The following is a 112351-nucleotide window of genomic DNA, read 5'->3' as shown; positions in this document are numbered from 1 at the left end:
GCCGGCGGGCATCATGGTTCAAATGCCTCGCGGCGGCCTACAGTTCCGTTGCCGTTACATTTTCGACCATCGGCATTTTTTGCGTCTGCGCAACCCCCTGCATTGCCAATAAGGGAGGCGCTGGCTAAGCGGAGCGCGCATCAAGGGCCGCAATGCCCACCGCCACGACGCTAAGTGCAGGAGCGATCATGACCGCCATTCTCGATATTCACGCCCGCCAGATTCTCGACAGCCGTGGCAACCCCACCGTCGAAGTCGACGTCATGCTGGAAGATGGCAGCTTCGGCCGCGCCGCCGTGCCCTCGGGCGCGTCCACCGGCGCCTATGAAGCGGTCGAAAAGCGCGACGGCGATGCCTCCAAATATCTGGGCAAGGGCGTTCTTCAGGCCGTCGCCGCCGTCAACGACGAGATCGCCGGCGAACTGATCGGCCTGGACGCCGAGGATCAGGGCGAAGTCGACGCCGCGATGATCGCGCTCGACGGCACCGAAAACAAGTCGCGCCTGGGCGCCAACGCGATCTTGGGCGTATCGCTCGCCGCCGCCAAGGCCGCTGCCGACGCGCGCGGCCTGCCGCTCTATCGCTATGTCGGTGGCGTGCAGTCGCATGTCCTGCCGGTGCCGATGATGAACATCATCAACGGCGGCGAACATGCCGACAACCCGATCGATTTCCAGGAATTCATGATCATGCCGGTCGGTGCCGAAAGCATCGCCGACGCGGTCCGCATCGGGTCGGAAATCTTCCATACCCTCAAAAAGGGCCTGCACGACAAGGGCCTGGCGACCTCGGTCGGCGATGAAGGCGGCTTTGCCCCCAACATCGCTTCGACCCGCGACGCGCTCGACTTCATCATGCTGTCGATCGAAAAGGCGGGCTACAAGCCGGGCGACGACGTCGTGCTGGCGCTGGACTGCGCCGCGACGGAGTTTTTCAAGAACGGCCGTTACGAGATTTCGGGCGAAGGCCTGTCGCTGGCGCCGGTCGAAATGGCCGACTATCTGGCCGCGCTGACCGCCGACTATCCGATCAAGTCGATCGAAGACGGCATGAGCGAGGATGATTTCGAAGGCTGGAAGGCGCTGACCGACAAGATCGGGCATCAGGTGCAGCTGGTCGGCGACGATCTGTTCGTCACCAATCCCGCGCGCCTGGCCATGGGCATCGGCAAGGGGCTGGCCAATTCGCTGCTGGTGAAGGTCAACCAGATCGGCACGCTGACCGAAACGCTGGCCGCCGTCGATCTGGCGCATCGGTCGCGCTACACCGCCGTCATGTCGCACCGTTCGGGCGAGACGGAGGATTCGACCATCGCCGACCTCGCCGTCGCGACCAATTGCGGGCAGATCAAGACCGGTTCGCTCGCCCGTTCGGACCGGTTGGCCAAGTATAACCAGCTGATCCGTATCGAGGAAGAATTGGGCGACATCGCCGTCTATGCCGGTCGCTCCATCTTCCGCTAAAAGTTAAGAAAGACTCGGCCGGCCGCAAGCGATGCATTTTTCGCTTGCGGCCGGCCTTTTCCTGTGATTCTTCTGATTTATGGCGCACATCGCGAAACTTCGTCTCCTCCTGTGGTCGGCTATCGGCCCTGCGATTGCGCTGCTCCTCCTGCTGTTCTTCGCCGGCTATGTCGTGCTGGGCGCCAACGGGGTGCTGGCATGGGGTGACTATTCGCGCCAGTTGCACGTCGCGCAGGCGGAATTGAAGCAGACCCGCCATGCGCAGGCCGAATTGCGCAATCGTGTCGACCTGCTCAATCCACGCCGCGTGGACCCGGATCTGAGCGACGAATTGATCCGTCGTCAGCTGGGGGTGATTCACCATGACGAAGTGGTCGTGCCGCTCAACTGACATGGGCATTGACGTTACGGATGCGTGACGGCCGCGCAAGGATTTTGCGTACATATCCTTCCGTTGGTAATTTTGCTGCGAGCGCGTTTTGCCAGTCTGTGACTAGGCCGTTCAAAGCCATCAATTTTCGGTAACAGCTATTGGTTCTGGCCGGATTCCGGGGGTCTGCAGTTGCAATATATGCAACTCTATCGCTATATCGGACTTCCTTCCATCCTACCCCCACGCAAAAGGATAATAGCCTTGGCGAAACCAACCACGCCGCGCGCTGCAAGCGCAAAGGCAAAGGCGGCTGCACCCGCCGCTGCCGGTGCGGACCATAACCGGCCGCGCCCGGAAACGCCGACCGATTACAAGGCCAGCAAGGAAGAGCTGCTGGAATTCTACCGGCAGATGGTTCTCATCCGCCGTTTCGAGGAAAAGGCCGGCCAATTGTACGGCCTGGGCTTCATCGGCGGCTTCTGCCACCTCTATATCGGTCAGGAAGCGGTTGCCGTCGGCATCCAGTCGGCGCTCGTGCCCGGCAAGGACAGCGTCATCACCGGCTATCGCGACCATGGCCACATGCTGGCCTATGGCATCGACCCCAAGGTCATCATGGCCGAACTGACCGGCCGTGAAGCGGGTATCTCGCGCGGCAAGGGCGGTTCGATGCATATGTTCAGCGTCGAACATAAATTCTTCGGCGGCCATGGCATCGTCGGTGCGCAGGTGTCGCTGGGCGCGGGCCTGGGCTTCGCGCACAAATATAATGGAGATGGCGGCGTCTGCGTCGCTTACTTCGGTGACGGCGCGGCCAACCAGGGCCAGGTCTATGAATCGTTCAACATGGCCGAGCTGTGGAAGTTGCCGATCATCTTCGTGATCGAAAACAACCAGTACGCCATGGGCACCAGCGTCAACCGCGCGTCGTCGGAAGACCAGCTGTATCGCCGTGGCGAAAGCTTCCGCATCCCCGGCATCCAGGTCGACGGCATGGACGTGCTGGCCGTACGCGGCGCGACCGAAGAAGCGCTGAAATGGGTGCAGGAGGGCAATGGCCCGATCCTGCTGGAAATGAAGACCTACCGCTATCGCGGTCACTCCATGTCCGACCCGGCCAAATATCGCTCGCGTGAAGAAGTGCAGGCGATGCGCGACAAGTCCGACCCGATCGAGGGCGTCAAGAAGTACCTGCTCGAAGCTGGCGTCAGCGAAGACGATATCAAGCTGATCGATCAGGACATTCGCAAGGTCGTGGCGGAAGCCGCCGACTTCGCCGAAACCTCGCCCGAACCGGAACTGGCTGAACTCTATACCGACGTGTTGGTGGAGCAATATTAATGGGTATCGAAATCAAGATGCCGGCGCTCTCGCCGACGATGGAAGAGGGCACGCTGGCCAAATGGCTGGTGAAGGAAGGCGACGAAGTGAAGTCGGGCGATATCCTGGCGGAAATCGAAACCGACAAGGCGACGATGGAATTCGAAGCCGTCGATGAAGGCCAGATCGGCAAGATCCTGATCGCCGAAGGCAGCGAAGGCGTGAAGGTCGGCACCGTGATCGCCACGATGGCGGGCGAAGGCGGCGAAGAAGCGCCTGCACCAGCGCCCAAGGCTGCCGAAGCCCCCAAGGCCGACGCCGAAGCCCCCAAGAAGGCCGAAAGCGGCACGTCCAAGCTGGCGTCCGAAGCCCGCGCGACCGTGCAGGATCCGGACCTTCCCGAAGGCACCGAGTTCGTCAAGACGACGGTCCGCGAAGCGCTGCGCGACGCGATGGCCGAAGAAATGCGCAAGGACGAGCGCGTTTTCGTGATGGGCGAGGAAGTCGCCGAATATCAGGGCGCGTACAAGGTGACGCAGGGCCTGCTCGACGAATTTGGCGACAAGCGCGTCATCGACACGCCGATCACCGAATATGGCTTTGCCGGCATCGGTGCGGGCGCGGCCATGGGCGGCTTGCGCCCGGTCATCGAGTTCATGACGTTCAATTTCGCCATGCAGGCGATCGACCACATCATCAACTCGGCGGCCAAGACCAACTACATGTCCGGCGGCCAGATGCGTTGCCCGATCGTGTTCCGTGGTCCCAACGGCGCGGCCAGCCGCGTCGGCGCGCAGCACAGCCAGAATTACGGTCCCTGGTATGCCGCCGTTCCCGGCCTGATCGTCATCGCGCCTTATGACGCGGCTGATGCGAAAGGCCTGCTGAAGGCCGCGATCCGCTCGACCGATCCGGTCGTGTTCCTGGAGAATGAACTTCTCTACGGTCGCAGCTTCGACGTGCCCAAGGTGGACGATTATGTCCTGCCGATCGGCAAGGCCCGCATCATGCGTCCGGGCAAGGACGTCACGCTGGTCAGCTACTCGATCGGCGTGGGCCTTGCGCTCGACGCGGCGGCGACACTGGCCGAGGAAGGTATCGACGCCGAAGTGATCGATCTGCGCACGCTGCGCCCGCTCGACACCGCGACGGTGCTGGAAAGCCTGAAGAAGACCAACCGCCTGGTTGTGGTGGAAGAAGGCTGGCCGACCTGCTCGATCGCGTCGGAAATCGCCGCTGTCGTCATGGAGCAGGGCTTCGACGATCTCGACGCGCCGGTTCTGCGCGTCACCAACGAAGACGTGCCGCTGCCCTATGCCGCGAACCTTGAAAAGCTGGCGCTGATCGACGCGGCCCGCGTGGTCGCGGCGGCCAAGAAGGTCTGTTACAAGTAAGACCGGCCGAAGGCTGGAAAAGGAAAGGGCGGCTATTTCAGCCGCCCTTTTTCATGTCTGTCAATGCTCAGTCGCTGAGGCGAAACCCTCAGGTGCAGAGTGCTCTCGCGCTAGTTGCCAGATTGCCGGCATTCTTGATGTCCTGATCGGTCCGTTCGCGCACGTTGAAAGCGCTGGTGTAACGGATGATCTTGGGACCGAAGATCGTGCTGCTGACCAGAGGCTGGTAATTATAGGCCACTTCCACGAACATGACCGCCGTACCGCTGGCCGGCGTGACCTTCGTGGCCGCAGTCGTGCCAGGCCCCATACCATCCTTCATTGACGCGTCATTCGTGCCGTTACCGGCAACGCCATAGCTGGACGTGAAGTTGCCGCTGCCCCAGCACCGTTGCCAGCGGATATAGTTGCCAGCGTTGCTGCCGGTTTTCCCATTGGGTTCCAGATCCGACAGGAAGATCCGGCCATTGGCCTTGAGCTTCAGCGCATCCGTGGACAAGTCCGCGCCGGTCATGATTTCATTCACGTCCGCATCGTCGATGGAGGTGCGTACGCGCGCGGCATTGTCGGCCACGAGCATGGCGACTTGGCTGATACGCATATGGGCCAGCGCCAGATTGGCACATTCAAGGCCGGTCAGACCCAGGATGAGCAATACGGGCAGGGAAAAAGCGAACTCGATCAGCGCGAGGCCGCGATTGTCGCGGCGCAGGCGGTGCAGAAGGGCCAAGAGCGGGCTGATACGCATCGTCAGTTGCACTTTATCGCGGGAGTGGTCTGGTTCGCCCATGGCTGGTTGCGCACCATAGTGGATGCGGTGGCGGACTGCGTTGCGCTCCAGCCTAGCATCTTGGCCAACGGGAACAGGCGCGGCATGGATACCGTCACCTCATAATAGACGATGTCGTCCGCGCCACCCAGGCCGGTGGCGCCGCTATTGGTATCGTAGCTGCCGTTGCCATTGGCGTCTTCGTAACAGTCACCAACATTATAGGTGCCTAGTGGCACGGTATCGGTGGTGATCTTCTCCGGTTTTCCGACGCGGGAGAAATTATAATAGCTTTTCTTGGTGGTCGACGCCGTGCCGTTCTTCGAATTGATGGCAGCCATCTGCGCTTCGATATAGGCGTCGATCTGACTGTTGTTCAGCGTTCCGACCGAAGCGGCGCGCGCCGCTTTTTCCAGCACGCCACGCGTTACGGCGCGCAAATAGGATTGATAGCCGAGGTCGCCGATCGCCATGATGGTCAGGATCAGCGGCCCGGCGACCAGCCCGAATTCCAGCAGCGTCGCACCACGCGCATGATCGCGTAGCCGGGTGAAAAAGCGAGCGAGATGGCCGATCATTGCGACAACCTCAAACCACCGATATTCTTGGCGATGTCCCTGAACTTCTGGCTGAGGGCCGAGGCCGTATAAGCCATGGTCCAGTGGTTCGAAGAGGTGGCGCACCCTTGCAGCGGTGCCTGAATATTCCCTTCCGACTGGTTGCGGAAACCGATCACCCACACGGTGATGCCCATGCCCTTGATCGAATTGCACAGCATGGTCAGGCGGTTGTTGTGGATGGCGGTCAACGATGTGTCGGCCGTACTGGTCGAGGCGACGCGGCCATCCAGCAACTGATAGCCATAAGCACCATAGACGCTTTGATAGGCGCTCATGTCACCATCCGTCATGAAGACGATATGGCGCGAGATGTTGAAGCCATTGGGGGCGGTGGCATTGTTGCTGGCGAAGATGCCGTTGGGCGACAGGAAGCGCGCGCCCCACAACATCCCGATGTCATGATAGGTGCCACCGACCGCTACCAGCCCGTCGATATAGCTGTTGAAACTGCTGTTCTGGCCGGTCGGCGTGGTCGTGCGATTAGCGTAGCTGGTCAGGACGCGCGACTGGCTGGGGCATGCGTTCCAGCCGCCGCTGATACGATCGGCATCGTTAAGATAGGCCCCGCTCCGCGTGAACTCCACTTCCGGCCAATGGGGGCGCCACCGCGTGTCGGTATCGGTTGGCGCTTCATTGACATTCAAGTCATGAGCATTTGCCGGAACGGAGGCTGTCGACGATGTGGCCGTGATCGTATTGTCGGTCGATCGTTCCTCGATACAGCCGGCCCAGGTCGTGTTGGCGGGGACGGGTTGACCGTCCACATCATTGGGCGTGCTGGCATAATAGGTTGGGTTGGGCACCGAATTGCCGGCGATATAGTCCGATACGGCAAAATCGTAATCGCCATATTCGATCTTCAGTTCGGCCCAGCCGGGCAGCGCGGCATAGCCGCTATTATGCGTGGTGGTGGTTTCACGCCGCACGCAGGATTTGGAAGTCGATCCCGATGAAGGGACGGGCGACGCGCCATTATATGTCTCGGGGGTATATGTGACTTTGGTAATTGTATTCGGCGCCGACCCGCTAAGCGTGGCGGCCGTATTGCCCCAATTATAACATTGGGTTTGCGTCCTGTTGCTCCCGCTGTCTTTCTCTGCATCCGCGAGCGCCGCTCGGCAACTATTGCTGTTATATTTGCGGTAGCAGGTGATCGACGACGAAGACGAGCCGCCGGATGATGACTGCGGCGTCTCGTTATAATAGGTCATGCGACGGCTATTATAGGTCCAGGTTTCGCCACTCCGGCCACCGACAAGGGCTGTGGACGGAAGTTGATAGCCGACATTGACGGTCGAACTATAGGGCATGAACCCATAGCGGATGCGGCCGGTCTGGTCGGATCCGGCGCCCAGCGTATCGTAGAAATCCTTCACCGCCTGCTTCAGCGCGGCAAGGCGCGTGGTGCTGCCGCCATTGCCGTCCGATATGGAAGAGGCCATCGACCCGGTGGTATCCAAAACCATCATGACGTCGGTATTGCCGATGTCGAACCGGCTTTCGCACGTCACGCTGAGTGGTAGGGTGGTGTAACCGAAAATCTTCATCAGCGTGGTCGGCATGGTCGATTCCGCCGATACCTGAACGGTCGTTGTTTCACCCGGCTTGCTCTGGATCACAGGTACGAAGTCTGCGGTCTGGAATGTGTTCTGGGGAAAGTTGAAGTCGAAGAATTTCCGGGCCTCGGCAATGTTGGCGGCGGTCATGGACGATCCGGTCATGGCGCGACGGCCCGCCAGAGCGGCGGAGTCGCAGGCCTGCTGCATGCGGGCGCGGGCCATATATGCGCGGCTCATGTCCAGGCCGCCGCCGATCAGCGCGGCCAGCGGAATGATCGCCGCGGCGACCATTGCCATGACGTTCCCCGACTGGTTGCCTGCCAACCGCCGCAGAAAACCCATAGGATGTTCGTTTGTCTTGCCCATTTGCCTGCAATCACCCATGTCGCGCCCGATACCCCCCGATAATGGGCAGGGCAGCCTGTCCGCTTATGCAGGCGCACTCGTTAGAATGTGTATGAGGAAGATGGTTAAAGGACCGATAACGCGCGAATTCGGCTGTATCGCGGGAGTCGCGGCATGAGCCTGGGCGATGATGCGGTGCCGCCGCTGGCGATGCTGCTGAGCGCGCATGCGGCCGCCGGGCAGGTGGACCGGCACCGGGCGCTGTGGGCGTTCGATGCGCGGCTCGCCAAGGTGGCGCGGACCACCAGCGAAGCGATGATCGGGCAGATGCGCCTCGCCTGGTGGAATGACGTCATCGACGATGGCACGGGCATGAAGGGGACGGGCGAGCCTGTGGTCGATGCGATGCGGGGGAGTGGGGCGATGGACGCGCCGGCCCTGTCGGCGGTGATCGACGGGTGGGAAGTTCTGGTGGTCGAGCCGGAAATCGACCTGATTGGCCTGCGCGACTATGCCGCCGGTCGTGGCGGTGGATTGTTCCGGGCGCTGGCCGATGTGGCGGAGGCGCCGGATTGGCTGGAGGCGGCGGGACGGGTCTGGGCGCTCTGGGATCTGGCCGGGCATGTCGGCGACGCGGCGTTGTGCAAGGCGGCGCTGGAATTGGCGCAGGAATTGCTGCCGCAGGTGGATGGCGCGCGCTGGACGCGGGGCTGGAAGCCGCTGCGTATCGCGTTCACGCTGGCGCGGCAGGATGTGCTGGAAGGGCGCGGGGCGCCGACCGGGATATCGCGGGCGCTAGCGTGGCGGTTGCTGCGAATTGCGCTTGTGGGGCGCTAGGCCGTCGGGATAGGCTGCCCCAACGCATCGAAGGGGGCAGGCATGGGGCGATTGCTGGCGGGCGGCATGGCGGCGCTGTTGCTGGTCGCGGGCGGATTATTCTGGTGGCAGGGGCGGGCTGACAATGTGCCGGTGCCCCAACTGGCCGTCGCACCGCCGCCGCCGCCCGCCGTCGAGAGCCTGCCCGAGGGCGATCCCGATGCCGTGGGGGATGCGCCACCCATGCCGGGCGAGGCCAGTCCGCAGAGTCGGGAGCAGAAGCGCTTCGCCCGTTACGATCGCAACCGCGACGGCGTCATCACCCGGATCGAGATGTTGGGCAGCCGGACCAAGGCTTTCAAGGCGCTCGACAAGGATGGCGACAATCTGCTGTCGTTCGAGGAATGGGCAGTGGGGACATCGGACCGGTTCGGCGCGGCGGATGCCGACAAGGACGGCAAGCTGACCCCCGCCGAGTTCGCCGCGACCGCGCCCAAGCGGGCGGTGAAGGCGAAGTGCAAATGCTGAAATTCTGGACCCCGGCCTTCGCCGGGGAACAGGGGATCAGGCGATCTCCATATCCCCCATCCACACGCCGAAGGAGGCGCGGGCGCGGGACGTATAGGCTTCCTTGCGGCTCTTCTTCTTCACGTCCGCCAGCGTCGGAAACAGGCCGAAATTAACGTTCATCGGCTGATAGTCCGCGGTTTCCACATTGCCCGTCACATGGCCGAGCAGCGCGCCGAGCGCCGTGTCGGCCGGGGGTGGGGTCAGTTCGCGGCCCAGCAGTTCAGCGGCGGCGAAACGCCCGGCGATCAGGCCAATCGCGGCGCTCTCCACATAGCCTTCGCACCCCGTCATCTGGCCGGCGAAGCGGATATGCGGCGCACTTTTCAGGCGCAATGTCGGGTCGAGCAGCTTAGGCGACTGGATGAAAGTATTGCGATGCAGCCCGCCCAGCCGCGCAAATTCGGCATTCTGCAAACCCGGGATAGTGCGGAACAATTCGACCTGCGCGCCATGCTTCAGCTTGGTCTGAAAACCGACCATGTTCCACAATGTGCCGCTGGCATTATCCTGCCGCAACTGCACCACCGCATAGGGCCAACGGCCGGTGCGCGGATTGTCCAGCCCCATCGGCTTCATCGGCCCATGGCGCAGCGTTTCCGGCCCGCGTGACGCCATGACCTCGATCGGCATGCAGCCTTCGAAATAAGGAGTGTTGCTCTCCCATTCCTTGAACTCGGTCTTTTCGCCGTCCAGCAGCCCCTGGACGAAGGCCTGATATTGGTCCTTGTCCATCGGGCAGTTGATATAATCCTTGCCCTCGCCACCGCCGGGACCGATCTTGTCCCAGCGATTGGCCATCCAGCACTGGTCCACATCGATGCTGTCATGATGAATGACGGGTGCGATCGCGTCGAAGAAAGCCAGATGCTCCATGCCTGCCGCCTGGCCGATGCTCTGCGCCAGGCCGGGCGCGGTGAGCGGGCCGGTAGCGATGATGGTCATGCCCTCGGTCGGCACCATGTCGATCCGCTCGCGCACGATTTCCACATTGGGATGATCGGCCAGCGCGCGGGTGACGGCGTCGGAAAAGACATGGCGATCGACGGCGAGCGCCGAGCCGGCGGGCACCTTGGCCGGCTCGGCACTCGCCATGATCAGCGATCCCAGCCGGCGCATTTCCTGATGCAGCAGGCCCACGGCATTCTTGTCCGCATCGTCGGACCGGAAGCTGTTGGAACAGACCAGTTCGGCAAGGCCATCCGTCTGATGCGCGGGCGTCGTATCTCCGCTACCGCGCATTTCGGACAGGCGAACCTTGATGCCTGCCTGCGCCAATTGCCATGCCGCTTCGGTACCGGCCATGCCGCCGCCGATGATGTGAACCTGATGCTGTGTCATGGGGCCGTCCATGGTCCCACGCGGGCGTCAGGTCAACGCTTGTTCGCCGGTCGGATCGGCGGCGCCATAATAGGCCGCCTCGTCCAATATCCCTTCGCGCTTGGCGACGATGACGCCGACCAGCACCTGGCCCGCGACGTTGACCGCCGTGCGGCCCATGTCGAGGATTGGGTCGATGGCGAGCAGCAGGCCAACGCCCTCCAGCGGCAGGCCCAGCGTCGAAAGGGTCAGCGTCAGCATCACGATCGCGCCGGTCAGGCCCGCCGTCGCGGCCGAACCGATGACGGACACGAACACGATCAGCGCATAGTCGATGAAGTGGAGCGGGATGCCGTAGAAGCCCGCGACGAAGATCGCCGCCAGCGCGGGATAGATGGACGCGCAGCCATCCATCTTGGTGGTCGATGCCAGCGGGATGGCGAAGGCGGCATAGCCCTTGTCGACGCCCAGCCGCTCGGTCACGGCTTCGGTGACGGGCAGGGTGCCGACCGAGGAGCGCGACACGAAGGCCAGTTGGATCGCCGGCCATGCCTTGGCGAAGAAGGGGCCGGGTTTCAGGCCATTGGCGATCAGCAGCAGCGGATAGACGACCAGCAATACCAGCGCGAGGCCGAGATAGATGGCGGCGGTGAAGGTGCCCAGCTGCGCCAGTGCGCTCCAGCCATAGGTGGCGATGGCGGTGCCGATGAGGGCGGCCGAGCCTATCGGCGTCAGGCGGATGACCCAGCCCAATATCGCGCGCACCACGGCCAGCAGCGAGCGGACGAAGCCGAGAAAGGCGTCGGCCTTTTCCCCGACCTTCAAGGTGGCTAGGCCGACCGCGATCGAGATGACCAGCAATTGCAGGATGTTGAAGCTGATGCTGGTGGATGCGCCGCCGTCGCTGATCTTGGTGCCGGCCGACAGCGCCAGGCTGTTGCCGGGGACCAGGCCCTTCAGGAAATCGAGCCAGCCGCCCATGCTGTCACTCTTGCCCATGGCCAAAGCCGTGCCTTGCAGGCCAGTGCCCGGCTGGACGATGACGCCGATGGTGATGCCGATGGCGACCGCGATCAGGGCGGTGATGGCGAACCAGAGCAAGGTCTGCCCGGCAAGGCGCGCCGCATTGTCCAGCGCCCGCAGATTGGCGATCGACGCGACGATGGCGGCGAAGACCAGAGGCGGCACGATCGCTTTCAGCAGGGATACGAAGATCGATCCCACCGTCTTGAGCGCGGTCGCCAGCCAGTTGAGGTCGCCATCCGGCCCCGCGCCGATCTGACGCGCGACCAGGCCCAGCAACAGGCCCACGACCATGCCGGCCAGCACCTGAAATCCGAAACTGCGATAGTTGATGGCCATGGGTATCGTTCCTGTAGGCGTTTCGACGCGCAATATGGGAATCGGCGGCCCGATTGCGCGCAAGCAATTCTTTCAGGGGGATGCAACGCAGATAAGGTGGTCCTCTTTCCGCATGCACGTCAGGTCAAACGCATTGGCCCGGCCGATCCGCTATGCCAGATATGAAGGATCAATCCATCCGGGAGTTTCAATATATGATGATGCGGGGCGCAATAATGGGGGTGGCGTTGCTGGCGGTGCCGCAAGCGGTGCAGGCGGCGGCCGATGCCGGCGCGGCCAAGGATATCCTGATGCGCTCCGTGGCGATCAAGACGGTGCAGGGTGAGGGGCAGGTGCCCAAGCTGGCGGCCTATTATGCAGGCGTGCTGAAAAAGGCGGGCTTTGCCGACGCGGATATCGTCATCACGCCGATCGGGGAAACGGCGACCCTGGCTGCGACGATCAGGGGCAGCGATCCCAAGCTGAAAGCGCTGGGCCTGATCGGCCATATGGATGTGGTTGCGGCGGAGCGGGCGGACTGGACCCGCGATCCCTTCGTGCCGGTGGAGGAGAATGGCTATATTTTCGGGCGCGGGTCGGAAGATAATAAATATGATGTCGCGATGATGGTCGCGACCCTGGCGCAGTTGAAGAAGGAAGGCTGGAAGCCGCGCCGGTCCGTGATCCTGCTCCTGTCGGGGGACGAGGAAACCGACATGGTGACGACCAAGGCATTGTCGCAGCAATACAAGGATCTGGAGCTGCTGCTGAACGGCGATGGCGGCGGCGGGCTGCTGAATGACGAAGGCAAGCCTGTGCTGTATCAGTTGCAGGCGGGCGAGAAGAGCTATGCCGATTATGAGTTCGCATTCACCGATGCGGGCGGTCATTCCAGCGCGCCGACGCCGGGCAATCCCATTTACCGCATGGCCAAGGCGATCGACGCGATCGCGGCGTATAAATTCCCGCCGATGCGCAACGAACTGACCAAGGCGTCGCTGGCGCTGTCCGCCGACCGGATCGGTGGCGAGGTGGGGCAGGCGATGAAGCGCTATGCGCAGAGCGGCGACGCGGCGGCGGCGGACCTGCTATCGACCCGGCCGGAATTTATCGGGCAGGTGCGCACCACCTGCGTCGCGACCATGGCGCAGGCGGGCCATGCGCTCAATGCCCTGCCGCAAAGCGCGAAGGTCAGCGTCAATTGCCGCATCTTCCCCGGCGTCAGCATCGAAGATGTGAAGGCGCAACTGGTGAAGGTGGTGAATGACGCCAGCGCCACGGTGAAGACGCTGGGCGATCCGCTGGCGAGCGATGCCTCGCCCCTGCGCGGGGACGTGATGCGGGCGGTGCGCGGCGCCGTGCTTGCCCGGTCGCCGGGCATCGCGGTGATGCCGGGCATGTCGGCGGGCGCCACCGACAGCCTCTATTTCCGCGCTTTGGGCGTGCCCAGCTATGGTGTGTCCAGCCTGTTCATGAAGGCGGAGGACGGCTTTGCCCATGGCTTGAACGAGCGGGTGCCCGTGGCCGGCATCCCAGAATCGCTGGAGCAATGGGACCGGGTGGTGCGCGCTTTGGCGCGGTAAGCCCAGTCCAAACACGCCGTCATCCCCGCGGAGGCGGGGATCCATCTCCCATGCTTGCCTCATATCGCAAGGTCGGGAGATGGATTCCCGCCGACGCGGGAATGACGGTAATTTGGGAGGCGGGGGTGAACTTAACCCCGCACCGCAATCCCGTTGGCGGCCGACAGCACGGCCTTGACCGAAGCGGTCGCGACGTCGCTATCGGTGCCCACGCCGAACACCGTCCGGCCATCGGGGGTGCGGCATTCGACATAGGCGGCGGCGTTCACGTCGCTGCCTGCGCCGATCGCATGTTCGCTATAGTCGGCGATTTCCAGCTGTACGCCAAATTCGTCGCGCAGCGCGGCCAGCACCGAGGACAGCAGGCCGTTGCCGCGCCCGGAAATGGAGCGCTCTACGCCTTCATGCGCGATCTTGCCGGTGAAGATGCGGTCGCCCGCCGTGCCGCTCTCATGATAATCGATCAGGCTGTAGGCCTGATCGCCGGTCAGGCAATAATGCGTCTCGAACGCGTCGCCGATATCGGCGGCGTTGAGTTCGCGGCTGGACTGGTCGGCAAGGCCCTGCACCACCTTGGAGAAATCGGCCTGCATCTTCTTGGGCAGCTTGTAGCCCTTATCCTGTTGCAGCACCCAGGCGACGCCACCCTTGCCCGACTGCGAATTGACGCGGATCACCGCTTCATAGTCGCGGCCCAGATCCTTGGGATCGATCGGCAGATAGGGGACGTTCCAGAACAGATCGTTGCGCGCGTCCTGCGCGGCGAAACCCTTCTTGATCGCGTCCTGATGGCTGCCGGAAAAGGCGGTGAACACCAGTTCGCCGGCATAGGGATGGCGCGGGTGGACGGGCAGCTGGTTGCAATATTCGACGGTCTGGATGACTTCGTCGATGTCGCTGAAGTCCAGTTCCGGGTTGATCCCCTGCGTGTACATGTTCAGCGCGACCGTCACCAGATCGCAATTGCCGGTGCGTTCGCCATTGCCGAACAGGCAGCCTTCGACGCGGTCGGCGCCGGCCATGATGCCCAGTTCAGCGGCAGCGACCCCGGTGCCCCGGTCATTATGGGTGTGCAGCGAAATCACGACGCTGTCGCGGCGCGAGATATTGCGGCAGATCCATTCGATCTGGTCGGCATAGATATTGGGCGTCGCGCACTCGACGGTGGCGGGCAGGTTCAGGATCAGCGGACGCTCGGGCGTCGGCTGGAGAATCTCCATCACCGCTTCGCAGCATTCCAGGCTGAAATCCAGCTCGGCGGTGGAGAAGGTTTCGGGCGAATATTCGAAATGCCAGTCGGTGTCGGGCTGCTTGGCGGCATTGTCGCGCAGCAGCTTGGCGGCGTGGATCGCGATGTCGCGGATTTGCGGCCGTTCCATCTGGAACACGATGTTCCGCCAAGCGGGCGAGATCGCGTTATAGACATGGACGATCGCCTGCTTCGCGCCGCGCAGGCTTTCGAAGGTGGTGGCGATCAGGTCTTCGCGCGCCTGCGTCAGCACCTGAGGCATCACGTCGTCGGGGATCGCGCCGGTCTTCACCAGCCCGGAAATGAAATCGAACTCGGTCGCGCCGGCGGCCGGAAAGCCGACCTCGATCTCCTTGACGCCGACCTTGAGCAGCAGGTCGAAGAAGCGGCGCTTCTTTTCCGCGTTCATCGGGTCGATCAGCGACTGGTTGCCGTCGCGCATGTCGGTGGACAGCCAGCGGGGCGCCTTGGTGATGACGTTCGACGGCCATTGGCGGTTGGGCAGGTCCACCTGCGGGAAGGCGCGGTATTTTTGTGCGGGATCGGTCAGCATCATGGGATCAAACTACTTCCTGGCACGGAGCGCGCATGAGGGCGCTTCCGGGGTACGACTTGACTGTGATGAATGCCCTTAGGCGGATCGACGCTGCCCTTAGCCGGAAGGCAGCACAAAAGCCACGCCTAAGGGCGTGTAAGTCGTAGCAGGGTAAGAAGCGAAACGCGCTGCATGATGCCGCCCCTTAACCCTTTTCGGGGGCGGGGGTAAAGATGTTTCTGTCGTACAGGCGTTCAGCCACGACGGAATATTGCGTCGATGGTCAGGTCCACATGGTCGGATACGAAGGGGCGACCGAAACCCATGCCATAATGGCTGCGCTCCACCGTCATGGTGCCGGTGAAATGCAGGACGGACAGGCCCGGTGCTTCGTCCGGGGTCGTGCCGACCAGCCGTACGTAAAGGGTAACGGTCCGGGCCTGCCCGTGCATGGTGAGTTCGCCAGCCACTGGCGTGGGCGTGTCGCCGTTCACCAGCGGCGCATCCTGCGCTGTGAAGCGGATGGTGGGATATCGGGCCATGTCGAAAAAGCTGTCGCCCTTCAGCATGGCGTCGGTCGAGGAGTCCCCTGTGGTCAGTTTCTCGACGGGAAAGCGGATGTCCACGGTGGCGCGATCGGGCCGGGCGGGGTCGATGACGACGCTGCCTTCGGGCGCAAGGAAGTCGCCCTCATAACCGCCAACCAGCGCCTTTACATGGAAATGGACTTTGGTCGCTTCGCTATCGACCGCATAGCGACCGGGCGCATAGAGCGCCGCCCGCACCATGGGCGCGGGCGGCGGTATGACAGGTGGCGCGGCGGTCGCCGGCACGAGCGCGATCATGCTGGAAAGCAGAGCGAGCCGTGCCGGCAGGCGCATCGCGCTTACTTCTGGAAGGCTGCGATGATCTTGAGTTCCACCGCGTCGCCGACGACCGGCACCGCCATGCCCATGCCGAAATCGCTGCGCTTGATCGTGCCGGTGGCGACGAAGCCGATATTTTCCTTCTTGTTCATCGGGTTCGCACCGGCGCCGTAAAATTCGGCGTCCAGCGTCACCGGCTTGGTGATGCCCTTGATGGTGAGATTGCCGGTGATGGTCGCGCCGGTCGGGCCGTCGGTCTTCACGCCGGTCGACACGAAGGTCGCGGTCGGGAATTTGGCGGCATCGAAGAATTCCGGCTTGGCCAGATGCTCGTTCAGCGCCGGGATGCCGGTGGTGAGGTTCGCGATCGGTACTTCGATCGACACCTTCGACGCGGCGGGATTGGCCTTGTCCAGGGTCAGCGTGCCGGTGGGCTGTGCGATCACGCCCAGATTGTTGGTGAAGCCCATATGGTCATAGGCAAAGACGATCTGGGTGTGGCTGGGTTCGACGGCATAGGTGCCGCCGGTGACCTTGGCGACGTCCTTGGTGCCGGGGGTAGCCGCACCCTGGGCAATGACGACGCTGCCACCGGCAATAGCGATCAGGGCGGCGGCGGGGATCAGAAATTTACGCATGAAAAAAGACTCCGAAAACGGTCAAGGGGCGCAGCAAGAATATGCTGCGCCCCTTAATTGTTCCAGAGCCGTAACCGGAAACGGTTCGTTCCGTTTCCGGCCTGATTGAAGGTCCGGCATCAGCCGCTCTGGACCCCGGCCTTCGCCGGGGTGACGGCCGATCCGTGGCCGTCAGTTCTTGTCCTTGTTCACCAGCTTGTTGGCGCCGATCCAGGGCATCATGGCGCGCAGCTTTTCACCGGTCTGTTCTATCGGGTGACGCTTGGCGGCGATGCGGCTGGCCTTCAGCTCCGGCTGGCCGGCGCGGTTGTCGAGGATGAAGTCCTTGACGAAGCGGCCCGACTGGATGTCGGCCAGAACGCGCTTCATTTCCTTCTTGGTTTCTTCGGTGATGATGCGCGGGCCGGTCTTGATGTCGCCATATTCGGCGGTGTTCGAGATCGAATAGCGCATGTCGGCGATGCCGCCTTCATACATCAGGTCGACGATCAGCTTGAGTTCGTGCAGGCACTCGAAATAGGCCATTTCCGGGGCGTAGCCGGCCTCGACCAGCGTTTCGAAACCGGCCTGGACCAGCGCGGTGGCGCCGCCGCACAGCACGGCCTGCTCACCGAACAGGTCGGTTTCGCATTCTTCGCGGAAGTTGGTTTCGATGATGCCGCTGCGACCGCCGCCGACGCCGCTGGCGTAGGACAGGGCGATGTCATGGGCGTTGCCGGTCGCGTCCTGATGAACGGCGATCAGGCAGGGCACGCCGCCGCCGCGCTGATATTCGCCGCGCACGGTGTGGCCGGGGCCCTTGGGCGCGATCATGATGACGTCGATGTCGGTGGGCACTTCGATCAGGCCGAAATGGATGTTCAGGCCATGGGCGAAGGCGAGCGCGGCGCCGGGGCGCAGATTGCCCTTGATGTCGGCTTCATAGATGGCGGCCTGATGCTCGTCGGGTGCCAGGATCATCAGCACGTCGGCCCACTGGGCGGCTTCCTTGTTCGGCAGCACCTTGAAACCGGCGCCTTCGGCCTTCTTGGCACTGGGCGAACCGGGGCGCAGGGCGATCGCGACTTCGGCAACGCCCGAGTCGCGCAGATTCTGCGCATGGGCGTGACCCTGCGAACCGTAACCCAGAATGGCGACCTTCTTGCCCTTGATCAGGCCGATGTCCGCGTCGTGATCGTAATAAACCTTCATGAGTGTCTCTTCCCTCGAACAGATTTCCTCGCCCCGCCGGGGGAGAGGATATGAAATCTTGGTTCGGCGAAGCCGGACCTAGATGGAGTTGGAGAGGGGGGCGGACGAGCGTCGCTGCCCCCTCTCTCAGCTTCGCCTAGGCAGCAAGCTGCCAAGGCTGCGCAACCCTCTCCCCCAATGGGGAGAGGGAAATTAATTCGCGTCCTTGCCGCGGATCAGGCCGACGACGCCGGTGCGGCCGACTTCGACCAGGCCGATCTGGCGCATCAGGCCGACGAAATTGTCGATCTTGTCGGTCGTGCCGGTGATTTCGAAGATGAAGCTTTCGATCGTCGTATCGACCACCTTGGCGCGAAACACGTCGGCCAGGCGCAGCGCCTCGATCCGGTCCTCGCCCGTGCCGGCAACCTTCACCAGCGCCAGTTCGCGCTCCACGAAGGGGCCGTTTTCGGTCAGGTCGGTCACCTTGTGAACGGGCACCAGCCGGTCGAGCTGGGCTATGATCTGATCGATCACCTTGGGCGGGCCGTTGGTGACGATGGTGATGCGGCTGACGCCATGGTCCTGCGTGATGTCCGCCACGGTCAGGCTGTCGATATTATAGCCGCGCGCGGTGAACAGGCCCGCGATGCGCGCCAATATGCCCGCCTCGTTCGAAACGGTCAGCGACAGGACGTGCCGCTGGCTGAGTTCTTCCTGAATATGCATCAGATGGTCGTCCCGTTATCCGTATCTTCGTGCCCGTCATGGCCGTCTTCATCGGTCTTGTCGTGGCGCTGCGAAATCATGGCGGCGAAGGCGAAGTGCCAGCCGCCGTCCTGGCGATGGGCGAGGCGGACGGGGAAGCCCGCCACAGCGTCGAACATGCGGCTGAGCTGTTCTCCGACATAACGAGGGCTGACCAGCAGGGTGCCGATATGCCGATCGTTAAAGTCGAACCCGGCATCCAGATGCACTTCCCATTCCTCATTTTCCGGGTCGACATGGTCGATGGTCCAGCCATTGAGGTCGGCGGTGCCGGCGATTCTCTCGAAATCCCACGGCTCCGTCACATGAATGCGCAATTTCAGATGCTGGGTCACAGCGTCACCTTCAGACCAGAGCCTTTGCCTCGTCGGACATCACGCCCTCCACCTGGCTGGGGTCGAGCAGCATGTCGGTATGCGCCGCGCCCGATGGGATCATCGGGAAGCAGTTCGACATCTTGGCCACGCGGCAATCGACGATCACGGGGCCGTCGGTTTCCAGCATCTGGCGGATGCCGGCTTCCAGATCGGCCGGCCCCTCGATACGGATGCCGGTCCAGCCATAGGCTTCGCCCAGCTTCACGAAGTCGGGCAGGCTGTCCGAATAGCTGTTGGAATAGCGGCTTTCATAGGTGAGTTCCTGCCACTGGCGGACCATGCCCATATATTCATTGTTCAGGATGAACAGTTTCACCGGCAGGCGATACTGGCTGGCGGTGCCCAGTTCCTGAATGTTCATCTGGACCGAGGCGTCGCCTGCGATGCAGATGCACAGGCTGTCGGGATTGCCCATCTGCGCGCCGATGGCGGCGGGGAAGCCATAGCCCATGGTGCCAAGGCCGCCGGACGTCAGCCACTTGTTGGGCGCGTCGAAGCCGAAATGCTGGGCCGCCCACATCTGGTGCTGACCCACTTCGGTCGTGATGATGACATCCTTGCCGGTCGCCTTGGTCGCCGAATAAAGGTCGGCGATCGCACGCTGGGGCATGATCTCGACGCCGTTTTCGGCATAGTCCAGGCTCTTGCGCGCGCGCCAGCCGGCAATCCGCGACCACCATTCGGTCAGGTCGACCTTCTGGTGATTGCGCTGCTTCCACAGGGCGATGATGTCGTCCAGCGCGCTGCCGACATCGGCCACGATGGCGACGTCGACATCGACGATCTTGTTGATCGAGCTGCGGTCGATATCGATATGGATCTTGCGGCTGTTGGGCGCGAAGGCGTCGAGCCGACCGGTCACGCGATCGTCGAAACGGGCGCCGACGCACAGCACCAGATCCGCCTGGTTCATGGCCCAGTTTGCTTCATAGGTGCCGTGCATGCCCAGCATGCCCAGCCACTGGTCGGACGACGCCGGGAAAGCGCCCAGCCCCATCAGGGTCGAGGTGACGGGCGCGCCGGTCAGCGCCGCCAGTTCGCGCAGCAGCGCAGCCGCCTGCGGACCAGAGTTGATGACGCCGCCGCCGGTATAGAGGATCGGGCGCTCGGCCGCGGCCAGCATTTCCACGGCTGCGTCGATGCCTGCCGCATCCGCCTTGGTCTGCGGGTGATAGCTGGCATGGACCTTCAGTTCCGGCCTGGCATAGGGCGCGGTCGCGATCTGGACGTTCTTCGGAATATCGACGACGACCGGACCGGGACGGCCGGTAGTGGCGATATGGAAGGCTTCGTGCACGACCTCGGCCAGCTTGGCCGGCGACTTCACCAGATAATTATGCTTGGTGCAGTGGCGCGTGATGCCGATCGTGTCGGCTTCCTGGAACGCGTCCGTGCCGATCAGCTGCGTGGGCACCTGCCCCGTGATGACGACCATCGGGATCGAATCCATCAGCGCGTCGGTGATGCCGGTGACGGCATTGGTCGCGCCCGGACCGGACGTGACCAGAACGACGCCGGGCTTGCCGGTGGAGCGGGCATAGCCCTCCGCCATGTGGGTCGCGCCCTGTTCGTGGCGGACTAGCACATGCTTGATCGTGGGGTGATTATAGAGCGCATCATAAATGGGTAGCACCGCGCCACCCGGATAGCCGAACACGACTTCGACGCCCAGATCGACCAGGCATTGAACCAATATGTCCGCGCCGCTCTTTTCGGCCACGATGATACTCCTCCGTTTGATGAAATTCTCTCGATACGGGCGTGCTTTGCGCCCGCATGCCTTTAATGGCAAGGCGCCTGCCTCTAGTGGACAGAAAATGACGGGTCAAGCGCTAATGTTGTAATTTAGTTGCTAATTTGCCGATGATCTTATCATTAATTGCGCGTTCTTCGCGCGGCCAGCCGGGCGGAGGCTGGTTGGTGAACCATGTATATTGGCGCTTGGCATATTGGCGGGTGGCCAGGCTTCCTGCCGCAATAGCGCTGTCCAACTCGCTGTCTCCGCGCAGATAGGCGGCGATATCCGGCACCCCGATGGCGCGCATGACCGGCAGGTCGGGGTTTAAGTTGCGGGTCAGAAGCGCCTCGACTTCCTCGATCGCGCCGGCCTCGACCATCTGGGCGAAGCGGCGGTCGCACCGCTCAATCAGCCAGTCGCGCGGCGGGCGCAGGATCATCGGGGCGAGGGTGATCCGATCGGCGATGCCGCCTTCCTTATACTGCTGCCATATCTTGAGCGGTTTGCCGGTCGATCGCACGACCTCCAGCGCGCGGGCGACGCGGGTGGTGTCGGCCGGGGCGAGGCGGGCGGCGGCTTCGGGGTCTTCGCGGGACAGGGCCTCGTGCGCCTGCGCCACGGGCAGGGCACGGACGGTGGCGCGAATGTCCGGGTCGATTTCCGGCACCGGCGCGATGCCATCCAGCAGGGTGCGGATATAAAGGCCGGTGCCGCCGACCAGCACGGGCAGTGTCCCCGCGCCATGGGCGGCGGCGATTTCCGCCTTCGCCTCGGCTGCCCAGCGTGGCGCGGTGCAGGCCTCCGCGCCATCGATATGGCCAAACAGGCGATGGGGGACGCCGCCCATTTCCTCCGGAGAGGGACGGGCGGACAGGATCGTCAGGTCGGCATAGACCTGGCTGGCGTCGGCATTGATGACGATGCCGCCGGTCGCTTTGGCGAGAGCGATGGCCAGCGCGCTCTTGCCGCTGGCGGTCGGCCCGGCAATAAGCGCGACCCGTGGGCGAGATTCGCCGGTTTCTGGTTCGGAGTGTAGCATGTTCGTCGCGACCTTAGTGGCAAGTGGCTCGATCGGGCAGGGGGATATTGCGCTGGCGGTCGATCGGCTGCGCGATGCAGGCTGCCAGCCGGGCGATGTCGCATGGCTGGATCAGGACAAGGCAGCCGATATCTTCTTCGCGCTCGATCCGGTCGCGGCCCGCGCGGCGCTGACCGGCGTGGGCGACAAGGTGGATGTCATCGTCCAGCCGGTCGAAGGGCGCGAAAAGGCACTGCTGATCGCGGACATGGACTCCACCATGATCACCGTCGAGTGCATCGACGAACTGGCCGACTATGCCGGGATCAAGCCGCAGATTGCCGAGATTACCGAACGGGCGATGCGCGGCGAGCTGGATTTCGAGGGCGCGTTGCATGGCCGGGTCGCGCTGCTCAAAGGGCTGCCCGACAGCGCGATCGACCAGTGCCGCACCGAGCGTGTCGTCATCATGGGCGGGGCCAAGGCGCTGGTCCGCACGATGAAGGCGCGCGGCGCACGGACGTTGCTGGTATCGGGCGGCTTTACGCGCTTCACCGGACCGGTGGCCGAGGAAATCGGTTTCGACGTGCATGTCGCCAACGTGCTGGAGATCGCCGATGGCGCCTTGCTGGGCACCGTGACCACGCCGATCGTGGACGCCGCGCGCAAGCGGACCGAATTGGAGGCGGCAATCGCCGATGGCATCGACCGGGCGTTGACGCTGGCGGTGGGCGACGGCGCCAATGATATTCCGATGATACAGGGTGCAGGGCTGGGCGTCGCCTATCATGCCAAGCCCAAGACCCGTGAGGCGGCGGCGGCGGAGATCGTCCATGGCGACCTGTCGGTGCTGCTCTATGCGCAGGGCATCCCGTCGGCCCAATGGGTGGTCGCATAACGGACTGGCGCTGTTGCGCCACCGTTCGCCGTCATTTCGATACGGTAATGGATTGAATCTCTCCCTGGAACGTTAGCGTCGAGCCGCATGGGTCGCGGCGAGATGTCTAACGGCGCAGGACGGCTTTGCCGCCCCCGGCGTACAGGGAGTTTATATGCAGTATAAATATCTGGCTTTGGCCGCTGGCGGGCTTCTCGCCCTGAGCGCCTGCTCCAAAAATGAAGCGCCGGTGACGTCCGCACCGCCCGTCGGCCCCGGTGCCATCGCCGGTACGGTCGCGGCCGACCGCGACGGTGACGGCTATGTCGATGGCTATTACACCGCCGATGGCATCTATCACGCGGTTCAGGGTCCGCCATGCCCGCCGCCACCCCCGCCGCCGGCGCCGTCGCGTCGGGGAGAACGCGGCTGATCCACGCAGCTTTGCGGGCGCGGCGACTCTGTCGCGCCCACTCGCTCCCCGCCGCGCTGATCGCTGGCTTGCTGGTCATAGCCGTCGCGCCTGCACCCGTTGCATTGGCGCAGGGCAAAGCTGCTGCCGACGCCGCCAGATCAAGCGTAGCCGCCGAAATTCGCGCGGCGGTTAGCGGCAAATATAAGGATTTCTACGCCCCGCGTGGCTATTGGCCGCTCTGGGTGGAAAAGGATCGTATCGGCCCGCAGGCGGACGCACTGCTGGCGCTGATCGCGCAGAGCGATGCCGACGGCCTCAACCCGCGCAGCTATGGCGGGCGCGATCTGGAGAAATTGATCGAGGCGGCGGATAGCGAGGGAACGCCCAAGGCGCTGGCCCGCGCCGATCTGGCGCTATCGCGCGCCTTTGCCGATCTGGTCGCCGACATGCGCCGCCCGGCCCGTGGCGTGAAGATCCGCTATCTGGACGCGGAACTGGACACCAAGCCACCCGGCCCGGCCGATATCGTGCGCGCCGCGTCCTTCGCGCCGTCGTTGACCGACTATATCCAGTCCGCCGGCTGGATGAGCCCACTCTACATGCGGCTGCGCGCGGCGCGGGCGGGCTATATGGATAAATGGGGCGGGCTTCCTGCCGTGCAGATTCCGCCGGACGTGAAGCTGCGCCCCGGCGGGAAGGTGCCGGAAATCGCGCTGCTGCGCCATCGGATGGGGCTGAGCGACGGGGTCGCCTATGACAAGGCGCTGGTGGCGAAGGTGAAGGCGTTCCAGACCGACCATGGGCTGAAGCCCGATGGTGTGGCCGGGGCGATGACGATCGGCGCGCTCAACGACGGGCCGGCGCGTTACGAGCATCTGCTGGCGCTCAATATGGAGCGGGCGCGGTTGCTGCCCGGATCATGGACGCGCCATGTGGTGGTGGATGCAGCGTCCGCCCGGCTTTATTATTACAGCAAGGGCGCGATGGACGGGACGATGAAGGTGGTCGCCGGCGCCAAGGAATCGCCGACGCCGTTGATGGCGGGGATGATCCGCTATGCGACGCTGAACCCCTATTGGAACATCCCGACCGATCTGGTGGAGCGCAAGGTCGCGCCCAAGATATTGGCGGGCGGGTCGCTCAAGGGAATGCGGTACGAGGCGCTGACCGATTGGACCAACGATGCCGCGCCGCTGGCGCAGAGCGCGATCGACTGGCGGGCGGTGGCCAGTGGACAGAGCGAAGTGCGGGTGCGGCAATTGCCCGGTGGCAGCAACGCGATGGGGCGGATCAAGTTCATGTTCCCCAATGACCTGGGCATCTATCTGCACGACACGCCGCAGCGCGACCTGTTCGCCAAGGAGGACCGCCATTACAGCAATGGCTGTGTCCGGCTGGAGGATGCGCAACGGCTGGGCCGCTGGTTCTTCGGCAGGACGCCCACGACCGACAGCGATGCGCCGGAACAGCATGAGCCGCTGCCCCAGCCGGTGCCGGTGTTCCTGACCTATCTGACCGCCGTGCCGACCGCGACCGGAGTGCAGTTCCTTCCCGATGTCTATGGGCGGGATGGGGATTAACCAACCTCCGTTCGTTTCGAGCCTATCGAGAAACAGGAAGCGCTGTGCTGGCCGCTTCTCGACTTCGCTCGAAGCGAACGGATGTGGTCTGGTTTAGTGAACGCCGACGAGCATCCACAGGGCCATCGCGACCATCATCACATTTTCGGTCAGCGACACGAAGCCCAGTGGCACATTGCTGTTGCCGCCGACGCAGGCGCATTTGATTTCGCGCTTTTCGATATAGACCGCCTTGAACACCGATACGGCGCCGATGCCGCCGATGAACAGGGCGACCGGGATGGAGAGCCAGTCGAGCGCCCGCGTCAGCATCAACAGGCCCGCGCCGAGTTCCAGGAAAGGATAGGCCAGGCCATAGGGTGGCAGGCGGCGGGCGAGCAGATCGTAGTTCAGGAACATGGTCGCGAACCGATCCACATCCTGCAATTTCAGCATGGCGAGCAGCATCATCGCGATCGCCACGAACCGCTCCAGCGTGATGAAGGAAACAAGCGGCAGGAAGGTCAGCCAGTTGACGCCCAGCGCCAGCAGCGCAGCGACGAGGAAGACGGCCAGCACCGGCACATAGCTGGTGGCCTTGGGATCCTTGACCTTCAGGCCGAGGTGGCGGCGCAGATCGTCATGCCCGCCGATCCAATGCCCGTCGATGAAGATTTGCGGCGTGGTCTTCACGTCATGCTGCGCCTTGAACGCGTCGGTTTCCGCGCGCGTCGTCAGCCAATGATCGTCGACTTCATAACCATGGCGCTTGAGCAACCAGCGCGCCTTGACGCCGAAGGGGCAGGTGTGGCCGGGCATCACCATGCGGTAGAGGCTGGCGCTTTTTGGAGCGGGGCTGGTCATCGGGGCATCCTTGCCGGTTGATTGGATGCAGCCCATATAGGGTCCGTACCATGGTCCGGAGTCAAGAGATGAGCATGACGATTTCCGCGCTGGCGCAGGCCGGCGGCGTCGGGGTGGAAACGGTGCGCTATTATCAGCGGCGCGGGCTGCTCGACACGCCGGCGCGGGGGACGGGCATCCGCCGCTATAGCGCGGGCGACGCACGGCGGTTGGCCTTCATCCGCTCTGCGCAGGCGGCGGGCTTCACGCTGGAGCAGATCGGCGAATTACTACGGCTGGATGCGGGGCAGGACAGGGCGCGGGCGCGCGTGCTGGCGGCGGAACGGATCGCGGCGCTGGACCAGAAGATCGCGGAATTGCAGGCGGCGCGTAGTGCGCTCACCCGGCTGGCGCGGCAATGTCATGCGAGCGAGGAAGGGCCGTGCCCGATCATCGCGGCGTTCGAGGGGGAAGGCGCTTAACTTCGCACATGTCCCGCAGATACTGACATTATGTTGCGTGCGCTTGATCCTATCGGGAAGCGAGGTGCTGACAATGGAAAGAGCCGGGTGGATTTTAGCAGGCGGGCGGCGTGTAGGACAGGTTGGTGGTTGCGCGCATAGGCGGAAGCTTCACTTGCCCTCTCCCGTTTTCACGGGAGAGGCTACGGAGACTTGGCAGCTTGCTGCCTAGTCGATGTCGGTGAGGGTCTTTCTTCTTTCTGGACAAGCATTTCCTGCCAGCAAGAAGAAAGACCCTCACCCAACCCTCTCCCGTGAAAACGGGAGAGGGCTAAGATAAGCCGACATTCTCAAATCGATCCCAACAGGCCACCACCTCACCGCTTCTTGCGCGCCGCCTTCTTCTTCGCTGGCGCTTTTTTCGGCGTCGCGCAGGGCCAAGCCTTGCGGGTAGCGGCGAAGACTTGGGAGGAGGCGGATTTCTTGCGGTCGATCGGGTTCTTGCTCAGATAATTGACCGTCGTGCTACGCAGTTCGTTGATCGTCACGCCGCCGGGAAGGCAGCTTTTGAGATTATTGGCTTCCCGCGTCGTGTTGAACGCGTCCACCGCCCCGCTGATATAGCCCAGGCACTCATAGCTTCGCTCGAAATAATCCTTGCCGTTCTTGTCCGCCGTGCAGGCCGCATAAAGTTCGTCGCCGCTGTAGAAGCCGGCGTTGGCAGCAGCGGGGAACAGGGCGGCTGCGGCGAGGATCGCGCAGCGGAAAAGACGGGGGTGCATGCTCATATGTCTCTATCTCTAGCCTTGGCGCTTTTGGGCCTAAGACCCCGGCCTGCGCAGGGGTGACGGATAAACAGGAGAGGGTGTTTACTCCAGCCCCGCGACCAGCCCGTCGATCGCGCCCTGCAATATGTAGCTGGCGGCGAGTTTGTCGACCAGTTCGTCGCGGCGGGCGCGGCTGGCGTCGGCTTCCAGCAGGGTGCGGGTGACGGCTTGGGTCGACCAGCGTTCGTCCCACAGCAGGACCGGGCAGCCCAGATCCGCGACATTATGGGCGAAGGCGCGGCTGGACTGGCTGCGCGGGCTGTTGGTGCCGTCCAGGTTGAGCGGCAGGCCGATGACGATGCCCTTCACCATCTGCTGCTCGATGAAGGCGGCCAGGCCGATCTTGTCCTTGCTGAACTTGCCGCGGGTGACGGTATAGGCGGGGCTGGCGATCGACCATTGCGCATCGCATAGGGCGAGGCCGATCGTCTTCGTGCCGACATCCATGCCGATCAGGCGCCCGCCCTGCGGCAGAGCCTCGCAAAAGGCGACGCGATCGGTGGTAACCAGTTTTATGGGTGCAGAAGTCATGATGGCGCCCTGTCACGTCCTGCGCCTCAAGTCACTTCTTTAGGAAGGCTGCCAGTCGTTTCTGCGCATCCTGCCGCACATTGCCCCAGAACAGGCTGTAATCGTAGACATGGTAATTATTGCCCGGCAGCGTGAACGGCCCCATATCGACCGGCTCCCCGATCATCAGCACGCCGCTGGTGTCGCAGCGCGCCGGTACGACGCCGGTGACCAGCTTGGGCGGCTTGCCCTGTTCGCGGGCATCGAGCGTGCCGAGATTGGCGCTGGCCGGGGCTGCGCCGTTGAACGCGCCGGTGATGGGGTTGGTGCAGAGCATGTGCGTGCCCTTGCGCGGGCGGCCGGTATAGCCGGTCTTGCGCTCGAAGCTTTCGACCACGGCGGACGGATCGGCCGGTTCGGCATAGCTTTGCCAGCTGACGATGCAATGCGCCTGATCCTGCCGAGCGCAGGCGGGCAGGCCGAGCGCGGGCAGATCCGCCTCCACCGACACCGGCCAGCCCACGACATAGGCGGCGACGACGCGCTCGGCGACGGGTTTGCCGGCGACCTGTTCGCGTAGCAGTTGCAGCAAATGGCGCGACCCCTGGCTGTGGCCGGCCAGGATCAGCGGACCGGTGGGATTGGCTTTGAGGAAAGCGGCGAAGGCCTGGGCGACGTCGCGATAGGCGTCGGCCAGCGCCTTGTCCCCGGCTGGCTTGTCGGTCAGGAAGGCGCCATAATTGGCCTGGCGGTAGCGCGGCGCCCAGACGGTGCCGGCGGCGTTGAAGGCGCTGGCCTGGCCCATGACGAAGCGGCGGGCGGTGGCATCGGCATCCTTGTCACCCAGGCGCGCGTTCCAGTGAGCATCGCCGAAAGTGGTGATATAGCTGGTCGGGTGGATGAAGAAGATGGCGGCCGGCTGCGCCGCGCGGGACGTTGCCACGCCGGCGGGCGTCCAGAGCGCGACATTATCCTTCACGATGTCGGGCCGGGCAATCCACATATCCGCAGCGTCATAGGCATTGGCCGGCAACGGTTGCATCTGCGCATAGGCTTCGCGCGGGACCATCACCAGGCGGATCAGTTGCATCCCCCAGATCCGGTAGACGAGCAGCGCCGCGATCACCAGCACGACCAGTGTCGCGATGACATAGAGGAATTTGCGGGCCACCCATGCTCTCCGAAATATTTGTGCCATGTCTGGCGCATGGGGCGGGCGGGCGCAAGGGGTGCGCTAAAGCGGCTTGAAGCGGGCAGGTGCGGGTGCTAGCGGCTTGCCCATGTCGATAGATCTTCAGACCGTGAAAAAGATCGCCAGCCTCTCGCGCATTTCGGTGACAGACGCCGAAGCCGAAGCCATGGTGCCCGAATTCAACAACATCCTTGGCTGGGTGGAGCAATTGGGCGAGGTGGATGTCACCGGCGTAGAGCCGATGACCGCCGTCATCCCCAACCATCAAAGGCTGCGCGTGGATGCCGTGACCGACGGCAATGTGCGCGACAAGGTGTTGGCCAATGCGCCGCAGGCCGAACATGGCTTCTTCGCGGTGCCCAAGGTGATCGAATAATGACGAATCTGACTGATCTGACCGTTGCCGAAATCCGCGACGGTTTTCGCGCGGGCGATTTTTCGGCGCGTGAAGTGGCGACAAGTTTCAATGCCAATGTCGCGGCCGCCAAGGCGCTGAACGCCTTCATCGTCGAAACCCCGGAAAAGGCGCTGGAAGCGGCCGATGCCGCCGACAAGGCGAAAGCCGCCGGCGAAACGCTGGGCGCGCTTTCCGGCGTGCCGATCGGCATGAAGGATCTGTTCTGCACGGAAGGCACGCAGACGACCGCGGCTTCGCACATGCTGGAAGGCTTCGTGCCGACCTATGAATCGACCGTATCGGGCAAGCTGTGGGCGGCCGGTGCGGGGATGCTGGGCAAGCTGAACCTGGACCAGTTCGCCATGGGATCGTCCAACGAGACGAGCTATTATGGCAATGTCATTTCGCCCTGGCGGCGGGCTGGTGGCGACAATGCCGCGCTGGCGCCCGGTGGCTCTTCGGGTGGGTCTTCGTCGGCGATTTCGGCGCGGCTGTGCCCGGCGGCGACCGGCACCGATACGGGCGGATCGATCCGCCAGCCGGCCGCCTTCACCGGCATCAGCGGCATCAAGCCGACCTACGGTCGCTGCTCGCGCTGGGGCATCGTGGCGTTCGCCTCGTCGCTCGATCAGGCCGGGCCGATGGCGCGCACGGTGCGCGACAACGCGATCCTGCTGGAAGTCATGGCGGGCTTCGACCCCAAGGATTCGACAAGCCTCGATCTGGCCGTGCCCCAGTGGGAAGCCAATCTGTCCAGCGACCTGCGCGGCAAGACGGTCGGTATTCCCAAGGAATATCGCCCCGATGGCCTGAACGCCGAAATCTCCGCCATGTGGGATCGTGGGATCGCCTGGTTGAAGGACGCGGGCGCCGAAGTGGTCGAAGTGTCGCTGCCGCATACGAAGTACGCGCTGCCGACCTATTATATCATCGCCCCGGCCGAGGCTTCCTCGAACCTCGCTCGCTATGACGGCGTGCGCTATGGTCAGCGCGACCTGCCCGATGGCGCAGGCTTGCAGGATATGTATGCCGCCACCCGCGCCGCCGGCTTCGGGCCGGAGGTCAAGCGCCGCATCATGATCGGCACCTATGTGCTGTCGGCCGGCTTCTACGACGCTTATTATACGCAGGCACAGAAGGTCCGGGCGCTGATCGCGCGCGATTTCGAACTGGCGTTCGAGACGTGCGACATATTGCTGACGCCGACCGCACCGAGCGCGGCTTTCGCTTTGGGCGAGAAGCAGGCCGATCCGCTGGCCATGTATCTGAACGACGTCTTCACCGTGCCGGCCTCGTTGGCGGGGCTGCCCGCCATGGCGGTGCCGGGCGGGCTGGATTCGGCCGGGCTGCCGATCGGTTTGCAGATCATCGGCAAGGCGCTGGATGAGCAGACGGTGCTGAACGCCTCCTTGGCGATTGAAGAACGATCGGGCTTTGCGGCTCGCCCGGACAAGTGGTGGTAATATGACTGAATCAACCTATCGCATCCAGGGTGCAACCGGCGAGTGGGAGGTCGTGATCGGCCTGGAAGTCCATGCGCAGGTGACGTCGAACGCCAAGCTGTTTTCGGGCGCGGCCACCGCGTTCGGCGCGGAGCCCAATACCCAGGTCAGCCTGGTCGACGCGGCCATGCCCGGCATGCTGCCCGTGCCGAACATGGAGTGCATCCGTCAGGCGGTGCGCACCGGCATGGCGATCGACGCGCAGATCAACAAATGGTCGCGGTTCGACCGGAAGAATTATTTCTACGCCGATCTGCCGCAGGGCTACCAGATCAGCCAGCTTTACCACCCGATCGTGGGTGAGGGGCAGATCGAGATCGTGCTGGACGAGAAGAACCCGGACGCCAGCAAGAAGGTGATCGGCGTCGAGCGTATCCATGTCGAGCAGGATGCCGGCAAGCTGATGCACGACCAGCACCCCACGAGCAGCTATGTCGACCTCAACCGGTCGGGCGTGGCGCTGATGGAAATCGTGTCGAAGCCGGACATGCGTTCGCCTGCCGAAGCAGGGGCTTATCTCTCGAAGCTGCGGACGATCCTGCGCTATGTCGGGTCGTGCGACGGCAATATGGATCAGGGATCGATGCGCGCCGACGTGAACGTCTCCGTACGTCGTCCTGGCGAGGAATTCGGTACGCGGACCGAGACGAAGAACGTCAATTCGGTGCGCTTCGTCATGGCCGTGGTCGAGCATGAAGCGAGCCGTCAGGTCGACGTGCTGGAGGCCGGTGGCAAGATCGTGCAGGAAACCCGCCTCTACGATCCGGACCGGAACGAGACGCGCTCGATGCGGTCGAAGGAAGATGCGCACGACTATCGCTATTTCCCCGATCCCGACCTGTTGCCGCTGGAACTGGACGACGCCTTCCTGGAGGCATGCCGCCAGTCGCTGCCGGAACTGCCCGACGCCAAGCTGCGTCGCTATGCGCAGGATCTGGGCCTGAGCGCCTATAATGCCGCGACTTTGACCGCCGACGCCGACACGGCCCGCTGGTTCGAGGCGCTGCTGGCCGAAGCCGCGCGTATCCAGAAGAAGAGCGAGGGCGACGTCGCCAAGGCTTCGGCCAACTGGCTGCTGTCGGAACTTTATGGTGCGCTCAACCGCATTGGCAAGTCGTTGGAAGACAGCCCGGTAAGCCCCGAGGAAGGGGCCGAATTGCTGGCGCTGGTGGCCGATGGCACGATCAGCGGGACGATCGCCAAGCAGGTGTTCGAGATCATGCTGGAAACCGGCGAGAAGCCGGGCAAGATCGTCGAGGACAAGGGCCTGAAGCAGACGTCCGATACCGGCGCGATCGAGGCGGCGGTGGCCGACGTGCTGGCGAAGAATGGCGACAAGGTCGAGCAGTATCGCGGCGGCAAGGAAGCGCTGTTCGGCTTCTTCGTCGGCCAGACGATGAAGGCGATGCAGGGCAAGGCCAATCCGCAGGTCGTCAACGAAATGGTGAAGAAGGCGCTGTCGGCTTAAAAAGCCTCGCCTCTGGACGCAGAAAAAGGGAGCGGTTCGATGGAGCCGCTCCCTTTTTCGTTGCGATAAAAGCCGTTCCCCGGCCTTCGCAGGGGAACGGCATAGGCCTAATGCAATAAGGGGCGCCGCCGGGGGGACCAGCGACGCCCCTCTTTTATGCCCGGCGCCCTTGGGGAGGGAATGTTGCCGGAGCGGAAGGGACGGACCGGGAGGGTCTGTGGGGTTTGGCCCGTCCTTTCATCTTCAAGACGTCACAGGACGAAGTTCACCGTCGCCCTAAATGAGATGGCGACGTGATTTTGTTGCTCCTCCGCGCCAAATTCACCACCGACGCGGAAGGTGTCGGTGCCGCCATAGAGACGGGCGCGGCCGGTCCAGCCATTGGTGCGGTCTTCCGATACCAGGGTGAAGCGATCGCCGCCCTTGAAGTAGGCGGTGGTGTCGCCCAGCGACCCGCCCATGATCTGGCGACGGCCGCCTTCCAGTTCGACGCGGACCCAGCCATCTTCCTTGTTCAGGCTGCCAAAGTCGTAGCCGGCCGTGACGGTGCCATTGGCGGTCAGTTCGTCGCTGGTGCGGCCCAGCACGGTCAGGTTGAACGCATCGCCGCCGCCGGTTTCGCTATAGCCGTCTTCCTTGAGCCGGTAATAGTCGATGCCGACCGCCGGACGCAGGCTGAAGCGGCCCATGTCGATCTGGTAGGCGGCGCCGGCCGTCGCGGACATGAGCGTGCCGTTCCACTTGCCATCGGCGGTGCGGGTGACGTCGCCACTTTCGAAATGGCGGGTCCCATCGAACTTGATGCGCGCGGCCGACAGGCGGGCGAAGCTGAGCAGCGGACCCCATTGGCCGCGCCAGTGCGCCGCCAGTTCGAACTGGTCGGAATCGACGGCGTTGTTCGCCCCGCCGCTGTCGCTGCCATGGATATAGGCGAAGGAGCCACCGAATGCGCCGATATCGCTCAGATATTCCAGGCCACCACCGGCACCCCAGCCGGTAATGTCGTAGGATGCGGTGCTGCCTACGCTCTTGGCGCTGCCGAACGCGACCTGTTGCAGCCAGAAGCCGAGGCGCCCGTCCTTCGTGCGGTAGATGCCGTTGGGGTCGGACAATATGCGGGCGGTGGCGCGCGATCCCGACGTGACGGCTTCGAAGGTGCCGCCGGCATGATCGGGCAACATCTGGCGCAGATTGCCCGTCAGGGTCGATCCGTCGGTGACCGCCAGATAGGCGGCGGCGACGGCGGCATCCTTGTCCAGTGCGTTGAAGATCGCCGAATAGGCGCTGGCGGTCGATCCGCTCAGGCCCAGTTCCGACACGCTCTTGGCCGCGATGGAAAGGGTGACGGTGCCGGCGCTGTTGTCGCCGGTGACGCTGCTCTTGAACATATAGGGCAGGAGGGCGGCGCTGGTGAGAGTCGGCGATCCGCTGAGCGATCCCGCCCGCACGATGACATAGTTGCCCACCGATCCGCCGACCTGGGTCAGGTTGACCTTGACCTGCGATCCGCTGGCGAAGCTGGCCGCGCCGGCCACGTCATAGACGGTGCTGGCGCCGGTCGCGCCGTTGATGGTGATGCCCAGCGTGGAGGTGCCGCTGGCCGACAGGGACGCGAGCGCGACCGAGCCGGTGTTGCTGGCGGTGAGCGTGCCACCGTTCAACGCCACGGCGACATTGCCGCTGTTGCTGATCGCGCCGGTCAGCGACGATGTGCCACCCAGCGTCAGCGTACCTGCGCCGCCGCCGAAATCGACATTGCCCGCCACCTTCGACGTGCCCGCCAGGGACAGGCTGTTGGTGCCGGTACCAAAGGCGATGTTGCCGGTCAGGCTGGATGCTCCCGACAGGACGATGCTGTCATTGCCGGCGCCCAGGCTGAGGTTGCCGGCGATGGCGCCGGCCGACACGGTCAGCACGTCATTGCCCGACCCCAGGCGAATGTCGCCGACGATGCTGGGCATGGTGGTGGCGGTGGCGGACGCCGCCGCCTGCGTCAGGGTGACACCGCTGCTGTTGGCGCTGAGGTCAATCGCGACGTTGGAGCCGCTCTTGCCGCCGGTCGCGCTGATCTTGCCCGTGTTGGACAGGCTGGACACGCTACCGGATGAATCGAGGATCGCGATGGCGCTGCCCTTTTCGGTGCTGCCGGCCGCTGCCGCCACGCTGCCGCTGACGACGATCGACCCCACGGTCGCACCGGAGTCGATCACCAGGCCGCGCGCGACGGTGCCATCCTTCGTCGATCCGCTGGCGGCTACCGAACCGCCGACCTCGATCGTGCCGGCGCTCGCGCCGGATCCGACGCGCAGCGCCGTGGCGTTGCTGTCGTAGGAAACTGCCGCGATCGTGCCCGTGACCTGTACCCCCTTGGCGATCGACACGGCGCCGCCCAGACCCCCGATGACCAGGCCGTTGGCATCGACGCCATCATAGACGCCATAGCCGGCGATGCCGCCGTTGACGATCAGGCCATAGCCGGTGTTGCCAGCCGCGACCGCGCCGATCGTGGTGGCGCGGTCGGCCGCGCCGATCTGTACCGCTGCGGCCTTGCCATAGGTGATGACGGCGGCGCTGCCTTCCGTTGCATCGGTCAGGCCGTCGCCATCGACGTCGGGCTTGGTGCTGTCCAGCGTGGGCGGTATGTCGAAGATGATGCCGCCGGTCACATTGCCGGCGATGACCAGCGCTGAGCCGCCCTGGAGCAGGTCGTCCGCATCCAGCTTGGTCACGTCGCTGGGGCGGCTGGTGCTGCGATAGCCGGTGCTGGTGATCGTGCCCTGAATCTTGACCGCGCCGGTGACGTCGCCCAGCAATGCCGCGCCGATGCTGTTGGCGCCCACGGCCGAGGTCGAGCCGCGCAGCGTGACGTTGCCGGTGACGCCGTTGGCGACCACGCCATAGCTGTTGTCGCCGATGACGCTGGTGGTGCCGCTGGTCGACAGGTTGCCGGTCAGCGCGCCGTCCAATCGGATGCCGGCGGACTGGTTGCCCTCGATCGTGATGGTGCCGCTATGGTCGATATTGCCGACATGGGCGGCGCCGGACTGAACCCAGATGCCGTTCTTGCCCGACCCCTTGGCGAACGGGCCGTCGATATCGCCGTCGCTGTCCGTGTCGGTCGCGGTATAATCTTCGGTCAGCGTGATGGTGCCGGTGTTGGCGATGGCGCCGCTGGTGCCGGGGGCGACCAGGATGCCGGTGACGTTGTTTGCGTCGTTGATGGTGATGGTGCCGGCGTTCGACACCTTGTTGTTGCTGTCGACCGTGACGGCGGCGCCGCTGGTCAGCTTGATCGAGCCGGCTGAACTGATGGTGATGTCGTCAGCCGCACCGTTGGCCACGGTGGAGGTCTTGACGGCAGCGGTGGTGGCGGTGGCGATCGTCGTTTCAGCCGCCGCATCGGCCACGGTAAGGGCCGCCAGCACGGGCGCGATCGCCGTGCAGGCCAGTAGATGTCGCATGATGTCTCCTCTGCGTGTCGCGCTGTATCAAGTGCGCGCGTCCGCATGGGACGTCGCCGGGCCGTGGCTTCCGTCAGTCGATGCGATGAATAGTTGTTCAGAAAGCGAAATCGAGGCCGATGCGCACGGTGCGGGGTCGCAGCGGGGTATAATAATCAGTGCGCAGGTCGAATGGCGTGCCGAGCGAGAAGCGGTTGCCGTTGCTATCCAGCAGGTTGGTGAGCGAGAGCGAATATTGCACGGCCCCACGGGTCAGGCCGGCGGACAGGCTGGTATCGACATAGTCGCCCTGCGTCTGGCCCAATATCGGCCCGACGCCCAGGCGCGACTTGCCGACATAGCGGGCCGAGCCGGACAGGTTGAAGCGCATGTCGTCGCCGATGGTCGTGCGATAATCGAACGCCAGCCGCCCGCTCACATTGGCGACATTGGGCAGGCTGAGCGAGCGCCCTTCATAGGATAGCATGCGCACGAAATCGGTCGGCTGGGTCAGGCGACTGTCATTATAGATGACGCTGCCGTCGAGCGTGAGTTGCCGCAGCGGTCGCACGACGACGCGCCCTTCGACCGTGTAGATGCGCCCGTCGCCGATATTGGCGGTGGTGGGCAGGCCGATCCGGTCGGTGACGTCGGCCTGGATATTGCGCCAGTCGGTATAGGCGATGTTGGCGCTGGCGGCGAAGACGTCGCGGCCCGGCACACCCTTGCGCGCGCCGACCTCCACGGTGGACGCGCGATCATTCTGGTAACGGCGCACCCGTTGGTCATCCACTGCCAGCCCGCCGGGGCGGAAGCCCTGCTGGAAACGGGCATAGAGGGTGAGGCCGGGGATGGCGTCGGTCAGCAGCGAAGCGGACGGCAGGAAGATCGTTTCGCTGCGGTCGGCCTGCGCCTCCGCCCGTGCCAGTTCGCTGAAGGACAAAGCGGCCACAGGATCGAGCGCCTCGCCCGACAGGCGGCTGTTGGTCAGGCGGCCGCCGACGGTCGCGATCAGCCCCTTGACCGGTTCGAAGGAGGCTTCGCCGAACATGGTCGCTTCCTTGACCATATTTTGCACGCCCGTCGCCGCCGCCGCCATGCCCCGGCCGTACATGGGGACGCCGGGAATGATGGCGGGCTGGACTTCGGCCGTGCCGAAGGAGGTGAGCGAGCGATGGAGGTCGGACGTGCTTTGCAGATAGGAGGCGCCCAATATCCAACCCAGCCCATTGTCGAGGTCGCGCACCAGCCGGTTTTCGGTCGAGAAGATATCGACCCGGTTGCGCTGGCGGAACAAGGCGGGCGGGCCATTGGGCTGGGTCGCGTCGTAGCTTTCGGCCAATATGTGGCGGACATAGCCGGTGGAGGAGACGAAGCGCAGGCTGTCCCACTGTTTTTCGATCCGCAGATTGGTCAGCAGATAGTCGGAATAATAGGGCTGGGCGACGGCGGAGGCGCGTTGCAGTCGGCCGACCGACCGGCTGGCATATTGGGCGTCGTCGCCGTCGATATGCTGGTAGACGCCGTTCAGGTCGATGATCCAGCCGTCACCGGGGGCGAAGCGCAGCGCGGCGCGGCCGCCATAGGTACGCATCCGATTGACGTCGTCCTTGCCGCGATTGACGTCGTCGATATAGCCGCCGTCCTGCACGCCATAGCCCACGACGCGCAGCGCCAGCTTCTCCAAGACGATGGGGATGTTGAGCGTGGCGGACAGGTCGCCGCCCGGATCGCCATGCTGGGTCGCGGACAGGCCGGCCGACATCTGCCCGCCATATTCGGCAAGGTTGGGGGCGTTGGGCATCAGGCGGATGATACCGCCCAGCGACCCGGCGCCGTACAACGTGCCCTGCGGCCCTTCCAGCACCTCGACCCGGCCGACGTCGTAGAGTTTGAGGTCGGGGTCGGGCGCGGCATAGTTCAGCCGCATGTCGCCCAGATATTGGCCGGTGGTCGCCTGGGTCGGACCGGCAACGCCCGAATCCGCGATGGCGCGGATGAATAGCTTGTTGCGGCCGGCGCCGGCATGGGTGGAACTGAGGCTCGCCACCCGAGCCAGCAAGGTGGCGGTCCCGCCCGATGCTTCGCCCGACGTGAACAGGCTGCTGTCCAGCGCTTCGACCATGCCGGCGTAGCGGGGAAGCGGCGTGTCGCGCTTGGAAGCGGTGACGATGATTTCGGCGGGCGGCTGATCGGCCAGCGGGGCGGCCTGGACCGGCGCGGGGGCGGCCGATGGCGGGGGCGGGGATTTGGCGCGGACGATGCGCCAGCCATTGGCGCCGATGCGTTGTGCTTTCGCGCCGCTGCCCTTGAGCAGTTGGCGTAACGCGGATTCCGCGTTCATCCGGCCCTGAATAGCGGGGGTGCGCAGGCTGGCGAGCGACTGGTCCGACATGCCGATGCCGGCGCCGGTCTGACGGCCGAGCGCTATCGCCGCGTCCCCGAGCCTTCCGGGGGCGATGCTGATATCCTGTCTGTCCGCCCCTAGAGCGGGCGTTGCTGTCGCTGCGGCGATCGCGAAGAGGGGCGTGGTGACGATCAGAAGGTCAGTTCTGCGGCCCATTTCCCTCCTTCAACAGCCATGCGTCCCCCTGACGCACGGCAGACAAGCCCATCAACGGCGCGGCCTGCGCAAAGAAGCGCTCAGGGTCGCGGTCCAGCGGCAGCGTGCCGGTAAAGCGCATCGCCTGCACCTGCGGCGTGAACTGCACGGTCAGGCCCAGCGAGCGGGCGGCGTCTTCGGCCACCTGCGTGACGGGCGCGTTGCTGTAGACCAGTTGCCCCTGACGCCAGCTGGCGACGGCGGCGGGCGCGATGTCCATGACGCGCAGGCCCTGCGCATCGTCGGCCAGCGCGCGGCCGGCGGGCAGGGCGATCGCTTCGGCCTGCGGATTGTAGATCACCTTGCCTTCCGACACGCCGATGCGGGTCGCGGCGTTGGTGTGCACGATGTTGAAGACGGTGCCGGCATCTTCGAACACCGCGTCGCCCACGGTCACGCGGAAGGGATTGGCGGCATCATGGCGCACGGTGAAGGCGGCCTCGCCCGCGTCCAGCGCGGCGAAGCGGGCATCCTTGCGATCGAAGCGCATGGTGGTGCCGCCGTTCAGCTCTACCTTCGTGCCGTCGTCCAGCGCGATGAGGCGGGTTTCGCCGGGCCGGGTGGTGACGCTGTAGATATCGCTGCGGTTTGCGACACCGAAAGAGACAGCTGCAACAAGGGCTGCCGCGACCGCGCCGCCGCCGATCCAGCGCAGCGGACGACGCGCGCGGACACCCGGATCGTTGGCGGCGATGGGTGGCATGGCGACGGGTTCGGGCGGCACGAGGCTGTCCAACTCGCTGTCCGCCAGCATCAGCGCGTCATAGGCGGACGCATGCGCAGGGTCCGCCTCCAGCCATGCGGTGAAGCCGTCCCAGTCGCTAAATGCCGGATCGCGGGTTTGGATGACCCAACCCAGCGCCTCCTCGTTGATCATGGCTTCAGCCCCGTTCATTTTTTGCCCCTTGCGAGACAGGACGCCGCCGACCCGCTCATTCCGTATCCATTTTCTGCTTGAGCGTCAGCATGGCCCGATAGGCCTTTTGCAGATCCTTCTCCACCGTGGTCAGGCTGACGCCCAGCTCATCGGCAATGACCCGCTGGCCCACCCCCTCGATCCGAAAGCGGCGGAACACCAGTTCGACGCGCGGGCCAAGATCGCGCAGCACGGCGCGCGCCTCGTTCAACTGCTCGTTCAGGACCATGCGATCGTCGACGGCGATATCTTCGTTCGGGTCGGCCATCACGCCGCCCGCACCCTCGGCCCAATCCTGTTCGCGCCGTTCGCGCCGCGTGGCGGACCGATAGCGGTCCAGCATCAGATTGTTCGCCATGCGATACAGATAGGGCAGCGGATCGGAAACCGGGCCAAGATCCTTGGCCTCCAGCTTCATCCACATATCCTGCAACAGATCTTCGGCATCGTCCCCCGCGCCGCGCGCGCGCAGGAAACGCAGCAGGGCGGGGCGGTTGGCCATGAAGATAGCGGAGAGGCCGGTGGCCATGCCTGTGGTGGTCCAGTTATGCTGTTCTGGCGCGTTGCCATAGAGGGGCGGGTGGGGTCTTGGCAACGGCCAAGCTGTTTACGCGCCCGGCCCGCTGCGTTAGCGGGGAGGGGGCGACACGGGAATGGCAGGCGGCATGGTGGACGGAATCGACGGCAAGGCGGCTTCGGCGGCGGGGATGGACCCGGATCGACTGGGCGCGCTGGTCGACCATCTGGATCGCACCTATCTGGCCAGCGGCAAGCTGCCCCATATGCAGTTGCTGTTGTCGCGCGATGAGCAGGTGCTGCTGTCGGTGGTGCGGGGGCAGGCGCGGGCGAGCGGAGAGCCGTTGCAGGCGGACGCGCTCTATCGCATCGCGTCGATGACCAAGCCGATCACCTCCGTCGCCTTCATGATGCTGTTGGAGGCGGGCAAGGTCGCGCTGGATACGCCGGTGGCCAATATCATCCCCGAATTTGCCGATCTGCGCGTGGGGCAGGCCAACCGGGCCAAGCCTAAACGACCGATGTTGATGATCGACCTGCTGCGCCATACGTCCGGCCTGACCTATGGCTTGCAACGCCAGACGGCGATCGACGCGCGCTATCGCAAGCTGGGCCTGGACGAATTTCAGCAGCCGCGGACGTCCGACCGGTTCATCGCCGATCTGGCCACGCTGCCGCTGGAATTTTCGCCGGGCGACAAGTGGAATTATTCGGTGTCCACCGATGTGCTGGGCGTGGTGGTGGAGCGGCTGAGCGGGCTGAATCTGGAGACGTTCTTCCGTACGAACATCCTCGATCCGCTGGGCATGGTCGACACGACCTTCATGCTGCCGGACGAGAAGGCGCACCGCATGACCGACGCCTGGCGACTGGACGAGGGCGGCAGCATCAGCGTGGCCGATCTCGGCGCGCGCAGCGGCTGGCGTCGAACCGGGCGTTTCCTGTCGGGCGGCGGCGGGCTGGTGTCTTCGGTGGCGGACTATCATCGCTTCGCGCGCATGCTGCTGCGCGGCGGGGAACTGGATGGCGTGCGGCTGCTGACGACGGAGACGGTCGATCAGATGCGCAGCAACCAGTTGCCGGGCGGCGGCGACCTGTCCAGTATGTCCAGCGCGATGTTCAGCGAGGCGGATTATCAGGGCGTCGGCTTCGGGCTGGGTTTCGCCATGGGCCTCCAAACCCACGAATATTATTGGGGCGGCGTCTTTTCGACCTATTTCTGGATCGACCCGGTCGAGCGGTTGATCGGCCTGTTCATGACCCAGCATCTGCCGTCCGGCACCTATCCGGTGCGGGCGCAGTTGCGCGCCGGGGTGGCGGACGCGATCATGACGCGACACACGGCCTGAACGGATCGAAATCCGGTGCGGTAAGTTATTGCTGCACCGCAAAAATGGCATGGCGTGGCGCGGAACGCTGTGCCATCATCCGCGGTGACTCATCAGGGGGATTGCGCGATGACTCTCAAGGGCCAGACGAAACTTCCCAAGCCTGCACCCCGTCAGGTCGATCCGGAAGTCCTGGCGCATGAGATTGTCGAGCGGCTGACCTATCGCATCGGCAAGAATGCCGCCGCCGCCAAGCCGCACGATTGGCTGCATGCGGTGATCCTGGCCATTCGCGACCGCGTGATCGACGCCTGGATCACCTCCACCCAGAAAACCTATGAGGAAGAAGGGCGGCGGGTCTATTATCTGAGCCTGGAATTCCTGATCGGCCGGTTGATGCGCGATGCCGCGTCCAACATGGAAATGCTGGACGATATGCAGGCGGCGCTGGCGTCACTGGGCGTGGATATCGACATCATCGCCGCGCTGGAGCCGGATGCGGCGCTGGGCAATGGCGGTCTGGGTCGGCTGGCCGCCTGCTTCATGGAGAGCATGGCGACGGTGGACGTGCCGGCCTATGGCTATGGCATCCGATACGTCAACGGCATGTTTCGGCAGGAAATCAGCGACGGCTGGCAGGTCGAATTGCCCGAAAACTGGCTGGCGCACGGCAATCCGTGGGAATTCGAACGGCGCGAGGCGAGTTACGAAATCGGCTTCAGCGGCCGTGTCGATCCGGCCGAGGGTGAGGATGCCGGGCCGCACCAGATGCGCTGGCGGCCGGCCGAACGCGTGATCGCAACCCCCTATGACACGCCGATCGCGGGCTGGCGCGGCAAGCGGATCAATACGTTGCGCCTGTGGGAAGCGCAGCCGATCGACCCGATCCTGCTCGACAAGTTTAATGCGGGCGATCACATCGGTGCGCTGTCCGAAAGCAACCGGGCCGAGGCGCTGACGCGGGTGCTCTATCCCGCCGACTCGTCGCCCGCCGGGCAGGAGTTGCGGTTGCGGCAGGAATATTTCTTCTCCTCCGCATCGTTGCAGGACATCGTTCGGCGGCACATCCAATACTTCGGCAGCATCGAAACGCTGGCGGACAAGGCGGCGATCCAGCTGAACGACACCCATCCGGCAGTCGCGGTGGCGGAATTGATGCGCATATTGCTGGACGATCATGGGATCGATTTCGGCGCGGCGTGGGACATCACCCGGCGGACCTTCAGCTACACCAATCACACGCTGCTGCCCGAGGCGCTGGAAAGCTGGCCGGTGCCTCTGTTCGAGCGGTTGCTGCCCCGGCACATGCAGATCGTCTATGCGATCAACAGCAAATTGCTGGGTGAAGCGCGCCGCCTTAAAAAAGAGGATGGGTCCGGCCATTTTGACGATGGCGCGATCGGCGCGATTTCGCTGATCGACGAAGGTGGCGAGCGGCGCGTGCGGATGGGCAATCTGGCCTTTGCCGGTTCGCATAGCGTCAATGGCGTGTCGGCGCTGCACACCGACCTGATGAAGGTGACGGTCTTTGCCGACCTGCACACACTCTATCCCACGCGGATCAACAACAAGACCAATGGCGTCACCTTCCGCCGCTGGTTGATGCAGTGCAATCCGGGGCTGACCGGCCTGATCCGCGAGGTGATCGGCGACAAGTTTCTGGACGATGCGGAGGCGCTCCGCGATCTGAACGCTTTTGCCGACGACAGCGGCTTTCAGGAGAAATTCCTGGCCGTCAAAACCGCAAACAAGGTGGAGCTGGCGAACCTGCTGCGCAAGCGGATCAATGCGCGGATCGACCCGGCGGCTTTGTTCGACATCCAGATCAAGCGCATCCACGAATATAAGCGGCAGTTGCTCAATATCGTGGAGGCGGTGTCGCTCTACGACCAGATCCGGTCGCACCCGGAAAAGGATTGGGTGCCGCGCGTGAAGCTGTTCGGGGGCAAGGCGGCGCCCAGCTATCATAATGCCAAGCTGATCATCAAACTGGCGGGTGACGTCGCTCGCGCGGTCAATCATGATCCGGCGGTACAGGGCCTGCTGAAGCTCCAATTCGTGCCCAATTACAATGTGTCCATGGCGGAAGTGATGATCCCGGCCGCCGACCTGTCCGAACAGATTTCGACGGCGGGCATGGAAGCGTCCGGCACCGGGAACATGAAGTTCGCGGTCAACGGCGCGCTGACCATCGGCACGCTGGATGGCGCCAATGTCGAAATGCGCGACCATGTGGGGGATGATAATATCATCATCTTCGGCCTGACCGCGCAGGAAGTGAACGAGCGGCGCGCGCAGGGCTATGTGCCACGCGACGTCATCGGCCAGAGCCGGGAATTGGGACAGGCGCTGGATGCCATTGCCAGCGGCGTCTTTTCCCCCGACGATCCGGATCGGTACAAGGGGCTGGTGCAGGGCATTTACGACCATGACTGGTTCATGCTCGCGGCCGATTTCGACAGCTATTCCGCCGCGCAGCGCCGCGTCGATACTTTATGGTCGGATCAGGCGTTGTGGGCGAAGAAGGCGATCCATAATGTCGCACGGATGGGATGGTTCTCATCCGACCGCACGATCCGCGAATATGCGGCCGACATCTGGAAGATCGCACCATGATGAGGATGAAGGGATAGGATGGCGTTGAAGCCCGAACAGATCGACCGATTGATCAACGGGCTGGACGACGATCCCTTCGCCACGCTTGGCGTCCATCCGGTGGAAAAGGGCTTCACCGCCTGCGTTCTGTTACCCGAGGCAGTAGGCGTGGAGGCGCAGACGCTGGACGGCAAGAGCGTGGGTATGCTGGAGCAGGTCCATGGCGACGGGCTGTTTTTCGGCAAGGTCGCAGTCAAAAAGCGTCAGCCGCTCCGCTATGTCGCGACCTATGGCGATGGCGGCAGCTATGCGCTGGTCGACCCTTATGGGTTCGGGCCGGTGCTGGGGCCGATGGACGATCATTATCTGGCCGAAGGATCGCATGGCCGGCTGTTCGACAAGCTGGGCGCGCATGTCATCACCCATGAAGGCGTGACCGGCGCGCATTTCGCGGTCTGGGCACCCAATGCTTTGCGGGTGTCGGTGGTCGGCGACTTCAACCGATGGGATGGGCGGCGCTCGCTGATGCGCCACCGCGCGGATGCGGGCCTGTGGGAGATTTTCCTGCCCGAGGTCGGTCCGGGCAGCGCCTATAAATATGAGATTGTCGGCGCGGACGGCGTGCTGTTGCCGCTCAAGGCCGACCCCTTCGCCTTTGCGGCGGAGTTGCGCCCGTCCACGGCCTCCATCGTCGCGGCGCCGGCGGACCATATATGGGGCGACGACCGCCATCGCGATCATTGGCGCACGGCCGACGCGCGGCGCCAGCCAATATCGATCTACGAAGTCCATGCCGGGTCATGGCAGCGGAACGAGCAGGGCGATTTTCTGAGCTGGGATCAACTGGCCGATCGGTTGATCCCCTATGTGGCGGGGATGGGCTTTACCCATATCGAATTTCTGCCGATCAGCGAATTTCCCTATGATCCCAGCTGGGGGTATCAGACGCTGGGCCTGTATGCGCCGACCGCGCGCTTTGGCGATCCCGATGGGTTCGCGCGTTTCGTCGATGGCGCACATCGGGCAGGGATCGGCATTCTGCTCGACTGGGTGCCGGCCCATTTTCCGACCGATGAACATGGGTTGGCCCATTTCGACGGCACCGCGCTGTACGAACATGCCGATCCGCGCAAGGGTTTCCACCCCGACTGGAACACGGCCATCTATAATTTCGGTCGGCGCGAAGTGGCGCAATATCTGGTCAACAATGCGCTGTTCTGGGCCGAACGCTATCATGTCGATGGCCTGCGGGTCGATGCCGTCGCCTCGATGCTCTATCTCGACTATTCGCGCGCGCCGGGCGAATGGATACCCAACGACCATGGTGGCCGGGAAAATGTGGAGGCGGTCGCCTTCCTCCAGCAGATGAACAAGGCGCTCTATGGCGCGCATCCCGGCATCATGACCATTGCCGAGGAATCGACCAGTTGGCCCGGCGTGTCACAGCCTGTGGATACCGGCGGGCTGGGCTTCGGGTTCAAATGGAATATGGGCTTCATGCACGACACGCTGCGCTATTTGCAGCGTGATGCCGTGCATCGCGCCCATCATCATGACGACATCACCTTCGGCCTGCTCTACGCCTTTACCGAGAATTTCGTGCTGGCATTGAGCCATGACGAGGTGGTGCATGGCAAGGCGTCCATGCTGCACAAGATGGCCGGCGACGACTGGCAGAAGTTCGCGACGCTGCGGGCCTATTATGCCTTCATGTGGGGCTATCCCGGCAAGAAGCTGCTGTTCATGGGGCAGGAATTCGCCCAGCGCAGCGAATGGAGCGAGGATCGCGCGCTCGACTGGGATCTGCTGGACCATGGGCCGCATCTGGGCGTGCAGCGGCTGGTGGGCGATCTCAATCATCTCTACCGATCCCGCCCGGCGCTGCATGCGCGCGATTGCGAGGCGGAGGGGTTCGAATGGGTGCTGGTGGATGGCGCGGCGGACTCCGTCTTCGCCTGGCAACGGCGCGCGCCGGGTGTCCGGCCGATCGTCATCATCAGCCATTTTACCCCAGTGCTGCGCCATGGCTATCGGATGCGTCTGCCGTCCGGCGGATTGTGGCGCGAGATATTGAACAGTGACGCGGCGGATTATGGCGGCAGTGGCGCGGGCAATATGGGGCAGGTGGAAGCCGATGAGGAAGGATGGGCGAACATCACCATCCCGCCCTTCGCAACCTTGATGCTGGAACTGGATTATTGAACACCGACGGCGCGTGCAGGCAGTCGCGGGCAGGATGAGGAGAGGCCCTATGCAGAGCAAATATCAGCCGATCGCGCGTGACGCCATGGCCTATGTCCTGGCCGGTGGTCGCGGCAGTCGGCTGGCGGAACTGACCGACCGACGCGCCAAGCCGGCCGTGCATTTCGGCGGCAAGGCACGGATCATCGACTTTGCCCTGTCCAATGCGCTCAACAGCGGCATCCGCCGCATCGGGGTCGCGACGCAATATAAGGCCCATTCGCTGATCCGCCATTTGCAACGCGGCTGGAACTTCCTGCGCCCCGAACGCAATGAGAGTTTCGATATATTGCCCGCCAGCCAGCGCATATCGGAAAGCCAGTGGTATGAGGGTACAGCCGACGCCGTGTACCAGAATATCGACATTATCGAGGCTTATGCGCCCGAATATATGGTCATCCTGGCTGGCGATCATGTCTACAAGATGGACTATGAGCTGATGCTCCAGCAGCATGTCGACAGTGGCGCGGATGTCACCGTCGGCTGCCTGGAAGTACCGCGCATGGAGGCGGTGGGTTTCGGCGTGATGCATGTCGATGAAGCGGACGTCATCACCGCCTTCATCGAAAAGCCCAAGAACCCGCCCGGCATTCCGGGACAGCCGGACATGGCGCTGGCGTCGATGGGCATCTATGTCTTCCGCACTCGCTTTCTGATCGAGCAATTGCGGCGCGACGCCGACGATCCGGCCAGCAAGCGCGATTTCGGTGGCGACATCATCCCCCATATCGTCAAGCATGGAAAAGCGGTGGCGCATCGCTTTTCCAGCAGTTGCGTGCGGGCCGAAAGCGAACTGGTCCCCTATTGGCGCGACGTCGGCACGATCGACGCCTATTGGCAGGCGAGCATCGACCTGACCGATGTGGTGCCCAGCCTCGACCTCTACGACCGCAGCTGGCCGCTCTGGACCTATTCGGAAGTCACGCCACCGGCCAAGTTCGTGCATAATGAGGATGGCCGGCGCGGGTCGGCCACATCCTCGCTGGTGGCGGGCGGGTGCATCGTATCCGGCTCCTCGCTGGATCGCAGCCTGCTTTTTTCGGGCGTGCGGACGCATAGTTTTTCGTCGGTGACGGATAGCGTCATCATGCCCGGTTGCGAGATCGGGCGCGGGGCGCGGCTGCACAAATGCGTGGTGGATTCGGGAATACTCATCCCGCCCGGCCTGATCATCGGGGAAGATCCGGTATTCGATGCGCAGCGTTTCCGCAGGACCGAAAGCGGGATCTGCCTGGTGACGCAGGCCATGATCGACCGGCTGGCGGCCTGAGCGACGCCATGACGATCAAGCTGCTGTCGGTTGCATCCGAAATCTACCCCCTCATCAAGACCGGCGGACTGGCCGATGTCGTCGGCGCGCTGCCTGGGGCGCTGGCGGGGCAGGGGTTAGCCGTGCGAACATTGGTGCCCGGTTACCCGGCGGTCATGGCGAAGCTGGGCAAGACAAAGATCGTGCATCGCTACCCCGACCTGTTCGGCGCGGCGGCCAGCCTGCTGGCGGCACAGGTCGAGGGGCTGGACCTGCTGGTGCTGGATGCGCCCGGCTTCTTCGCGCGGGAGGGCGGTCCTTATGGCGATCATGGCGGCTATGACTGGCCCGACAATTGGCGGCGCTTCGCGGCGCTCTCGCGTGCGGGAGCGGACGTAGCGGAGGGCGTGTTGAAGGGCTGGCGGCCCGATGCCGTCCATGCCCATGACTGGCAGGCGGCGATGACGGCGGCCTATATGCGCTTCGGCCCGGCCGCCCATGTGCCCAAGCTGGTGACGATCCACAATCTCGCCTTTCAGGGGCGGTTCGCGGCGGACATCTTTCCGCACCTTGGCCTGCCACCCGAAGCCTGGGGCGTCGATGGCGTCGAATATTATGGCGGCACCGGCTTTCTGAAGGCGGGGCTGGTGTCGGCCGATGCGATCACCACGGTCAGCCCCAGTTACGCGCAGGAAATCCGGTCGCCGGTCCATGGCATGGGGCTGGACGGCCTGATCAACGGGCGGGTCGACCGCCTGCATGGCATATTGAACGGCGTCGATACCGATATCTGGAATCCGGTGGCCGACGCGCTGATCCCCAAAGCCTATGGCGCGCGGGCGCTCGGAAAGCGGGCGGCCAATCGCCATGCGCTGGAGGACCGGTTCGGGTTGGATCATGACGGCGCGCCGCTCTGCATCATCGTCAGCCGCCTGACCTGGCAGAAGGGCATGGACCTGATGATCGACGCGGCCGAGCATCTGGTCGCGCTGGGCGGGAAGCTCGCCGTGCTGGGATCGGGCGACCATGTGCTGGAAGGCGCGTTGCTGGGCGCGGCGGATCGGCATCGCGGGCGGATCGGGGTGCAGATCGGCTATGATGAACCGCTGTCGCATTTGATGCAGGCGGGCGGCGACGCGATCCTGATCCCGTCGCGGTTCGAACCGTGCGGCCTGACTCAGCTTTATGCGCTGCGCTATGGCTGCGTGCCGGTGGTGGCGCGGGTCGGCGGGTTGGCCGATACGGTGATCGACGCCAATGAGGCGGCATTAGGCGCGGGCGCGGCGACCGGGATCGTCTTCGCGCCGGACGATGCGGCGGCGCTGCATGGGGCGATCAATCGGCTGGCGACGCTGCATGCCGACAAGCCGTTATGGGAGGCGATGCAGCGTGCGGGCATGCGCGCCGACTTCAGCTGGACGCAGAGTGCCGCGCGCTATGCCGATCTCTACCGATCGCTGATCGCGGAGGCGGTGTGACATTGGGACCGGTGATCGGCGCGGACGGCACCCGCTTTTCGGTCTGGTCGCCCGATGCGGCGCAGCTGTGGCTATGCCTGTTCGATGATGCGGACCGGGAAGTGCGATTGCCGATGCTGCGCGATGCCGATGGCTTCTGGCATGGCGAGGCGGCGGGCGTGGGAGAGGGCGCGCGATACGGGCTGCGCGCCGATGGCCCTTATGATCCAGGCGCAGGCCTGTGGTTCGATCCCGACAAGCTGCTGCTCGATCCCTATGCGCAGGCGATCGACCGGGCGTTCGTCTATGACGCCGCTCTCGCCGCGCCGCGTGGGGAAGGCGGCGATACCGCGCCATTGATGCCCAAGGGCGTGGTGACGGCGGGGTTGCCCACGGTTGCGCCCGAACCGCCGCGCTTTACGCCGGGCGGGCTGATCTACGAAGTGCAGGTGCGCGGCTTTACCATGTTGCACCCGGACGTGCCGGAGGCGCAGCGGGGCACGATCGCCGCGCTCGCCCATCCGGCGGTGATCGCGCATCTGCAAAAGCTGCATGTGTCAGCGATCGAGCTAATGCCGATCAACGCCTGGATCGACGAGCGCCATCTGGGGCCGCTGGGGCTGACCAACGCCTGGGGCTATAATCCGGTCAGCTATTTTGCCGTCGACCCGCGATTGGCGCCCGGCGGCATGGCGGAGTTGCGGGAGACTGTGGCGGCGCTGCATGAGGCGGGCATCGGCGTCATCCTGGACATGGTCTATAATCATGATGGGGAAAGCGACGCGCAGGGGCCGACTTTGTCACTGCGCGGACTGGATGCGCAGGGCTATTTCCGGCACGCGGCCGATGGCAGCCTGATCAACGATACCGGAACGGGTAACAGCATCGCCTGCAATGCGCCGATCGCGCGGCGGTTGATTCTCGATTCGTTGCGGCATTTCGTGACTCAGGCCGGCGTCGATGGCTTCCGCTTCGACCTTGGCCCGGCGCTGGGGCGGATGGTGGATGGGTTCGATCCAAACTCGCCCTTGTTGCAGGAGATGCGTGCCGATCCGGTGCTGGCGGACCGGGTGATGATCGCCGAGCCATGGGATATTGGCCCTGGCGGTTATCAACTGGGGCAATTTGGTGAGGGCTGGCTGGAATGGAACGACCGCTATCGTGACGATATGCGGCGTTTCTGGCGTGGCGATGCGGGGACGCTGGGTGCGGTGGCCACGCGGCTGGCGGGATCGTCGGATATTTTCGGTGGCGGGCGGACCCGGAGCGTCAATTTCCTCGCCGCACATGATGGCTTCACGCTGGCCGATCTGACGGCCTATGCGCAGCGGCATAATGAAGCCAATGGCGAACAGAATCGCGATGGCCATGGTGAGAATTTCAGCTGGAATAATGGCGTCGAAGGACTGAGCGACGACCCTGCGGTCGAGGCGGCGCGGCGGCGGGATCGGGAGGCGCTGCTGTCCACCCTGTTCGCGTCGCGCGGCACGATCATGCTGACCGCCGGCGACGAGTTCGGGCGCAGCCAGCAGGGCAATAATAACGCCTATGCGCAGGATGGAGTAATCGGCTGGATCGACTGGGTGGGCCGTGATCGGGCGCTGGAGGCGCAGAGTTTTGCGCTGGCGGCGATCCGGGCGGAGGCGGCGGATTTGACGGCCGTAGACTTGCTGTCCGACGCCGATGTGGAATGGCTGGACGAGGACGGGCAGGGATTGACGGTCGCCCAGTGGGAAGATCCGGGCCGCCGCCGGCTGGCGATGCGCTATCGGGCAAGCGGGCTGGCCATCTGCGTCAATGGCGCGGACGAGCCATGCCGGTTTCATTTGCCCGAAGGCGATGTGGCGGTGGATGCGCGATCGGTGCGGATTAGCCGACCGGAACGCTGAACAGGTCGGGCCGCCGCAGCCGCAACGCCATCAGCGTGATCGCGAGCTTGCCATCGCCGATCTTCTTGTCGGCAAACAGCGTCCATAGCTCATCGAGCGGCAGTTCGTGGACGCTGATATGCTCCTGCTCTTCATCCAGACCGCCGCCCGCCGCGATCCTGTCTTCGGCGCGATATTCTGCGAGGAAATAGTCGATCTTCTCGGTCACGACGGTGGGGATGCTCCAGATCTGGCCGAGATGGGTCAGTTCGCCCAGGCGCACACCTGCTTCTTCCAGCGCCTCGCGCCGGGCGCAGTCGTCCGGTTCATCTTCCAATATGCCGGCGATCGGCTCCAGGAAATCGGGGAGGCCCGCCAGCATGACCGGCGTACGCGGCATGGATACGACCAGCGCGACGCGGCGATCGGGATCATAGGGGAGGACTACGACGGCGCGGCGCATTTCGACGACATGGCGTTCGAAATGCTCACCATTGGGCGCGCGCATCGCGACCAGCAGAAGGTGGAGCCATCCCTTATACAGGGAGCGCGTCGAAATTATGCTGGTCATCGGGCGTTCTCCGGTTCCGTCCGCTTTTAACGCAGCGACGGCGAGACGCCAATGACAGGGGATGGTGAGTCCAACTGGGTTCGAACCAGTGACCTACTGATTAAAAGTCAGTTGCTCTACCGACTGAGCTATGGACCCCCTAAGCGGTGGAGGTCGCCCTAAAGGCGACGGGCCGGATGGTCAACCTTGGCGTGCGGCTTTTTTCAGGCGGGCATGCAGATGGCGGACGGAATGACCCGATTTCGGGTCGCGCCAGTCGGGTGCGACACATAGCAACGGGGTCAGGACGAAGTCGCGGGCATGCCAGGCGGGATGCGGAATGGTGAGCGTGCGACTGGCCCACGGGCCGCCCGACCACAGGATGATGTCGATATCGACGCTGCGCGCCCCCCAGCGGCGATAGCGGCGGCGGCCTAGCTGGTTTTCGATGCTCTGAAGGAAGACGAGCATGGCGGGCGGGGGCAGGGCGCTCTCGACCAGCAATGCGCCATTGGCAAAGCGGCGCGTCGATGGGCCGAGCGGTGGCGTGGAGAAAGTGGGGGACAGGCGCAGTATGCGGGCCTGTTCGCCGATCAGCGCTGTGGCGGCCTGGAGCAGGCGCGCGGGGGTCAGGCTGGCGGATAGCGGCTGGTTCGATCCCAGCGCGAGTGCGTAGATATGGGAACTGACATCCGCCATTGTCCGGTAACCCGGAATTTCAATCCGTTCGCTTCGAGCGAAGTCGAGAGGCGGCCAGCGCTGTGCATGGTTTCTCGGCTGCGCTCGAAACGAACGGATGTAGGTGGCTAGGTTCTGACAGGGGCACGCCCTTAGCGGACCTTGTCCCGGACATGCGCCTTCATTTGCGCATAGGCGGATTCGCGGGCTTCCTCCTCCAGGGACAGCAGATAGCGCGCCGCCTCCCGGTAGCTGAGGAACGGGCGTTCGTCGGCGACGACCGGCACGGTGCGGGCGTTGTAGAGGCGCTTCAACAAGCGTTTCTGCGGGCGGCTGAGGTCGCCCGGCTGTTCGGGCGCCGTGTCGTCCGTCGCTTCGATGATGGTTTCGTCGGTTACTTCGATTTCAGTCATTTCGAATCAGATATCCTGGGCGATACGGCCATAAAGTTCGGGCCGGCGGTCGCGGAAGAAGCCCATGCCGGCGCGATGGGTGCGGGCCTTGGCCAGGTCCAGTGTCGCGACCAGCGCGCCATGATCCTTCGCATCGGCTTCGGCGGCGAAATCGCCCCATTCGTCGGTGATGAAGCTGTGGCCATAGAAAAGCTGGCCTTCTTCGTCGCCGATGCGGTTGGCGGCGATGACGGGCATGCAGTTGCTAACGGCATGGCCGATCATCGCGCGGCGCCACATGCGGCTGGTGTCGAGGTCGCTATCATAGGGTTCGGAGCCGATGGCGGTCGGGTAGAAAAGCATTTCCGCGCCCATCAGTGCCATGCAGCGCGCGGTTTCGGGATACCATTGGTCCCAGCAGATGCCGACGCCGATGGTGCCATATTTGGTCTTCCACACTTTGAAGCCGCTATTGCCGGGGCGGAAATAATATTTTTCCTCATAGCCGGGGCCATCGGGAATGTGGCTCTTGCGATAGACGCCCATAATCTCGCCCTCATCATCGATCATGGCGAGCGAGTTGTAGTAATGATGGCCGTCGCGCTCGAAATAGCTGGTCGGGATATAGACGCCCAGTTCCTTCGCCAGCTTGCGCATTTCCTGCACGGCGGGATGTTCATCAGTAGGCTGCGCAGTGGCGAACAGCGCTTCATCTTCGACCCGGCAGAAATAGGGGCCTTCGAACAGTTCGGGCGGCAGGATGATCTTCGCGCCGCGGGCGGCGGCCTGGCGCACATGGTCGGCCACCAGCGCGATGTTCGCGCTCATGTCGTCCGAGAAGGCGAGTTGCAAGGCGGCGACGGTCACGCGGGACATTCTTCACTCCATGGCGGGGAACAGCGCGCCATATAGGGAATGTCGCCCCGACATGCTACCGCCCAGAGCGGCGATCGGTCAGATCAGCGATCCGGCGTGGCGCAGCACCAGATCGCAGGCCTTGGTCTTCACCTTGTCCTTCAGGCCCGCAATGGGCAAGGCACCGCCGTCACCCTGTATGGTGCCGGTCTGGCCCAACTTGAAACCGCTTGATTCCTTGACGCCGGGCTTGCCGGTCAGCTTGCCCAGGATGGACGAAGCGCCGGTCGCGTTCACCAGCTTGTTCTTCACGCAATAGCTGAGCACGCCCGCCGCATTGCCGGCGCCGACCGAGGCGATATCGGGCATGGCGCCGCCGAGCAGGCCGCCCAGATTACCAAGCTGTGCGGAAGAGGCGCCAGCCCCTGCCAGCAGGGCGATGGCCAATGCGGTGCGAACGGACGTGCGAATCATGATCTTTCTCCCCATCCGGCGACTCCGGCCGAACCGGGGTGAAGCCTGATCCCATCCGCGCCCGTCCGCAACCGGCTTTGACCAAGCACTTTTGCTCAGGCGCCCTTGCTCAGACGAGCGTGGGCATTTGCTGGCTGCAGCAATGGAAGCTGCCGCCGCCCGACAATATGGCGTCGCTGCGCAGGCCCACGATGTCGCGGCCGGGGAAGAAGGGGCGGAAGGCGTCGAGCGCGGCCTGATCGTTGGGCTGGCCATAGATGGGCACGATGACCGCGGCGTTGCCGACATAGAAATTCATGTAGCTGGCCGGGATCGCCTCCCCATCCACCAGCACCAGGCCGGGGGAGGGGATGTCGATCACTTCGATGCCATGGGCCTTTGCGCGGGCGCGGGCGTCGGTATAGAGCGCGGCGTTGGGATCGTCCTGCGTCGTGGCGATCGGCAGGGCGAGCTTGCCGGGGGCGACGAAGCGGGCGAGATTGTCGACATGACCATCGGTATGGTCGTTCAGCAACCCGTCGCCCAGCCACAGCATGTCCGACAGCCCGAGCGCGCCGGCGAGCAGCGTTTCGATCTTGCCGCGATCCAGATCCGGATTGCGGTTGGGATTGAGCAGGCATTGCTCAGTCGTCACGAACAGGCCGGTGCCGTCAGTGTCGATCGCGCCGCCTTCTAACACCCAATTCTGGGTCGAAACGGGCAGGTCGGTGGTCGCGGCCAGCCGCGCGCCGATATCCTCGTCCCCCGGCATCTGATATTTGCCGCCCCAGCCGTTGAAACCGAAATCGACGAGTGCCTTGCCACCGGCGCCATTCAGCACGGCGATGGGCGCGGTATCGCGCAGCCAGACGTCGCCCAGCCTGTGGACGATGACCGACACGCCGGGTGCGAGCAGCGCGCGGGCGGCATCCGCATCACTTTCATTGGCGACGACCAGACGGACTTCCTCTCCCTTGCCATCGGCATGGAGGGCGCTGGCAAAAGCGGCGATCTGTCGCCGGGCTTCCTCGAACGCGCCGGGCCATTCGGCGGGGTTGGTCGGAAAGCCGATCCAGGTCCAGTCGTGCGGCACCCATTCGGCAGGCATGCGGAAAGTCATGGCTTTTATCCTTGCTCGGTTGGAGAACCGATCCGTAGATAGGGGAAAATGATGCGCGCTCCATAGCGTGCCCGACCGGGTCTGGACAGAGGGCGAAAGCCATGCGGAAACACATTTCGATCGTTGCGGCGACCTTGCTGCTGGCCTTGTCGCCGCCGTCGTGGGGGGGCGAGCTGCCCGACTGGCTGACCGGCGAATGGCTGCAAAATGCCGGTGATCGGTGGAGCGAGGAGGTCTGGACCCTCCCGCGCGGCGGCACGATGATCGGCATGGGCCGGGTCGGCCGTGGCGAGAGCCTGCGCAGTTGGGAAGTGATGCGCATCGTGCGCGCGGCCGATGGATCGCTCACGCTGCATGCCGCGCCGGAGGGTGGCCCGGCGACCGTCTTTCCCGCCGTGGAGCAGGGCGTGCGCGACGTGACCTTCGCCAATCCCGGCCATGATTATCCGCAACGCATCCGCTACTGGCGCGAAGGGCGGCTGCTGATGGCCGAAACGTCGAAGATGGACGGCAGCGGCGCGCAGAACTGGACCTACAGCCCGGCGACCCCCAACGGGCAATAAGGCGTCAGTGGCGCGGCGGTTGCGACCGTTGTGCTTCCGTCAGACTTTGCAGCGCACGGCCGCGCATATCGAGTTCGCGTTGTTCCGAATCCGAGAGGCCGTCGCGGCCATAGTGCTTAGCGAGCGCATCGTTCATCCGAGCTTCCTTACGCAATGCGCGGGCCTGGCCTTTGTTGAGCGAGCCGCTTTTGCGCCCTTCGCGGATGCGTTCGCGCGCTACCTCATTTTCCAGACTGCCGGTTGCGCTGCTGTCTGGACGAATAGTTATCGGTCCCGGCGCGATCTGCGCCGAAAGAACGGCGGGACTTGCAATGAGCATGAGGGCGATCAGGCGGCGCATGGCTTTCCCTTCGGATTGGTTCGGATATTCATTTTCCCTGCGTGAACCATCCCTGAATTGTCAGGCGATGATGTGCGGGACGAAGCGCGCGCCATTACCGGTGATCGGGCCATCTTCTCTTATGCCCATGCCGGCCGGTTCGCCGTCCACGACCCAGCTGCCCAGCACCGGCCGCCGATCGCCGTCGCCCGGCAGGGGGAAGAGCCGCTGGTAGACGAAGCCCTCCTCGCCATAGTCGCCGCCGCTTTGCGCGAGCGTCGCGCCGTCGCACACGATGCGGACATTGGCGCCTTCGCGGGCGAGCAGGGGTTTGACCACATGGTCGCCGGTCATGGCTTGCCGGCTGGCCTCCAGCAGGTTGGGATGGTCGGGGAAGAGATCCCACAGGATCGGCAATATCGCCTTGTTGCTCCAGATCATCTTCCAGATCGGTTCGATCCAGAGCGTCGTGTCCAGGCTCTCCACCACTTCCCGGCTGAAGGGTTCGTTGACGATCCATTCCCAGGGATAGAGATGATAGAGCGCGTCGATCGGCCGATAATCGAGGTCGACGAAACGGCGCCGTGCGCTGTCCCAGCCAAGGTCGGTGGTCAGGATCAACTGTGTGTCGATGCCGGCTTCCCGCGCCGTGTCGGCCATATAGGCGACCGTCACCGCATCCTCGCCCATATTGCCGTCGACATAGGTGAGGTGGAGCATGGAGGTGCCGCGCGGCGGGGCGATGGCGCGCCACCGCGCGACCAGCCGCTCATGCAGGCTGTTAAACTGGTCGGCGTCCGGGAAGACCGCTTCCTTCCAGTCCCATTGGATGACCGATGCCTCCAGCAGGCTGGTGGGCGTGTCGCAGTTGAATTCGAACAATTTGGGCGGACCCGACCCGTCATAGCCAAGGTCGAACCGGCCATAGTTGAGCGCGGCCGGCTCCCCGTCCCAGCTCTGCCGGATCGCTTCGTGGCAGAAATCGGGAATGCCGAAGTCGCTGAGCAGCTCATGGTCCAGAACATGCTGACCCGCGGCGATGAACAGGCGATAGAGTTCGGCCGTCGCCGTCTCGATCGTGTCGATCTGCGCGGGGGTGAAGCGCCAGGCCGCGCTTTCGTCCCAATAGGGGCGGTCGTTCGCGCCGTGCCAGACGAGGCCGAGCGATTTCACCTGCGCCTGCCAATCCGGGCGCGGCGTGCAGTCGATCCGCTCCATCAGGACAGGCCGCTGCCGCCCGACAGGCCAAGGCCGCCGCGCGTCACCGTGGACTGCGACGCTTCACGATAATTTTTGCCGAAGGCCGGGGCGATGGACCCGCCGGCGAGCGGCTGGCCGACGCGCGGGACCGCGCTGCCGCGATTGAGATAGTACCAGAGGAAGGCGCCCGTCGCGATGCCGCCGCCGGCATGGGTACGGCACCGGCTGTCGTCCACCCGGCGTCCTTCCGCATCGCGGCAAACGCGCACGTCGGCATTGGCGGTGTCAGGCTCACGCGAGCAACCGGTGGCGAGCAGGGCGGCCGCGACGGCGGAGGTGATCGGCAGGACGCGCCGGTCGAATTTCTGAGTCATGCCGGCAGTATAGACGGCAAGATGAAAGGCTGGCGACAGGCTTTTGCCCGCCGCCAGCGCAGAACGTCATTTGCCGGCGCGATCCTTGTCGCGGATGGCGCGGAATTCGTCGCCCTGCACCCAATTGGGCCAGTCGGTCGTCGTCGCCAGCGCCCGGCCGACATCATAATAGAGTTTCAGATCGGCCGAGATGCCGGTCCAGTCCCAATTGGGATCATATTCGTCCTTCGGCCCGTGATAGCGATGCTCGGTATAATCTTCCGCAGCGGCCATGCCGGCGGCGGTGCCGCCCTTCACCAGATCCTCGCTACCCTCGAAATAGAGCATCGGCAGGCCATATTTGGCGAAGCTGAAATGGTCGGAGCGATAATAATAGCCCTTTTCCGGCGTCGGTTCGGTGGTGGCGACCCGGCCCTGCGCGGCGAGTGCGCGGTCGAGATAGGCGTCCAGCTGCGACTTGCCCTTGCCGATGACAACGACATTCTTGGCAAGTCCCGCGACGCTGAGCGCGTCCATATTCACGCCGCCGACGGTCTTGGCGAAGGGGAAGGCCGGGTTCTTGCCATAATAGGCCGAGCCCAACAGGCCCGATTCCTCGCCCGTCACCGCCAGGAACACCTGGCTGCGGTCGGTCGGGCCGGCCTTCACATTGGCCTGCGCCAGTGCGACCAGTGCGGCCGTGCCAGTGGCATTGTCGACGGCGCCGTTGCAGATGTCATCGCTGTCCGGCGCCGCCTCGCAATGGCCCAGATGGTCCCAATGCGCGCTGTAGAGGACATATTCGTCCGGCCGCGTCTTGCCGGGCAGCAGGGCGACGACATTCTTTGAGTTATGCTTGCGCAGGTCGTTGTCGAAGGAGAGGCTGGCCTTCACGCCAGTCAGCGGCACCGCTTTGAAGCCGGGTTTCTTCGCAGCAGCCATCTGTGCGGTCAGGTCCAGCCCGGCGCTGGCGAACAGGGCGGCGGCCTTGTCCTTTTGGATCCAGCCGATGGCAGCGCTCTGGTCGGCATTGCCGTTAGCGCTGTCGGCGACATGCTGCGCGCCGGTCCAGCTCGATTGCACGACGTTCCAGCCATAGGCGGCGGGCACCGTGTCATGCACGATGATCGCGGCGGCGGCACCCTGCCGCGCGGCTTCCTCGAATTTGTAGGTCCAGCGGCCATAATAAGTCATGGCGCGGCCGTTGAACGGGCCGGTCAGCCCCTTCGTCTCATAATCGGGATCGTTGACCAGGATGACGACGGTCTTCCCCTTCACGTCTAGCCCGGCATAGTCGTTCCAGCCCTTTTCCGGGGCGTTGATGCCATAGCCGACGAAGACGACCGGGCTGTCCTTGACCGCGATATGCTGTTGCGTGGTGCGATAGGTGCCGGCGACCATTTCTGCGCCATAAGCGGCGCTTACATCGGCCTTGCCGCCGGTGAAGGTCAGCGGCGACACATTCTTGGCGGTGATTTCCACCAGCGGCACATCCTGGAACCAGCTGCCCTTGTTGCCGGGCTTCAGGCCGAGTTTGGCGAATTCGGCGGACAGCAGCGCAAGCGTCTTTTCCTCGCCAGCCGTTCCGGGCGCGCGGCCTTCATAGGCGTCGGAGGACAGATCCTTCACCAGCCGCTTCATCGTGTCGACGGACGGCGCGACAGCCGATTTCGCGGGCGCGGCATCGGCGATGACGGGCGAGGACAGGGCAAGGATGGCGGCGATCGCCGCAAGGGAAGTGCGCATGGGATGACCCCTTTGTTTTACGAATGCGCGGGTGATGCCACTGGGGCGAAAGGGGCGCAAGAATGTTGCGCAAAAGAAAAAGGGCGGCTCCTTGCGGGGCCGCCCTTTTTCGTAACTGGGATCGGAAAACCGATTAGCGCGAATAGAATTCGACGACCAGATTCGGTTCCATCTTCACCGGGTAAGGCACTTCGTCCAGCGTCGGCACGCGGACATAGCTGACCTTGGCGGCGCCGTCGGGGGCGACGTAGTCGGGGATGTCACGCTCGGGCAGGCTCTGTGCTTCCAGAACCAGCGCCATTTCCTGCGCCTTCTTGCCCAAGGTGATTTCGTCGCCCGGCTTCACCAGACGCGAGGCGATGTTGCACTTCACACCGTTCACATAGATGTGGCCGTGCGACACGATCTGACGGGCCGAGAAGATGGTCGGCGCGAACTTGGCGCGGTACACGACGGCGTCCAGGCGGCGCTCCAGCAGACCGATCAGGTTCTGGCCGGTGTCGCCCTTCATACGGCTGGCTTCGAAATAGTTCTTCTTGAACTGCTTTTCGGTGATGTCGCCGTAATAGCCCTTCAGCTTCTGCTTGGCGCGCAGCTGGATGCCGTAGTCCGACATCTTGCCCTTGCGGCGCTGGCCGTGCTGACCGGGACCATATTCGCGCTTGTTGACAGGCGACTTGGGACGGCCCCAGATATTCTCGCCCATGCGACGGTCGAGCTTATACTTGGCGCTGGTGCGCTTCGTCATAGATAATTCCTAATAATTGCGTCTAACGTTGTCCCCGGTATCGCCTACGTCCGTTTTCAGGGGCAGGGCCACCGCTTCACCGGGATGCGGAGCCAATTGCGAAGGCGCGCCTATGACCAGATGACAGTAGGATGTCAACCCTTCATACTGGCCTCGACACGGCGCGCGGGGCGGCTTAATCGGGCAGGCATGAACCCAGAAGGCTACTCCACCATGGCGCAGGTGCGCGCCGGCGTCGACAATCTCGATCGGCAGATCGTCGCCCTGCTGGCCCAGCGCTTCGCCCATATGCGCGCCGCCGCCCGGATCAAGCCGGACCGCAGCGCCGTGCGGGATGAAGCGCGCAAGGCGGAGGTGATCGCCAATGCCTGTGCAGAGGCGGAAGCGTTGGGCGTGCCGTGCGACCTGATCGCGGGTATGTGGGAAGAACTGGTCGAAACGTCGATCGCTTATGAAATGGCGGAGTTTGACCGGACGCGGGGTTAACGCTCCCGCGGTCGGTTCAAATGCGACAGGACGCCGCGCAGGGTCCGCACTTCCAGATGGTTCCAGCCTGGCTTGGTCAGCAGGTTGCGCAGCGTCAGCTTGGTCGCTGGCGCGCGGTCGGGCGGGAAGAAATAGCCGACCTTTTCCAGCAGCGTGTTGAGCTGGTCGATCATCCCTTCCAGTTCCACCTGCGGCGCGGGTTCGCCAAGGTCGGTGATGGTCGGCTGCTTGAGGTCAGCATTTTTCGACCATTCATAGGCGCACAGGATCACCGCCTGCGCCAGGTTCAACGACCCGAATTCCGGATTGATCGGCACGGTCAGGATCTTGCGGGCGACCGCGACATCCTCCGTCTCCAGCCCCGATCGTTCCGGCCCGAAGACATAGGCGCAGCGGCCCTGCGCGGCATGGATTTCGCGGGCGGCTTCCTCGGGCGTCACGACTGGTTTGGTCACACCGCGCTTGCGCACCGTGGTAGCATAGACATGGGCGCAGTCCGCGACCGCATCGGCCAGCGTCTCATAGACCTGTGCCTTGTCCAGGATGAAGTCCGCGCCGGCGGCTGCCGGGCCGGCATCGGGATTGGGCCAGCCATCGCGTGGCGTGACCAGCCGCATTTCGGTCAGCCCGAAATTCAGCATCGCGCGCGCGGCCTTCCCGATATTCTCGCCCAGTTGCGGGCGGACGAGGATGATGACGGGGGGGAGGGGGGAATTTTCTTCTATCACATTATCACCGTTCGTCCTGAGTAGGGGCTGAGCCTCTAGCCTTCCCGTTCGGTTCGAGCCAGGGTCGAGCGTAGTCGAGACCCGTGGTCGAGAACGGGCAGCGTCAGAGACTGCGTTCCAGTCGCCCCGGATCAGCGCCTCTTTCTTCTTGCGCGACCAATCTTTTACCTGTCGCTCCCGTTCCAGAGCATCGATCCGATCCGTGAAAGTCTCGCTGAACACTAATTCCACCGGACGGCGATCATGCGTATATCCCGGCAGTTCGCCCATCTGATGTTGGGCGATGCGCCGCTCCAGATCGTCCGTATGTCCGGTATAATATGTGCCGTCGGAGCAGCGAAGGATGTAGATCCAGAAACTCATGGTGCGTATGGTTTTCGACAGGCTCGAACTGAACGGATTTTGAGTTAGGCCAGATAGGCGCTTTCTCAAACATTGCCGTTTTGTTGGGTTTTCGACAAGTTCGAACCGAACGGGGAAGTGGAGCTGCTATTCCCGCCCGACTTCCTTTACCGTGCTGGCGAATTCCTCGAAATCCTTGGCGTCGGTGAAGTCCTTATAGACGCTGGCGAAGCGGATATAGGCCACGCTGTCGAGGCGTTTGAGCCCTTCCATCACCATCTCGCCGATCGCGCGGGCGGGGACTTCGCTGTCGCCGCTCGTTTCCAGCTGGCGCTGGATGCCGGAGATCAGCTTTTCCAGGCGGCTGGGGTCGATCGGGCGCTTGCGGCAGGCGATGCCGATGGAGCGGGCCAGCTTGTCGCGCTCGAACGCTTCCTTGCGGCCCTCGCTCTTCACCACCCAGATGTCGCGCAACTGGATGCGCTCGAAAGTGGTGAAGCGTGCGGCGCAGGCTTCGCACTGGCGGCGACGGCGGATGGCGTTGCCATCTTCCGTCGGCCGGCTGTCCTTCACCTGGCTGTCTTCATGGGCGCAGAAAGGGCAGCGCATCATATTCTCCGCAAATAAAAGCCCCTCCCGATCGGGTTGGATCGAGGCGCTGCCTCCTTCAAACCCGATCGGGAGGGGCTTTGATAGTCTTTAGTAGATCGGGAAGCGCGCCGTCAGGCCCAGCACCTTTTCGCGGACATGCTGCTCGACCTGGCCGTCACCTTCGTCGCCATTGCGGTTGAGGCCCTCTACGACTTCGGCGATCAGGCGGCCGATTTCGCGGAATTCTTCCTCACGGAAGCCGCGCGTGGTGCCGGCCGGGGTGCCCAGGCGAACGCCCGACGTCACGAATGGGCTGGCCGTGTCGAACGGCACGTTGTTCTTGTTGCAGGTGATGTAGGCGCGATCCAGCGCCTTTTCCGCAGCCTTGCCGGTGGTGTTCTTGGGGCGCAGGTCGACCAGCAGCAGGTGATTGTCGGTACCGCCCGACACGATCGACAGGCCGGCATCGGCCAGCGTTTCGGCCAGCGCGCGGGCGTTGGCGACGACCTGATGCGCGTAAGCCTTGAATTCCGGCGTCAGCGCTTCCTTGAAAGCCACAGCCTTGGCCGCGATGATGTGCATCAGCGGGCCGCCCTGAAGGCCGGGGAAGATCGCGCTGTTCAGCTTCTTGGCGATCGCTTCGTCATTGGACAGAATGATGCCCGAACGCGGACCGCGCAGCGACTTGTGTGTCGTGGTGGTGGTGACATGGGCATAAGGCACCGGCGAGGGATGCGCGCCGCCAGCGACCAGGCCGGAGAAGTGCGACATATCGGCCAGCAGGTACGCGCCTACTTCATCAGCGATTTCGCGGAAGCGCTTGAAGTCCCAGACCCGCGAATAGGCGGTGCCGCCGCAGATGATCAGCTTTGGCTTGTTTTCGCGCGCGATGCGGGCGACTTCGTCCATGTCGATGGTGTGATCGTCCGGGCGCACGCCATAGGCGACGGGCTTGAACCATTTGCCGCTCATGTTGACCGGCGACCCGTGGGTAAGGTGGCCGCCCGACGACAGGTCGAGGCCCATGAAGACGTCGCCCGGCTGAAGCAGCGCCAGGAACACGGCCTGGTTCATCTGGCTGCCGCTATTGGGCTGGACGTTGGCGAACTGCGCGCCGAACAGCTCCTTGGCGCGTTCGATCGCCAGCGTTTCCACGACGTCGGCATATTCGCAGCCGCCATAATAGCGCTTGCCCGGATAGCCTTCCGCGTACTTGTTGGTGAAGATCGAGCCGGCGGCTTCCAGCACGGCCTTCGACACGATGTTCTCGGACGCGATCAGTTCGATCTTGTCCTGCTGGCGCTTCAGCTCATTGCCGATCGCGCCGAAGATTTCGGGATCGGCACTGGCGAGGTCTTCGCTGAAGAAGCCGGCCTGACGGATGGGGGAAAGGGTGTCGGTGCTCATCAAAGATCCTTTCAGAGCGCGGGCTGGGAGAGCTTCTCGACGCGGCCGGCATGGCGGCCACCGCCGAAATCGGTGGTAAGGAAAGCGGTGACGCAGGCCTTGGCCATGTCCACGCCGGTCAGGCGGGCGCCCAGGGCCAGGACGTTGGCGTCATTATGCTCGCGCGACAGGGCGGCCGACAGCGGCTCGCCCACCAATGCGCAGCGGCAGGCGGGGTTGCGATTGACCGCGATCGAAATGCCGATGCCCGATCCGCAGATCGCGATGCCGCGCTCCGCCGCGCCCGACGCCACGGCCGTCGCGAGTTTGTAACCAAAATCGGGATAATCGACGCGGTCAGCAGTCGCCGGACCCAGATCGTCGACGTCATGCCCTTCATCGCGCAGCCATTGGGCGAGTTCCGCCTTCAGGTCGACGGCGGCATGGTCGGAAGCGATGGCGATTTTCATGTGAGAAGCGTTCCTTCCCGGATGGGGGCCTTCACCGATGGGTGATTCGTTTCTGCGCGCCTCATAGGGGGAGCGGCAGGCAATTGCCACCGTCCAGCTTGCCGCTTATGGCATCTCCCATGGCTGGCACGATTTTATCCATATTGATGCTTGGCGGCGCTCTGCTCACAGGCGGCGGCATTTATGCGATCGCGAAGAAAGGCGACCGCAAGCGTGGCGCGCTGATGATCGTTGCAGGGCTGGTGATGTTCGGCAATGTCGCGATCAGCGCGATTCCGGGGCCTGACCTATCGGTGATGGAGCAGCGTTGAGCCGAGGCTTGCGTAGCCAGTAGGAGGAGTGGACATAGCTCTTGTCTGGTCCGCCAAAACTGGCAGAATCGCCCATCAATCCGATCTTGGCGAGCGAATCAGCCAGTTCCCGGCCCTGTAACTCATTGGTCAATTTCGCCGTCTTTCGTAACGACAGGTTAAGCTTCATAGCAATCTCGCACGTCGTTTCGCCACAAAGTGCGCGGACGGGCTGGCGCACACCATATTTGCGCAACAGGATCGCATAGCGGGCGATCAGCGCCCTTTCTGTCGCGTCAGCCCAGACCGCATCTCGTTTTTCTGCGCGCAGCATGGCGTAGCGTTGTGATGGCAAAGGGCCGGAATAGGAACCTGACAGCAGCGGGTCGGCCTTTGCAGGATCGGACCAATCCTTTTGATCCGGTAATTGTTGCACAGGCGATGCGCTCTGGAGCAGATAGGCTCCGGCGGCCAGGGCTATGGCGGCGATGATGGTCATGGCAACTCCTCGAAACAGGACGGACCGGGATGGTCCGGCTGCTTCGGGCAGTTCTGGCGCTGGCTGTTCGCCATCGTCCACTCCGATAATATTGTCCCGATTTTCTTGGGTCACAAATGTGCGGGACAATGTTCGGCTGCTGCCGATGCCGGTCTTGCGCCGGGCTTCGCGCAATCGTTCGTTGACGGAACTGACGGACCTTCCGGTCACGCTGGCGATACTTTTGGCGGTATGCCCCTGCGCCAGCAGCCGCAATATCTCACGTTCATTTTCATTGAGTTGCGAAATGTCGGTCATGGACTGATCCTGCCATGCGCGACCGTTCATGCCACCCCAAAAAAATTGGAAATGGCTCCTCAGCCCAGTCCGGTTGGCCTGTCAGTGCGCAGCGCCAGCGATGCCAGCAGGTCGGTCTGCGTCACCAGTCCTAGCAAGCGATGATCGGTATCTACCACGATCGCCGCGTGGCGCGTGCCGCTGCTCAAGGGGGCGATGAGCCGGGCGACCGGAGTGTCGGCGTGGACCAGCAGCGCGCGGCGGGCGATGTCGCCGGCACTCTGCCCGTCCCGCGTCAGGTCGAGCGCGCCGATGATGCCCTGCACACGACCGGCATCGTCCAGCACCGGCAGCGACAGTAACGCGCGATCCTGCATCAGCGCGCGTACCTGCGCCATGGGCTGGCTGGCGGGGACATGGATGACGTCGCGCGACATGATTTCCGCGCAGGGCACGCTGCCGTGCAGCCGTTCCGCCGCGCGCAGTTCGGCGTCGGCCAGCAACTGGCGCAGGTCCGCCTGATCCACGTCCAGTGCGTCGCCATAGCCCTTCAGCGCGTCGGCCATATCCTGATCGCTGGGACCGGCGCGCAGCAGCGGGGCGGGATCGGCGGTGCCGTGGGGCGTGGGCGCCTTCGGCGCGACATGGGGGTAATTATGGCCGGCGATCCGGTGGAAGAGGATGGCGACGATCAGCAGGAGCAGCGTGTTCACGCCAACCGGCACCAGCGCGAACATATAGCTGCTCGCCACGCCCTTCACCCCGAGCGCAGCGGACAGCGCGACCGCGCCGCCGGGCGGATGGAGGCAGCGTAGCAGCGACATGACGGCGATCGCCGCGCCCACGGCCAGTGCGGCGGCGATGGTTTGATCGGGCACGGCCTTTGCCACGAAGATGCCGACCAGCGCGGAAATGACGTTGCCACCCAATACGGGCCAGGGTTGCGCCAGCGGGCTGGCCGGCACGGCGAAGAGCAGCACGGCCGACGCGCCCATCGGGGCGACGAGCAGGGGGTGGGCCAGGCCATTGCCCAGCATCAACCCGCACAGCATGGCGGTAATGGCGATGCCGCCGATCGCGCCGCTGGCCGCCTTCAGCCGGTCGAACAGGCCGGGGCCGGCCGGGCCGGCGGGGATGAAGGCGCTGTAATAGCGGCTCCAGATCAGGCGGGCATTATTTTCGGGCGCGTCGGACATGGCAGCGCCGCTAGTGCCGCGCGGCGGATGCGCCAAGCGGGAAATTATCGGCCGGGGTAAAGCGGGCGTTGGCTCGTCAGGCGGCCTTTTGTTCGGCGGGCGGGGGCATCAGTTCCTTGACCACGCCCCAATAGCCCTGCGTGATGTGGGCGTGCGCGGCATAATCGGGGTCGGCCATCATATGGACATGCAGCCGGCGTAGATTGGTCCAGGGCACGGACGGGAACAGATGATGTTCCAGATGATAGCTGACGTTGAACGGCGCGATCAGCAGGCGGTCGAGCAGGGTGGGGATGACGGTGCGCGTGCCGTTCAGTTCCAGAGCGTCGGGCACGCCGACATGTTCGGCCATCGCCCGGATGCGGTTGAACAGGTTGGCCCAGATGAATTGCGGGATCATATAGAGGCCCAATATCTGCCAGCGCCATGGCGACCACAGGATCAGGCCATAGACCACCACGGCCCAGGCGACATAGCGCAGCCGCAATCCCAGCCGATAATCGAAACCGAAGCGGCCGGGATTGTGGAAATTGGCGATCGGCGACCAGACCCGCGCCGCGCGCGCGACGCGATAATAATTCAGGCCGAAAAGGCTGCGGAAAAACAGCCGGATCATCCCTCGGCCGCTTTTGGGGAAATGCTGATCGGGGTCTTTGCGTTGCACCCGATAGTCATAATCCTGCATCGTATTGGTGTGGCGGTGGTGGACCATATGGGCCACGCGATACAGGTCGATGCTCAGGACAAGCGGATAGGCGACGAAAAGATCGGCGATCAGGTCGTTGACGCGGCGATTGCTGAACAACAGGCCGTGACAGGCATCATGCATCATGACCGCCAGGCACTGGATGCGGGTGCCCACGACCAGGCCGGCCAGAATATAGACGGCGAAATGATCGACGCGGATCGCGATCGTGATCGCCCCGACCATGATGATCCATTGCAGCGCCAGCAGCAGCGCATTGCGGCGATTGTCGACGACGGACAATTCGCGGATCAGCGGCAATGTGCCCCGCCGCGAATAGCGATAGCCCGGCGCGCGCTCCTTGATGTCCGTCATGAGAGAATGTCCCGCAGATGCTGTGCCAGTGAAGGGATGCTATAGTTTCGCGCCAAAGAGCGTCAAGCGCGGTGCGCCCGGCCCATCCGTCCTTCACCTGTTAGACCAAGGTCTAATCAAGCGGACGGGAGCGATGCCGTTATAGTCTATGGAACCCGGCAACACCCAGTCCCCACCCGCCGGGTTCCATCCTCTCTCCTGACGTAAAAAAGGCCGCCTTTCGGGGGGCCTTTTTCGTTCGTGCGTGTCAGGCGCGATCAGCGGATCGGCGAATCCGGCGACAGGCGCATGTCGAGATAATTGTCGACCGACTTCATCAGTTGGTCGAGTTCATGTTCGAAGAAATGGTTCGCGCCGCGAATTTCGTCATGATGGATGGTGATGCCCTTCTGCGTGCGCAGCTTGTCCACCAGCTTCTGGACGGCGCTGGCCGTCACCACTTCGTCCGACGTACCCTGCACGATGATGCCCGAAGACGGGCAGGGCGCCAGGAAGGAGAAGTCGTACATGTTGGCGGGCGGCGCGACCGAGATGAAGCCGCGGATTTCCGGGCGACGCATCAGCAGCTGCATGCCGATCCACGCGCCGAAGGAGAAGCCGGCGATCCAGGTGGTCTGCGCTTCGGGGTGGAAGCTCTGCACCCAGTCGAGCGCCGCTGCGGCATCGGACAGTTCGCCGATGCCGTTATCGAACGTCCCCTGGCTGCGGCCGACGCCCCGGAAGTTGAAGCGCAAGACGGCGAAGCCACGCTTCACGAAGGTCTTGTAGAGCGCCTGGGTGATGCGGTCGTTCATCGTGCCGCCGCCCTGCGGGTGCGGGTGCAGGATCATGGCGACCGGCGCACGCGGGCGGGGCGGGGGGCTGAAACGGCCTTCGAGGCGACCTTCGGGTCCGGTGAAAATGACGTCGGGCATGGCACCTGTTATCGTTCTGGGCCGGTCGGCTCGGATGAGCCGATGGCGAATGGATGCGGATCGCGCGCATCATTAGGCTAATGCTGGCGCTGCGCGGCAAACCGCCTATATAGATGCCGCCGCCATTTCCGCAATCAATGAGTAATGCCGCTTGGCCGCTATACGCCTTTATCTCGATCATGCCGCCACCACGCCCATGCTGCCCGCTGCCCAGGCAGCGATGGTGGGGGCGATGGCCAATTGGGCCAATCCGTCCAGCCCCCATGCCGATGGCCGCGCCGCGCGCGCCGCGCTGGAGGATGCGCGCAGGCGCATTGCGGCGGCGTTGGGGTGGAGCGGGCATGTGATCTTCACTTCCGGCGCGAGCGAGGCGATCGCCATCGGCCTGACGCGCGCGAAGGCTAGGCGGGTGGTCACTTCGCCGGTCGAGCATGACGCCGTGCTGCGCGTGACGAAGGGCGCGGAACGGCTGGGGGTGACGTCTGACGGACTTGTTCTTCTTGGTCATTCCCGCGAAGGCGGGAATCCATCTCACCCCCCATCACCATCCGCAGCGCCGGAGATGGATCCCCGCTTTCGCTGGGATGACGATGGGGTGGGCGAGAGGAGAGTTCTGGCCATCCAGCATGTCAATAATGAGACGGGCGTGATCCAGCCGCTCGATAAAGTCGATCGCGACGGCGCCATCCTGTTTGCCGACTGCGCCCAGAGCGCCGGTAAGCTGCCGCTGCCCGATGCGGACATGATCGCGATCAGCGCGCATAAATTCGGCGGGCCGCCCGGCATCGGCGCGCTGCTGCTCCGCGACCTGGCGCTGATCGAGCCGAGCGGGGGGCAGGAGCAGGGCTATCGCGCGGGCACCGAAAATCTGCCCGCGATCATCGCCATGGCGGCGGCGCTGGAGGCGCGGGAGGACTGGTTGCCCCATGCCGCCGCCATGCGCGCCCGGCTGGATGCTGCGATCGAGGCTGCTGGCGGCATCATCGTGGCGCGCGATGCGCCGCGCCTGCCCACCATCGCCAGTTACCGCATGCCCGGCCTGTCGGCCCGCGCGCAGTTGATCCAGTTCGACATGAAGGGGATTTCCGTATCGGCGGGCAGCGCCTGCTCGTCCGGTTCGCTCAAGACCAGCCATGTGCTGGGCGCCATGGGCTGGGACGATGCCGCCGCGTCGGAGGTGGTGCGGGTCAGCTTCGGTCCGCAGACGTGCGACAGCGAGTTGGACAGCTTTATCGAAATCTGGACCGCCATGGCCGCCAAGGCAAGAAATTGATCTATCTGGATTATCAGGCGACCACGCCGCTCGCACCCGAAGCCTTCGACGCGATGGTGCCGTTGCTGCGCGATCAGTTCGCCAATCCGCATAGCGCCCATCGGCTGGGTCGCGCCGTTGCGGCACAGGTGGAGGTGGCGCGCGACGAGATCGCCCGCCTGCTGCCGCCGGGCGGCAGGCTGGTCTTCACCTCCGGCGCGACCGAGGCGCTGAATATCGCGATACAGGGCGCGGCGGCGGGCGGCATCGTCACCATCGCGACCGAGCATGCCGCCGTGCTGGATACGGTGGAGGTGCTGCGCCGTAGCGGGCGGGATTTGACCATCCTGCCGGTCGGGTCGGACGGTCTGGTCGATCTGGCGGCCGCTGCGCAGGCGATCGTTCCGGGTGTCTCACTCGTTGTCGCAATGCTGGTCAATAACGAGATCGGCGTCATCCAGCCGGTCGCCGCGCTGGCGGAGCTGGCCCATGCGGCCGGTGCGCTGCTGCTATGCGACGCGGTGCAGGGCTATGGTCGGGAGCCGATCCCCGCGACCTGCGACATGGTGGCGATCAGCGCGCACAAGATCCATGGACCCAAGGGGGTCGGCGCGTTGTGGGTGCGCGACGGGGTGCGGCCCGCGCCGCTGATCCATGGTGGCGGGCAGGAAGGGGGGCTGCGATCCGGCACGCTCTCGCCCGCGCTCTGTGCCGGCTTCGGCGTCGCCGCGCGGCTGATGCGGGAGCGGGCGGACGATGATCGCGCGCATATCGAAAGCCTTGGCCTGCTGGCGCGCAGCCTGTTTGCCGACTGGACGCTGAATGGGTCCGCGCTTCATCGCTATCCCGGCAATCTGAACCTGCGGCGGTACGGGATCGACGGCGCGCGACTGTTGTCCCATTGCCGCAATGTCGCTTTTTCACTCGGTAGCGCTTGCGCAAGCGGGTCCGGGCGGCCAAGCCATGTCCTGCGCGCACTGGGCCTGTCAGATGCACAGGCGCGCGGATCGGTGCGGATCGGCTTTGGCCGCTACACCACGCCGCAGGAGCTGGAGAGGGCAGCAGAAGCATTGCAGGACGCGGCAGCCGTACAAGCGGCGCCGTAAAAGGGAGCGCACGCAGAACATGACCAGGGTCACCTTCATCAGCGCCGACGGCGAACGGCGGCAGGATGTGGACGCGCCCGCAGGATCGGTGCTGCTCGACATAGCGCAGGGCGCCGGCCAGCCGCTGGAGGGAACGTGCGAGGGGCAGATGGCCTGTTCCACCTGCCATGTCATCGTCGATGCCGATGATTTCGCGAAATTGCCGCGTGCCAGCGAGGATGAGGAAGATATGCTCGATCTCGCCGCCGCCGCCACCCGCACCAGTCGCCTGGCCTGTCAGATTGTTCTGGATGGGGCGCTGGACGCGCTGACCGTCCGCATTCCGGGCGAATTCAACAATATGCAGGGCATGTGATGGCTTCCATGAAGATATTGACCGCTTTTACCGCACTGGCGCTGATCGCCACCCCGTCGCTCGCCGCCGACAAGAAGAAGCCGCCGGCCAAGGCGCCGGTGCCGACTGGCGCGCTCGATTCGCTGATGCCTGCCGCGCCGCGCTATCTGGTGCCGCAATCGGCACTGACATCGGCCCGCAATCCGGCCGAAATCGAAAAGGAAACCGGCGGCCGGCTGGGCGTGGCGCTGGTCGACAAGACGGGCGCGCTGCTGCTGGGCTTCAACCGCGACGATCGGTTTGCGATGTGCTCCACCTTCAAGGCGCCGCTGGCCGCCGCCGTGCTGACCGGCGCGGAAGGGGGCAAGTTCGGGCTGGAAGGCACGATCGCCTTTAGCAAGGACGACCTGCTCGACTATGCGCCGGTGGTGAAGAAAAATCTGAAGCGCGGCCGGATGAGCATGAGCGAGCTGGCGCAAGCGGCGGTCGAGGTGAGCGACAATAGTGCGGCCAATCTGCTGCTGCCGATGCTGGGTGGACCGCCGGGGCTGACCGCCTTCATGCGCGCCCATGGCGACGCCGTCTCGCGGCTCGACCGCGATGAGCCGACGCTCAATGAAAATGCGGAAGGGGACGAACGCGATACGACGTCGCCGGCGGCGATGGCCGGGCTGATGGGCCGCCTGTTCTTCCGCGATCTGGCGGCGGAGAGCGCCGACAAGCTGCGCGCCTGGTTCAATGCCAGCAGCACCGGCGACAAGCGGATCAAGGCCGGCCTGCCGCAGGGATGGACGTCCGGCAGCAAGACCGGAACCTGCGGCACCGCCTATAATGACGTGGCGCTGGTGAAGTCGCCGGACGGCGACGAATATATACTGGCCATCTATCTCGACCGGCCGACCGTGGACGCGAAAAAGGCGGAAGCCGCGATCGCGGAGACGGCGCAGGCGGCGCTGGCCTTTGTGGCGAAGGCGCAGAAGAGCGGGCTGGAGTAAGGTTGGCCTTTGTTGATGTCCGGCCTTTTTTGAAAATTATCGTCATCCCCGCGGAGGCGGGGATCCATCTCCGGACGTCAAATCAAGAGGATAGGGTGGGAGATGGATTCCCGCCTTCGCGGGAATGACGGCGGAAAATAGGTGGGAGACAGCTTTTGTCCCCCCTTGCCATCCTGTCATCACTTCTGCATATGCCGCGCCGGGAGTCGGGCGGACGTGATCGTCGCGAACCGGGTCAGGTCCTGACGGAAGCAGCCACAGTGATTTCGTCACGGGTCGTTCCGGCTCCTACATTTTCCAGCATCACCCGCTTCGACAAGAGCCGCACGAGCGGCTAGGACGTAAGCCATGTCCGATTCCCCGCAGCCCTACCGCGTCCTTGCGCGCAAATATCGATCGCGCAGTTTCAGCGAGCTTATCGGGCAGGATGCCATGGTCCAGACGCTGGGCAATGCGATCCGGCGCGGGCGCCTGGCTCACGCCTTTCTGATGACCGGCGTGCGCGGGGTGGGGAAGACCTCCACCGCGCGGCTGATCGCCAAGGCGCTGAACTGTATCGGCCCGGATGGGCAGGGCGGTCCCACGATCGATCCGTGCGGCGTATGCGAACCGTGCGTCGCCATTGCCGAAGGGCGGCATATCGACGTCGTGGAAATGGACGCCGCCAGCCATACCGGCGTGGACGATGTGCGCGAGATTATCGAGGCGGTGCGCTATGCCGCCGTGTCGGCGCGCTACAAGATCTACATCATCGACGAAGTCCATATGCTCTCCAAGAACGCCTTCAACGCGTTGTTGAAGACGCTGGAGGAGCCGCCGGCGCATGTGAAATTCCTGTTCGCCACGACCGAGGTGAACAAGGTGCCGGTGACAGTGTTGTCGCGATGCCAGCGATTCGACCTGCGCCGTATTCCCGCCGATTTGCTGGCCAATCATTTCGCCAATATCTGCGACAAGGAAGGCGTCACCGCCGAAGCCGACGCGCTGGCGCTGATCGCGCAGGCGGCCGAAGGTTCGGCCCGCGATGGCCTGTCCATCCTCGACCAGGCGATCGCCCATGCCGAAATGGGTGGCGATGCGCTGCTGGTGACGGCAAGCCAGGTGCGCGATATGCTGGGCCTGTCCGATCGTGGATCCACTCGCCGGCTGCTCGGCCTGCTGCTGGAGGGCGATACCGGCGCGCTGCTCACCGCCGTACGCGATCAATATGGTCTGGGCGTCGAGCCGCTGGCGCTGATGCGGGGCCTGCTGGAACTGACCCATGCGGTGACCTTGGTGAAGGCCGGGCGCGATATCGCCAGCCCCGGCCAATCGGCCGAGGAGCGGGAGGCGATTGCCGAATGGGCGTCGCAACTGGGCTTCGCGCCGCTGCATCGCCTGTGGCAGTTGCTGCTGAAGGGCCATGACGAGGTGGCGAGCGCGGTCCTGCCGATCGAAAGCTGCGAAATGGCGCTGCTGCGCGTCATGCACGCCGCGACCATGCCCGATCCGGGTGAACTGGCGCGGATGCTGCGCGAAGGCGTGCCGGCCGGGTTGCCCGCGCCGCAGGGCGGTGAACAGGCAAGGCTGCCGTCCGATCCGTCCGCCGCGCTGCCGCGCACGATGCAGGATCTGGTCGCGCTGGTCGACCGGACCAAGCCATCGCTGGCCAATCATCTGAACGATTGCGCGGCGCTGGTGTCGCTCAATCCGCCCGAAGTGGCGGTGCGATTGACCCATGACTGGCCGCAGGGCGATTTCAAGCGTGATCTGGCACAGGCGCTCAACAGCGCGGTGCCCGGCATGAAATGGACCGTGCGGCTGGAGGAGAGCGGCGGCGGCGCTACCCTGCAACAGCAGGAGCAGGCCGAAAAAGCGGCAGCCCGCGCCGAAATATTGGAAACCCCGGTGGTCAAGGCGGCGATGGCCGCCTTCCCCGATGCCGAGCTGGACGACAAGCTCGAACAATGGAGTGCGTGAGATATGAAGGACTTGAACGACATTTTGGGCATGGCGACCCGTGTTCAGGAAGAATTGCAGCGGGCACAGGATGGCCTGGACAAGCTGGAAGTCGAAGGCGCGGCCGGCGGCGGGCTGGTGAAGGTGAAGGCGTCTGCCAAGGGCCGTATCCTGGGCGTGTCGATCGACGACAGCCTGCTTGCTCCGTCCGAAAAGCAGATGCTGGAAGACCTGATCACCGCTGCGTTCAACGATGCGCGCAAGAAGGCGGACGAGGTCAGCAACGCCGAAATGGGCAAGATGACCGCCGGTCTGTCGCTGCCCCCCGGCTTCAAGCTGCCGTTCTGATCACGGCTTTTGACGGGGACGATGGATCGATCATCGATCGTTCATCGTTTCGGCTTTATGACAGTTGGCGGCCCGCTTGCTGCCGCTAACCAACTGCTGGAGCTAGTGAAGCGAATGTCACATTCGCTTCATGGCCAATTGATTGCCGCGACGGGCATCCCCATAATGGCGATGAACCGTAGGAGAGGGCCGCTTCGCTTCGGCCCCGGAGACTGAATGACTGTGCAATATCCCCTTCTGCCGCTGCGCGACATCGTCGTCTTCCCGCAGATGATCGTCCCGCTCTTCGTGGGTCGCGACAAGAGCGTCGCTGCGCTGGAAGCGGCCATGGAAGGATCAAAGGAAATCTTCCTGGTGTCGCAGCTGGACCCGGCGGAAGATGATCCGGGCCGGGATTCGCTTTATGATACGGGCGTCGTCGCCATCGTGCTGCAATTGCTGAAGTTGCCGGACGGCACCGTCCGCGTGCTGGTGGAGGGCAAGCATCGCGCCCAGCTGGAGTCGATGGAGGCGAACGAAACCTATCTCGTCGCCAATGTCGATGATGTGGAAGAGATCGCGGCCGAAGGGCCGGAGGCCGCCGCGCTGATGCGTTCGGTCGCCGAACAGTTTGAAAATTACGCGAAGCTCAACAAGAAGCTGCCGGCCGAAACCCCGGTGCAGTTGCGCGAGATCGAGGATGCGGGCCGTCTGGCCGATGCCGTGTCCGCGAACATCAACGTCAAGGTGTCCGACAAGCAATCGCTGCTGGTCGAAGCCGATCCGGTCAAGCGGCTGGAGATGGTGTTCGCCTTCATGGAAGGCGAGCTTGGCGTGCTCCAGGTCGAAAAGAAGATCCGTGGCCGCGTGAAGCGCCAGATGGAAAAGACCCAGCGCGAATATTATCTGAACGAGCAGCTGAAGGCGATCCAGCGCGAGCTGGGCAATGGCGAGGGTGAGGAAGGCGACGAACTCGCCGAACTGACCGAGAAGATCGCCAAGACCAAGCTGTCCAAGGAAGCCCGCGCCAAGGCGACGGCGGAGCTGAAGAAGCTCAAGGGCATGCAGGCCATGTCGGCCGAAGCGACGGTCGTGCGCAACTATCTCGATGTGCTGCTCGGCCTGCCCTGGGGCAAGAAGGGCAAGGTCAAGAATGACCTCAAGAAAGCGCAGGATATCCTGGATGAGGATCATTTCGCGCTGGAGAAGGTCAAGGACCGGATCATCGAATATCTCGCCGTGCAGGCGCGCACCAACAAGCTGAAAGGCCCGATCCTGTGTCTCGTCGGTCCGCCCGGCGTGGGCAAGACCTCGCTGGGCCGCTCGATCGCGAAGGCGACGGGGCGCGAATTCGTGCGTCAGTCGCTCGGCGGCGTCCGCGATGAAGCCGAAATTCGCGGCCATCGTCGCACCTATATCGGATCGCTGCCGGGCAAGATCGTCACCAACCTGAAAAAGGCTGGCACGATGAACCCGCTGTTCCTGCTGGATGAGATCGACAAGCTGGGTCAGGATTTCCGGGGCGATCCGGCGTCTGCGCTGCTGGAAGTGCTGGACCCGGAACAGAACAGCAAGTTCCAGGACCATTATCTGGAAATCGACGTCGATCTTTCGGACATCATGTTCGTGACGACGGCCAACTCGCTGAATTTGCCGCAGCCTCTGCTCGACCGCATGGAGATCATCCGGCTGGAAGGCTATACCGAGGATGAAAAGGTCGAGATCGCCCAGCGCCACCTGATCGCCAAGCAGATCGAGGCGCATGGCCTTAAGGACGGCGAGTTCGAGGTGACGGAAGAGGCCGTGCGCGACCTGATCCGCTACTACACGCGTGAAGCGGGCGTCCGTACGCTGGAGCGCGAAGTCGCGCGTCTGGCGCGCAAGGCGCTGCGCAAGATCCTTGAGGGCGCCTATGACAAGGTCGTCATAACCCCCGAAAACCTGGCCGATTTTGCGGGCGTGCGGAAATTCCGCCATGGCATGGGCGAGGAAGAGGATCAGATCGGCGCGGTGACCGGCCTGGCCTGGACCGAGGTCGGCGGCGAATTGCTTACGATCGAAGCGGTGACCGTGCCGGGCAAGGGCCTGATCAAGACGACCGGCAAGCTGGGCGAAGTGATGAACGAGTCGGTGCAGGCCGCCTTCTCCTACGTTCGCGCGCGTTCGCCGGGCTATGGGATCAAGCCCAGCGTCTTCAATCGCAAGGACATCCACATCCATCTGCCAGAAGGCGCGGTGCCCAAGGATGGGCCGTCGGCGGGCATCGGCATGGTGACGACCATCGTGTCCACCCTGACCGGCATTCCTGTCCACAAGGATGTCGCGATGACCGGCGAGGTGACTCTGCGCGGCCGTGTACTGCCGATCGGCGGCCTGAAGGAGAAGCTGCTCGCGGCCCTGCGCGGTGGCATCAAGACGGTGCTGATCCCGCAGGAAAATGAGAAAGACCTAACGGAAATTCCGGCCAACATTCGTGAAGGGCTGGAAATCGTGCCGGTGAGCCATGTCGACGAAGTGCTGGCCCGCGCGCTGGCATCCGTGCCCGAAGCGATCGCCTGGACGGAAGAGGACGACCTCGCCGCGCAGCCGAGCAATGTGGCGGGTCGCGACGGAGATCCCGCACTGCGTCATTGATGGAAGGGAAAGCGGCGGCGATCCGCGGGTTTCAGCCAATTGTGCAAGTGGGCGCAAAATTTGGCACGAGCCAGCAACTTTGTCGCTTTCCCTTTGACAGTCGCGGGAATCCGGGCCTTATTGCGCCCCCTACGCCGCGATTCCTACATACAACCAAACAGCACAAGGGGGTTCCCAAGGCATGAACAAGCAGGATCTGATCAGCGCAGTCGCTGAAAGCAGCGGCCTCAGCAAGAATGACGCGACGAAGGCCGTCGAGGGCGTGTTCGACGCCATCACCGGCGCTCTGAAGAAGGGCGACGAAGTGCGCCTCGTCGGTTTCGGCACCTTCTCGGTTTCGCAGCGCAAGGCCTCGACCGGCCGCAACCCGCGCACCGGCGAAACCATGACCATCAAGGCTTCGGCTCAGCCCAAGTTCAAGGCCGGCAAGGGCCTGAAGGATTCGGTCAACTGATCGGCGCGGCGCCTGCCGATCGGCGGGCGCCCACCGTTTGATGACCGTCCGGCATCGCGGCCGGAAGTTTTTGAGGAGAGTGTGCGGCGAAAGGAAGCATAGCTTCCGCGCCGTGAGACGCCGAATGGCGAAAGGGACGAAGGGGCATGGCCTTTTCGCCCCTTTCTTTTTGTCGGTGTGGGGCGGCGTTGGGTGGTTTCCTGCCGTTACTCATTCGTCATGCTGAACTTGTTTCAGGAGCCATCAAGCCCAACAAGCCATTGCTCTGTGCTGAGAAATGGACCCTGAAACAAGTTCAGGGTGACGACGCAGGTTAGGACAGTTTGCGGTTACCAGCGGACGTATCATCTTGCTTATGTCTAACCGCTCCCCGCCGAAGCGCCCCTCGACCCTGTCGGTGCGTGGCGCTAGGACAGATGCATGACGGAACAAGCGGGCAGGACGATCGGATTTGTGTGGGCGCTGGGAGCGGCGCTGGCGCTATCCGCTTGCGGTGGTGGCAATTATCGGCCGGTGCGCGATACGCCGGTCAAGATCGGCCCGCCCTACAAGGTGCGCGGCACCACCTATGTGCCCGCCGCCGATCCCGGTTACGACATGCTGGGCTATGCCAGCTGGTATGGATCGGAGTCGGGCAACCGCACCGCCAATGGCGAGCAGTTCCGCGCCAAATGGGTGACGGGCGCGCATGTCAGCCTGCCGCTGCCCAGCTATGTCGAAGTGACGGCGCTGGATAGCGGCCGCACCATATTGGTGCGGATCAACGATCGCGGCCCCTTTGCCGGGCGTGGGCGGGTGATCGACCTGTCGCGCGGCGCCGCGGAGCAGCTGGGCATCCGTGCGCAGGGCCATGCGGCGGTGCGCGTCCGTATCGTCGATCCGCCGGAAAAGGACCGGGAGAAGCTGCGCAAGGGCAAGGCGGCGCCGGAGCGGCCGCGCGTGCCCGAACGTATCCTCGCCAATCTGCGTGCGCAGTTGCAGGCCTCCATCCCATGACGGCCCCGATGTGAGCGAAAAGGCGGCGCAGGAGCAGGCGGTGCGGCGCATCGCCATGGACCATGTCGTCATCGGCCCGATGCTGCGCCGCTGGCCGCTGCTCGGCCTGCCCGATGCCTGGCTGTCCGGCAGCATGCTGGCGCAGGCCTGGTGGAATATCTGCTTCGACCTGCCGCCGCTGCATGGCATCGACGATGCCGATATCCTCTATTTCGATCCCGACGATCTGTCCGAGGCGGCTGAGGCGCGCGCGGTGGCGCATGCGGCGCAGCTGTTCGCCGATCTGCCGATCCGGCTGGACGTCAAGAATCAGGCACGGGTGCATCTGTGGTATCCCGATCGCTTCGCTATTCCGATCCCGCCCTATCGTTCGGCCCGTGCCGCGACGGAGACGTTTCCGACGACCGTGTCGGCTGTGGCGATCAGCGATGTGCATCTGTCCGCGCCCTTTGGCCTTGATGATTTTCTGGCGCCGCTGGTGCGGGCCAATGCGGCATTGATCGACCGGGCCTTTTATGAGCGCAAATCGCAGCGCTGGGCGGCGCTCTGGCCCGATCTCACCATCCTGCCCTGGGCGGATGCGGTGCGGCGCCCGGCCGACAAATGACAGGATAATCCGCATCATTGCAGCATGATGGCAATTGTGCGCTTGACGCCTGCTATCGGGCCGCATATGTGGCGCTTCTCTCGGGGCTAAGGCCCCTGTGGCGGTTGTAGCTCAGTTGGTTAGAGCGCCGGTTTGTGGTACCGGAGGTCGCGGGTTCGGATCCCGTCAATCGCCCCATTTTTCAAATATTTCCCCCGTTCAAGGGGCGTGTCCGCACACGGGACTGGCGCGATTTTCCTGCGTCGCGCCATGCAAAAGCGGTTCCCACTTTTCGGCCCGATGCTCTATAGCTCCCGGATGACCGACGCGCGCGACACGGGGCTGACCCTCAATCCCAAATATGACGATAATGGCCTGATCACGGCCGTGGTGACCGATGCGGCGGGCGGCGACCTGCTGATGGTCGCGCATATGAATGCGCAGGCGCTGGCCCTGACGATCGAGACGGGGCTGGCTCATTTCTGGTCGCGCAGCCGCCAGTCGCTCTGGAAGAAGGGCGAGACGTCCGGCCATATGCTGGAGGTGCGCGATATCCGCATCGATTGCGATCAGGACGCTGTCTGGGTGAAGGCGGTGCCGGCCGGCCCGACCTGCCACACCGGCGCGCGCTCCTGTTTCTTTCGCCGGGTCGGGCCGGATGGCCTGACGCCTGTCGATGCTGCGGCCGATCCTGTGGCCGATGCGGCGAATTAGCCTCGCTATCCTGTTCCTGCTGGCCGGGTGCCAGCGCGCGCCGGTGGCGGCCGACGCTGCGCCGGATGCAGGCGGTGCGCCGGCCTCCGGGCTGGAGCGCGCCGCGATCGAAAGTGGTGCGATCACCGACAGCAGCAAGACGTCGCCGGTCGGCCTGTATCAGCGCAGCCATGAGGCCGGGCGCGACCAGCTGTGCGTCATGCCGGCCAAGGATGCGGCCTTCCGCTTCGGATTGCAGGCCAATTTCGGCGAGGATCAAAGCTGCAAAGGGCAGGGGACGGCGCGGCGCGCGGGCGACAAGCTGATCCTCAGCTTCAAGGGTGGCGATCGTTGCATCGTAGTCGCCCAATATGATGGCGATCAGGTGGCGTTGCCCGGCGTGGTCGATATGGCCTGCGCCGACCTGTGCCAGGGCCGCGGATCGCTGGAGGGGGTCAGCTTCCCTCGCATCGCCAGCGACGCCGCCAGCGCCCTGCGCGCCCGCGACAGCGGCGGCGAGGCGCTGTGTGAGGGTTAATGCCCGATATAGCGGCCCGGCCTGTGATTGACGATCAGCACCATGTTCATGGCGGCGGCGGACAGGACCGACAGGCCGAAGCGCTCGAAATTCAGCACCGGCAACGACGCCAGCAGGATCATGATATCGCATAGCATCTGCGTGCGGCCTGCATTCCACCCGCGCCGCCGTTGCAGGATCAGCGCAACCACGCCCACGCCACCGACACCCGCGCCATGGCGGGCGATCGCCAAAATGCCGAACCCGATGATTGATCCGCCGAACAGCGCGGCGAAGAAAGGGCTGACCCGCGCGATCTGAAGCGCGGTCGGCATGGCCAGGCCCACGCCCATGATCGCGACATTGGCGAACAGGGTCTTGAGGCCAAAGGCCATGCCCATCGCCCGCCCGGCGAAAATGAAGAAGGGGATGTTGATGAGCAGGAACAAGGCCGCTGGCGACCAGGGGATGAGGTAGGAGAGCAGCAGCGCAATCCCCGCCATGCCGCCCGTCACCAGATTGGCGGCCTTCAGCAGCATCAGCCCCATGGCGATGAACGCGCAGCCGATGGCGATGGCATAGCCGTCTTCGGCCAGGCTGTGGGGCCGGGCGGTCGTCTGCTGGGTGGGGATGACAGGGGGCATGGGCGATATCCGTAAAGCTATGGCGCCGTGGACATCCCCTGTTATATTGTTGCGCCTGCCTATAACGACATTACGCGCATCTGCAAAGGCTCAGGTGCCGGTGTCGACCTGTGCCGGGCCGTAAAGATCGATCGCCTGGAATAGCCGGGTGAGTGCCTCCCGTTCCTCCGCGTCGATCTCCGGCCGCCACACTTCGAACAGCAAGACGACGCGGGTGTCGGTGCTCCGATTCCAGGCCTCATGCTCGATACTGTCGTCGAACAGCAGCATCTCGCCCTTGCGCCAGGCGCGGGTGTCCGCGCCGACGCGCAACGCGCAGTCGTCTGGCGCCAGCAGCGGCAGGTGACAGATCAGACGCGTATTGAGCAGGCCATGATGCGGCTGAATATGCGTGCCGGGCTTGAGCAGGGACCAGAGCGCGGAGGGCGATCGTCCCGCGATGACCGGCATGGGGGCCAGTGCCAGCGCGGCCATGACCGCCGGGCAACGCCGGGCATTGTCCTCGACCGGGGCGCCGTTCTGCCAGAAGTACAGCGCACCCCAACTGGTGTCGTCGCGCAGAGGATTGTTGGGCGCGGGGCGATCCGTCGGGGTTTGTACATAGGGGGCGAAGTCCGCCTGCTGCGCGCGCACCGCTGCCAGTTCCGCGATGATGGCGTCGGTCATAGCCTCCATCGGCGCGACCCAGTCGAACTCCGCGCGCTCGTAGAAGGCGCGCTGGGGCAGGTCGGGGAAATAGAACATGCTGGGCTGTTGCAGATAGAGCGTGCGCTTGCCGAGCAGCAGGTCGGTGGCATGGGCGATGCGGGGCAGCTGCGGCAAATCGCGGATCGCGGCGGTCAGATGATTTTCGAACCGCTGGCCCGATTGGGCGATGCTGGCCTGCGCCTGTTGCAGCAACGGTTGCAGCTGGGGTGGCGCGCCGGTTGCTGCAGCCTGCGCCAGGGCGGTCTGGAACCAACTGGTCGATCCGCGTTCGTCGCCCCGGCGCAGGGCGTTCTGACCCATGGCGAGCAGCGCGGGCAGGCTGCGCATGTCGGCGTCCAGTATCCGCCGCAGCGCCGCCGCCTCACCATCCAGATCGCCGCTGCGGTTGCACGCCTGCGCCATCAGCATGGCGGGCGGATCGGCCATTTCACGGAGCGTCGCCAGCGCCACCGGAACATCGCCGCGCCGCAGTGCCGCCAATGCGGCGTCCGCCAGTTTCGCTTCTCTCGCCTGATCGTTCATGATCCCGCCTTATCGGGCGGGCAAGCAGGGGGAAAGCGGCTTATTCGGCGGCGGCGGGGACCATGCCGGACGATCGACGCTCCAGCGTAATCGCCAGCAGGAAGACGGCGAGGCCACCCAACGCCAGCGCGGCGCCGATCCAGCCGGTCGACACCAAGCCATAGCCCGCCGCGATCGACAGGCCGCCCAGCCAGGGGCCGATCGCATTGGCGACGTTGAAGGCGCTGTGGTGCAACGCGGCAGCCAGCGTCTGTGCATCGCCCGATACGTCCATCAATCGGGCCTGCAACGGCGTGCCAAGGCCCCCGCCGATACCGATCAGGAACACGATCAGGCTGAGCGTCCAGATATTGCCGGCCATAAACGGGAACAGCGCCAGCGACCCGGCACTCCATAGCAATACGCCGATGACGGTGCGGTTGCGCGCCTTGTCCGCCAGCCAGGCGATGACCAGATTGCCCAGCGTCATGCCGACGCCGAAGATCGCCAGGATCAGCGGAACATAGGTTTCCGATACATGGGTGACCTCCATCATGGTGGAAGCGACATAGGTATAGACAGCGAACAGGCCACCGAAACCGATCGCACCGGTCAGCAGCGTCAGCCATACCTGTCCTTTGCCAAGCGCGGTCAGTTCGCGCATCGGGCTGGCCTTGGCATCGCCGGCGTCACGCGGGGCGTAGAGTGCCACCAGCGTCACGGTCGCCACGGCCAGTGCCGCGACGACGAAGAAGCCCGAGCGCCAACCCAGCGACTGACCCACCCAATTGGCCACCGGTACGCCCAATACGGTGGCGACAGTCAGGCCTGACATCACCTTGGCAATGGCCAGTGTGCGCTTTTCGATCGGCACCAGATTAGCCGCGACCAGCGCGGCGACGCCGAAATAGGCGCCATGCGGAACACCGCTCAAGAAACGGAACAGCAGCATCCAGTGATAGGTCGGCGAAATGGCGGACAGCGCGTTGGCGATGGCGAACATCGCCATCAGGCCGATCAGCAGCGTCCGGCGCGGCAAGCGCGCACCAAGGGCGGCGATCACCGGTGCCCCGGCCACTACGCCGAGCGCATAGGCGCTGATCGCATGGCCGGCGGTGGTGATGTCGATGCCAAGGTCGCGTGCGAAAAAGGGCAGCAGGCTCATGGCCGCAAATTCGGTGGTGCCGATAGCAAAGGCACCCACCGACAGGGCAAACAGGACGAGCGCAGGATGCGCGGTCTGGGGACGGATGCCCATGGCAAGCTCCATGCTGCGTTGCAAAAAGATACGGAAGTCCCGCAAATGGGCCTGATGACAGCGTTGGTCAACCCTGCATTCGTATGAGATTATTGCACTTGCGGTGGCAAACACTGCAATCAATTGCGTTTAGCCATGCGCATCGATCGGCTATAGCGCCCGCCATGACAGAGAAAATCGGGCAGGATGGACGGGCGGTCATTATCGGGGCGGGCGCCGTGCTGGCGTCGCTGACTTCGGTTACGCTGGGTGCCGCCATAGCCAAAACGCTTTTCCCGCTGGTCGGTGCCTATGGCATCACCAGCTTGCGGGTGGGGCTGGGTGCGATCCTGCTGTTGCTGTTCCGTCGGCCGTGGCGGCGCGCGGTGCCGTCTGCATTGCTTCGGCCGCTGATTGCCTATGGCGCCGTGCTGGGGCTGATGAATATCCTCATCTATCAGGCGTTTGCCCGCATCCCGATCGGCATTGCCATTGCGATCGAAGTGATCGGGCCGCTGGCCGTCGTCCTGTTCGGATCGCGCCGGCCGCGTGATTTTCTTTGGCTGGCTGCAGCGGTCGGCGGGTTGCTGCTGCTGTTGCCCGTGCGCAGCGATGCCGCGCTCGATCCGCTGGGGGTCGGCTTTGCCCTGGCGGCGGCGGCCTGCTGGGCCACCTACATCCTGACCGGCAAGCGCGTTTCTGGCGCGTTGGGCGGAGACGCGGTCGCCTGGGGCATGGTGATTGCGGCGATCCTGATCCTGCCCGTGGGTGTCGCCCATCAGACGGCGGCGCTATTCAGCCCCCATGTGCTGTTGTTGGGCATGGCGATCGCTTTTCTGTCGAGCGCCTTGCCCTATTCGCTGGATATGGAAGCGATGCGGCGATTGCCGGCTCCGGTTTTCGGCCTGATGGTCAGTTCCGCGCCGGCCGTAGGGGCGGTGATCGGCTTTGTCCTGCTGGACGAGCGACTGACGCAGCTTCAGTGGATCGCCGTCCTGTGCATCATGGCGGCGTCGGGCGGGAGTGCGCTCACGGTCGGGCACAAGCCGGCGATCGAAGATGCGCCGCAATAAGGTGCGCCGCAATAAGGGAGGTCAGCCGACCTGCGCCTTGCTGACGTCGAGCATCTTGCCGTCGGTTATCACCACCAGGTCGCCCACCTTGGTCACGCCGAACAGCTTTTCCGCAAAAGCCTTTGGCACGCCGATGCAGCCATGGGTGCCCCGGCCCCATTGCACGTCGCTGCCATGGATGAAGACGCCGTCGCTGGTCAGCCGCTGAGCGAAGGGCATGGGCGCATTGTCGTAGGTGCGGGAATAATAGTCCGCGATCTTCTGCGTGATCGGGAATGCGCCCTTGGGGCTGGGCTTGTCGGTCGCGCCGTAGAGGATGACCGCCGCGCCGATTTCATAGCCGTCGCGGAACACCGACAATGTCTGCGCGCGCAGATCGACGGTCACGACCACGCGGCCGGTGGTCGGTGCGCCTTTCTCGTCCCAGGCAAAGTCGCCGTGGCGGAACGGGCCGTCGATCTTCAGCACCCGCTTCACGCGCAGGGCATTGGGATCGACCGTCATACCCTGATCGCTGCGCAACTCTGCGGGCTTGGCCAGGGCAGGGGTCGGAGCAGGCGAGGCGGTGTTCTTTTCAGCCGTCGCGGCCGTATCAGGCGCCGCCCGCCCTTCAAATGCTGGACGGTCGACCGAAGCAGCGATGACCAGCGCGGTCATCGCCACCACGCCGCCGATCGCCAACTTCGGCCCGTGTTTTTTCAGGAAACCCGACATCTTCTACCTCATGCCTCCATATTCTTTCAGCATAAGCGGAAAAGATTAAGGTCAGCCTTCCCGCGCCACTTCGGCCGCCGCGATCGCGGTGAGGTTTAGGATGCCGCGCGACGTGACGCCGGGCGTCAGCACATGGATCGGCTTGCTCAGGCCCATCAGCATCGGCCCGACCGTGGGCGAGCTGGAGGAGGCCGCCAGCGCGGTCAGCGTGATGTTGGCGGCGTCGAGGTTGGGCATGACCAGCAGATTGGCCGGACCCTCGAACCGCGAATCCGGGATCAACCGCTCGCGCAGCGACTGGCTGAGCGCCGCATCGGCATGCATTTCGCCATCCACCGCCAGGTCGGGGGCGGCATCGCGCACGATCTTGAAAGCGCGGCGCATCTTGCGCGCGCTGTCGGTGTGCGAGGCGCCGAAATTGGAGTGGGAGAGCAGCGCGGCGCGCGGCGTCAGGCCGAAATGCTTGAGTTCCGCTGAGGCAGCCAGCGTCATTTCCGCAATCTGCTCGGGCGTCGGGTCCGGCACCATATGCGTGTCGGTGATGAACAGCGCGCCGGCATCCAGGATCAGGCCCGACAGCGCATAGACGCGGCTATGGCCCGGCACCCGGTCGATGATGCGCAGCACATGTTCGACCTGACCCCAATATTCGGATCGACCGCCGACCAGCGCGGCGTCTACCCGGCCGGTCTGCAACAGCATGGCGGCGGTGATGGTGGGCCGGCGATAGACATGGCGCAATATCTCATCGGCGGGCACGCCCCGGCGCGATGCGACCGCGCGATAGGCCTCGACCAGTTCGCCCATCACCAGATGATCGGTTTCGGGATCGACGATATCGACGTCACGGTCCAATTCGAAGCCCAGACCCAGTTCGGGCAGCTTCTGTTCCAGGATGCGACGGCGGGCGACGACGGTGGGGCGCACGATGCCTTCGTCCAGCGCGTCGCGGATCGCACGCAGCACGCGCTCATCTTCGCCCTCGCCATAGACGATGCGGACGCCGCTGCCGCGCGCGGCCTCGAACACCGGCAGCATCAACTGGCCCGATCGCGTCGCCTGACGCGACAGGCTGCGCTTATATTCGTCCAGGTCCAGCGTCTTCTTGGCGACGCCGCTGTCCATCGCCGCGCGGGCGACGGCCACTGCGATCTCACCGATCAGGCGCGGGTCGAACGGGGTGGGGATGATGTAGTCTGCGCCGAACACCAGCTTGCGACCGCCATAGGCCTGCGCCACGCTGTCATGCGCGGGCATGCGGGCGAGGGCTGCGATCGCATCGGCGGCGGCGACCTTCATCGCTTCGTTGATCTGCGTCGCGCCCACATCCAGCGCGCCACGGAAGATATAGGGGAAGCACAGGACGTTATTGACCTGGTTGGGATAGTCCGACCGGCCGGTGGCGATGATCGCGTCCGGGCGTACTTCGCGCGCGGCTTCGGGGCGGATTTCCGGCTCCGGATTGGCGAGCGCGAAGATCAGCGGATTGGGCGCCATCAGCGGCAGCCATTCGGCCTTCAGCACGCCCGGCGCGGACAACCCTAAGAACAGGTTCGCGCCCGGCAGCACGTCGGGCAGGGTGCGCGCGTTGGTGTTGCGGGCGTAGCGCGCCATGTTGGGCAGCATGCCTTCGCGACCCGAATGGATGACGCCGTCCTTGTCGGTCATCGTCACATTTTCGATCGGCAGGCCCATCGACACGAGCAGGTCGACGCAGGCGAGCGCGGCCGCGCCCGCGCCCGACGTCACCAGCTTCGCATCGGCCAGCGTCTTGCCCTGCAACACCAGCGCGTTGCGCACGGCGGCGGCGACGACGATGGCGGTGCCATGCTGATCGTCATGGAAGACCGGAATATTCATCCGTTCCTTCAGGCGGCGCTCGATCTCGAAGCACTCAGGCGCCTTGATGTCTTCCAGATTGATGCCGCCGAATGTCGGTTCCATCAGCGCGACGGCATCCACGAAGGCATCAGCGTCGGTCGTGTCGATCTCGATGTCGAACACGTCGATGTCGGCGAATTTCTTGAAGAGGACGGCCTTGCCTTCCATCACCGGTTTGGACGCGAGGGCACCGATCGCGCCCAGGCCCAACACGGCGGTGCCGTTGGAGATGACGGCGACCAGATTGCCGCGCGCGGTATAGTCCATCGCCTTGTCGGGATCGGCAGCGATCTCCACGCAGGGCGCGGCCACGCCTGGCGAATAAGCCAGTGCAAGGTCGCGCTGATTCACCATGCGCTTGGTCGGCTCTATGCGGAGCTTACCAGGCTGGGGAAAGCGGTGATAGTCAAGGGCGGCGCGGCGGGTGTTATCGTCCATGGCCGGGGCCTTAGAGCCTCGGTTCCGCTAGAGCAACCCAGCGCGTTCCCATGGGGGCGTCGGGACATAAAGTGTAACAAGAAAATCGACGAAGGCGGTGATGGCCAAAGGCGGATTGGGCTGCGGCAATTGCACGGCGAAAAGGCCGACGTCGGCGGACCCTTCATGATCGGGCAATATCTGGCGCACTTCACCCCGTTCCAGCGCGGTGCTGATATCCCATAGCGACCGCAGAGCGATGCCGCCGCCCGCCAGCGTCAGTTCGCGCACCAACTCGCTGCTGTTGGTGCGCACATGGCTGCGGCCCTCCACCAGCACCGGTCTTTTCGGTCCGACCAGCCGCCAGGGCATTTGCCCTTCGGCTGCCAATAGCCGATGGCTTTTCAGGTCGGCGATCGTCGCGGGCGTGCCATGCCGTGCCAGATAGGCGGGGGCGGCGCAGAGAATACGCCGGTTGGTCGCCAGCCTTCGGGCGATGAGGCCCGATCCCGGATCGGCGGTGATGCGGATGGCCAGATCGGCACGGCTTTCGATCAGGTCGGCATAGTCGTCGGACAGGTCGACGCTCAGTTCCACTCTGGGATGTGCGTCGATGAAGCGATGCAGATAGGGTGCCAGATGCATGCGCCCGAAGGATGTCGGCGCGGTGATGCGCAGCGGCCCGGATGCCACCGCCGAGGTGCCGGATACACGCCGTTCGGCATCGTCCAGCGCCGCCAATATGCCCCGCAGGTCGGCATGCAGCCGCTCGCCAGCGGGGGTCAGCGCCAGCCGCCGCGTGGTGCGATGGAGCAGCCGCGCGCCCAGTCGCTCCTCCAGCCGTGCCAGTCGCTTGGACATCATCGCCGGCGATATATGCAGCCGCCGTCCGGCCGCCGCCAGACCGCCTTCGTCCACGACGGTCACGAACAGTTCATGATCAGGGTCCATCATATTCGTTCATCACAGGAATGACTATATTCGCATAATAGCGTCTACACGGCATAATATGAAAGGTCTAAAAGGCGCGTAATCAAGGAGTGGAATCATGACCGACCGCATGATCGAAAAAGCCGGCCTTCAGGTCGCGCAGGAACTGGCCGACTTCATCGACAGTCGCGCGCTGCCGGGCACCGGGATTGCGCCCGACACCTTCTGGGCCGGCGTTGCCGACATATTCGCGCGCTTCACGCCGGACAATGCCGCCCTGCTGCGCAAGCGCGATATGTTGCAGGCGCAGATCGACAGCTGGCACGAACAGCGCCGGGGCCAGCCGCATGACGCGCAGGCCTATCAGGCTTTCCTGCGTGAGATCGGCTATCTGGTCCCCGAGCCTGCGCCCTTCACCATCGGCAGCGAGAATGTCGATGAGGAGGTCGGCCGTCTGGCCGGTCCGCAACTGGTCGTCCCGATTCTCAACGCGCGCTTCCTGCTGAACGCCGCCAATGCGCGGTGGGGCAGCCTCTATGACGCGCTTTACGGCACCGATGCGATCCCCGGCGCGGCGTCGGGCAAGGGCTATGATGCCGGGCGCGGCGCGCTGGTCATCGGCTGGGCGAAAGCGTTTCTGGACGATGCGATCCCGCTGGCGGACGGCCGTTGGGCAGATTTGGCGAGCGATGACATCGTCCTGGCCGACCCCTCGCAATATGTCGGCACGAGCGAAAAGGGTAAGCTGTTCCGCCACAACGGCCTGCATATCGAAATTGTTTTCGACGCGTCGCACCCGATCGGCGCGACCGATCCCGCCGGCATATCCGACGTCATCCTGGAATCCGCGCTAACCGCCATTTGCGATCTGGAGGACAGCGTTGCCGCCGTCGACGCGGCGGACAAGGTTGCGGCCTATGCCAACTGGCTGGGCCTGATGCAGGGCGACCTCACCGAAACGTTCGAGAAGGGCGGCGCGACCATGACCCGCGCGCTCAACGCCGACCGCGCCTACACCGCGCCGGACGGTGGCAGCTTCACCCTGCCGGGGCGCAGCCTGTTGTTCGTCCGCAATGTCGGCCATCTGATGACCAATCCAGCCATCCGCTTGCCCAATGGCGAAGAGGCGCCCGAAGGCATATTGGACGGCATCGTCACCAGCCTGATCGCGCTGCATGATCTGGCGAAGGAGGGCGGCAACAGTCGCGCCGGCAGCGTCTACATCGTCAAGCCCAAGATGCACGGACCGGAAGAAGCCGCCTTCACCAACAGCCTGTTCGACGGAATCGAGGATATGCTGGGCCTGGCCCGCCACACGATCAAGGTCGGCGTGATGGATGAAGAACGCCGCACGTCGGCGAACCTTGCCGCCTGTATCGAAGCGGTTCGGGATCGCATCGTCTTCATCAACACCGGTTTCCTCGATCGGACGGGGGATGAGATGCACACGTCGATGCAGGCCGGGCCGATGATCCGCAAGGGCGAGATGAAATCGAGCGACTGGATTACCGCCTATGAGGATCGCAATGTCCAGATCGGCCTGTCCTGCGGCCTGTCGGGCCGGGCGCAGATCGGCAAGGGCATGTGGGCCGCGCCTGATCGTATGGCCGACATGCTGGAACAGAAGGTCGGCCACCCGAACAGCGGCGCGAACACCGCCTGGGTGCCGTCGCCCACCGCCGCGACCTTGCACGCAACGCACTATCATCGCATCGACGTTTTCGCCCGTCAGGCGGAGCGGGCGGCGGAGGGTATCGCCCCGCTGGAAAAGCTGCTGACCATTCCCGTCGCGGTCGGCCGCAATTTCTCCGAAGAGGAGATCGCGCAGGAACTGGACAATAATGCGCAGGGCATATTGGGCTATGTCGTCCGCTGGGTCGATTTGGGCGTCGGTTGCTCGAAGGTGCCCGACATCCACGACATCGGCCTGATGGAGGACCGCGCGACGCTGCGCATTTCCTCGCAACATATGGCGAACTGGCTGCTGCATGGCGTTTGCACGGCAAGCCAGGTCGATGCCGCGCTGGAGCGGATGGCGGCCAAGGTCGATGCGCAGAATGCAGGCGATCCGCTCTATCAGCCGATGAGCGGCCGGGAAGGGGAGAGCCTCGCCTTTCAGGCCGCCCGCGCGCTGGTGTTCGAAGGGGTCGAGCAGCCCAGCGGCTATACCGAACCTTTGCTCCACGCTTTCCGCGCTGAACAGAAGGCGGAGGCGCTGGAAGTCGCATAGGGGCACACCACAACATTGTTCCCCGGCGCAGGCCGGGGTCCAGCGTTCTTGGCGATGCGTCCGGCGCCCTGGACCCCGGCCTGCGCCGGGGAACGGCATATTGGCTTCTCTCCTTCACTGGGATAGGCCGTGGTCATTCCATCCATGGAAGGCCACGCCATGACCATCATCGTCCATCACCTCAACAACAGCCGGTCGCAACGCATCCTCTGGTTGCTGGAGGAACTGGGCGAACCCTATGAGGTTCGCCGCTACGAGCGCGACCGCAAGACGATGCGCGCGCCCGAAAGCCTGCGCGCGGTCCACCCGCTCGGACGGTCGCCGGTGGTGGAGGTGGACGGCCACCGCCTGATCGAAACCGGCGCGATCATGGACTATCTGGTCGCCCGGTCCGGCAATCGTTTCGGCCCGCCCGCCGATGGGCCGGGCGCGATCCTCTACCGCCAGTTTCTCCATTATGCCGAAGGGTCGATGATGCCGCCGCTGCTGGCCTTGCTCATCATCGGCAAGCTGGGTCTGCTCGGCCGTCCCGCACGCCCGACGGTGCAGCGCATGCTGGACGATCATCTCGACTGGCTGGAAAGCGAACTGGCTGGGCGTCCCTATTTCGCGGGCGACGTCTTCACCGCTGCCGACATGATGATGAGTTTCCCGCTGGAGGCATCCCGCGCCCGTGGCGGCCTTGACCAATCGCGCCCGAACATCCTTCGCTGGCTGAACGAAATGCATGCGCGGCCCGCTTATCAGGCTGCGCTCAAGACTGGAGGCAAATATGCCTACGCCTGACCGTCGCACATTGCTGCGCTACGCCGCCGCCGGGATCGCCACATCGCTCGTCGCCCCGCGCCTCTTCGCGCAGGACAAGGCGGCCGAGGCGCTCAGGTCGCTGACCGGCGGCGTGGCCCCCATAGGCAAGGGCGAACGGGCCGACCGCCTCGCCCGCGCGCAGCGGATGATGCAGGCACAGGGCATCGACGCGCTGCTGATCGAGCCGGGCGCCAGCCTCATCTATTATTGCGGCATCCGCTGGCACCGCAGCGAGCGGCTGACTGCTTTGGTCATCCCGGCGACCGGCGCGCCGCTGGTCGTCTGCCCCTTTTTCGAGAAACCCTCGATCGACGAATCGCTGGCCATCCCGGCGGAAGTCCGCGTCTGGCAGGAGCATGAAAGCCCCTATGCCCCGATCGCCGATTTCCTGACCGCCAAGGGTTTGGCCAAGGGGCGCATCGGCATCGAGGAAACGGTGCGCTATTTCGCGGTCGATGGGCTGAAGGCCGCGCTGCCCGCCGCAAACCTCGTCAAAGATCCCGTCACCCGCGCCATCCGCATGCGCAAGACGGCGGCGGAAATCGCCCTGATGCAGGCGGCGTCGGACGTCACCATGGCCGCCTATCGCTGGACCTATCCCCAGGTGAAGACCGGCATGACCCCCGCCGATATCGGCGCGCTGATGAGCGCGGCGACGAAGCAACTGGGCGGGCAGGTGGAGTTCAACCTTATCCTGCTGGGCGAGGCCGCCGCCTATCCCCATGGCTCCGGCAAGCCGCAGGCGGTGAAAGCGGGGGAAGTCGTGCTGATGGACTGCGGCTGCACGGTCGAGGATTATCAATCCGATATCAGCCGCACCTGGGTCCATGGCGCAACCCCCACCGCGCAACAGCGCAAGGTCTGGAGCGATGTGTCCCACGGCCAGACGATCGCGTTTGCAGCGGCGAAAATCGGCGTTCCGGCAGGATCGGTCGATGATGCGGTGCGCGGCTGGTATGAAGGTCAGGGCTACGGCCCCGGCTACGCGCTGCCCGGCCTGTCCCATCGCACCGGCCACGGCATCGGCATGGAGGGGCATGAGCCGGTCAACCTGGTCCATGGCGAAACCACGAAGCTGGACGTGGGCATGTGCTTTTCCAACGAACCGGGCCTGTATCTGCCCGGCGTCATGGGCGTGCGGATGGAAGACTGCTTCCACATGACCGCGCAGGGGCCGCAATGGTTCTCGAAACCGCCAGCGTCGATTGGAGAACCGATCGGATGACGGATGTTGCATCGCGACCAAATCCCCCGCTTGTGCGGCGGGCCGCTTCCCACTAAATCGCGCGCATGACCTCGACCAACGACATTCGCCGCTCTTTCCTCGACTACTTCGGGGCCAACGGCCACACCATCGTTCCGTCCGCGCCGCTGGTGCCGCACAACGACCCGACCTTGATGTTCGTGAACGCCGGCATGGTGCCGTTCAAGAATGTCTTCACGGGTCTGGAAACGCGCCCGTACAAGACTGCGACGTCGAGCCAGAAGTCGGTCCGCGCCGGTGGCAAGCATAATGATCTCGACAATGTCGGCTACACGGCGCGCCACCACACCTTCTTCGAAATGCTGGGCAATTTCAGCTTCGGCGATTATTTCAAGGAACAGGCGATCACCCACGCCTGGACCCTGCTGACCAAGGAATGGGGTCTGCCCGCGGACAAGCTGACCGCGACCGTCTATCACACGGACGATGAGGCGTTCGACCTGTGGAAGAAGATTGCGGGCCTGCCGGATCACCGGATCATCCGCATTCCGACCAAGGATAATTTCTGGGCCATGGGCGACAGCGGCCCGTGCGGTCCCTGCTCGGAAATCTTCTACGATCATGGCGACCATATCTGGGGCGGCCCTCCCGGTTCGCCGGAGGAGGATGGCGATCGCTTCGTCGAAATCTGGAACCTCGTCTTCATGCAATATGAGCAGGAAGCCAACGAGATCGTTTCGGAACTGCCCAAGCCGTCGATCGACACCGGCATGGGTCTGGAGCGCATCGCGGCCGTCATGCAGGGCGTCCACAACAATTACGACACCGACACGTTCAAGGCGCTGATCGAAGATTCTGCCGCGCTGACCAAGACCGCGACCGACGGCGAGTTTCAGGCCAGCCACCGCGTCATCGCCGATCATCTGCGTTCGACCAGCTTCCTGATTGCGGACGGCGTGCTGCCTGCGAACGAAGGCCGTGGCTATGTGCTGCGCCGCATCATGCGCCGCGCCATGCGCCATGCGCACATCATCGGCGCTAAAGACCCGCTGATGTACCGTCTGGTGTCCAGCCTCGTGTCGGAAATGGGCGGGGCCTTCCCCGAACTGGTCCGCGCCCAGCCGCTGATCGAGGAAACCCTGCTGCGCGAGGAAACCCGTTTCCGCAAGACGCTGGAAAACGGCCTGCGCCTGCTGGACGAAGCCACCGCTGACCTTGGCGAAGGCGCGACCCTGCCGGGCGAAACCGCGTTCAAGCTGTACGACACTTACGGCTTCCCCTATGACCTGACCGAAGATGCGCTGCGCACGCAGGGCCTGTCCGTCGATCGCGCCGGTTTCGACGCCGCCATGGCGGAGCAGAAGGCCGCCGCCCGCGCCGCATGGAAGGGATCGGGCGAAAAGGCGTCGGACGAAATCTGGTACGACATCGCCGAAACGCTCGGCAGCACCGAATTTGTCGGTTACGCCTCGACCAAGGGCGAGGGTGAAGTGCTCGCCATCGTCAAGGATGGCGTGCGCGTCGACAGCGCCACCGTTGGCGACAGCGTTGCGATCATCACCAACCAGACGCCCTTCTATGGCGAAAGCGGCGGCCAGAATGGCGACGCCGGCACCATCGGTTCGCTCGGCGGCCTGACGGCGCAGGTGGCCGACACGTCCAAGCCGCTCGGCCGTCTGCATGCGCATCAGGCCGTGATCGACGCGGGCAGCGTCAAGGTCGGCGATACCGTCAACCTGACCGTCGATGTCGAGCGCCGCGACCGCATCCGCGCCAACCACAGCGCCACCCATTTGCTGCACGCCGCGCTCCGCAAGGAACTGGGTGGGCATGTGACGCAGAAGGGCAGCATGGTCGCAGCCGAGCGCTTGCGCTTCGACTTCTCGCATCCAGAAGCGCTGACCCACGCGCAAATCGCCAAAGTCGAGGCCGATGTGAACGCGCAGATCCGCCATAATGAGGAGGTCACGACCCGCCTCATGACCCCGGACGACGCCATTTCGGCCGGCGCCATGGCGCTGTTCGGCGAGAAATATGGCGACGAAGTGCGCGTCCTGTCGATGGGCGTGCCGGGCGAACCGGGCGGCAACAGCTATTCGGTCGAACTGTGCGGCGGCACCCATGTCCGCGCCACCGGCGACATCGCCCTGTTCAAGATCGTGGCGGAAAGCGCCGTGTCCAGCGGCGTCCGCCGGATCGAGGCGCTGACCGGCGAAGCCGCGCGCCTGTGGCTGATCGACCGCGACGACAAGCTGCGCCAGACCGCCGCTGCGCTCAAGACGTCGCCGGATGAGGTGCCAGCGCGCATCGTCGCGCTGGTCGAACAGAGCCGCAAGCTGGAACGCGAATTGGCCGACGCCAAGAAGGCGCTGGCCCTTGGCGGCGGTGGCGCGGCGACAGCGGCTGGCCCCGAACAGGTCGGCACTGTCAGCTTCCTGGGGCAGGTCATCGACGGCCTCGACCCCAAGGAATTGCGCGGCATCGTGGACGGCAACAAGAAGACTTTGGGCAGCGGCGTGTCCGCCGTGCTGGCCGTGGTCGAAGGCCGCGCCACCATCGCGGTCGGCGTGACCGACGACCTCACCGCCAGCATCAGCGCGGTCGATCTGGTCCGCGCCGGCGTGGAAGCGCTGGGTGGCAAGGGCGGCGGCGGCCGTCCCGATATGGCACAGGGCGGCGGTCCTGACGGCGACAAGGCGCAGGCCGCGATCGACGCGGTCAAGGCTGCGTTGGCCAGCGTGCCTGCTTGAATGGACCGGGGCGGCGTCGGTTTGTGACGCCGCCTGTCCCCATGTTGCGTTTTTTCCTGACCGTGCTGCTCCTGGCGGCGCCCGTGGCCGTGCAGGCGGCTGACGCGGTAACCATCACCTCGCCTCAGCCGCTGCCGGCGGCCCATGATAGGGCGCGCCTGTTTCTGGGTGGCAGCATCGACATGGGGCACGCGACCGACTGGCAGCGCGACATGATCGCCGCGCTGGCGGATGAGCGCGTGATGGTCTTCAATCCCCGTCGCCCGGACTGGAACCCGGCGTGGAAGCCGGAGGCGAGCGACGCCAATTTCCGCCAACAGGTGGAATGGGAACTGGCCGCCCTGGACAGTGCGGATATCATCATCCTCTATTTCGCGTCGGGATCGCAAAGCCCGGTCAGCCTGCTCGAAATGGGCCTGCATGCGCGGTCGGGGAAGCTCATCATCTTCTGTCCGGACGGCTATTGGCGGAAGGGCAATGTCGATATCACGGCAGAGCATTATGGTGCGCATCAAGTGTCGTCCTTCGACGCCCTGTTGCGCGAAGTGCGGGCACGGATCGGGCAGGTCAATCGCGGCTTGCACTGATGCCAGGACATAAAATTTGGCTGATGGTGGGAAGTTGTTCCCCGGCGCAGGCCGGGGTCCAGTCCCTCGCCCTGAACTGGACCCTTGATGGGAGTCACGTGCCTCCCATCAACTGCGCCGGGGTACGCAGAGCCATAGATTCACATCATCGGGCACATTTTCTGCCTCTGTCCTAAAGGCGCCGGCTTGGGTTAAAGCCATGTCATGGCCACAGATCTTTCCGACCTGCTCACTGACATCGTCGCCACCATGGCATCCGCCGAGGATCGCGGACAAGTCGCCAGCTATATTCCCGAACTGGCGAAGGTCGATCCTGCGCAATTCGGCATCGCCATCGCGACGGCCGACGGGCGGGTGCGGACCGGGGGCGATGCGGACTCCGGCTTTTCGATCCAGTCGATATCGAAGGTGTTCGCCCTCACGCTGGCGCTGGGCAAGGTCGGCGATCAGCTATGGGATCGGGTCGGGCGGGAGCCTTCGGGCAATGCCTTCAACTCGATCGTGCAGTTGGAACAGGAGCAGGGCATTCCGCGCAATCCGTTCATCAATGCAGGTGCGATCGTCGTGTCGGACGTCAATCTGGGCGGGCATCAGCCGCGCGTGGCGATCGGCGAAATGCTGCGATTCGTACGCTATCTGACCGGTGAAGACGATATCATCATCAATGAGGATGTCGCCACGTCCGAAACGGCGACCGGCTTTCGCAATATGGCGCTCGCCAATTATATGCGCGCCTTCGGCAATGTGCGGCATCCGGTCGATCTGGTGCTGGGCAGCTATTTTCACCAGTGCGCGATCGAGATGAATTGCCGGCAACTGGCGCTGGCGGGGCGCTATCTGATGCTGGACGGGCGGCATCCCGATGGGGGCAGGGTGGTGTCGCCCAGCCGCGCGCGGCGTATCAATGCGCTGATGCTGACCTGCGGCCATTATGATGCGTCGGGCGACTTCGCCTTTCGCGTCGGTATTCCCGGCAAGTCGGGCGTGGGTGGCGGCATCCTCGCCATCGTGCCCGGCCGTGCGTCCATTGCGGTCTGGTCGCCGGGCCTTAATGCCAGCGGCAATAGTCAGCTTGGCACGCAGGCGCTGGAAATGCTGGCGCGACGCACCGGATGGTCGGTATTCAGTCCGCCGGAAGAGGGGGATTAACCCACCTCATCCGATTAGATTGAATCGGATGATGCTCTAATTTGCTTTTGTTTGCCGCATCCTGCGAGCCGTCGGCTGTTCCAGCCGACTTCAGAATGCTCTAGCCCACCTCATCCGCGCGCAGCCGGCGTAGCTTGGGCGCGGTTTCCATCTGCGCGGCTTCCTTGATCCCCACGCGCAGATCTTCGCGCATCTGGTGGATCGACGCGATCACCGGCCCCATCGCAACGCCCAGATCCACCAGCGCGGTTTCCGCCAGTTGCAGCGAGCTTTCCAGCGTTTCGGGCACCGCGTCGCTGGCGCCCGCCTTGTAGAGTTGCGCGGCATGATCGGTATCGCGGGCGCGCGCGATGATCGGCAGGTCGGGCACCCATCCGCGCACCCGCTTGGTCACGCGGACCGACAGCACCGGGTCGTCCATGGTCAGGATCAGCGCACGGGCATGGCCGAGGCGCAGGCGGTCCAGCATTTCCGCGCGCGCGACGTCGCCGAACAGGATCGGATAGCCCAGCCGCCGTGCCTCCGCGACCACGTCGGGGTCCGATTCGACGACGATGAAGCGCTGCTTGTGGGTCTTCAGCAGGTCGCACACCATGCGTCCGACCCGGCCGAAGCCGATGATGACCGCCGCCGCTTCGGTATGTTCTTCCGTCGCTTCGATCGTTTCCTCGCCCAAAGCGGTTTCCAGCCGGCGGGCGATGTCATGACCGATCCGTGCCAGCAGCGGCGTGATGGTCAGGCCGATGGCCGTCACGATCTGCCAGAAGGCGGCGGTGGACGGCAGGATCAATTGCGCCGCCGACGCCGCCGACAGCACGATCAATGTGGTTTCCGACGGGCTGGACATCAGCACGCCGACCTCCAGCGCCACGCCCTTGCGCGCGCCTGAGAAGTAGAGCAGCGCGCCGGTCACCAGCGTCTTGGCCAATACCACGCCGACCACCGCCATCACCAGGCTGGGCCAGTTGGCCAGGATCACGCGAATGTCCAGGCTCATGCCCACGGTGATCAGGAACACGCCCAGCGCCAGCCCCTTGAACGGGGCGGTCATCACCTCGACCTCGCTATGATAGTCCGTCTCGGCGATCAGCAGGCCGGCGAGCAGCGCACCGACGATCGGCGACAGGCCGGCGATCGATGTTGCTAGGCTGGACACGATGACCACCAGCAGGCTGGCGGCCAGAAAGACTTCCGGGCTTTTGGTGCGCGCCGCTTGGCTGAACATATGGGGCAGGAAGACCCGGCCCAATACGAGCATCACGGCGATGGTGATGCCGCCCTTCATCAATGTATTGGCCATTTCGCCCCAGGCTCCATCCGGGCTGGCCGCAACGGAAGGGGCGAGGGCGCCCAGCATGAAGATGATCGGCACCAGCGCCAGATCTTCGAACAGCAGCATGGAAAAGGCCGCGCGGCCGACCGCGCTTTGCGTGCCGACCATCGGCAGCACCACGGCAGTGGACGAAAGGGCGAGCGCCAGGCCAAGGCCGATGGCGCCGGCGGTGGGCTGCCCCAGGAAATACAGGCCCATGGCGATCAGCAGTGCGCCGCCGATCAGTTCGGTCGCGCCGACGCCGAACACCTGCGCGCGCATCGTCCACAATCGCCGGAAACTCAGTTCCAGTCCGATGGAAAAGAGCAATAATATGACGCCCAGCTCGGCGAACGGCTCGATCGCTGCCCGGTTCGATATGGTGACATGATAAAGCCAGGGATATTGATCGACCAGCGACCCCAGACCCGCCGGACCGACCGCCAGGCCGACCAGGATGAAGCCGATGACGGGGCTGATGCGGAAACGGGCGAATCCGGGAATGACGAGCCCTGCGGCCCCCAGGATGACGAGGGAGTCGCTGAAACTGTTGGGATTGATTGCACCGGCCATGACCGCACCATCGCGGCAACCGGCCGCAATAGCCAGTCCTTTGGTAGGAAAAAGCTTGTCATCTTTGCTGGTGCGGACGGCGGGACTTGAACCCGCATTTCCAGGGGAAGGCGGATTTTAAGTCCGCTGCGTCTACCGATTTCGCCACGTCCGCATGGCTTCGTCGCCAGGCAGCGCCTCAGTGGCGGCTGGCGGCCGGGAGGTCAAGGGTGATCGAGCAACGGCCCGATCACCGGAGCAGGCTGCGTCAAATCCGAAGCGGATCGCCTGCTCCAGATTTTTGTTTTCGCATCGTTTTAAGCGGAAAACCGGTTTCCACTTTTCCGCACGATGCTCTGGATCATCGACTCAGGCGTCCTTGCCGTTCAGCCGTTCGCGCATTTCCTTGCCCGGCTTGAAATAGGGGACGCGCTTGGCATCCACCGGCACCTGTTCGCCGGTGCGTGGATTGCGCCCGGTGCGGGCATCGCGTGCGCGGGTGGTGAATGCGCCGAAACCGCGCAATTCGACACGACCGCCTGTGGACAGTCGATCGACAATCTCCCGGAAGAAAAGATCGACGATCTTTTCCACTTCCGGCAAGCTCAGCCCAGGATTTTCCTCGGCCAGTTTCTGGATCAGTTCCGAACGGATCATTGGTTCTCCAGCGCCCCTCTGCTGTGCCCCTGCTTCGTCATAGAGAATCCGCAAGGCGTTGACAATCGGGCAACAAGCCAGTCGTTACGTTTCCACAAGAAAGATCGTGCCGGGACATGAAAAAGCCCGCCGAACCTAAGTCCGGCGGGCCATTTTTCTTCAGTAGCGAAAGAAGACTTAGCCTTCCGTCTTCGCCTTGAGCGCTTCGCCCAGAATGTCGCCCAGCGACGCGCCGCTGTCGGACGAGCCGTACTGCGCGACAGCCTGCTTCTCTTCGGCGATCTGCATCGCCTTGACCGAGAAGGTCGGCTTCTTGGCGCGGTCGAAACCGGTCACCATGGCGTCGAACTTCTGGCCGACCTGGAAGCGTTCCGGACGCTGTTCGTCACGATCACGGCCAAGGTCGCTGCGCTTGATGAAGCCGGCAGCGCCGTCTTCGCCAGCCTGGACTTCCAGGCCGCCGTCGCGGACTTCAAGAACCGTCACGGTAACGATCGAGTTCTTGTTGAGGCCGGCAGCCGCAGCAGCGGTGCCACCAGCGGCCGGGCCGCCACGCTCAAGCTGCTTCATGCCGAGGCTGATGCGTTCCTTCTCGACGTCGATGTCGAGAACGACAGCCTGAACGGCCTCGCCCTTGCGATGCAGGGCCAGGGCGTCTTCGCCCGAAATGCCCCATGCGATGTCCGACATGTGGACCATGCCGTCCACGTCGCCGTCCAGGCCGATGAACAGACCGAATTCGGTCGCATTCTTGACTTCGCCTTCGACGGTCGAGCCGATCGGGTGACGTTCGGCGAACGAATCCCACGGGTTCGACTGGGCCTGCTTGAGGCCGAGCGAGATACGGCGCTTTTCGGGATCGACTTCCAGAACCAGAACTTCGACTTCCTGGCTGGTCGAAACGATCTTGCCGGGGTGGACGTTCTTCTTGGTCCAGGACATTTCCGAAACATGGACCAGGCCTTCGATGCCGGCTTCCAGCTCGACGAACGCACCATATTCGGTGATGTTCGTGACGCGGCCCGACAGCTTGGCGCCGACCGGGTACTTGGCGCTGGCGCCTTCCCACGGATCGCTTTCCAGCTGCTTCATGCCGAGCGAAATGCGCTGCGTGTCGCGGTTGATGCGGATGATCTGGACACGGACGGTGTCGCCGATGTTGATCATCTCGTTCGGGTGGTTGATGCGCTTGTACGACAGGTCGGTGACGTGCAGCAGGCCATCGATGCCGCCCAGGTCAACGAACGCACCATAGTCGGTGATGTTCTTGACGACGCCTTCGATGATCTGACCTTCGGCCAGCGTCTGGATGAGGCCCGAACGCTGTTCGGCGCGGGTTTCTTCCAGAATGGCGCGACGCGACACGACGATGTTGCCGCGGCGGCGATCCATCTTGAGGATCTGGAAAGGCTGCGGAATGTCCATCAGCGGGGTGACGTCGCGCACGGGGCGGATGTCGACCTGCGAACCGGGCAGGAACGCCACGGCGCCGTCGAGGTCGACGGTGAAGCCACCCTTGACGCGGCCGAAGATGACGCCTTCGACGCGGGCGCTCTCGGTGAACTCGCTTTCCAGCTTGTCCCAGGCGGCTTCGCGGCGAGCGCGGTCACGCGACAGCATGGCTTCGCCATGGGCGTTTTCGACGCGGTCGACATAGACTTCGACTTCGTCGCCGACCTTCAGGTCAGCCTTCTGGCCCGGCGCAGCGAATTCGCGCAGCGGCACGCGGCCTTCCGACTTCAAACCTACGTCGATGACGGCCAGGTCGTTTTCGATGGCGGTAACGGTGCCCTTGACGACGCGGCCTTCAAAGCCGCCGTCTTCACCACCGAGAGAATCATTGAGAAGCGCGGCGAAATCGTCGCGCGAGGGGAATGCCGTAGAGGCCATGGTTGGTCCTTCACTCATCATTGCTGGCCAATCGGTTGTATCCGATGGTCTTTGGCCAAACCACGCGCCGGACCGAATATCCGCCGCGTATCCAAAGGGTTACGGCCGTGAAACGCGCAGGCGAGATAAGCGAAAAGGGCGCCCGGAAACTCCGCGCGCCTTGTCGGGTCATCCCTCAGGGGCGACCTTCAAGCTGAGCGTCCACAAGCGCGATCGCCCGCTGGACGGCCGCGTCTATAGTCAAATCGCTCGTATCTAGCAAGTCCGCGCCCGGCGCCTGCTTGAGCGGGGCATGGTCGCGGCTCATGTCGCGGGTATCGCGGGCCTGAATGTCGGCGATCAGGCTATTCATATCGGGATGGCCGCCATGGCCGAGCGCATCCTTGAACCGGCGATCGGCGCGCACCTGCACGCTTGCGGTGACGAAGATCTTGGCGTCGGCATCGGGGGCGATAACCGTGCCGATATCGCGCCCGTCCAGGATCGCGCCGCCCGGTTGAGTGGCGAAGTCGCGCTGCCGTTTGATCAGCGCATCGCGCACGCTCTGATGCACGGACACGCGCGACGCCAGGCTGCCGACCGCTTCGCTGCGCAGTGCCGGGTCGGACAGGATATCGTCGTCGAAGCCGGCGGCGGCGAGCGCATCGGCCTCTAGGTCCGGGTCGCCGCCGGCCTTCAGCACGGACAGGCCGACCGCGCGGTAGAGCAGGCCGGTATCCAGTACGGGCAGGTCATAATGGCGGCCCAGCGCCTTGGCGATGGTGCCCTTGCCCGATGCGGCGGGTCCGTCGACGGCGATGATCATGCGATCGCGCCCAGCGACTGAAGCAGGGGCAGGAAGGTCGGGAAGCTGGTCGCGACCGGGCGCATATCGTCGATGGTGACGCCATCCTTCGAAATGAGGCCGGCGACCGCGAAGCTCATGGCGATGCGATGGTCCAGCTTGGTCGCGATCGGCCCGCCGCCGGGCAGGAGCGCGCCGCCGCTGCCCTCGATGATGATGCCGTCTTCCAGTTCCTCGACCGTCACGCCGATCGCGCGCAGCCCCTGCGCCATTGTGGCGATGCGGTCGGATTCCTTGACCCGCAATTCGTCCAGCCCGCGGAAGATGCTGCGCCCTTGCGCAAATGCGGCGGCGATGAAGGCGACGGGATATTCGTCGATCATGCTCGGCGCGCGGGCGGGGTCGGGTTCGACGCCCTTTAAGGCCGACGCGGTGACGATCAGGTCGCCGACCGGCTCGCCACCCACTTCACGAGCGTTCACCACCTCGATCGACCCACCCATCTCACGCAGCAGGTCGATCAAACCCGCACGCGTGCCGTTGAGGCCCACATTGGCGATCGTCACCTGCGACCCCGGTACCAGAAGCGCCGCGACCATCGGGAAGGCGGCGGAGGAGGGGTCGCCCGGCACGACGATATTCTGCGGCTTCAATTCCGCTTCGCCGACCAGCGTGATGATGCGCGTACCGTCCGCCTGCGTCTCGACATTCAGATCCGCGCCAAAGCCCTTGAGCATCCGTTCGCTATGGTCGCGGGTCGGGATCGGCTCGACCACGCGGGTGATGCCCGGCGTATTGAGGCCGGCCAGCAGGACCGCCGACTTCACCTGCGCCGATGCGACGGGCAGGGTATAGTCCAGCGGTACGGCAGGGCAGGCGCCCTTCATCGTCAGCGGCAGGCGGTCGCCGGGACTGGTCGTGAAGCTGGCGCCGATGCGCGACAGCGGATCGGTGACGCGCGCCATCGGCCGCTTGCTCAGCGATGCGTCGCCCACGAAGGTCGCGGTCAGGTCATGGCTGGCGAGCAGGCCCATCAACAGGCGCGTCGATGTACCGCTATTGCCCATGTCCAGCGCGGTTTCGGGCTGGAGCAGGCCGCCGACGCCCACGCCATGGATATGCCATACGCCATCGTCGTCGCGCTCGATCGTTGCGCCCATCGCCCGCATGGCGGCGGCGGTGGCCAGCACATCCTCGCCCTCCAGCAGGCCTTCGACCCGGCTTTCGCCCACGGCCAGCGCCGACAGCATCAGCGACCGGTGGGAAATGCTTTTGTCGCCCGGCACGGTGACGCTGCCGGCCAAGGCTGGCGCGGCGGAGAAGGTGCGGGGGGTGGCTTGATCGTCATGCTGGGTCACGGGGTATCCATTGTGTTGGAACCGAAAAAATGCGAGCGGCTTTTGACAGCGCGATCCCGCTATGGCAAGGCGCCCGACGTTTCGCGGGCAACAAGCGTTGCGCCGCGTGATTTCTGTTTGAAGCATCGAAGAAGGAACAGGCCGGACATGGTGAAGGCTGAATGGGGCACGAAGCGGACCTGCCCAAAATGCGCGACTCGCTTCTACGACCTGGGCAAGGACGATCCGGTCACCTGCATCAATTGCAACAGTGCCTGGGAACCGGAACCGGTGCTGAAATCGAAGCAGCCGCTGCCTTATGAGGAAGCGGCGCCCAAGAAGGTGATCGAAACCGCAGATGGTGAGCTGGAAACGGCTGACGACGATCTGGACATCGACGTCGATGACGACGGCGATTCGCCGGATAATGACGTCGATCTGGGTGGTGACGACGACCTGGGCGTCGATGCCGCCGGTGACGACGACAACGACGATAATTAAGTGAAATTTCTGCTTGCCAACGGGGTCGGACGACCCTAGAGGCAGCGACCTCCGAGGCGCCGAACCCAAGCGGCGCCTCACTGGTACGGGGCCTTAGCTCAGCTGGGAGAGCGCCTGCATGGCATGCAGGAGGTCAGCGGTTCGATCCCGCTAGGCTCCACCAATTTCGCTTCTGGCGGAATATACATAAGACCGACGGCAGTGCCGGACATGGTCTGACCATGATGTGACGGCCAGGCCGCACAGGATGGGGCCTTAGCTCAGCTGGGAGAGCGCCTGCATGGCATGCAGGAGGTCAGCGGTTCGATCCCGCTAGGCTCCACCAATTTTCATCAAATTCCATATGCAGGACCACACGCCTTCTTGCGTCGCTGTCAGCGCCATCGCCGCTGCCATTGCCATTGCGATTCTCTCCCGCCGCCACAGCCTCCCCACTGGCCAAGGGCGCGCTTTCCTGCCATTCGATGGGTATGAAGGATGAATTAGCCGTTCAGGCCGCCGCGCAGGGCGATGACGACGCGATCCGCGCCATATTGGTGCGCCTGTGCCAGGCGACGCATATGGGCTTTGCTGCGGTGGCGCGCGTGACCGAAGATCGGTGGATCGCCTGCCAGGTGTTGGACAAGATCGCCTTCGGGTTGGAACCCGGCGCGGAACTGGAGGTGCAGATGACCATCTGCAACGATATCCGCCAGACCGAAAATTATGTGGTGATCGACCATGTCGATGCCGACATCGCCTGGCAACGGCATCCGGTGCCGCGCTTCTACGGTTTCAAAAGCTACGCCTCTTTCCCGCTGATCCTGTCGGACGGCAGCTTTTATGGCACGCTTTGCGCGATCGATCCCGAACCGCGCCTGATCAGCAATGCGGCGACAGTGGCGACCATCGAAGGGTTCGCCAACGATGTCACTACTATCCTGTCCGCCAAACTCTGCGCCGCACCGGAATCGATATCGGCGTCAGCATCCCGCCCTCAAGCCGGCTGAACGAAACTGTCCATCACGCGCTTGCGCCCGGCCGTTTCGAAATCGATCTCCAGCTTGTTGCCCTCGATCTCCGCGACGCTGCCATAGCCGAATTTCTGGTGGAAGACGCGCAGGCCGATGCTCATGTCGTTGCGCCCCTTGTTGCCCAGTGACACGGCCGATGCCCGCGCCTCCACGATCCGCACCGGTTCCTTGCTGAATTGGCCGGTGGACTGCGCCCGCTGCCAGCCTGGCCCGCGTCCGCTGCCGCGTGCGACATTGGCGAAGGGGTCGTCCCGTTCCGACCAGTTGGCTCGCCATAAAGATGCGCCGCCCGACATGCTGCTTTCCGATTCGACATGTTCGGGCGGCAATTCGCCGACGAATCGCGACGGGATGCTGCTGGTCCATTGCCCATAGATGCGGCGATTGGCGGCGTGCAGGATGGTGCAGCGCTTGCGCGCGCGCGTAATCGCCACATAGGCAAGCCGCCGTTCCTCCTCCAGGCTGTTGAGGCCGCCTTCGTCCAGCGCGCGCTGCGACGGGAAGATGCCTTCCTCCCAACCGGCCAGAAACACCGTGTCGAACTCCAGCCCCTTGGCGGCGTGGATGGTCATGATCGTGATCTTGCGCTCGTCCGCCTGCGCCTCATTGTCCATGACGAGGGAGACATGCTCCAGGAAGGCGCCCAGCGTCTCATATTCTTCCATCGCGCGGGCGAGTTCGGACAGGTTTTCCAGCCGCCCGGCGCTTTCGGTCGTGCGTTCGGCCTGCAACATGGCGGTATAGCCGCTCTCGTCCAATATCTGCCGCGCCAGTTCGGCATGGGGCAGTTGCCCGGCCCGATCGCGCCAGCGTGCCAGATCGCCGATGAAATTGCCCAGCGACCGTCGCGCCTGCGGCGTCAACTCATCGGTGTCCAGGATGCGCGCCGCCGCCAGCGCCAGCGGTATGCCTTCCGCGCGTGCCAGCCGGTGCAATTTCTCCACCGCCTTGTCGCCAAGCCCGCGCTTGGGCACGTTGACGATGCGTTCGAACGCCAGATCGTCGGCAGGCTGGTTCACCAGCCGCAAATAGGCCAGCGCATCGCGAATTTCGGCGCGTTCGTAGAAACGGAAGCCGCCGACGATGCGATAGGGCAGTCCGATCTGGATGAACCGGTCTTCGAACTCGCGGGTCTGATGCTGGGCGCGGACCAGGATCGCCACCTCGTCCAGCGATCCGCCGCTACGCTCGACCGCTTCAATCTCTTCGCCGACGCGCCGCGCTTCCTCCGGCCCGTCCCATATGCCGACGACCTTCACCTTTTCGCCGACGTCGATATCGGTCCACAGCGTCTTGCCCAGGCGATTGCCATTTTCCGCAATGACCCCGGATGCCGCACCCAGGATATGCGGCGTGGAGCGATAATTCTGCTCCAGCCGGATGATGGTCGCGCCGGGAAAATCCTTTTCGAACCGCAGGATATTGGCGACTTCTGCGCCGCGCCATGAGTAGATCGATTGGTCGTCGTCGCCCACGCAGCAGATATTCTTGCGCGTCTGCGCCAGCAGCCGCAGCCACAGATATTGGCTGCTATTGGTGTCCTGATATTCGTCCACCATGATGTAGCGAAATTTCTGCTGATATTGCTCCAGCACGTCGCGATGCGTCTTCAAAATCGTGAGAGTGTGGAGCAGCAAGTCACCGAAATCACACGCATTTACATCGCGCAGTCGGGCCTGATAGGCGGCGTAAAGCTTCTGCCCCTTGCCGTTGGCATATCCTTCCGCCTCGCCTGCGCCGACGTCGGCCGGGGTCCAGCCCTTATTCTTCCACTGGTCGATCAGGCCCGCCAACTGCCGCACCGGCCAGCGTTTTTCGTCAATCCCCTCCGCCTGCACCAGTTGCTTGAGCAACCGCAGCTGATCGTCGGTGTCGAGGATGGTGAAATTGGATTGCAGGCCCACCAGTTCGGCATGGCGGCGCAGCATCTTGGCCGCGATGGCGTGGAAGGTACCGAGCCATGGCATGCCCTCCACCGCATCGCCGATCATCCGGCCGACCCGTGCGCGCATTTCCCGCGCCGCCTTGTTGGTGAAGGTCACCGCCAATATCTCGGACGGCCAGGCGCGGCGCGTGCCGATCAGATGCGCCAGCCGCGCGGTCAGCGCCGCCGTCTTGCCCGTGCCGGCGCCGGCCAGCACCAGCACCGGTCCCTCCGTCGTCAGCACCGCCTCTCGCTGCGGCGGGTTCAACCCATCCAGATAGGGCGGATCATTGGGGGAGGGGGCAGGAACGGTCATATGGATCAACTAGGCATGGGATGGTGCATGGGCAAGGGGCGCGACGGGAACGGCCTCTTGCGGCGATGGGGCTTCTATGAGAACAAAAGGCGAATCATGCAAGGGAGCAAGGGACGATGCTGACGGGACGATGCCAGTGCGGGGCGATCCGCTACGAAGCGACCGGCGACCCGGCCTATAGCGCGCTGTGCCATTGCAAGGATTGTCGCGCCAGCGCCGGCGCGCCGATGGTCGGTTGGGCGCTGTTCCCGGACGATGCGGTAAAGATCGAGGGAGAGGCGGTGCGCTACCAATCCTCCGAGCATGCGACGCGCCATTTCTGCGGCACTTGCGGCACCGGCGTCTTCTACACCAATCCCGTCGCTTTCCCCGGCGCGATCGATATCCAGACGGGAACGTTGGACGATCCGACTGCCCTGCCGCCCCAGGCGCAGATTCAGATGGCCGAAGCCCTGCCATGGGTGGAAAAGGCGCACGACCTGCCGTCGTTCGACCGCTATCCCGAAGGGCCATAGGCCAAAACCGCCACTCGCCCTATCCTATGTATGCACCGCTTCACCGTCGGGATGGAACGGGGGTGTCACGACCGCTGTTTTGGTCCTGAACGGGGCGAAGAACAGAACATAGGAAAGGATGATCCCGATGAAATCCATCATGCTAGCTGGCGTTGCGATGTTGAGCTTCGCTGTAGCGGGCGGCGCTGCCATCGCGCAGGATATGCCTGCCCAGGGTATGCCTGCACAGGGGAGCAAGCCGCCCGCGGACGCCATGACGCCTCCGGCTGAACCAGCCCCGGCCGATCCGGCTGCAACGCCGCCTTCGGCTCCGGTCGCGCCTGACGCACCCGCTGCGCCTACCCCACCAACGCCACCGCAGCCTGACCCCAACGCCGGCCAGCCGACCGGCGCGGTTCCGGCCGATCCGGGCATGGCGCCAGCCCCCGCCGGCGTACCGAAGGATCCATCGGCTCCGATGGGGTCGTCTTCCAATCCGGTCACAGTGGGTGGGAATATGACGCCCGCGCCAACCGAGGCGAAGGACTATCCGACCTGTACCCGCACCGTGCAGGACAGCTGCGTCAATCGCGGCGAAGCGCCCAAGGGGCGTAAGCGCTAACGAATTGCGAGCCGAGGCGGGCGGCCATCAGCGCCGCCAGCCTCGGCTCAAAAATACAGTTTAACTGTCCAACTCGCTGTCTCGTTCGACGCGAGTGGGCGGTTTTCACTCCTCGGCGCGCAGCAGCGTGATCCGCGCCTTGCCGACATCGCGCACGGTGTCGACGGCAAAACCCTTCACCACCACATCCTCGCGCCGGTCGGTTTCGATGCTGATCCAGCTGGCGGCGTTGGTCCAACCCAGCCGCGCCAGCTTGTCGAGCGCCACCTGGCCCGCGCCGGTGCCATAGGGCGGGTCCATGAAAATGAGGTCCAGCGGCTTGGACGCCGACCCCAGCGCCATGACGCTGGAGGCGCGGACGTCCGGGCGAATGCCCAGCCGCTCACCATTGGCGCGGATCGCGTCGAGCGCCGGCTTGTCCTGCTCGACGAACAGGCAGGAGGCCGCACCGCGCGACAGAGCCTCGAACCCCAGCGCGCCCGACCCGGCGAAAAAGTCGCCCACCGACAGTCCCTCGAACGATCCGATACGGCTGAGCAGCATGGAAAACAGCGTCTCGCGCGTCCGGTCCCCGGTGGGGCGGGTCGCGTCACCCTTGGGCGCGGTCAACGGACGGCCGCGCCATTGGCCCGAAATGATCCTCATGCGTCGCCGTCTCCGTCAACCTCGTTGCGGTCTGCGGTCTTGCCTGCGGTCTTCCCCGCATCCCGCAACATCTTGCGGAAATGCGCCAATTCATGCTCGCGCACTTCTTCGACCGCGCCGACCGGCAATTCGCCCAGATGGAACGGGCCATAGCTGGTGCGGATCAGCCGGTTGACCTTGAGGTCCATATGTTCGAGCACGCGGCGAACTTCCCGGTTCTTGCCTTCGGTCAGGGTCATTTCGATCCACTGGTTGCGTCCGGTGCGGCGCTCCAGATTGGCCTCGATCGGGCCGTAGCGGATGCCGTCGATCTCCAGACCGTCGAACAGATCCTCCAACTGCTGCTGGCTGACCTCGCCAAAGGCGCGGGCGCGATAGGTGCGCGGCACGCCGGTTGCGGGCAACTCCATCTCGCGCTTGAAGCCGCCATCGGTGGTCAGCAGCAACAGCCCTTCCGTATTCATGTCCAGTCGACCGATCGGCATGACGCGCGGCAGGTCTGCGGGCAGCCGGTCGTAGATGGTCGGCCGTCCTACCGGATCGCGCTCGGTCGTCAGATAGCCGGTCGGCTTGTGGAACAGGAACAGGCGCGTCGGTTCGGGCGCGGCGATCGCGACCTCGTCCACCGTAACGCCATGCAGCGACGTCAGCAGCGTGGCGGGCGTGTCGATGACGACGCCGTCCTTGGCGACGCGGCCTTCCTCGATCATCCGTTCGATTTCGCGGCGGGAGGCGACACCGGCGCGGGCCAGCAGCTTGGCGATGCGCTGCGGTTCACCCTTGCCTTCGCTGGCCGCGGCATGAGCGGGATGAGGATTGGTGGTCGGCGTCGGCCCCTTGCCGCGCGGGCGGCGGGGCGGATAGGATTTGACGACATCATCACGCGGCCGGTCGGGCCGGCCACGTTCTTGGCGGGGGCTGTCCGATCGATCGGGGCGGCCGCGTTCCTGGCGTGGGCCGTCGGCGCGCGCGGGGCGAGCCCGTTCCTGCCGCACGCCATTCGGGCGGAAACCATCGCTGCCGGATCGTTCGGTCGTGGGGCGCTCGCTGCGCTGGCGCTCGGTCCGGGGACGTTCGCTCCGTTCGCCTTCGCTGCGAGGGCTGCGCGGCTTGGTGGCAGCATCGCGCGGACCGGTGCCACGGGCCGGCCGTGCGCCGGCATCGCTCCTGCTGCGGTCCGGACGCTCGCCGCGTGGACGTTCTGCGCGGTTCTCGTCGCCCTTGTAGAAGCGCGGCTTTGCCTCGCCTCGTTCGGCATTGCGACCCGCGCCACGATCCGGAGAGCCGCCGGTACGTTGACCGGAACGCCCCTGACTGGGGCCTCCCCGACCGGGGCCGGTCGGGCGTTTCGGACCGCCTGGTCCTCCCCTGCGGGGTGGTCCGGATTTTTTCGGCGGTTGCAACGGCGGATTCCTTTTCATGGGCACTGGCTATTCCCATATGGGATAAAAACCAGCAACAGGCTGAATTGTGCCGCTCCGGCGCTTGGGCGAGGGGGACTGACCGTCCATCGGGCAACCCGGTGCGGGGGCGCGGCGTTTCATCGGGTGCATGGCGGAATCAGGGCGGATCGGCAAATGTTTTTCGGGCTTGTGAAAGAGGGAGGCGCTGTCTCGAAGCGCCGCAAGGCGATCCGCACCATTTTGGTGGTGGAGGATGAGCCACTCGTCGCCTTCGACAATGAGCATACGCTGGCGCAGGCGGGCTATCGCATCGCCGCCACCGTGGACGATCATGACCATGCCGTCCGGGTAATGGACGAAGGCGGCGTCGACCTCGTCATCGCCGATGTCGCCATCCATGGTGAAAAGACCGGCATCGACGTCGCCCGCCATGCCGCCCTGTGTGGCCTGCCGGTGTTGTTCGTCACCGGCCGCTGCCCGGTGGAGGCGCGCACGCTGGCGGTCGGTTGCCTCGCCAAGCCCTACGCCCCGCGCGACCTGATCGCCGCGATCGGCGTAGTCGATGCGCTGCTGCGCGGCGCAAGGCGGCCAAAGCTGCCGCCCGGCCTCAGCCTGTTCGAACTGCCGGGCTGATCGCCGCACAGCGGACTTGCTTGGCGACGATCTGGTCATATGGTAGCCGCGAAACGGATACCACCGGGGGATTTAAGTGACGGATATCGCCGAACAGCCGAAAAACTGGCGGGACGTCATGCGTCCCTATTTCCGGCCGATGCCGTTCGTCTCTTTGCTGATCGGTATATCCAGCGGCTTTCCGCTGATGTTGCTGCTCGGCACGATGGGCTATTGGCTGTCGAAGGTCGGTATCCAGAAATCGACCATCGGTTTCGCCATCGGCCTCACCACACCCTATACGCTAAAATGGTTGTGGGCGCCTCTGGTGGACAAGCTGCCCCTGCCAGTATTGACCGGTCTGTTCGGTCAGCGCCGCGCCTGGCTGTTCTTCATCCAACTGCTGCTGTTTTGCGCGATCTGGATGCTCGGCAGCAGCGACCCTGCCAATCATCTGGGCTATTTCGCTTTTTGCGCGATCCTCGTGTCCTTCCTCGGCGCGACGCAGGATATCGTCATCGACGCCTATCGCATCGAGATATTGAGCGATGAGGAAATGCCCTATGGCACGGCGACCAACCAGTTCGGCTACCGTCTGGGCGCCTTCTTTTCTGGGGTCGGCACGATCTTTCTGTATTCGCCCGAAACCGGCCTCGGCCTGGGATGGGCGATGGCTTATGGCCTGACCGGCTTCCTCGTCCTGCCCGGCGCGATCGGCGCATTGATGGCGGGACCGGGCATCTATGTCGATCGCCATGCCGAAATGGCCGGCAAGAGCATGGGCGTCTGGCTCAAGGAAACGGTGCTGAACCCGTTCATCGAATTTCTGGGCCGTCGCGGGTCCGTGCTGATCCTGCTGTTCGTGTTGCTCTATAAGATTGGCGACGCGATGGGGCAGGGGATGCTCAATCCGATGATCGTCGATCTGGGTTTTAGCGATGCGGAGTTCATCGCGATCAACAAGGTGGTCGGTTTCTGGGGGCTGATCGTGGGTACCGCGCTGGCCGCGCCGTTCATCGCCTGGCTCGGCATGGGGCGCGCGCTCTTCTGGTCCGGCCTGATGATGATGCTCAGCAACCTGACCTTCGTTGGCGTGGCGATGCATGGCCATTCCACCCTGTGGCTGACCATTGCGGTCGCGACGGAACAGGTGACGAGCGGCATCGGGCTGACCGTGTTCGTGACATACCTGTCGGGCCTGTCGAGCCTGGCCTACACGGCGACGCAGTTCGCGCTGCTGTCCTCTTTCGCGGCCGTAGGGCGAACCTGGCTCGCTGCGCCGGCCGGTATCATCGCGGAACAGGCCGGATGGGTCGGCTTCTGGTTGATGACCGTGGTTGCCGCCGTACCGGGCATGCTGCTGCTGTGGATCATCTGGTACAAGGGGTTCGTGGTAGACAGCGTCAGGCAAGCCAGCACCCAGGACGACTGAACAAGGTTAGGGTCATGATCCTCATCGTCGCATCGCTTTGCGTTCAGATACTTTGCGCCATCGATGTCATCCGATCGGGCCGCAACCAGATCTGGCTGCTGTTCATCATGCTCTTTTCGCTGCTGGGCTGTTTCGCCTATCTGATGCTGGAGGTGCTGCCGCAGCATTGGAATAATCGCCATATCCGTACCGCGCGGGCGCAGGTGGTGGGCAAGGTCGATCCGGAGCGGGCCGTGCGCGATGCGCAGCGCAATCTGGACTTTGCTGAAACCGCCGCCAATTATATCGCTCTTGGCGATGCGCAGGCCATTCGTCATCGCTATGCGGACGCGGAAAGCGCCTATCGCAAGGCGCTGGCGATGGGACCGGGCGGCGATTGGGGCACCCAGGTCAAATTGGCCGGTGTCTTGTTCGAGCGGGGCGAAAGCGCGGAGGCGCTACGCTTGCTGGATGCCGCGCCGGAGTTGGGCATGGGTAGCGAACGGGATCGGCGCGCCTTGCTCAGGGCGCGGATCTTGGCCGATCTCGGCCGCGCGGCGGAAGCGCGATTGCTGTTCGAGGATGTGATCGAGCGGATAGCAGGCGAGGAGGCGCGGTGCCATTATGTCGCCTTCCTGCTGCAACAAGGCGATCGTTATCGCGCCCGGTCGATCCTGGAGGAAGTGGAGCGGCGCGCCAAAAGAATGGACCTGACCCAGCGCGCGGCCCAGGCCGACATGTATCGCTGGGCCGGCGAGCAACTGGCCGAATTGCGGAAGGTTTAACCGGCGGCGTAGAGATCCAGCGGCCGGCCCAGATCGCTATGCGCCTGCGCCACCGCTTGCAGGCAGGTCAGTGCGCCCAGCGCATGGTCGTTGCCCAGCAATTCGCTCACCTGATCATAGGC

General features: G+C 64.2%; 104 protein-coding genes, 5 tRNA genes and 1 other RNA gene (1 of these 110 running past the window's edge). 53 read left to right on the top strand and 57 right to left on the bottom strand.

Going from position 1 to position 112351, the window contains the following annotated elements; all coding sequences use genetic code 11:
- Positions 1–188 precede the first annotated feature (188 nt).
- The 4 genes from eno to F4U94_RS10055 all read left to right on the top strand — a co-directional run bounded on the left by eno (position 189) and on the right by F4U94_RS10055 (position 4550).
- The gene (eno, locus tag F4U94_RS10070; protein WP_120249687.1) at positions 189–1463 is read left to right on the top strand and encodes a phosphopyruvate hydratase; all 1275 of its coding nucleotides are present in this window, start codon (positions 189–191) and stop codon (positions 1461–1463) included.
- A gap of 79 nt (positions 1464–1542) precedes the next feature.
- Positions 1543–1854, top strand: a complete 312-nt coding sequence (locus F4U94_RS10065) for an FtsB family cell division protein (RefSeq protein WP_120249688.1) — start codon at positions 1543–1545, stop codon at positions 1852–1854.
- 243 nt (positions 1855–2097) lie between these two features.
- Complete coding sequence (pdhA, locus tag F4U94_RS10060; RefSeq protein ID WP_120249689.1) at positions 2098–3177, top strand: pyruvate dehydrogenase (acetyl-transferring) E1 component subunit alpha; 1080 nt, start codon at positions 2098–2100, stop codon at positions 3175–3177.
- Positions 3177–4550: a pyruvate dehydrogenase complex E1 component subunit beta gene (locus F4U94_RS10055; RefSeq protein ID WP_120249690.1), complete on the top strand. Its 1374-nt coding sequence runs from the start codon at positions 3177–3179 to the stop codon at positions 4548–4550. The genes pdhA and F4U94_RS10055 overlap by 1 nt, the downstream gene beginning before the upstream one ends.
- A gap of 88 nt (positions 4551–4638) precedes the next feature.
- Here the strand turns inward: F4U94_RS10055 and F4U94_RS10050 are convergent, their stop codons facing one another.
- The 3 genes from F4U94_RS10050 to F4U94_RS10040 are packed head-to-tail and all read right to left on the bottom strand — an operon-like array spanning position 4639 to position 7795.
- Positions 4639–5298: a TadE/TadG family type IV pilus assembly protein gene (locus F4U94_RS10050; RefSeq protein WP_120251983.1), complete on the bottom strand. Its 660-nt coding sequence runs from the start codon at positions 5296–5298 to the stop codon at positions 4639–4641.
- Between the two features lie 2 nt (positions 5299–5300).
- Positions 5301–5897, bottom strand: coding sequence for a TadE/TadG family type IV pilus assembly protein (locus F4U94_RS10045; protein ID WP_120249691.1), 597 nt, complete (start codon positions 5895–5897; stop codon positions 5301–5303).
- On the bottom strand, positions 5894–7795 hold the full coding sequence (locus F4U94_RS10040) for a pilus assembly protein TadG-related protein (RefSeq protein WP_249042041.1): 1902 nt from the start codon (positions 7793–7795) through the stop codon (positions 5894–5896). Before F4U94_RS10040 ends, F4U94_RS10045 begins: the two co-directional genes overlap by 4 nt.
- Before the next feature lie 222 nt (positions 7796–8017).
- Between F4U94_RS10040 and F4U94_RS10035 the strand changes: the two genes are divergently transcribed.
- Both F4U94_RS10035 and F4U94_RS10030 read left to right on the top strand, forming a co-directional pair.
- Positions 8018–8680 carry a hypothetical protein gene (locus F4U94_RS10035; protein ID WP_172598752.1) on the top strand — a complete coding sequence of 221 codons (663 nt, stop codon included), beginning with the start codon at positions 8018–8020 and terminating at the stop codon, positions 8678–8680.
- A 42-nt stretch (positions 8681–8722) separates the two neighbouring features.
- Entirely contained in the window at positions 8723–9187 is a 465-nt protein-coding gene (locus F4U94_RS10030; RefSeq protein ID WP_120249693.1) for an EF-hand domain-containing protein, read from the top strand.
- A gap of 36 nt (positions 9188–9223) precedes the next feature.
- On the opposite strand, the gene trmFO is transcribed toward F4U94_RS10030, so the two are convergent.
- The gene (gene trmFO / locus F4U94_RS10025) at positions 9224–10567 is read right to left on the bottom strand and encodes a methylenetetrahydrofolate--tRNA-(uracil(54)-C(5))-methyltransferase (FADH(2)-oxidizing) TrmFO (protein WP_120251985.1); all 1344 of its coding nucleotides are present in this window, start codon (positions 10565–10567) and stop codon (positions 9224–9226) included.
- 27 nt (positions 10568–10594) lie between these two features.
- Positions 10595–11908: a dicarboxylate/amino acid:cation symporter gene (locus F4U94_RS10020; protein WP_120249694.1), complete on the bottom strand. Its 1314-nt coding sequence runs from the start codon at positions 11906–11908 to the stop codon at positions 10595–10597.
- 194 nt (positions 11909–12102) lie between these two features.
- On the opposite strand from F4U94_RS10020, the gene F4U94_RS10015 reads away from it, so the two are divergent.
- On the top strand, positions 12103–13470 hold the full coding sequence (locus F4U94_RS10015; protein ID WP_120251986.1) for a M20/M25/M40 family metallo-hydrolase: 1368 nt from the start codon (positions 12103–12105) through the stop codon (positions 13468–13470).
- 131 nt (positions 13471–13601) lie between these two features.
- Here the strand turns inward: F4U94_RS10015 and leuA are convergent, their stop codons facing one another.
- From leuA to miaA, 8 genes are all read right to left on the bottom strand, one after another.
- Complete coding sequence (gene leuA / locus F4U94_RS10010; RefSeq protein ID WP_120249695.1) at positions 13602–15275, bottom strand: 2-isopropylmalate synthase; 1674 nt, start codon at positions 15273–15275, stop codon at positions 13602–13604.
- Between the two features lie 233 nt (positions 15276–15508).
- Positions 15509–16099, bottom strand: coding sequence for a YceI family protein (locus tag F4U94_RS10005; protein WP_249042040.1), 591 nt, complete (start codon positions 16097–16099; stop codon positions 15509–15511).
- 41 nt (positions 16100–16140) lie between these two features.
- Complete coding sequence (locus F4U94_RS10000; RefSeq protein WP_120249697.1) at positions 16141–16758, bottom strand: YceI family protein; 618 nt, start codon at positions 16756–16758, stop codon at positions 16141–16143.
- A gap of 171 nt (positions 16759–16929) precedes the next feature.
- The gene (gene ilvC, locus F4U94_RS09995) at positions 16930–17949 is read right to left on the bottom strand and encodes a ketol-acid reductoisomerase (protein ID WP_120249698.1); all 1020 of its coding nucleotides are present in this window, start codon (positions 17947–17949) and stop codon (positions 16930–16932) included.
- Positions 17950–18141: 192 nt separating this feature from the next.
- Positions 18142–18657 carry an acetolactate synthase small subunit gene (gene ilvN / locus F4U94_RS09990; protein ID WP_120249699.1) on the bottom strand — a complete coding sequence of 172 codons (516 nt, stop codon included), beginning with the start codon at positions 18655–18657 and terminating at the stop codon, positions 18142–18144.
- Positions 18657–19031 carry a hypothetical protein gene (locus F4U94_RS09985; RefSeq protein ID WP_120249700.1) on the bottom strand — a complete coding sequence of 125 codons (375 nt, stop codon included), beginning with the start codon at positions 19029–19031 and terminating at the stop codon, positions 18657–18659. The genes ilvN and F4U94_RS09985 overlap by 1 nt, the downstream gene beginning before the upstream one ends.
- A 10-nt stretch (positions 19032–19041) precedes the next feature.
- Positions 19042–20793: an acetolactate synthase 3 large subunit gene (locus tag F4U94_RS09980; protein ID WP_120249701.1), complete on the bottom strand. Its 1752-nt coding sequence runs from the start codon at positions 20791–20793 to the stop codon at positions 19042–19044.
- A gap of 112 nt (positions 20794–20905) precedes the next feature.
- Positions 20906–21850: a tRNA (adenosine(37)-N6)-dimethylallyltransferase MiaA gene (miaA, locus tag F4U94_RS09975; protein WP_120249702.1), complete on the bottom strand. Its 945-nt coding sequence runs from the start codon at positions 21848–21850 to the stop codon at positions 20906–20908.
- On the opposite strand from miaA, the gene serB reads away from it, so the two are divergent.
- The 3 genes from serB (at position 21849) to F4U94_RS09960 (ending at position 24701) form a co-directional block, all read left to right on the top strand.
- The gene (gene serB / locus F4U94_RS09970) at positions 21849–22727 is read left to right on the top strand and encodes a phosphoserine phosphatase SerB (RefSeq protein ID WP_120249703.1); all 879 of its coding nucleotides are present in this window, start codon (positions 21849–21851) and stop codon (positions 22725–22727) included. The two genes, miaA and serB, sit on opposite strands and share 2 nt — an antisense overlap.
- A gap of 154 nt (positions 22728–22881) precedes the next feature.
- The gene (locus F4U94_RS09965) at positions 22882–23139 is read left to right on the top strand and encodes a hypothetical protein (protein ID WP_120249704.1); all 258 of its coding nucleotides are present in this window, start codon (positions 22882–22884) and stop codon (positions 23137–23139) included.
- The gene (locus tag F4U94_RS09960) at positions 23085–24701 is read left to right on the top strand and encodes a L,D-transpeptidase family protein (protein WP_120249705.1); all 1617 of its coding nucleotides are present in this window, start codon (positions 23085–23087) and stop codon (positions 24699–24701) included. The genes F4U94_RS09965 and F4U94_RS09960 overlap by 55 nt, the downstream gene beginning before the upstream one ends.
- Positions 24702–24794: 93 nt before the next feature.
- On the opposite strand, the gene F4U94_RS09950 is transcribed toward F4U94_RS09960, so the two are convergent.
- Positions 24795–25544: a MauE/DoxX family redox-associated membrane protein gene (locus F4U94_RS09950; protein ID WP_120251987.1), complete on the bottom strand. Its 750-nt coding sequence runs from the start codon at positions 25542–25544 to the stop codon at positions 24795–24797.
- Positions 25545–25612: 68 nt separating this feature from the next.
- On the opposite strand from F4U94_RS09950, the gene F4U94_RS09945 reads away from it, so the two are divergent.
- Entirely contained in the window at positions 25613–26005 is a 393-nt protein-coding gene (locus tag F4U94_RS09945; RefSeq protein ID WP_120249706.1) for a MerR family transcriptional regulator, read from the top strand.
- A 356-nt stretch (positions 26006–26361) separates the two neighbouring features.
- Here F4U94_RS09945 and F4U94_RS09940 read toward each other — a convergent pair whose 3' ends face one another.
- The 3 genes from F4U94_RS09940 to F4U94_RS09930 all read right to left on the bottom strand — a co-directional run bounded on the left by F4U94_RS09940 (position 26362) and on the right by F4U94_RS09930 (position 28492).
- On the bottom strand, positions 26362–26772 hold the full coding sequence (locus F4U94_RS09940) for a Rap1a/Tai family immunity protein (protein ID WP_120249707.1): 411 nt from the start codon (positions 26770–26772) through the stop codon (positions 26362–26364).
- Positions 26773–26853: 81 nt separating this feature from the next.
- Positions 26854–27342 carry a Holliday junction resolvase RuvX gene (ruvX, locus tag F4U94_RS09935; RefSeq protein ID WP_427771919.1) on the bottom strand — a complete coding sequence of 163 codons (489 nt, stop codon included), beginning with the start codon at positions 27340–27342 and terminating at the stop codon, positions 26854–26856.
- Between the two features lie 31 nt (positions 27343–27373).
- Positions 27374–28492 (bottom strand): DUF3089 domain-containing protein, encoded by a 1119-nt coding sequence (locus F4U94_RS09930; RefSeq protein ID WP_120249708.1) that lies wholly within the window; start codon positions 28490–28492, stop codon positions 27374–27376.
- Positions 28493–28601: 109 nt separating this feature from the next.
- Between F4U94_RS09930 and gatC the strand changes: the two genes are divergently transcribed.
- The 3 genes from gatC to gatB are packed head-to-tail and all read left to right on the top strand — an operon-like array spanning position 28602 to position 31880.
- Positions 28602–28889, top strand: a complete 288-nt coding sequence (gene gatC, locus F4U94_RS09925; protein WP_120249709.1) for an Asp-tRNA(Asn)/Glu-tRNA(Gln) amidotransferase subunit GatC — start codon at positions 28602–28604, stop codon at positions 28887–28889.
- Positions 28889–30373, top strand: a complete 1485-nt coding sequence (gene gatA, locus F4U94_RS09920; protein ID WP_120249710.1) for an Asp-tRNA(Asn)/Glu-tRNA(Gln) amidotransferase subunit GatA — start codon at positions 28889–28891, stop codon at positions 30371–30373. Before gatC ends, gatA begins: the two co-directional genes overlap by 1 nt.
- A gap of 1 nt (position 30374) precedes the next feature.
- Positions 30375–31880, top strand: coding sequence for an Asp-tRNA(Asn)/Glu-tRNA(Gln) amidotransferase subunit GatB (gene gatB / locus F4U94_RS09915; RefSeq protein WP_120249711.1), 1506 nt, complete (start codon positions 30375–30377; stop codon positions 31878–31880).
- A gap of 251 nt (positions 31881–32131) precedes the next feature.
- Here the strand turns inward: gatB and F4U94_RS09910 are convergent, their stop codons facing one another.
- The 4 genes from F4U94_RS09910 to F4U94_RS09895 form a co-directional block, all read right to left on the bottom strand.
- Positions 32132–35341 (bottom strand): autotransporter domain-containing protein, encoded by a 3210-nt coding sequence (locus tag F4U94_RS09910; protein ID WP_120249712.1) that lies wholly within the window; start codon positions 35339–35341, stop codon positions 32132–32134.
- A 97-nt stretch (positions 35342–35438) separates the two neighbouring features.
- Complete coding sequence (locus F4U94_RS09905; protein WP_120249713.1) at positions 35439–37883, bottom strand: TonB-dependent receptor; 2445 nt, start codon at positions 37881–37883, stop codon at positions 35439–35441.
- Positions 37867–38799 carry a FecR family protein gene (locus tag F4U94_RS09900; protein WP_120249714.1) on the bottom strand — a complete coding sequence of 311 codons (933 nt, stop codon included), beginning with the start codon at positions 38797–38799 and terminating at the stop codon, positions 37867–37869. The genes F4U94_RS09905 and F4U94_RS09900 overlap by 17 nt, the downstream gene beginning before the upstream one ends.
- A 55-nt stretch (positions 38800–38854) precedes the next feature.
- On the bottom strand, positions 38855–39367 hold the full coding sequence (locus tag F4U94_RS09895; RefSeq protein WP_120249715.1) for an RNA polymerase sigma factor: 513 nt from the start codon (positions 39365–39367) through the stop codon (positions 38855–38857).
- A gap of 136 nt (positions 39368–39503) precedes the next feature.
- Here F4U94_RS09895 and F4U94_RS09890 point away from each other — a divergent pair, with 136 nt between their 5' ends.
- The 6 genes from F4U94_RS09890 (at position 39504) to glgX (ending at position 50113) form a co-directional block, all read left to right on the top strand.
- Positions 39504–40703: a serine hydrolase domain-containing protein gene (locus F4U94_RS09890; protein ID WP_120251989.1), complete on the top strand. Its 1200-nt coding sequence runs from the start codon at positions 39504–39506 to the stop codon at positions 40701–40703.
- A 108-nt stretch (positions 40704–40811) separates the two neighbouring features.
- The gene (locus F4U94_RS09885) at positions 40812–43298 is read left to right on the top strand and encodes a glycogen/starch/alpha-glucan phosphorylase (protein ID WP_150411899.1); all 2487 of its coding nucleotides are present in this window, start codon (positions 40812–40814) and stop codon (positions 43296–43298) included.
- An 18-nt stretch (positions 43299–43316) separates the two neighbouring features.
- Positions 43317–45479: a 1,4-alpha-glucan branching protein GlgB gene (glgB, locus tag F4U94_RS09880; RefSeq protein WP_150411898.1), complete on the top strand. Its 2163-nt coding sequence runs from the start codon at positions 43317–43319 to the stop codon at positions 45477–45479.
- A 49-nt stretch (positions 45480–45528) separates the two neighbouring features.
- On the top strand, positions 45529–46788 hold the full coding sequence (gene glgC, locus F4U94_RS09875) for a glucose-1-phosphate adenylyltransferase (RefSeq protein ID WP_120249717.1): 1260 nt from the start codon (positions 45529–45531) through the stop codon (positions 46786–46788).
- Positions 46789–46796: 8 nt separating this feature from the next.
- Positions 46797–48245 (top strand): glycogen synthase GlgA, encoded by a 1449-nt coding sequence (gene glgA, locus F4U94_RS09870; protein WP_120249718.1) that lies wholly within the window; start codon positions 46797–46799, stop codon positions 48243–48245.
- Positions 48242–50113 carry a glycogen debranching protein GlgX gene (gene glgX, locus F4U94_RS09865; RefSeq protein ID WP_232015859.1) on the top strand — a complete coding sequence of 624 codons (1872 nt, stop codon included), beginning with the start codon at positions 48242–48244 and terminating at the stop codon, positions 50111–50113. The genes glgA and glgX overlap by 4 nt, the downstream gene beginning before the upstream one ends.
- Here glgX and F4U94_RS09860 read toward each other — a convergent pair.
- The 7 genes from F4U94_RS09860 to F4U94_RS09830 all read right to left on the bottom strand — a co-directional run bounded on the left by F4U94_RS09860 (position 50094) and on the right by F4U94_RS09830 (position 54140).
- Positions 50094–50663, bottom strand: coding sequence for an NUDIX domain-containing protein (locus F4U94_RS09860; protein ID WP_120249719.1), 570 nt, complete (start codon positions 50661–50663; stop codon positions 50094–50096). The genes glgX and F4U94_RS09860 overlap by 20 nt on opposite strands.
- Positions 50664–50725: 62 nt before the next feature.
- Positions 50726–50801, bottom strand: a tRNA-Lys gene (locus tag F4U94_RS09855).
- Between the two features lie 42 nt (positions 50802–50843).
- Positions 50844–51341 (bottom strand): 2-amino-4-hydroxy-6-hydroxymethyldihydropteridine diphosphokinase, encoded by a 498-nt coding sequence (folK, locus tag F4U94_RS09850; protein ID WP_120249720.1) that lies wholly within the window; start codon positions 51339–51341, stop codon positions 50844–50846.
- Between the two features lie 131 nt (positions 51342–51472).
- Positions 51473–51733, bottom strand: a complete 261-nt coding sequence (locus F4U94_RS09845; RefSeq protein WP_232015860.1) for a hypothetical protein — start codon at positions 51731–51733, stop codon at positions 51473–51475.
- Between the two features lie 6 nt (positions 51734–51739).
- A complete protein-coding gene (gene aguB / locus F4U94_RS09840) occupies positions 51740–52588 on the bottom strand; it encodes an N-carbamoylputrescine amidase (RefSeq protein WP_120249721.1) in 849 nt (282 codons plus the stop codon).
- 78 nt (positions 52589–52666) lie between these two features.
- Complete coding sequence (locus F4U94_RS09835) at positions 52667–53041, bottom strand: DUF2501 domain-containing protein (protein WP_120249722.1); 375 nt, start codon at positions 53039–53041, stop codon at positions 52667–52669.
- 109 nt (positions 53042–53150) lie between these two features.
- Positions 53151–54140 carry an agmatine deiminase family protein gene (locus F4U94_RS09830; RefSeq protein ID WP_120249723.1) on the bottom strand — a complete coding sequence of 330 codons (990 nt, stop codon included), beginning with the start codon at positions 54138–54140 and terminating at the stop codon, positions 53151–53153.
- A gap of 101 nt (positions 54141–54241) precedes the next feature.
- Here F4U94_RS09830 and F4U94_RS09825 point away from each other — a divergent pair, with 101 nt between their 5' ends.
- On the top strand, positions 54242–54703 hold the full coding sequence (locus tag F4U94_RS09825) for a DUF6265 family protein (RefSeq protein ID WP_120249724.1): 462 nt from the start codon (positions 54242–54244) through the stop codon (positions 54701–54703).
- A gap of 4 nt (positions 54704–54707) precedes the next feature.
- Here the strand turns inward: F4U94_RS09825 and F4U94_RS09820 are convergent, their stop codons facing one another.
- The 5 genes from F4U94_RS09820 to rpsD all read right to left on the bottom strand — a co-directional run bounded on the left by F4U94_RS09820 (position 54708) and on the right by rpsD (position 59069).
- Complete coding sequence (locus F4U94_RS09820; protein ID WP_120249725.1) at positions 54708–55043, bottom strand: hypothetical protein; 336 nt, start codon at positions 55041–55043, stop codon at positions 54708–54710.
- Positions 55044–55103: 60 nt separating this feature from the next.
- Positions 55104–56240 (bottom strand): glutathionylspermidine synthase family protein, encoded by a 1137-nt coding sequence (locus F4U94_RS09815; RefSeq protein WP_120249726.1) that lies wholly within the window; start codon positions 56238–56240, stop codon positions 55104–55106.
- Positions 56240–56596 carry a hypothetical protein gene (locus F4U94_RS09810; protein ID WP_120249727.1) on the bottom strand — a complete coding sequence of 119 codons (357 nt, stop codon included), beginning with the start codon at positions 56594–56596 and terminating at the stop codon, positions 56240–56242. The genes F4U94_RS09815 and F4U94_RS09810 overlap by 1 nt, the downstream gene beginning before the upstream one ends.
- 66 nt (positions 56597–56662) lie before the next feature.
- Positions 56663–58321, bottom strand: coding sequence for a M28 family peptidase (locus F4U94_RS09805; RefSeq protein ID WP_120249728.1), 1659 nt, complete (start codon positions 58319–58321; stop codon positions 56663–56665).
- 133 nt (positions 58322–58454) lie between these two features.
- Positions 58455–59069, bottom strand: a complete 615-nt coding sequence (rpsD, locus tag F4U94_RS09800; RefSeq protein WP_088183640.1) for a 30S ribosomal protein S4 — start codon at positions 59067–59069, stop codon at positions 58455–58457.
- A 189-nt stretch (positions 59070–59258) separates the two neighbouring features.
- On the opposite strand from rpsD, the gene F4U94_RS09795 reads away from it, so the two are divergent.
- Positions 59259–59555: a chorismate mutase gene (locus tag F4U94_RS09795; protein WP_120249729.1), complete on the top strand. Its 297-nt coding sequence runs from the start codon at positions 59259–59261 to the stop codon at positions 59553–59555.
- Here the strand turns inward: F4U94_RS09795 and F4U94_RS09790 are convergent.
- The 4 genes from F4U94_RS09790 to rpiB all read right to left on the bottom strand — a co-directional run bounded on the left by F4U94_RS09790 (position 59552) and on the right by rpiB (position 63072).
- Positions 59552–60646 (bottom strand): TrmJ/YjtD family RNA methyltransferase, encoded by a 1095-nt coding sequence (locus F4U94_RS09790; protein WP_120249730.1) that lies wholly within the window; start codon positions 60644–60646, stop codon positions 59552–59554. The genes F4U94_RS09795 and F4U94_RS09790 overlap by 4 nt on opposite strands.
- A gap of 126 nt (positions 60647–60772) precedes the next feature.
- Positions 60773–61234 (bottom strand): transcriptional regulator NrdR, encoded by a 462-nt coding sequence (gene nrdR / locus F4U94_RS09785; protein ID WP_120251992.1) that lies wholly within the window; start codon positions 61232–61234, stop codon positions 60773–60775.
- 90 nt (positions 61235–61324) lie between these two features.
- Entirely contained in the window at positions 61325–62623 is a 1299-nt protein-coding gene (glyA, locus tag F4U94_RS09780; RefSeq protein ID WP_120249731.1) for a serine hydroxymethyltransferase, read from the bottom strand.
- An 11-nt stretch (positions 62624–62634) separates the two neighbouring features.
- A complete protein-coding gene (gene rpiB / locus F4U94_RS09775; protein ID WP_120249732.1) occupies positions 62635–63072 on the bottom strand; it encodes a ribose 5-phosphate isomerase B in 438 nt (145 codons plus the stop codon).
- A 119-nt stretch (positions 63073–63191) separates the two neighbouring features.
- Between rpiB and F4U94_RS09770 the strand changes: the two genes are divergently transcribed.
- A complete protein-coding gene (locus F4U94_RS09770; RefSeq protein ID WP_120249733.1) occupies positions 63192–63383 on the top strand; it encodes a hypothetical protein in 192 nt (63 codons plus the stop codon).
- On the opposite strand, the gene F4U94_RS24755 is transcribed toward F4U94_RS09770, so the two are convergent.
- The 4 genes from F4U94_RS24755 to F4U94_RS09750 form a co-directional block, all read right to left on the bottom strand.
- Positions 63337–64158, bottom strand: coding sequence for a helix-turn-helix domain-containing protein (locus F4U94_RS24755; protein WP_197716422.1), 822 nt, complete (start codon positions 64156–64158; stop codon positions 63337–63339). The two genes, F4U94_RS09770 and F4U94_RS24755, sit on opposite strands and share 47 nt — an antisense overlap.
- Before the next feature lie 59 nt (positions 64159–64217).
- A complete protein-coding gene (locus F4U94_RS09760) occupies positions 64218–65333 on the bottom strand; it encodes an HPP family protein (RefSeq protein WP_120251993.1) in 1116 nt (371 codons plus the stop codon).
- 76 nt (positions 65334–65409) lie between these two features.
- Positions 65410–66393 carry a fatty acid desaturase family protein gene (locus tag F4U94_RS09755; RefSeq protein ID WP_150411897.1) on the bottom strand — a complete coding sequence of 328 codons (984 nt, stop codon included), beginning with the start codon at positions 66391–66393 and terminating at the stop codon, positions 65410–65412.
- Positions 66394–66650: 257 nt separating this feature from the next.
- A complete protein-coding gene (locus F4U94_RS09750; RefSeq protein ID WP_017184627.1) occupies positions 66651–67307 on the bottom strand; it encodes an alpha/beta hydrolase in 657 nt (218 codons plus the stop codon).
- Positions 67308–67458: 151 nt separating this feature from the next.
- On the opposite strand from F4U94_RS09750, the gene F4U94_RS09745 reads away from it, so the two are divergent.
- The 14 genes from F4U94_RS09745 (at position 67459) to F4U94_RS09680 (ending at position 79160) form a co-directional block, all read left to right on the top strand.
- Positions 67459–68580, top strand: coding sequence for a cysteine desulfurase family protein (locus F4U94_RS09745; protein ID WP_120249734.1), 1122 nt, complete (start codon positions 67459–67461; stop codon positions 68578–68580).
- On the top strand, positions 68547–69665 hold the full coding sequence (locus F4U94_RS09740) for a cysteine desulfurase family protein (RefSeq protein ID WP_120251994.1): 1119 nt from the start codon (positions 68547–68549) through the stop codon (positions 69663–69665). Before F4U94_RS09745 ends, F4U94_RS09740 begins: the two co-directional genes overlap by 34 nt.
- A 19-nt stretch (positions 69666–69684) precedes the next feature.
- On the top strand, positions 69685–70020 hold the full coding sequence (locus F4U94_RS09735; protein WP_120249735.1) for a 2Fe-2S iron-sulfur cluster-binding protein: 336 nt from the start codon (positions 69685–69687) through the stop codon (positions 70018–70020).
- A gap of 8 nt (positions 70021–70028) precedes the next feature.
- Positions 70029–70994, top strand: a complete 966-nt coding sequence (gene blaSGM / locus F4U94_RS09730) for an SGM family class A beta-lactamase (RefSeq protein WP_120251995.1) — start codon at positions 70029–70031, stop codon at positions 70992–70994.
- A 198-nt stretch (positions 70995–71192) separates the two neighbouring features.
- An RNA gene (gene ffs, locus F4U94_RS09725) (signal recognition particle sRNA small type) lies at positions 71193–71290 on the top strand.
- Positions 71291–71342: 52 nt separating this feature from the next.
- A complete protein-coding gene (locus F4U94_RS09720) occupies positions 71343–72953 on the top strand; it encodes a DNA polymerase III subunit gamma/tau (protein WP_120249736.1) in 1611 nt (536 codons plus the stop codon).
- A gap of 3 nt (positions 72954–72956) precedes the next feature.
- Positions 72957–73280 carry a YbaB/EbfC family nucleoid-associated protein gene (locus F4U94_RS09715; RefSeq protein WP_120249737.1) on the top strand — a complete coding sequence of 108 codons (324 nt, stop codon included), beginning with the start codon at positions 72957–72959 and terminating at the stop codon, positions 73278–73280.
- Between the two features lie 216 nt (positions 73281–73496).
- On the top strand, positions 73497–75893 hold the full coding sequence (lon, locus tag F4U94_RS09710; RefSeq protein WP_120249738.1) for an endopeptidase La: 2397 nt from the start codon (positions 73497–73499) through the stop codon (positions 75891–75893).
- Positions 75894–76074: 181 nt separating this feature from the next.
- Positions 76075–76347 (top strand): HU family DNA-binding protein, encoded by a 273-nt coding sequence (locus F4U94_RS09705; protein WP_024019962.1) that lies wholly within the window; start codon positions 76075–76077, stop codon positions 76345–76347.
- A gap of 420 nt (positions 76348–76767) precedes the next feature.
- Positions 76768–77343 carry a septal ring lytic transglycosylase RlpA family protein gene (locus F4U94_RS09700; protein WP_120249739.1) on the top strand — a complete coding sequence of 192 codons (576 nt, stop codon included), beginning with the start codon at positions 76768–76770 and terminating at the stop codon, positions 77341–77343.
- Positions 77344–77353: 10 nt separating this feature from the next.
- On the top strand, positions 77354–77950 hold the full coding sequence (locus F4U94_RS09695; protein ID WP_232015864.1) for a nucleotidyltransferase family protein: 597 nt from the start codon (positions 77354–77356) through the stop codon (positions 77948–77950).
- Between the two features lie 100 nt (positions 77951–78050).
- A tRNA-His gene (locus F4U94_RS09690) sits at positions 78051–78127 on the top strand.
- 120 nt (positions 78128–78247) lie between these two features.
- Positions 78248–78643 (top strand): phosphoribosyl-AMP cyclohydrolase, encoded by a 396-nt coding sequence (gene hisI / locus F4U94_RS09685; protein ID WP_120251997.1) that lies wholly within the window; start codon positions 78248–78250, stop codon positions 78641–78643.
- The gene (locus F4U94_RS09680; RefSeq protein WP_120251998.1) at positions 78630–79160 is read left to right on the top strand and encodes a hypothetical protein; all 531 of its coding nucleotides are present in this window, start codon (positions 78630–78632) and stop codon (positions 79158–79160) included. The genes hisI and F4U94_RS09680 overlap by 14 nt, the downstream gene beginning before the upstream one ends.
- Here F4U94_RS09680 and F4U94_RS09675 read toward each other — a convergent pair.
- From F4U94_RS09675 to F4U94_RS09665, 3 genes are all read right to left on the bottom strand, one after another.
- The gene (locus F4U94_RS09675; protein ID WP_120249740.1) at positions 79157–79783 is read right to left on the bottom strand and encodes a YitT family protein; all 627 of its coding nucleotides are present in this window, start codon (positions 79781–79783) and stop codon (positions 79157–79159) included. The two genes, F4U94_RS09680 and F4U94_RS09675, sit on opposite strands and share 4 nt — an antisense overlap.
- Before the next feature lie 90 nt (positions 79784–79873).
- Positions 79874–81013: an aspartyl/asparaginyl beta-hydroxylase domain-containing protein gene (locus tag F4U94_RS09670; RefSeq protein ID WP_120249741.1), complete on the bottom strand. Its 1140-nt coding sequence runs from the start codon at positions 81011–81013 to the stop codon at positions 79874–79876.
- A 40-nt stretch (positions 81014–81053) separates the two neighbouring features.
- A complete protein-coding gene (locus F4U94_RS09665; RefSeq protein ID WP_120249742.1) occupies positions 81054–82262 on the bottom strand; it encodes an MFS transporter in 1209 nt (402 codons plus the stop codon).
- 152 nt (positions 82263–82414) lie between these two features.
- Between F4U94_RS09665 and F4U94_RS09660 the strand changes: the two genes are divergently transcribed.
- The gene (locus F4U94_RS09660) at positions 82415–83302 is read left to right on the top strand and encodes an EamA family transporter (RefSeq protein ID WP_120249743.1); all 888 of its coding nucleotides are present in this window, start codon (positions 82415–82417) and stop codon (positions 83300–83302) included.
- A 21-nt stretch (positions 83303–83323) separates the two neighbouring features.
- Here F4U94_RS09660 and F4U94_RS09655 read toward each other — a convergent pair whose 3' ends face one another.
- Genes F4U94_RS09655 through F4U94_RS09645 form a run of 3 tightly spaced genes read right to left on the bottom strand, consistent with a single transcriptional unit; the run spans position 83324 to position 87268 of the window.
- Positions 83324–84016, bottom strand: coding sequence for a L,D-transpeptidase family protein (locus F4U94_RS09655; RefSeq protein WP_120249744.1), 693 nt, complete (start codon positions 84014–84016; stop codon positions 83324–83326).
- A 51-nt stretch (positions 84017–84067) separates the two neighbouring features.
- On the bottom strand, positions 84068–86335 hold the full coding sequence (locus F4U94_RS09650) for an NADP-dependent malic enzyme (RefSeq protein WP_120249745.1): 2268 nt from the start codon (positions 86333–86335) through the stop codon (positions 84068–84070).
- 27 nt (positions 86336–86362) lie between these two features.
- Positions 86363–87268 carry a LysR family transcriptional regulator gene (locus tag F4U94_RS09645; RefSeq protein ID WP_120249746.1) on the bottom strand — a complete coding sequence of 302 codons (906 nt, stop codon included), beginning with the start codon at positions 87266–87268 and terminating at the stop codon, positions 86363–86365.
- 94 nt (positions 87269–87362) lie between these two features.
- Here F4U94_RS09645 and F4U94_RS09640 point away from each other — a divergent pair, with 94 nt between their 5' ends.
- The 6 genes from F4U94_RS09640 (at position 87363) to F4U94_RS09615 (ending at position 95971) form a co-directional block, all read left to right on the top strand.
- Positions 87363–89474 carry a malate synthase G gene (locus F4U94_RS09640; RefSeq protein ID WP_120249747.1) on the top strand — a complete coding sequence of 704 codons (2112 nt, stop codon included), beginning with the start codon at positions 87363–87365 and terminating at the stop codon, positions 89472–89474.
- A gap of 159 nt (positions 89475–89633) precedes the next feature.
- Entirely contained in the window at positions 89634–90260 is a 627-nt protein-coding gene (locus F4U94_RS09635) for a glutathione S-transferase family protein (RefSeq protein WP_120251999.1), read from the top strand.
- A complete protein-coding gene (locus F4U94_RS09630) occupies positions 90247–91506 on the top strand; it encodes a M24 family metallopeptidase (RefSeq protein ID WP_120249748.1) in 1260 nt (419 codons plus the stop codon). The genes F4U94_RS09635 and F4U94_RS09630 overlap by 14 nt, the downstream gene beginning before the upstream one ends.
- Positions 91507–91571: 65 nt before the next feature.
- Positions 91572–94235 (top strand): alanine--tRNA ligase, encoded by a 2664-nt coding sequence (gene alaS / locus F4U94_RS09625; RefSeq protein WP_120249749.1) that lies wholly within the window; start codon positions 91572–91574, stop codon positions 94233–94235.
- Between the two features lie 41 nt (positions 94236–94276).
- Positions 94277–94822, top strand: coding sequence for a nucleoside 2-deoxyribosyltransferase domain-containing protein (locus F4U94_RS09620; protein WP_120249750.1), 546 nt, complete (start codon positions 94277–94279; stop codon positions 94820–94822).
- A 204-nt stretch (positions 94823–95026) separates the two neighbouring features.
- The gene (locus F4U94_RS09615) at positions 95027–95971 is read left to right on the top strand and encodes a glutaminase (protein ID WP_120249751.1); all 945 of its coding nucleotides are present in this window, start codon (positions 95027–95029) and stop codon (positions 95969–95971) included.
- Positions 95972–96071: 100 nt separating this feature from the next.
- On the opposite strand, the gene F4U94_RS09610 is transcribed toward F4U94_RS09615, so the two are convergent.
- The 6 genes from F4U94_RS09610 to aroA form a co-directional block, all read right to left on the bottom strand.
- Positions 96072–97856, bottom strand: coding sequence for a cation:proton antiporter domain-containing protein (locus tag F4U94_RS09610; protein ID WP_120249752.1), 1785 nt, complete (start codon positions 97854–97856; stop codon positions 96072–96074).
- A 68-nt stretch (positions 97857–97924) separates the two neighbouring features.
- A tRNA-Leu gene (locus F4U94_RS09605) sits at positions 97925–98010 on the bottom strand.
- A gap of 194 nt (positions 98011–98204) precedes the next feature.
- The gene (gene ihfB, locus F4U94_RS09600; RefSeq protein WP_120249753.1) at positions 98205–98492 is read right to left on the bottom strand and encodes an integration host factor subunit beta; all 288 of its coding nucleotides are present in this window, start codon (positions 98490–98492) and stop codon (positions 98205–98207) included.
- A gap of 177 nt (positions 98493–98669) precedes the next feature.
- Positions 98670–100382, bottom strand: a complete 1713-nt coding sequence (gene rpsA, locus F4U94_RS09595) for a 30S ribosomal protein S1 (RefSeq protein WP_120249754.1) — start codon at positions 100380–100382, stop codon at positions 98670–98672.
- A 175-nt stretch (positions 100383–100557) separates the two neighbouring features.
- Complete coding sequence (cmk, locus tag F4U94_RS09590; protein WP_120249755.1) at positions 100558–101187, bottom strand: (d)CMP kinase; 630 nt, start codon at positions 101185–101187, stop codon at positions 100558–100560.
- Positions 101184–102524 carry a 3-phosphoshikimate 1-carboxyvinyltransferase gene (gene aroA / locus F4U94_RS09585; protein WP_120249756.1) on the bottom strand — a complete coding sequence of 447 codons (1341 nt, stop codon included), beginning with the start codon at positions 102522–102524 and terminating at the stop codon, positions 101184–101186. The genes cmk and aroA overlap by 4 nt, the downstream gene beginning before the upstream one ends.
- Before the next feature lie 147 nt (positions 102525–102671).
- On the opposite strand from aroA, the gene F4U94_RS09580 reads away from it, so the two are divergent.
- The 4 genes from F4U94_RS09580 to F4U94_RS09565 all read left to right on the top strand — a co-directional run bounded on the left by F4U94_RS09580 (position 102672) and on the right by F4U94_RS09565 (position 103993).
- A complete protein-coding gene (locus F4U94_RS09580) occupies positions 102672–103004 on the top strand; it encodes a TIGR02300 family protein (RefSeq protein WP_093084864.1) in 333 nt (110 codons plus the stop codon).
- 87 nt (positions 103005–103091) lie between these two features.
- Positions 103092–103167, top strand: a tRNA-Ala gene (locus F4U94_RS09575).
- Between the two features lie 86 nt (positions 103168–103253).
- Positions 103254–103329 (top strand) — tRNA-Ala (locus F4U94_RS09570).
- Positions 103330–103474: 145 nt separating this feature from the next.
- Complete coding sequence (locus F4U94_RS09565; RefSeq protein ID WP_170271923.1) at positions 103475–103993, top strand: GAF domain-containing protein; 519 nt, start codon at positions 103475–103477, stop codon at positions 103991–103993.
- Here the strand turns inward: F4U94_RS09565 and F4U94_RS09560 are convergent.
- A complete protein-coding gene (locus tag F4U94_RS09560) occupies positions 103981–106257 on the bottom strand; it encodes an ATP-dependent helicase (protein WP_120249758.1) in 2277 nt (758 codons plus the stop codon). The two genes, F4U94_RS09565 and F4U94_RS09560, sit on opposite strands and share 13 nt — an antisense overlap.
- Positions 106258–106373: 116 nt before the next feature.
- On the opposite strand from F4U94_RS09560, the gene F4U94_RS09555 reads away from it, so the two are divergent.
- Together F4U94_RS09555 and F4U94_RS09550 are read left to right on the top strand one after the other, a co-directional pair.
- Positions 106374–106772 (top strand): GFA family protein, encoded by a 399-nt coding sequence (locus F4U94_RS09555; RefSeq protein WP_120249759.1) that lies wholly within the window; start codon positions 106374–106376, stop codon positions 106770–106772.
- 127 nt (positions 106773–106899) lie between these two features.
- On the top strand, positions 106900–107373 hold the full coding sequence (locus F4U94_RS09550) for a Fe-S oxidoreductase (RefSeq protein WP_150411896.1): 474 nt from the start codon (positions 106900–106902) through the stop codon (positions 107371–107373).
- A gap of 105 nt (positions 107374–107478) precedes the next feature.
- Here F4U94_RS09550 and rsmD read toward each other — a convergent pair whose 3' ends face one another.
- Both rsmD and F4U94_RS09540 read right to left on the bottom strand, forming a co-directional pair.
- Positions 107479–108018: a 16S rRNA (guanine(966)-N(2))-methyltransferase RsmD gene (rsmD, locus tag F4U94_RS09545; protein WP_120249761.1), complete on the bottom strand. Its 540-nt coding sequence runs from the start codon at positions 108016–108018 to the stop codon at positions 107479–107481.
- On the bottom strand, positions 108015–109439 hold the full coding sequence (locus tag F4U94_RS09540) for a pseudouridine synthase (RefSeq protein ID WP_249042039.1): 1425 nt from the start codon (positions 109437–109439) through the stop codon (positions 108015–108017). Before F4U94_RS09540 ends, rsmD begins: the two co-directional genes overlap by 4 nt.
- Before the next feature lie 156 nt (positions 109440–109595).
- Between F4U94_RS09540 and F4U94_RS09530 the strand changes: the two genes are divergently transcribed.
- From F4U94_RS09530 to F4U94_RS09520, 3 genes are all read left to right on the top strand, one after another.
- Positions 109596–110054: a response regulator gene (locus tag F4U94_RS09530; RefSeq protein ID WP_120249762.1), complete on the top strand. Its 459-nt coding sequence runs from the start codon at positions 109596–109598 to the stop codon at positions 110052–110054.
- Between the two features lie 76 nt (positions 110055–110130).
- On the top strand, positions 110131–111465 hold the full coding sequence (locus F4U94_RS09525) for an AmpG family muropeptide MFS transporter (RefSeq protein ID WP_232015867.1): 1335 nt from the start codon (positions 110131–110133) through the stop codon (positions 111463–111465).
- A 14-nt stretch (positions 111466–111479) separates the two neighbouring features.
- The gene (locus F4U94_RS09520) at positions 111480–112229 is read left to right on the top strand and encodes a tetratricopeptide repeat protein (protein ID WP_120249763.1); all 750 of its coding nucleotides are present in this window, start codon (positions 111480–111482) and stop codon (positions 112227–112229) included.
- Here F4U94_RS09520 and F4U94_RS09515 read toward each other — a convergent pair.
- Positions 112226–112351, bottom strand: the final stretch of a protein-coding gene (locus F4U94_RS09515) for a DUF6628 family protein (protein WP_120249764.1). The gene runs 315 nt beyond the window's last position; the window shows 126 of its 441 coding nt (coding positions 316–441); its start codon lies beyond the right edge, outside the window — the gene reads right to left on this strand; its stop codon occupies positions 112226–112228. The genes F4U94_RS09520 and F4U94_RS09515 overlap by 4 nt on opposite strands.

This window comes from Sphingobium limneticum (genome assembly GCF_008710155.1).
GTDB classification, from domain to species: domain Bacteria; phylum Pseudomonadota; class Alphaproteobacteria; order Sphingomonadales; family Sphingomonadaceae; genus Sphingobium; species Sphingobium limneticum.
Note: the sequence above shows the minus strand (reverse complement) of the source record. Positions and strands in the feature narration are given on the sequence as shown.

Bases quoted from the DNA above. Each gene is read 5' to 3' on its own strand.
- eno (WP_120249687.1), top strand. From the start codon at position 189: ATGACCGCCATTCTCGATATTCACGCCCGCCAGATTCTCGACAGCCGT.
- F4U94_RS10065 (WP_120249688.1), top strand. From the start codon at position 1,543: ATGGCGCACATCGCGAAACTTCGTCTCCTCCTGTGGTCGGCTATCGGC.
- F4U94_RS10055 (WP_120249690.1), top strand. From the start codon at position 3,177: ATGGGTATCGAAATCAAGATGCCGGCGCTCTCGCCGACGATGGAAGAG.
- F4U94_RS10050 (WP_120251983.1), bottom strand. From the start codon at position 5,298: ATGCGTATCAGCCCGCTCTTGGCCCTTCTGCACCGCCTGCGCCGCGAC.
- F4U94_RS10045 (WP_120249691.1), bottom strand. From the start codon at position 5,897: ATGATCGGCCATCTCGCTCGCTTTTTCACCCGGCTACGCGATCATGCG.
- F4U94_RS10040 (WP_249042041.1), bottom strand. From the start codon at position 7,795: ATGGCAATGGTCGCCGCGGCGATCATTCCGCTGGCCGCGCTGATCGGC.
- F4U94_RS10035 (WP_172598752.1), top strand. From the start codon at position 8,018: ATGAGCCTGGGCGATGATGCGGTGCCGCCGCTGGCGATGCTGCTGAGC.
- F4U94_RS10030 (WP_120249693.1), top strand. From the start codon at position 8,723: ATGGGGCGATTGCTGGCGGGCGGCATGGCGGCGCTGTTGCTGGTCGCG.
- trmFO (WP_120251985.1), bottom strand. From the start codon at position 10,567: ATGACACAGCATCAGGTTCACATCATCGGCGGCGGCATGGCCGGTACC.
- F4U94_RS10020 (WP_120249694.1), bottom strand. From the start codon at position 11,908: ATGGCCATCAACTATCGCAGTTTCGGATTTCAGGTGCTGGCCGGCATG.
- F4U94_RS10015 (WP_120251986.1), top strand. From the start codon at position 12,103: ATGATGATGCGGGGCGCAATAATGGGGGTGGCGTTGCTGGCGGTGCCG.
- leuA (WP_120249695.1), bottom strand. From the start codon at position 15,275: ATGATGCTGACCGATCCCGCACAAAAATACCGCGCCTTCCCGCAGGTG.
- F4U94_RS10005 (WP_249042040.1), bottom strand. From the start codon at position 16,099: ATGATCGCGCTCGTGCCGGCGACCGCCGCGCCACCTGTCATACCGCCG.
- F4U94_RS10000 (WP_120249697.1), bottom strand. From the start codon at position 16,758: ATGCGTAAATTTCTGATCCCCGCCGCCGCCCTGATCGCTATTGCCGGT.
- ilvC (WP_120249698.1), bottom strand. From the start codon at position 17,949: ATGAAGGTTTATTACGATCACGACGCGGACATCGGCCTGATCAAGGGC.
- ilvN (WP_120249699.1), bottom strand. From the start codon at position 18,657: ATGCATATTCAGGAAGAACTCAGCCAGCGGCACGTCCTGTCGCTGACC.
- serB (WP_120249703.1), top strand. From the start codon at position 21,849: ATGTTCGTCGCGACCTTAGTGGCAAGTGGCTCGATCGGGCAGGGGGAT.
- miaA (WP_120249702.1), bottom strand. From the start codon at position 21,850: ATGCTACACTCCGAACCAGAAACCGGCGAATCTCGCCCACGGGTCGCG.
- F4U94_RS09965 (WP_120249704.1), top strand. From the start codon at position 22,882: ATGCAGTATAAATATCTGGCTTTGGCCGCTGGCGGGCTTCTCGCCCTG.
- F4U94_RS09960 (WP_120249705.1), top strand. From the start codon at position 23,085: ATGCCCGCCGCCACCCCCGCCGCCGGCGCCGTCGCGTCGGGGAGAACG.
- F4U94_RS09950 (WP_120251987.1), bottom strand. From the start codon at position 25,544: ATGACCAGCCCCGCTCCAAAAAGCGCCAGCCTCTACCGCATGGTGATG.
- F4U94_RS09945 (WP_120249706.1), top strand. From the start codon at position 25,613: ATGAGCATGACGATTTCCGCGCTGGCGCAGGCCGGCGGCGTCGGGGTG.
- F4U94_RS09940 (WP_120249707.1), bottom strand. From the start codon at position 26,772: ATGAGCATGCACCCCCGTCTTTTCCGCTGCGCGATCCTCGCCGCAGCC.
- ruvX (WP_427771919.1), bottom strand. From the start codon at position 27,342: ATGACTTCTGCACCCATAAAACTGGTTACCACCGATCGCGTCGCCTTT.
- gatC (WP_120249709.1), top strand. From the start codon at position 28,602: ATGTCGATAGATCTTCAGACCGTGAAAAAGATCGCCAGCCTCTCGCGC.
- gatA (WP_120249710.1), top strand. From the start codon at position 28,889: ATGACGAATCTGACTGATCTGACCGTTGCCGAAATCCGCGACGGTTTT.
- gatB (WP_120249711.1), top strand. From the start codon at position 30,375: ATGACTGAATCAACCTATCGCATCCAGGGTGCAACCGGCGAGTGGGAG.
- F4U94_RS09910 (WP_120249712.1), bottom strand. From the start codon at position 35,341: ATGCGACATCTACTGGCCTGCACGGCGATCGCGCCCGTGCTGGCGGCC.
- F4U94_RS09905 (WP_120249713.1), bottom strand. From the start codon at position 37,883: ATGGGCCGCAGAACTGACCTTCTGATCGTCACCACGCCCCTCTTCGCG.
- F4U94_RS09900 (WP_120249714.1), bottom strand. From the start codon at position 38,799: ATGATCAACGAGGAGGCGCTGGGTTGGGTCATCCAAACCCGCGATCCG.
- F4U94_RS09895 (WP_120249715.1), bottom strand. From the start codon at position 39,367: ATGGCCACCGGCCTCTCCGCTATCTTCATGGCCAACCGCCCCGCCCTG.
- F4U94_RS09890 (WP_120251989.1), top strand. From the start codon at position 39,504: ATGGTGGACGGAATCGACGGCAAGGCGGCTTCGGCGGCGGGGATGGAC.
- F4U94_RS09885 (WP_150411899.1), top strand. From the start codon at position 40,812: ATGACTCTCAAGGGCCAGACGAAACTTCCCAAGCCTGCACCCCGTCAG.
- glgB (WP_150411898.1), top strand. From the start codon at position 43,317: ATGGCGTTGAAGCCCGAACAGATCGACCGATTGATCAACGGGCTGGAC.
- glgC (WP_120249717.1), top strand. From the start codon at position 45,529: ATGCAGAGCAAATATCAGCCGATCGCGCGTGACGCCATGGCCTATGTC.
- glgA (WP_120249718.1), top strand. From the start codon at position 46,797: ATGACGATCAAGCTGCTGTCGGTTGCATCCGAAATCTACCCCCTCATC.
- F4U94_RS09860 (WP_120249719.1), bottom strand. From the start codon at position 50,663: ATGACCAGCATAATTTCGACGCGCTCCCTGTATAAGGGATGGCTCCAC.
- folK (WP_120249720.1), bottom strand. From the start codon at position 51,341: ATGGCGGATGTCAGTTCCCATATCTACGCACTCGCGCTGGGATCGAAC.
- F4U94_RS09845 (WP_232015860.1), bottom strand. From the start codon at position 51,733: ATGACTGAAATCGAAGTAACCGACGAAACCATCATCGAAGCGACGGAC.
- aguB (WP_120249721.1), bottom strand. From the start codon at position 52,588: ATGTCCCGCGTGACCGTCGCCGCCTTGCAACTCGCCTTCTCGGACGAC.
- F4U94_RS09835 (WP_120249722.1), bottom strand. From the start codon at position 53,041: ATGATTCGCACGTCCGTTCGCACCGCATTGGCCATCGCCCTGCTGGCA.
- F4U94_RS09830 (WP_120249723.1), bottom strand. From the start codon at position 54,140: ATGACTTTCCGCATGCCTGCCGAATGGGTGCCGCACGACTGGACCTGG.
- F4U94_RS09825 (WP_120249724.1), top strand. From the start codon at position 54,242: ATGCGGAAACACATTTCGATCGTTGCGGCGACCTTGCTGCTGGCCTTG.
- F4U94_RS09820 (WP_120249725.1), bottom strand. From the start codon at position 55,043: ATGCGCCGCCTGATCGCCCTCATGCTCATTGCAAGTCCCGCCGTTCTT.
- F4U94_RS09815 (WP_120249726.1), bottom strand. From the start codon at position 56,240: ATGGAGCGGATCGACTGCACGCCGCGCCCGGATTGGCAGGCGCAGGTG.
- F4U94_RS09810 (WP_120249727.1), bottom strand. From the start codon at position 56,596: ATGACTCAGAAATTCGACCGGCGCGTCCTGCCGATCACCTCCGCCGTC.
- F4U94_RS09805 (WP_120249728.1), bottom strand. From the start codon at position 58,321: ATGCGCACTTCCCTTGCGGCGATCGCCGCCATCCTTGCCCTGTCCTCG.
- rpsD (WP_088183640.1), bottom strand. From the start codon at position 59,069: ATGACGAAGCGCACCAGCGCCAAGTATAAGCTCGACCGTCGCATGGGC.
- F4U94_RS09795 (WP_120249729.1), top strand. From the start codon at position 59,259: ATGAACCCAGAAGGCTACTCCACCATGGCGCAGGTGCGCGCCGGCGTC.
- F4U94_RS09790 (WP_120249730.1), bottom strand. From the start codon at position 60,646: ATGAGTTTCTGGATCTACATCCTTCGCTGCTCCGACGGCACATATTAT.
- nrdR (WP_120251992.1), bottom strand. From the start codon at position 61,234: ATGCGCTGCCCTTTCTGCGCCCATGAAGACAGCCAGGTGAAGGACAGC.
- glyA (WP_120249731.1), bottom strand. From the start codon at position 62,623: ATGAGCACCGACACCCTTTCCCCCATCCGTCAGGCCGGCTTCTTCAGC.
- rpiB (WP_120249732.1), bottom strand. From the start codon at position 63,072: ATGAAAATCGCCATCGCTTCCGACCATGCCGCCGTCGACCTGAAGGCG.
- F4U94_RS09770 (WP_120249733.1), top strand. From the start codon at position 63,192: ATGGCTGGCACGATTTTATCCATATTGATGCTTGGCGGCGCTCTGCTC.
- F4U94_RS24755 (WP_197716422.1), bottom strand. From the start codon at position 64,158: ATGACCGACATTTCGCAACTCAATGAAAATGAACGTGAGATATTGCGG.
- F4U94_RS09760 (WP_120251993.1), bottom strand. From the start codon at position 65,333: ATGTCCGACGCGCCCGAAAATAATGCCCGCCTGATCTGGAGCCGCTAT.
- F4U94_RS09755 (WP_150411897.1), bottom strand. From the start codon at position 66,393: ATGACGGACATCAAGGAGCGCGCGCCGGGCTATCGCTATTCGCGGCGG.
- F4U94_RS09750 (WP_017184627.1), bottom strand. From the start codon at position 67,307: ATGCCCGACGTCATTTTCACCGGACCCGAAGGTCGCCTCGAAGGCCGT.
- F4U94_RS09735 (WP_120249735.1), top strand. From the start codon at position 69,685: ATGACCAGGGTCACCTTCATCAGCGCCGACGGCGAACGGCGGCAGGAT.
- blaSGM (WP_120251995.1), top strand. From the start codon at position 70,029: ATGAAGATATTGACCGCTTTTACCGCACTGGCGCTGATCGCCACCCCG.
- F4U94_RS09720 (WP_120249736.1), top strand. From the start codon at position 71,343: ATGTCCGATTCCCCGCAGCCCTACCGCGTCCTTGCGCGCAAATATCGA.
- F4U94_RS09715 (WP_120249737.1), top strand. From the start codon at position 72,957: ATGAAGGACTTGAACGACATTTTGGGCATGGCGACCCGTGTTCAGGAA.
- lon (WP_120249738.1), top strand. From the start codon at position 73,497: ATGACTGTGCAATATCCCCTTCTGCCGCTGCGCGACATCGTCGTCTTC.
- F4U94_RS09705 (WP_024019962.1), top strand. From the start codon at position 76,075: ATGAACAAGCAGGATCTGATCAGCGCAGTCGCTGAAAGCAGCGGCCTC.
- F4U94_RS09700 (WP_120249739.1), top strand. From the start codon at position 76,768: ATGACGGAACAAGCGGGCAGGACGATCGGATTTGTGTGGGCGCTGGGA.
- hisI (WP_120251997.1), top strand. From the start codon at position 78,248: ATGACCGACGCGCGCGACACGGGGCTGACCCTCAATCCCAAATATGAC.
- F4U94_RS09680 (WP_120251998.1), top strand. From the start codon at position 78,630: ATGCGGCGAATTAGCCTCGCTATCCTGTTCCTGCTGGCCGGGTGCCAG.
- F4U94_RS09675 (WP_120249740.1), bottom strand. From the start codon at position 79,783: ATGCCCCCTGTCATCCCCACCCAGCAGACGACCGCCCGGCCCCACAGC.
- F4U94_RS09670 (WP_120249741.1), bottom strand. From the start codon at position 81,013: ATGAACGATCAGGCGAGAGAAGCGAAACTGGCGGACGCCGCATTGGCG.
- F4U94_RS09665 (WP_120249742.1), bottom strand. From the start codon at position 82,262: ATGGAGCTTGCCATGGGCATCCGTCCCCAGACCGCGCATCCTGCGCTC.
- F4U94_RS09660 (WP_120249743.1), top strand. From the start codon at position 82,415: ATGACAGAGAAAATCGGGCAGGATGGACGGGCGGTCATTATCGGGGCG.
- F4U94_RS09655 (WP_120249744.1), bottom strand. From the start codon at position 84,016: ATGTCGGGTTTCCTGAAAAAACACGGGCCGAAGTTGGCGATCGGCGGC.
- F4U94_RS09650 (WP_120249745.1), bottom strand. From the start codon at position 86,335: ATGGACGATAACACCCGCCGCGCCGCCCTTGACTATCACCGCTTTCCC.
- F4U94_RS09645 (WP_120249746.1), bottom strand. From the start codon at position 87,268: ATGATGGACCCTGATCATGAACTGTTCGTGACCGTCGTGGACGAAGGC.
- F4U94_RS09640 (WP_120249747.1), top strand. From the start codon at position 87,363: ATGACCGACCGCATGATCGAAAAAGCCGGCCTTCAGGTCGCGCAGGAA.
- F4U94_RS09635 (WP_120251999.1), top strand. From the start codon at position 89,634: ATGACCATCATCGTCCATCACCTCAACAACAGCCGGTCGCAACGCATC.
- F4U94_RS09630 (WP_120249748.1), top strand. From the start codon at position 90,247: ATGCCTACGCCTGACCGTCGCACATTGCTGCGCTACGCCGCCGCCGGG.
- alaS (WP_120249749.1), top strand. From the start codon at position 91,572: ATGACCTCGACCAACGACATTCGCCGCTCTTTCCTCGACTACTTCGGG.
- F4U94_RS09620 (WP_120249750.1), top strand. From the start codon at position 94,277: ATGTTGCGTTTTTTCCTGACCGTGCTGCTCCTGGCGGCGCCCGTGGCC.
- F4U94_RS09615 (WP_120249751.1), top strand. From the start codon at position 95,027: ATGGCCACAGATCTTTCCGACCTGCTCACTGACATCGTCGCCACCATG.
- F4U94_RS09610 (WP_120249752.1), bottom strand. From the start codon at position 97,856: ATGGCCGGTGCAATCAATCCCAACAGTTTCAGCGACTCCCTCGTCATC.
- ihfB (WP_120249753.1), bottom strand. From the start codon at position 98,492: ATGATCCGTTCGGAACTGATCCAGAAACTGGCCGAGGAAAATCCTGGG.
- rpsA (WP_120249754.1), bottom strand. From the start codon at position 100,382: ATGGCCTCTACGGCATTCCCCTCGCGCGACGATTTCGCCGCGCTTCTC.
- cmk (WP_120249755.1), bottom strand. From the start codon at position 101,187: ATGATCATCGCCGTCGACGGACCCGCCGCATCGGGCAAGGGCACCATC.
- F4U94_RS09580 (WP_093084864.1), top strand. From the start codon at position 102,672: ATGGTGAAGGCTGAATGGGGCACGAAGCGGACCTGCCCAAAATGCGCG.
- F4U94_RS09565 (WP_170271923.1), top strand. From the start codon at position 103,475: ATGAAGGATGAATTAGCCGTTCAGGCCGCCGCGCAGGGCGATGACGAC.
- F4U94_RS09560 (WP_120249758.1), bottom strand. From the start codon at position 106,257: ATGACCGTTCCTGCCCCCTCCCCCAATGATCCGCCCTATCTGGATGGG.
- F4U94_RS09555 (WP_120249759.1), top strand. From the start codon at position 106,374: ATGCTGACGGGACGATGCCAGTGCGGGGCGATCCGCTACGAAGCGACC.
- F4U94_RS09550 (WP_150411896.1), top strand. From the start codon at position 106,900: ATGAAATCCATCATGCTAGCTGGCGTTGCGATGTTGAGCTTCGCTGTA.
- rsmD (WP_120249761.1), bottom strand. From the start codon at position 108,018: ATGAGGATCATTTCGGGCCAATGGCGCGGCCGTCCGTTGACCGCGCCC.
- F4U94_RS09540 (WP_249042039.1), bottom strand. From the start codon at position 109,439: ATGAAAAGGAATCCGCCGTTGCAACCGCCGAAAAAATCCGGACCACCC.
- F4U94_RS09530 (WP_120249762.1), top strand. From the start codon at position 109,596: ATGTTTTTCGGGCTTGTGAAAGAGGGAGGCGCTGTCTCGAAGCGCCGC.
- F4U94_RS09520 (WP_120249763.1), top strand. From the start codon at position 111,480: ATGATCCTCATCGTCGCATCGCTTTGCGTTCAGATACTTTGCGCCATC.